The 114,233-nt window shown below is 73.7% G+C and carries 99 protein-coding genes and 3 tRNA genes (1 of these 102 running past the window's edge); 59 read left to right on the top strand and 43 right to left on the bottom strand.

The features are described 5' to 3' along the window. Positions 1-422, top strand: the end of a protein-coding gene (gene holA, locus ACIQVD_RS03505) for a DNA polymerase III subunit delta (protein WP_100836109.1). Its footprint begins 574 nt before the window's first position; the window shows 422 of its 996 coding nt (coding positions 575-996); the start codon falls outside the window, past its left edge; it ends in the stop codon at positions 420-422. A 408-nt stretch (positions 423-830) separates the two neighbouring features. Here the strand turns inward: holA and rpsT are convergent, their stop codons facing one another. Both rpsT and ACIQVD_RS03495 read right to left on the bottom strand, forming a co-directional pair. Beyond that, the gene (gene rpsT / locus ACIQVD_RS03500) at positions 831-1,094 is read right to left on the bottom strand and encodes a 30S ribosomal protein S20 (RefSeq protein WP_099899135.1); all 264 of its coding nucleotides are present in this window, start codon (positions 1,092-1,094) and stop codon (positions 831-833) included. A 200-nt stretch (positions 1,095-1,294) separates the two neighbouring features. Further along, entirely contained in the window at positions 1,295-1,600 is a 306-nt protein-coding gene (locus ACIQVD_RS03495; protein WP_402285708.1) for an antibiotic biosynthesis monooxygenase family protein, read from the bottom strand. Between the two features lie 104 nt (positions 1,601-1,704). Between ACIQVD_RS03495 and lepA the strand changes: the two genes are divergently transcribed. After that, entirely contained in the window at positions 1,705-3,573 is a 1,869-nt protein-coding gene (gene lepA / locus ACIQVD_RS03490) for a translation elongation factor 4 (RefSeq protein ID WP_400686533.1), read from the top strand. A 146-nt stretch (positions 3,574-3,719) separates the two neighbouring features. Here the strand turns inward: lepA and ACIQVD_RS03485 are convergent, their stop codons facing one another. The 4 genes from ACIQVD_RS03485 to ACIQVD_RS03470 all read right to left on the bottom strand — a co-directional run bounded on the left by ACIQVD_RS03485 (position 3,720) and on the right by ACIQVD_RS03470 (position 9,908). Continuing rightward, on the bottom strand, positions 3,720-4,790 hold the full coding sequence (locus ACIQVD_RS03485) for an FAD-dependent oxidoreductase (protein WP_100836106.1): 1,071 nt from the start codon (positions 4,788-4,790) through the stop codon (positions 3,720-3,722). 81 nt (positions 4,791-4,871) lie between these two features. Then, positions 4,872-5,885 carry an RNA polymerase sigma factor SigJ gene (gene sigJ, locus ACIQVD_RS03480; protein ID WP_402285705.1) on the bottom strand — a complete coding sequence of 338 codons (1,014 nt, stop codon included), beginning with the start codon at positions 5,883-5,885 and terminating at the stop codon, positions 4,872-4,874. A gap of 130 nt (positions 5,886-6,015) precedes the next feature. Then, positions 6,016-7,914 (bottom strand): ABC transporter ATP-binding protein, encoded by a 1,899-nt coding sequence (locus tag ACIQVD_RS03475; protein ID WP_100838467.1) that lies wholly within the window; start codon positions 7,912-7,914, stop codon positions 6,016-6,018. 260 nt (positions 7,915-8,174) lie between these two features. Continuing rightward, positions 8,175-9,908, bottom strand: a complete 1,734-nt coding sequence (locus ACIQVD_RS03470) for an ABC transporter ATP-binding protein (protein WP_400686538.1) — start codon at positions 9,906-9,908, stop codon at positions 8,175-8,177. Positions 9,909-10,157: 249 nt separating this feature from the next. Here ACIQVD_RS03470 and ACIQVD_RS03465 point away from each other — a divergent pair, with 249 nt between their 5' ends. Then, positions 10,158-12,059 (top strand): AMP-dependent synthetase/ligase, encoded by a 1,902-nt coding sequence (locus tag ACIQVD_RS03465; protein WP_400686540.1) that lies wholly within the window; start codon positions 10,158-10,160, stop codon positions 12,057-12,059. Between the two features lie 69 nt (positions 12,060-12,128). Beyond that, the gene (hemW, locus tag ACIQVD_RS03460; RefSeq protein ID WP_100836104.1) at positions 12,129-13,358 is read left to right on the top strand and encodes a radical SAM family heme chaperone HemW; all 1,230 of its coding nucleotides are present in this window, start codon (positions 12,129-12,131) and stop codon (positions 13,356-13,358) included. 14 nt (positions 13,359-13,372) lie between these two features. Here hemW and ACIQVD_RS03455 read toward each other — a convergent pair whose 3' ends face one another. Next, positions 13,373-14,218 (bottom strand): DUF3097 domain-containing protein, encoded by an 846-nt coding sequence (locus ACIQVD_RS03455; RefSeq protein WP_402285702.1) that lies wholly within the window; start codon positions 14,216-14,218, stop codon positions 13,373-13,375. A gap of 262 nt (positions 14,219-14,480) precedes the next feature. On the opposite strand from ACIQVD_RS03455, the gene ACIQVD_RS03450 reads away from it, so the two are divergent. Then, positions 14,481-15,179, top strand: a complete 699-nt coding sequence (locus ACIQVD_RS03450; protein ID WP_402285700.1) for a hypothetical protein — start codon at positions 14,481-14,483, stop codon at positions 15,177-15,179. 6 nt (positions 15,180-15,185) lie between these two features. On the opposite strand, the gene ACIQVD_RS03445 is transcribed toward ACIQVD_RS03450, so the two are convergent. Together ACIQVD_RS03445 and htpX are read right to left on the bottom strand one after the other, a co-directional pair. Further along, complete coding sequence (locus ACIQVD_RS03445) at positions 15,186-15,773, bottom strand: hypothetical protein (protein ID WP_400686548.1); 588 nt, start codon at positions 15,771-15,773, stop codon at positions 15,186-15,188. A 96-nt stretch (positions 15,774-15,869) separates the two neighbouring features. Beyond that, on the bottom strand, positions 15,870-16,790 hold the full coding sequence (gene htpX, locus ACIQVD_RS03440; protein WP_402285698.1) for a zinc metalloprotease HtpX: 921 nt from the start codon (positions 16,788-16,790) through the stop codon (positions 15,870-15,872). A 302-nt stretch (positions 16,791-17,092) separates the two neighbouring features. On the opposite strand from htpX, the gene hrcA reads away from it, so the two are divergent. The 17 genes from hrcA to ACIQVD_RS03355 all read left to right on the top strand — a co-directional run bounded on the left by hrcA (position 17,093) and on the right by ACIQVD_RS03355 (position 32,834). After that, a complete protein-coding gene (gene hrcA / locus ACIQVD_RS03435) occupies positions 17,093-18,166 on the top strand; it encodes a heat-inducible transcriptional repressor HrcA (protein WP_400686552.1) in 1,074 nt (357 codons plus the stop codon). 81 nt (positions 18,167-18,247) lie between these two features. Then, positions 18,248-19,387, top strand: a complete 1,140-nt coding sequence (gene dnaJ, locus ACIQVD_RS03430) for a molecular chaperone DnaJ (protein WP_100836099.1) — start codon at positions 18,248-18,250, stop codon at positions 19,385-19,387. Positions 19,388-19,503: 116 nt separating this feature from the next. Further along, positions 19,504-20,247, top strand: a complete 744-nt coding sequence (locus tag ACIQVD_RS03425; RefSeq protein ID WP_400686554.1) for a 16S rRNA (uracil(1498)-N(3))-methyltransferase — start codon at positions 19,504-19,506, stop codon at positions 20,245-20,247. 111 nt (positions 20,248-20,358) lie between these two features. Further along, entirely contained in the window at positions 20,359-23,556 is a 3,198-nt protein-coding gene (locus tag ACIQVD_RS03420; RefSeq protein WP_400686556.1) for a PDZ domain-containing protein, read from the top strand. Positions 23,557-23,728: 172 nt separating this feature from the next. Then, entirely contained in the window at positions 23,729-23,887 is a 159-nt protein-coding gene (locus tag ACIQVD_RS03415) for a hypothetical protein (protein ID WP_402285694.1), read from the top strand. A gap of 42 nt (positions 23,888-23,929) precedes the next feature. Continuing rightward, a complete protein-coding gene (locus ACIQVD_RS03410; protein WP_400686560.1) occupies positions 23,930-24,283 on the top strand; it encodes an HIT domain-containing protein in 354 nt (117 codons plus the stop codon). A gap of 3 nt (positions 24,284-24,286) precedes the next feature. Further along, complete coding sequence (locus tag ACIQVD_RS03405; RefSeq protein ID WP_400686562.1) at positions 24,287-25,204, top strand: ribonuclease Z; 918 nt, start codon at positions 24,287-24,289, stop codon at positions 25,202-25,204. Positions 25,205-25,423: 219 nt separating this feature from the next. Next, positions 25,424-26,527 (top strand): PhoH family protein, encoded by a 1,104-nt coding sequence (locus ACIQVD_RS03400; protein WP_400686564.1) that lies wholly within the window; start codon positions 25,424-25,426, stop codon positions 26,525-26,527. A gap of 14 nt (positions 26,528-26,541) precedes the next feature. Then, positions 26,542-27,036 carry an rRNA maturation RNase YbeY gene (gene ybeY / locus ACIQVD_RS03395; protein WP_402285691.1) on the top strand — a complete coding sequence of 165 codons (495 nt, stop codon included), beginning with the start codon at positions 26,542-26,544 and terminating at the stop codon, positions 27,034-27,036. A 13-nt stretch (positions 27,037-27,049) separates the two neighbouring features. Then, on the top strand, positions 27,050-28,378 hold the full coding sequence (locus tag ACIQVD_RS03390) for a hemolysin family protein (RefSeq protein WP_400686567.1): 1,329 nt from the start codon (positions 27,050-27,052) through the stop codon (positions 28,376-28,378). Between the two features lie 192 nt (positions 28,379-28,570). Then, the gene (locus ACIQVD_RS03385; RefSeq protein ID WP_100836092.1) at positions 28,571-28,822 is read left to right on the top strand and encodes a hypothetical protein; all 252 of its coding nucleotides are present in this window, start codon (positions 28,571-28,573) and stop codon (positions 28,820-28,822) included. Next, on the top strand, positions 28,819-29,358 hold the full coding sequence (locus ACIQVD_RS03380) for a DUF4383 domain-containing protein (protein ID WP_400686569.1): 540 nt from the start codon (positions 28,819-28,821) through the stop codon (positions 29,356-29,358). Before ACIQVD_RS03385 ends, ACIQVD_RS03380 begins: the two co-directional genes overlap by 4 nt. Before the next feature lie 86 nt (positions 29,359-29,444). Continuing rightward, positions 29,445-30,434, top strand: coding sequence for an aldo/keto reductase (locus ACIQVD_RS03375; RefSeq protein WP_100836090.1), 990 nt, complete (start codon positions 29,445-29,447; stop codon positions 30,432-30,434). Positions 30,435-30,476: 42 nt separating this feature from the next. After that, positions 30,477-30,830, top strand: coding sequence for a cytidine deaminase (locus ACIQVD_RS03370; protein ID WP_400686572.1), 354 nt, complete (start codon positions 30,477-30,479; stop codon positions 30,828-30,830). A gap of 123 nt (positions 30,831-30,953) precedes the next feature. After that, a complete protein-coding gene (locus ACIQVD_RS03365; protein ID WP_400686574.1) occupies positions 30,954-31,112 on the top strand; it encodes a hypothetical protein in 159 nt (52 codons plus the stop codon). A gap of 47 nt (positions 31,113-31,159) precedes the next feature. Then, complete coding sequence (gene era, locus ACIQVD_RS03360; RefSeq protein ID WP_111553483.1) at positions 31,160-32,089, top strand: GTPase Era; 930 nt, start codon at positions 31,160-31,162, stop codon at positions 32,087-32,089. Between the two features lie 31 nt (positions 32,090-32,120). Next, positions 32,121-32,834: an alpha/beta fold hydrolase gene (locus ACIQVD_RS03355; RefSeq protein WP_100836088.1), complete on the top strand. Its 714-nt coding sequence runs from the start codon at positions 32,121-32,123 to the stop codon at positions 32,832-32,834. A 33-nt stretch (positions 32,835-32,867) separates the two neighbouring features. On the opposite strand, the gene ACIQVD_RS03350 is transcribed toward ACIQVD_RS03355, so the two are convergent. After that, positions 32,868-33,134 carry a protealysin inhibitor emfourin gene (locus tag ACIQVD_RS03350; RefSeq protein WP_030458622.1) on the bottom strand — a complete coding sequence of 89 codons (267 nt, stop codon included), beginning with the start codon at positions 33,132-33,134 and terminating at the stop codon, positions 32,868-32,870. Positions 33,135-33,565: 431 nt separating this feature from the next. Between ACIQVD_RS03350 and leuA the strand changes: the two genes are divergently transcribed. The 4 genes from leuA to ACIQVD_RS03330 all read left to right on the top strand — a co-directional run bounded on the left by leuA (position 33,566) and on the right by ACIQVD_RS03330 (position 38,185). Continuing rightward, positions 33,566-35,350, top strand: a complete 1,785-nt coding sequence (gene leuA / locus ACIQVD_RS03345) for a 2-isopropylmalate synthase (protein ID WP_402285685.1) — start codon at positions 33,566-33,568, stop codon at positions 35,348-35,350. A 488-nt stretch (positions 35,351-35,838) separates the two neighbouring features. Continuing rightward, positions 35,839-36,384 (top strand): TerB family tellurite resistance protein, encoded by a 546-nt coding sequence (locus ACIQVD_RS03340; protein WP_402285682.1) that lies wholly within the window; start codon positions 35,839-35,841, stop codon positions 36,382-36,384. A 224-nt stretch (positions 36,385-36,608) separates the two neighbouring features. Continuing rightward, entirely contained in the window at positions 36,609-37,355 is a 747-nt protein-coding gene (gene recO / locus ACIQVD_RS03335; protein ID WP_033250275.1) for a DNA repair protein RecO, read from the top strand. Between the two features lie 2 nt (positions 37,356-37,357). Beyond that, positions 37,358-38,185, top strand: coding sequence for an isoprenyl transferase (locus ACIQVD_RS03330; protein WP_100836085.1), 828 nt, complete (start codon positions 37,358-37,360; stop codon positions 38,183-38,185). Between the two features lie 151 nt (positions 38,186-38,336). Here ACIQVD_RS03330 and ACIQVD_RS03325 read toward each other — a convergent pair whose 3' ends face one another. Genes ACIQVD_RS03325 through ACIQVD_RS03310 form a run of 4 tightly spaced genes read right to left on the bottom strand, consistent with a single transcriptional unit; the run spans position 38,337 to position 41,753 of the window. Continuing rightward, positions 38,337-38,759: a Fur family transcriptional regulator gene (locus ACIQVD_RS03325; RefSeq protein WP_400686582.1), complete on the bottom strand. Its 423-nt coding sequence runs from the start codon at positions 38,757-38,759 to the stop codon at positions 38,337-38,339. 35 nt (positions 38,760-38,794) lie between these two features. Next, positions 38,795-39,841 carry a metal ABC transporter permease gene (locus ACIQVD_RS03320; RefSeq protein WP_402285868.1) on the bottom strand — a complete coding sequence of 349 codons (1,047 nt, stop codon included), beginning with the start codon at positions 39,839-39,841 and terminating at the stop codon, positions 38,795-38,797. Continuing rightward, positions 39,841-40,743, bottom strand: a complete 903-nt coding sequence (locus ACIQVD_RS03315; protein WP_402285679.1) for a metal ABC transporter ATP-binding protein — start codon at positions 40,741-40,743, stop codon at positions 39,841-39,843. Before ACIQVD_RS03315 ends, ACIQVD_RS03320 begins: the two co-directional genes overlap by 1 nt. A 41-nt stretch (positions 40,744-40,784) precedes the next feature. Further along, positions 40,785-41,753, bottom strand: coding sequence for a metal ABC transporter substrate-binding protein (locus tag ACIQVD_RS03310; RefSeq protein ID WP_402285676.1), 969 nt, complete (start codon positions 41,751-41,753; stop codon positions 40,785-40,787). A gap of 297 nt (positions 41,754-42,050) precedes the next feature. Here ACIQVD_RS03310 and ACIQVD_RS03305 point away from each other — a divergent pair, with 297 nt between their 5' ends. Further along, on the top strand, positions 42,051-43,433 hold the full coding sequence (locus ACIQVD_RS03305) for a glycine--tRNA ligase (RefSeq protein ID WP_100836081.1): 1,383 nt from the start codon (positions 42,051-42,053) through the stop codon (positions 43,431-43,433). 200 nt (positions 43,434-43,633) lie between these two features. Here ACIQVD_RS03305 and ACIQVD_RS03300 read toward each other — a convergent pair whose 3' ends face one another. The 4 genes from ACIQVD_RS03300 to ACIQVD_RS03285 all read right to left on the bottom strand — a co-directional run bounded on the left by ACIQVD_RS03300 (position 43,634) and on the right by ACIQVD_RS03285 (position 48,087). Beyond that, positions 43,634-45,244: a hypothetical protein gene (locus tag ACIQVD_RS03300; RefSeq protein ID WP_402285674.1), complete on the bottom strand. Its 1,611-nt coding sequence runs from the start codon at positions 45,242-45,244 to the stop codon at positions 43,634-43,636. A 313-nt stretch (positions 45,245-45,557) separates the two neighbouring features. Then, the gene (locus ACIQVD_RS03295; RefSeq protein ID WP_402285673.1) at positions 45,558-46,136 is read right to left on the bottom strand and encodes an NADAR family protein; all 579 of its coding nucleotides are present in this window, start codon (positions 46,134-46,136) and stop codon (positions 45,558-45,560) included. 437 nt (positions 46,137-46,573) lie between these two features. After that, positions 46,574-47,590: a hypothetical protein gene (locus ACIQVD_RS03290; protein WP_402285672.1), complete on the bottom strand. Its 1,017-nt coding sequence runs from the start codon at positions 47,588-47,590 to the stop codon at positions 46,574-46,576. Continuing rightward, entirely contained in the window at positions 47,587-48,087 is a 501-nt protein-coding gene (locus ACIQVD_RS03285; protein WP_402285670.1) for a hypothetical protein, read from the bottom strand. Before ACIQVD_RS03285 ends, ACIQVD_RS03290 begins: the two co-directional genes overlap by 4 nt. Positions 48,088-48,222: 135 nt before the next feature. Here ACIQVD_RS03285 and ACIQVD_RS03280 point away from each other — a divergent pair, with 135 nt between their 5' ends. The 8 genes from ACIQVD_RS03280 to ACIQVD_RS03245 all read left to right on the top strand — a co-directional run bounded on the left by ACIQVD_RS03280 (position 48,223) and on the right by ACIQVD_RS03245 (position 57,469). Then, entirely contained in the window at positions 48,223-49,527 is a 1,305-nt protein-coding gene (locus ACIQVD_RS03280) for a histidine kinase (RefSeq protein ID WP_402285668.1), read from the top strand. After that, positions 49,515-50,162, top strand: a complete 648-nt coding sequence (locus tag ACIQVD_RS03275; RefSeq protein WP_400686597.1) for a response regulator — start codon at positions 49,515-49,517, stop codon at positions 50,160-50,162. The genes ACIQVD_RS03280 and ACIQVD_RS03275 overlap by 13 nt, the downstream gene beginning before the upstream one ends. Beyond that, positions 50,159-51,046, top strand: coding sequence for a DUF4097 family beta strand repeat-containing protein (locus ACIQVD_RS03270; protein WP_400686599.1), 888 nt, complete (start codon positions 50,159-50,161; stop codon positions 51,044-51,046). Before ACIQVD_RS03275 ends, ACIQVD_RS03270 begins: the two co-directional genes overlap by 4 nt. A gap of 238 nt (positions 51,047-51,284) precedes the next feature. Then, the gene (gene dusB / locus ACIQVD_RS03265) at positions 51,285-52,472 is read left to right on the top strand and encodes a tRNA dihydrouridine synthase DusB (protein WP_402285663.1); all 1,188 of its coding nucleotides are present in this window, start codon (positions 51,285-51,287) and stop codon (positions 52,470-52,472) included. A 566-nt stretch (positions 52,473-53,038) separates the two neighbouring features. Continuing rightward, positions 53,039-55,747, top strand: a complete 2,709-nt coding sequence (gene ppdK, locus ACIQVD_RS03260) for a pyruvate, phosphate dikinase (protein ID WP_400686601.1) — start codon at positions 53,039-53,041, stop codon at positions 55,745-55,747. Positions 55,748-55,966: 219 nt separating this feature from the next. Further along, on the top strand, positions 55,967-56,506 hold the full coding sequence (locus ACIQVD_RS03255; RefSeq protein WP_402285659.1) for a ribonuclease domain-containing protein: 540 nt from the start codon (positions 55,967-55,969) through the stop codon (positions 56,504-56,506). Positions 56,507-56,624: 118 nt separating this feature from the next. Continuing rightward, positions 56,625-57,122 (top strand): hypothetical protein, encoded by a 498-nt coding sequence (locus ACIQVD_RS03250; RefSeq protein WP_402285656.1) that lies wholly within the window; start codon positions 56,625-56,627, stop codon positions 57,120-57,122. Continuing rightward, positions 57,119-57,469 (top strand): transcriptional regulator, encoded by a 351-nt coding sequence (locus tag ACIQVD_RS03245; RefSeq protein ID WP_400686607.1) that lies wholly within the window; start codon positions 57,119-57,121, stop codon positions 57,467-57,469. The genes ACIQVD_RS03250 and ACIQVD_RS03245 overlap by 4 nt, the downstream gene beginning before the upstream one ends. 221 nt (positions 57,470-57,690) lie before the next feature. Here the strand turns inward: ACIQVD_RS03245 and ACIQVD_RS03240 are convergent, their stop codons facing one another. Further along, a complete protein-coding gene (locus ACIQVD_RS03240) occupies positions 57,691-58,416 on the bottom strand; it encodes a GNAT family N-acetyltransferase (RefSeq protein ID WP_402285653.1) in 726 nt (241 codons plus the stop codon). A 652-nt stretch (positions 58,417-59,068) separates the two neighbouring features. Here ACIQVD_RS03240 and ACIQVD_RS03235 point away from each other — a divergent pair. Both ACIQVD_RS03235 and ACIQVD_RS03230 read left to right on the top strand, forming a co-directional pair. Further along, the gene (locus ACIQVD_RS03235) at positions 59,069-60,010 is read left to right on the top strand and encodes a PAC2 family protein (RefSeq protein ID WP_282205659.1); all 942 of its coding nucleotides are present in this window, start codon (positions 59,069-59,071) and stop codon (positions 60,008-60,010) included. After that, on the top strand, positions 60,011-61,015 hold the full coding sequence (locus ACIQVD_RS03230; protein ID WP_402285650.1) for an SGNH/GDSL hydrolase family protein: 1,005 nt from the start codon (positions 60,011-60,013) through the stop codon (positions 61,013-61,015). Between the two features lie 128 nt (positions 61,016-61,143). Here ACIQVD_RS03230 and nirD read toward each other — a convergent pair whose 3' ends face one another. Further along, positions 61,144-61,491 carry a nitrite reductase small subunit NirD gene (gene nirD / locus ACIQVD_RS03225; RefSeq protein WP_400686614.1) on the bottom strand — a complete coding sequence of 116 codons (348 nt, stop codon included), beginning with the start codon at positions 61,489-61,491 and terminating at the stop codon, positions 61,144-61,146. Next, positions 61,488-64,115, bottom strand: coding sequence for a nitrite reductase large subunit NirB (gene nirB, locus ACIQVD_RS03220; RefSeq protein WP_402285647.1), 2,628 nt, complete (start codon positions 64,113-64,115; stop codon positions 61,488-61,490). Before nirB ends, nirD begins: the two co-directional genes overlap by 4 nt. Positions 64,116-64,570: 455 nt before the next feature. Here nirB and ACIQVD_RS03215 point away from each other — a divergent pair, with 455 nt between their 5' ends. Further along, a complete protein-coding gene (locus ACIQVD_RS03215) occupies positions 64,571-67,252 on the top strand; it encodes a hypothetical protein (protein WP_402285644.1) in 2,682 nt (893 codons plus the stop codon). Between the two features lie 191 nt (positions 67,253-67,443). After that, positions 67,444-68,196: a sirohydrochlorin chelatase gene (locus ACIQVD_RS03210; protein WP_402285641.1), complete on the top strand. Its 753-nt coding sequence runs from the start codon at positions 67,444-67,446 to the stop codon at positions 68,194-68,196. A 95-nt stretch (positions 68,197-68,291) separates the two neighbouring features. Here the strand turns inward: ACIQVD_RS03210 and ACIQVD_RS03205 are convergent, their stop codons facing one another. Both ACIQVD_RS03205 and ACIQVD_RS03200 read right to left on the bottom strand, forming a co-directional pair. Further along, complete coding sequence (locus ACIQVD_RS03205; RefSeq protein WP_402285866.1) at positions 68,292-69,659, bottom strand: MFS transporter; 1,368 nt, start codon at positions 69,657-69,659, stop codon at positions 68,292-68,294. 143 nt (positions 69,660-69,802) lie between these two features. Then, on the bottom strand, positions 69,803-70,429 hold the full coding sequence (locus tag ACIQVD_RS03200; protein WP_400686622.1) for a helix-turn-helix domain-containing protein: 627 nt from the start codon (positions 70,427-70,429) through the stop codon (positions 69,803-69,805). A gap of 179 nt (positions 70,430-70,608) precedes the next feature. Here ACIQVD_RS03200 and ACIQVD_RS03195 point away from each other — a divergent pair, with 179 nt between their 5' ends. The 3 genes from ACIQVD_RS03195 to ACIQVD_RS03185 all read left to right on the top strand — a co-directional run bounded on the left by ACIQVD_RS03195 (position 70,609) and on the right by ACIQVD_RS03185 (position 75,227). Beyond that, positions 70,609-71,892 carry a deoxyguanosinetriphosphate triphosphohydrolase gene (locus tag ACIQVD_RS03195; protein WP_402285638.1) on the top strand — a complete coding sequence of 428 codons (1,284 nt, stop codon included), beginning with the start codon at positions 70,609-70,611 and terminating at the stop codon, positions 71,890-71,892. A gap of 85 nt (positions 71,893-71,977) precedes the next feature. Next, a complete protein-coding gene (gene dnaG, locus ACIQVD_RS03190; RefSeq protein ID WP_402285635.1) occupies positions 71,978-73,894 on the top strand; it encodes a DNA primase in 1,917 nt (638 codons plus the stop codon). Positions 73,895-74,039: 145 nt separating this feature from the next. After that, a complete protein-coding gene (locus tag ACIQVD_RS03185) occupies positions 74,040-75,227 on the top strand; it encodes an RNA polymerase sigma factor (RefSeq protein ID WP_402285633.1) in 1,188 nt (395 codons plus the stop codon). 79 nt (positions 75,228-75,306) lie between these two features. Here the strand turns inward: ACIQVD_RS03185 and ACIQVD_RS03180 are convergent, their stop codons facing one another. From ACIQVD_RS03180 to ACIQVD_RS03170, 3 genes are all read right to left on the bottom strand, one after another. Next, positions 75,307-76,713, bottom strand: coding sequence for a glutamate decarboxylase (locus ACIQVD_RS03180; RefSeq protein WP_400686630.1), 1,407 nt, complete (start codon positions 76,711-76,713; stop codon positions 75,307-75,309). A gap of 98 nt (positions 76,714-76,811) precedes the next feature. Next, complete coding sequence (locus tag ACIQVD_RS03175; protein WP_400686632.1) at positions 76,812-78,254, bottom strand: FGGY family carbohydrate kinase; 1,443 nt, start codon at positions 78,252-78,254, stop codon at positions 76,812-76,814. A gap of 120 nt (positions 78,255-78,374) precedes the next feature. Beyond that, a complete protein-coding gene (locus ACIQVD_RS03170) occupies positions 78,375-78,668 on the bottom strand; it encodes a hypothetical protein (protein WP_100836058.1) in 294 nt (97 codons plus the stop codon). A gap of 334 nt (positions 78,669-79,002) precedes the next feature. Between ACIQVD_RS03170 and ACIQVD_RS03165 the strand changes: the two genes are divergently transcribed. Together ACIQVD_RS03165 and ACIQVD_RS03160 are read left to right on the top strand one after the other, a co-directional pair. Beyond that, positions 79,003-79,075 (top strand) — tRNA-Asn (locus ACIQVD_RS03165). A 5-nt stretch (positions 79,076-79,080) separates the two neighbouring features. Then, positions 79,081-79,153, top strand: a tRNA-Asn gene (locus tag ACIQVD_RS03160). A gap of 145 nt (positions 79,154-79,298) precedes the next feature. Here the strand turns inward: ACIQVD_RS03160 and ACIQVD_RS03155 are convergent. Then, entirely contained in the window at positions 79,299-80,069 is a 771-nt protein-coding gene (locus ACIQVD_RS03155; RefSeq protein WP_402285628.1) for a trypsin-like serine peptidase, read from the bottom strand. Between the two features lie 138 nt (positions 80,070-80,207). Next, on the bottom strand, positions 80,208-80,333 hold the full coding sequence (locus ACIQVD_RS03150) for a hypothetical protein (protein WP_402285626.1): 126 nt from the start codon (positions 80,331-80,333) through the stop codon (positions 80,208-80,210). Positions 80,334-80,949: 616 nt separating this feature from the next. Between ACIQVD_RS03150 and ACIQVD_RS03145 the strand changes: the two genes are divergently transcribed. The 4 genes from ACIQVD_RS03145 (at position 80,950) to ACIQVD_RS03130 (ending at position 84,544) form a co-directional block, all read left to right on the top strand. Continuing rightward, a tRNA-Ile gene (locus ACIQVD_RS03145) sits at positions 80,950-81,023 on the top strand. A gap of 593 nt (positions 81,024-81,616) precedes the next feature. Continuing rightward, positions 81,617-82,300, top strand: coding sequence for an ankyrin repeat domain-containing protein (locus ACIQVD_RS03140; RefSeq protein WP_402285864.1), 684 nt, complete (start codon positions 81,617-81,619; stop codon positions 82,298-82,300). Continuing rightward, complete coding sequence (locus tag ACIQVD_RS03135; protein ID WP_402285861.1) at positions 82,300-83,457, top strand: hypothetical protein; 1,158 nt, start codon at positions 82,300-82,302, stop codon at positions 83,455-83,457. Before ACIQVD_RS03140 ends, ACIQVD_RS03135 begins: the two co-directional genes overlap by 1 nt. A 193-nt stretch (positions 83,458-83,650) precedes the next feature. Beyond that, positions 83,651-84,544, top strand: coding sequence for a 1-aminocyclopropane-1-carboxylate deaminase/D-cysteine desulfhydrase (locus ACIQVD_RS03130; protein ID WP_402285624.1), 894 nt, complete (start codon positions 83,651-83,653; stop codon positions 84,542-84,544). A 112-nt stretch (positions 84,545-84,656) separates the two neighbouring features. On the opposite strand, the gene ACIQVD_RS03125 is transcribed toward ACIQVD_RS03130, so the two are convergent. Further along, positions 84,657-86,321, bottom strand: coding sequence for an LCP family protein (locus ACIQVD_RS03125; RefSeq protein WP_402285622.1), 1,665 nt, complete (start codon positions 86,319-86,321; stop codon positions 84,657-84,659). Positions 86,322-86,560: 239 nt separating this feature from the next. Then, the gene (locus ACIQVD_RS03120; RefSeq protein WP_400686642.1) at positions 86,561-87,070 is read right to left on the bottom strand and encodes a MarR family winged helix-turn-helix transcriptional regulator; all 510 of its coding nucleotides are present in this window, start codon (positions 87,068-87,070) and stop codon (positions 86,561-86,563) included. Positions 87,071-87,161: 91 nt separating this feature from the next. On the opposite strand from ACIQVD_RS03120, the gene ACIQVD_RS03115 reads away from it, so the two are divergent. After that, complete coding sequence (locus ACIQVD_RS03115; protein WP_402285618.1) at positions 87,162-88,190, top strand: NADP-dependent oxidoreductase; 1,029 nt, start codon at positions 87,162-87,164, stop codon at positions 88,188-88,190. Positions 88,191-88,466: 276 nt separating this feature from the next. Then, entirely contained in the window at positions 88,467-88,961 is a 495-nt protein-coding gene (locus ACIQVD_RS03110) for a DUF3145 domain-containing protein (protein ID WP_100836053.1), read from the top strand. Positions 88,962-89,217: 256 nt separating this feature from the next. Here ACIQVD_RS03110 and fabF read toward each other — a convergent pair whose 3' ends face one another. The 5 genes from fabF to ACIQVD_RS03085 form a co-directional block, all read right to left on the bottom strand. Further along, complete coding sequence (gene fabF / locus ACIQVD_RS03105; protein ID WP_400686647.1) at positions 89,218-90,486, bottom strand: beta-ketoacyl-ACP synthase II; 1,269 nt, start codon at positions 90,484-90,486, stop codon at positions 89,218-89,220. A 103-nt stretch (positions 90,487-90,589) separates the two neighbouring features. Next, positions 90,590-90,832, bottom strand: a complete 243-nt coding sequence (locus ACIQVD_RS03100) for an acyl carrier protein (RefSeq protein WP_033222346.1) — start codon at positions 90,830-90,832, stop codon at positions 90,590-90,592. 80 nt (positions 90,833-90,912) lie between these two features. After that, the gene (locus ACIQVD_RS03095; RefSeq protein WP_111553525.1) at positions 90,913-91,941 is read right to left on the bottom strand and encodes a beta-ketoacyl-ACP synthase III; all 1,029 of its coding nucleotides are present in this window, start codon (positions 91,939-91,941) and stop codon (positions 90,913-90,915) included. After that, positions 91,938-92,876 (bottom strand): ACP S-malonyltransferase, encoded by a 939-nt coding sequence (locus ACIQVD_RS03090; protein ID WP_100836050.1) that lies wholly within the window; start codon positions 92,874-92,876, stop codon positions 91,938-91,940. The genes ACIQVD_RS03095 and ACIQVD_RS03090 overlap by 4 nt, the downstream gene beginning before the upstream one ends. A 90-nt stretch (positions 92,877-92,966) precedes the next feature. Next, positions 92,967-94,163, bottom strand: a complete 1,197-nt coding sequence (locus ACIQVD_RS03085) for a CdaR family transcriptional regulator (protein WP_051055798.1) — start codon at positions 94,161-94,163, stop codon at positions 92,967-92,969. Between the two features lie 247 nt (positions 94,164-94,410). Between ACIQVD_RS03085 and ACIQVD_RS03080 the strand changes: the two genes are divergently transcribed. Next, the gene (locus ACIQVD_RS03080) at positions 94,411-95,235 is read left to right on the top strand and encodes a pirin family protein (protein ID WP_402285615.1); all 825 of its coding nucleotides are present in this window, start codon (positions 94,411-94,413) and stop codon (positions 95,233-95,235) included. 184 nt (positions 95,236-95,419) lie between these two features. Here the strand turns inward: ACIQVD_RS03080 and ACIQVD_RS03075 are convergent, their stop codons facing one another. Then, positions 95,420-96,247 carry a serine hydrolase domain-containing protein gene (locus tag ACIQVD_RS03075; protein WP_402285612.1) on the bottom strand — a complete coding sequence of 276 codons (828 nt, stop codon included), beginning with the start codon at positions 96,245-96,247 and terminating at the stop codon, positions 95,420-95,422. Positions 96,248-96,362: 115 nt separating this feature from the next. Between ACIQVD_RS03075 and ACIQVD_RS03070 the strand changes: the two genes are divergently transcribed. Together ACIQVD_RS03070 and ACIQVD_RS03065 are read left to right on the top strand one after the other, a co-directional pair. Beyond that, positions 96,363-96,863, top strand: a complete 501-nt coding sequence (locus ACIQVD_RS03070; RefSeq protein WP_402285610.1) for a MerR family transcriptional regulator — start codon at positions 96,363-96,365, stop codon at positions 96,861-96,863. After that, a complete protein-coding gene (locus ACIQVD_RS03065) occupies positions 96,860-97,873 on the top strand; it encodes an aldo/keto reductase (RefSeq protein ID WP_402285607.1) in 1,014 nt (337 codons plus the stop codon). The genes ACIQVD_RS03070 and ACIQVD_RS03065 overlap by 4 nt, the downstream gene beginning before the upstream one ends. 45 nt (positions 97,874-97,918) lie before the next feature. On the opposite strand, the gene ACIQVD_RS03060 is transcribed toward ACIQVD_RS03065, so the two are convergent. From ACIQVD_RS03060 to ACIQVD_RS03040, 5 genes are all read right to left on the bottom strand, one after another. Further along, complete coding sequence (locus ACIQVD_RS03060) at positions 97,919-99,109, bottom strand: alpha/beta hydrolase (RefSeq protein ID WP_400686659.1); 1,191 nt, start codon at positions 99,107-99,109, stop codon at positions 97,919-97,921. A 126-nt stretch (positions 99,110-99,235) separates the two neighbouring features. Continuing rightward, positions 99,236-99,598, bottom strand: coding sequence for an MmcQ/YjbR family DNA-binding protein (locus ACIQVD_RS03055; RefSeq protein ID WP_402285604.1), 363 nt, complete (start codon positions 99,596-99,598; stop codon positions 99,236-99,238). Between the two features lie 125 nt (positions 99,599-99,723). Then, positions 99,724-100,401 (bottom strand): response regulator, encoded by a 678-nt coding sequence (locus ACIQVD_RS03050; protein WP_402285602.1) that lies wholly within the window; start codon positions 100,399-100,401, stop codon positions 99,724-99,726. Further along, positions 100,398-101,672, bottom strand: a complete 1,275-nt coding sequence (locus ACIQVD_RS03045) for a sensor histidine kinase (protein WP_402285600.1) — start codon at positions 101,670-101,672, stop codon at positions 100,398-100,400. Before ACIQVD_RS03045 ends, ACIQVD_RS03050 begins: the two co-directional genes overlap by 4 nt. A gap of 85 nt (positions 101,673-101,757) precedes the next feature. Beyond that, on the bottom strand, positions 101,758-102,411 hold the full coding sequence (locus ACIQVD_RS03040; protein ID WP_400686667.1) for a TetR/AcrR family transcriptional regulator: 654 nt from the start codon (positions 102,409-102,411) through the stop codon (positions 101,758-101,760). Between the two features lie 205 nt (positions 102,412-102,616). Between ACIQVD_RS03040 and ACIQVD_RS03035 the strand changes: the two genes are divergently transcribed. Further along, the gene (locus ACIQVD_RS03035) at positions 102,617-104,185 is read left to right on the top strand and encodes an MFS transporter (protein WP_400686669.1); all 1,569 of its coding nucleotides are present in this window, start codon (positions 102,617-102,619) and stop codon (positions 104,183-104,185) included. 215 nt (positions 104,186-104,400) lie between these two features. Here the strand turns inward: ACIQVD_RS03035 and aceE are convergent, their stop codons facing one another. Next, entirely contained in the window at positions 104,401-107,151 is a 2,751-nt protein-coding gene (gene aceE, locus ACIQVD_RS03030; RefSeq protein WP_400686671.1) for a pyruvate dehydrogenase (acetyl-transferring), homodimeric type, read from the bottom strand. Positions 107,152-107,620: 469 nt separating this feature from the next. Between aceE and ACIQVD_RS03025 the strand changes: the two genes are divergently transcribed. The 3 genes from ACIQVD_RS03025 (at position 107,621) to ACIQVD_RS03015 (ending at position 109,442) form a co-directional block, all read left to right on the top strand. Then, on the top strand, positions 107,621-108,058 hold the full coding sequence (locus ACIQVD_RS03025; RefSeq protein WP_100836040.1) for a DUF3052 domain-containing protein: 438 nt from the start codon (positions 107,621-107,623) through the stop codon (positions 108,056-108,058). 213 nt (positions 108,059-108,271) lie between these two features. After that, a complete protein-coding gene (locus ACIQVD_RS03020; protein ID WP_282205639.1) occupies positions 108,272-108,730 on the top strand; it encodes a peroxiredoxin in 459 nt (152 codons plus the stop codon). 136 nt (positions 108,731-108,866) lie between these two features. Then, positions 108,867-109,442: a TerD family protein gene (locus ACIQVD_RS03015; RefSeq protein WP_100838456.1), complete on the top strand. Its 576-nt coding sequence runs from the start codon at positions 108,867-108,869 to the stop codon at positions 109,440-109,442. Positions 109,443-109,499: 57 nt separating this feature from the next. Here ACIQVD_RS03015 and ACIQVD_RS03010 read toward each other — a convergent pair whose 3' ends face one another. Then, a complete protein-coding gene (locus ACIQVD_RS03010) occupies positions 109,500-111,893 on the bottom strand; it encodes a PQQ-binding-like beta-propeller repeat protein (RefSeq protein WP_402285595.1) in 2,394 nt (797 codons plus the stop codon). Between the two features lie 479 nt (positions 111,894-112,372). Here ACIQVD_RS03010 and ACIQVD_RS03005 point away from each other — a divergent pair, with 479 nt between their 5' ends. Together ACIQVD_RS03005 and ACIQVD_RS03000 are read left to right on the top strand one after the other, a co-directional pair. Then, on the top strand, positions 112,373-112,948 hold the full coding sequence (locus ACIQVD_RS03005; RefSeq protein ID WP_111553538.1) for a TerD family protein: 576 nt from the start codon (positions 112,373-112,375) through the stop codon (positions 112,946-112,948). 67 nt (positions 112,949-113,015) lie between these two features. Next, a complete protein-coding gene (locus tag ACIQVD_RS03000; protein WP_400686676.1) occupies positions 113,016-114,113 on the top strand; it encodes a DUF475 domain-containing protein in 1,098 nt (365 codons plus the stop codon). The last annotated feature ends 120 nt before the right edge of the window (positions 114,114-114,233 follow it).

The following is a 114,233-nucleotide window of genomic DNA, read 5'->3' as shown; positions in this document are numbered from 1 at the left end:
TCGCCAAGTACTACAGCGGTCGCGCCGAGGCGACCGGCTTCGAGGTGGCCGACCTCGCGGTGACCGGCCGGGCCGCCGAGGCGCTGGAACGGCTGCGCTGGGCGCTGGCGGTCGGCCAGCCGCCGACCGGCATCACCTACGCCCTCGCCTCAGGCGTCCGCAGCATCGGCCGGCTCGCCTCCGCCGGCCGCAACATGCGGCCCGCCGACCTGGCGCGCGAGTTGGGCATGCCGCCGTGGAAGGTGGACCGGGTGCGCCAGCAGATGCGCGGTTGGACCGGCGACGGGGTGGCCGCCGCGCTGACCGCCGTCGCCCAGGCCGACGCCGCCGTGAAGGGCGGCTCCGACGACCCCGCGTACGCGCTGGAGCGCGCCGTCGTCGCCGTCGCCCGCGCCTCCCGGGCCGGTTCCCGCCCCTACTAGGCACTGGACCCGCGTACACCTGTCGGGGCTGGGAGCTGCCGGCCGGCCGGTGTCGGTGGGACACTCCGGGCCGGGGGGTTGGGTGCCTCGCTGGTGCGTTCGGGCGGGGGAAGCGACCCGGTCGGAAGAGTGCCGGAAACGCCGACTGCCCGCCCGGGAGACCCGGGCGGGCAGGGAGTGGAGGCCCGTGGACGGGCGCTCGCACTGTGAAGCTGTGTACCGCACCCGCGTGGCGAACGCAGGCCGCGTGCGGTACGGGACGTACGGCTCGTCGGAACTCCGGGTAGAGGGCCGGGGTTTCCGGGAGCGGCTGGTCGGCGGTGGCGGGTAGAGGGCCGCGGGTTCACGCCGACCGGAGTGGTGCCTGGTGGCACCGGGTGTACGGCGGGGCCGTACGGAAGAACTGGATCAGGCGGCGACGTTGACGCGCTTGGTGATCGCCGACTTCTTGTTGGCGGCCTGGTTCTTGTGGATGACGCCCTTGCTCACGGCCTTGTCGAGGGCCTTGGAGGCGGCGCGGGCCAGCACGACGGCCTTCTCGGTCTCGCCGGCGGCAGCGGCCTCGCGGGCCTTGCGCAGAGCGGTCTTCAGCGAGGACTTGACGGCCTTGTTGCGCAGGCGCGCCTTCTCGTTGGTCTTGTTGCGCTTGATCTGGGACTTGATGTTCGCCACGAAAGAGCCTCAGTCTGTTGTGAATCGTTACTACGACGGGTGGCACCCCTGGTGCCGCTCGGGCAGCTGAGAGGGCATGCCGAGGGCGGAGTGCAGCGCCCCACGCTACCAGGGCCGCCCCGGCCCGCCCAAACCGGACCGCCGACCCCAGCCGCCCTCCCCGGCCGTTCCCGCGCCGTCCCCTCGTCCGCGGCCGGCGGTCAGGCGGTGAGCAGCGGCTCGCCGTAGTGCTCGACGGTCGGGAACGGGTCGTAGAAGCGGTGCAGCAGTTCGCGCCAGCGCGCGTACTCGGGGGAGCGGCGGAAGCCCTCGGTGTGGTCCTCCAGGGTGTCCCAGCCGACCTGGAGCAGGAAGCGCGAGGCGCGCCCCGCGTCCAGGCAGCGGCGCAGTTCCAGGGAGCGGAAGCCGGGTTGGACGGAGATCAGCGGGCGGGCCTCGGCGAAGGCGGCGAGGAACTCCTCCTCCCGGCCGGGGAGGACGTCGAGCAGGGCGCTTTCCAAGATCATGAGGTGATCGTCCCGCACTCCCGCTCGGCCGGGAAGGACCCGGGGGCCGTTCGGCATGGGAGGATGGACAGAACCATATTGATCGGATCAGAAATCGGACCAAGGTGCCCGCGACCCCCAGCAACGTGCCAGAGCCCAGCCGTACTGACCCGGCGGTGATTCGCAACTTCTGCATCATCGCCCACATCGACCACGGCAAGTCGACGCTCGCCGACCGGATGCTGCAGATCACCGGCGTGGTGGACCCCCGGCAGATGCGCGCCCAGTACCTCGACCGGATGGACATCGAGCGCGAGCGCGGCATCACCATCAAGTCCCAGGCCGTCCGCCTCCCGTGGGCGCCGAGGTCCGGTGAGCAGGCGGGCACGACGCACATCCTCAACATGATCGACACCCCCGGCCACGTGGACTTCACGTACGAGGTGTCCCGCTCCCTCGCGGCCTGCGAGGGAACCATCCTGGTGGTCGACGCCGCCCAGGGCATCGAGGCGCAGACCCTCGCCAACCTGTACCTGGCGCTGGAGAACGACCTCACGATCATCCCCGTGCTCAACAAGATCGACCTGCCGGCCGCCCAGCCGGAGAAGTACGCCGCCGAGATCGCGCACATCATCGGCTGCGACCCGAGCGACGTGCTGAAGGTCTCCGCGAAGACCGGCCTCGGCGTCGAGGAGCTGCTCGACCACGTGGTCGAGAAGATCCCGGCCCCGGTCGGCGTCAAGAACGCCCCGGCCCGCGCGATGATCTTCGACTCGGTGTACGACGCCTACCGCGGCGTGGTCACCTACGTGCGAGTCGTGGACGGCCAGCTCACCAAGCGCGAGCGGATCGCCATGATGTCCACCGGCGCGACCCACGAGCTGCTGGAGATCGGCGTCATCTCGCCGGAGCCCAAGGTCGCCGACGGCCTCGGCGTCGGCGAGGTGGGCTACATCATCACCGGTGTGAAGGACGTCCGGCAGTCCAAGGTCGGCGACACCATCACCTCGCAGAACAAGGGCGCCACCGAGGCCCTCGGCGGCTACAAGGACCCGCGCCCGATGGTGTTCTCCGGCCTCTACCCGCTGGACGGCTCGGACTACCCGCTGCTCCGCGACGCCCTGGACAAGCTGCGCCTGAACGACGCCGCCCTGGCCTACGAGCCGGAGACCTCGGTGGCGCTCGGCTTCGGCTACCGCTGCGGCTTCCTCGGCCTGCTGCACCTGGAGATCATCCGGGAGCGGCTGGAGCGCGAGTTCAACCTCGACCTGATCTCCACCGCCCCGAACGTGGTCTACCGGGTGATCATGGAGGACGGCACCGAGCACACCGTCACCAACCCGAGCGAGTTCCCCACCGGCAAGATCGCCGAGGTGTACGAGCCGGTGGTGCGCGGCACCATCCTGGCGCCGAACGAGTTCGTCGGCGCGATCATGGAGCTCTGCCAGTCCCGCCGCGGCACCCTCCAGGGCATGGACTACCTCTCCGAGGACCGGGTCGAGCTGCGCTACACCCTGCCGCTGGCCGAGATCGTCTTCGACTTCTTCGACCAGCTGAAGTCCAAGACCCGCGGCTACGCCTCGCTCGACTACGAGCCCATCGGCGAGCAGTCCGCCAACCTGGTCAAGGTCGACATCCTGCTGCACGGCGACGCGGTGGACGCGTTCTCCGCGATCGTGCACAAGGACAAGGCCTACAACTACGGCGTGATGATGGCCGGCAAGCTGCAGAAGCTCATCCCGCGCCAGCAGTTCGAGGTGCCGATCCAGGCCGCGATCGGCTCCCGGGTGATCGCCCGCGAGACGGTCCGGGCGATCCGCAAGGACGTCCTCGCCAAGTGCTACGGCGGTGACATCTCGCGCAAGCGCAAGCTGTTGGAGAAGCAGAAGGAAGGCAAGAAGCGGATGAAGATGGTCGGCCGGGTGGAGGTCCCGCAGGAGGCCTTCATCGCCGCGCTGTCGACGGACGCGGAGGCCCCGAAGGAGAAGAAGTAGCTCCGGAGTCGGGCCGATGACGGCGGGCCGGTGCTCCCTCGTACGAGGGGGTGCCGGCCCGCCGCCGTTCCGGCGCACCGCCGTCGTCCCGGCCGCCCGCCACGGGCCCGCCGCCGTGGGCCAAACGCCGTCGTCGGCGCCCGGGGTCAGCGCAGCGACAGCGGCAGGCCCTTGACGATGCCGGCCTTGACCAACCGGCCGGCCGGGCCGGTCAGCACCCGGGGCCGCATCGAGTCGTCGCCGTGGATCAGCTGCACCAGCGCCTCGCCGCGGCCCAGGCTCAGGCACTGGGTGACGTAGCGGTACGAGAACGGCTTGCCGGTGCGGCCGGTGAGCAGCTTGGCCAGGTAGCGGCCCTGCGGCATCGCGGTGGCGCAGGCCATCCGCAGTTCGCCGGTGCCGGGCAGGTCGACGGCGGCGGCGTCGCCGATCACGTGCACCTCGGGGTGCGAGAGCGAGCGCAGGTGGTCGTCCACCAGGGCGCGGCCGCGGGCGTTGACGGCCAGGCCGGCGTCGGCGGCCAGCGGGTGCGGCTCCATCGAAGCGGCCCACACCACCACGTCCGCGGGGAGGTCGTCGTCCCCGCAGCTCAGCCCGGCCGCGGTGACGGCGGTGACCCGGTGCTGCTCGTCGACCCGGACCCCGAGGCGGCCGAGCACCGCCAGGACGTGCGCCCGGCCGCGCTCCGACAGCCAGCCGCCGACCCGGTCGGCCGCGACCAGCCGGACCTGCCAGGCCGGGTACGCCTCGGCCAGCTCGGTGGCCAGTTCGATGCCGGTCGGGCCGCCGCCGACCACCGCGACGGTGCCGGGCGCGGCGGCTCCGGCGAGCCGGTGGCGCAGCTCCTCGGCACGTTCCGCCGAGTACGCGTGCTCGGCGGCGCCCGGCACCCCGCCCCAGGCGGTGCGGCTGCCGAGCGCGTACACCAGGGTGTCGTAGGCCAGCCGCCCGCCGTCCTCGGTGCGCACCTCGCGGGCGGCCAGGTCGATCGCGACGGCCCGGGTGGCCCGGTGGGTGACCTTGCGGCCGCGCAGCACGTGGGCGATCTCGGGGCGGGCGACCCGGCGGCCCGCCGCGATCTCGTGCTGCCGGACGCGGTGGTGGAAGCGCTGCTCGGGGGCGACCAGGGTGACCCGGTCCGGGCCGCGGCCGATCCCGGCGGCGGCGGACAGCCCCGCGTAGCCCGCGCCGATCACCACGATGTGCTTGCCGGTCATCTCGTCCTCCTTCGGAACCCCGCCGGTGGCGGTGCTGGAAGGGGGACGGCGCGGCCGGGGCGGGTGTGACCGTGATCCCGGTCACTCCGCCGGCTTCGACGGCTCGGCCCGCTCCACCCGTTCCGCCGGCTCGGCCCGCCCCGCCGGCTCGGCCCGCTCGGCCCGCCCCGCCGCGAGGTGCCCGAGCTTCTCCGGGTTGACCATCACGTACGCGGCCGTGATCAGGCCGTTCTCGACGGTGAACGCCATCACGCCGCCGACCGTGCCGGGCGCCGCGTACCAGACCGCGCCCGCCTCGCCGTTGACCACGGTCGGGACCAGCGGCTGCTCCGGGCTGATCCAGCGGGTGGTGAGCTTGCGCAGCAGCCGGGAGACGTGGAGCGCGCCGAAGACCGGGCGGCGCACCGCGTGGACGACGCCGCCGCCGTCGGCGTGCCAGACGACCTCCGGGTCGAGCAGCGCCACCAGCGCGGCCAGGTCGCCGCCGGTGGCCGCGGCGGTGAACGCCGTCACCACCCGGTGGTGCTCGGCCGGGTCGACCGGGCCGCGCCGACCGCCGTCCCGGACCCGGCGGCGGGCCCGGGAGGCGAGCTGCCGGGCGGCCTCGGGGGAGCGGTCCAGGGCCGGGGCGATCTCGTCGAAGCCGACCGCGAACACGTCGTGCAGCACGAACGCCGTCCGCTCGGCCGGGGACAGCTGCTCCATCACCGCGAGCATCGCCACCGACACCGCCTCGCCCAGCTCGACCCGTTCGGCGGGGGAGTCCGCGGCGGTCAGCACCGGCTCCGGCAGCCACTCGCCGACGTACGCCTCCCGGCGGGCCCGGGCCGAGCCCAGCTGGTCGTAGCAGAGCCGGGTGACCACGGTGGTCAGGTACGCGCGCGGGTCCGCGACGTCCGACCGGTCGGCGGACTGCCAGCGCAGCCAGGCGTCCTGGAGCACGTCCTCGGCGTCGGCGACCGAGCCCAGCAGCCGGTAGGCCACCGCGCCCAGGTAGCGGCGCTCGGCCTGGAAGGCGTCCACCGGACCGGCCGGGGACGGCCCGGCGGCGGGGGAGGTGTCGGCGGTCGGGTGCGCGGCGGTCGGTTCGGACACCCGACCACGGTAGCGCGCCCGACGGCGGCCGCCGCGGGCCGGTGCTGACCTCCCGTCAGGGACGCGCGGACGCGCCGGGGGGAGGCCCGCGCGGTGCGGACCTCCCCCCGGCGCGGCGGGTGGTGCGGGGTCAGTCGACCTCGGCCACCGCCTGGGCGAACTGGGCCTGGTAGAGGCGCGCGTAGGCGCCGTCGGCGGCGATCAGCTCGTCGTGGGTGCCCTGTTCGACGATCGAGCCGTTCTCCATCACCAGGATCACGTCGGCGTCCCGGATGGTGGAGAGCCGGTGGGCGATCACGAAGCTGGTGCGGCCGGTGCGCAGTTCGGCCATGGCGCGCTGGATCAGCACCTCGGTGCGGGTGTCGACGGAGCTGGTGGCCTCGTCGAGGACCAGGATCGAGGGCTGGGCGAGGAAGGCCCGGGCGATGGTGATCAGCTGCTTCTCACCCGCGCTGACGCCGGCGCCCTCGTCGTCCAGGACGGTGTCGTAGCCCTCGGGCAGGGTCCGCACGAAGCGGTCCACGTGCGCGGCCCTCGCGGCCGCGACCACCTGTTCGCGGGTGGCGCTCTCGGCGCCGTAGGCGATGTTCTCGGCGATGGTGCCGCCGAACAGCCAGGTGTCCTGGAGGACCATGCCGATGCCGGAGCGCAGCTCCTCGCGGGACATCGCGGCGATGTCCACCCCGTCCAGGGTGATCCGCCCGCCGCTGACCTCGTAGAACCGCATCAGCAGGTTGACCATGGTGGTCTTGCCCGCGCCGGTCGGGCCGACGATGGCCACCGTGTGGCCGGGCTCGACCTTCAGGGACAGGCCCTCGATGAGCGGCTTGTCGGGGTCGTAGCGGAAGGAGACGTCCTCGAACGCGACCCGGCCGTGCACCTCGGCGGGGCGCTCGGGGTGCCGGGGCTCGGGGGACTGCTCCTCGGCGTCCAGCAGTTCGAAGACCCGCTCGGCGGAGGCGACGCCGGACTGCACCAGGTTGGCCATCGAGGCGACCTGGCTGAGCGGCTGGCTGAACTGGCGGGAGTACTGGATGAACGCCTGCACGTCGCCGATGGACAGCGCGCCGCTCGCCACCCGCAGACCGCCGACCACCGCGACCAGCACGTAGTTGATGTTGCCGACCAGCATCATCGCGGGCTGGATGATGCCCGAGATGAACTGCGCCCGGAAGGACGCCTCGTAGAGCGCCCGGTTCTCCCGGTCGAAGAGCTCCGCGGCCTCCTTCTGGCGACCGAAGACCTTCACCAGGCTGTGCCCGGTGAACATCTCCTCGATGTGCGCGTTGAGCTTGCCGGTGGAGCCCCACTGCTTGATGAACTGCGGCTGGGCGCGCTTGCCGACCTTGGTGGCGACGACCACCGACACCGGCACCGAGACCAGCGCGATCACCGCCAGCAGCGGCGAGATCCAGAACATCATCGCCAGCACGCCGACGATGGTCAGCAGCGAGTTCACCACCTGGCCCATGGTCTGCTGCATGGACTGGTTGATGTTGTCGATGTCGTTGGTGACCCGGCTGAGCACCTCGCCGCGCGACTGCCGGTCGAAGTAGCTGAGCGGCAGCCGGGACAGCTTCGCCTCGACCTCCTCGCGCAGCCGGAACACCGTGCGGTTGATCGCCAGCGCGGCCAGCCGGCCCTGGAGCACGCCGAACAGGACGGCGGCCAGGTAGATGCCCAGCACCCAGAGCAGGACGGTGCCGATGGTGTCGAAGTCCATGCCCCGGCCGGGCGTGAAGTCGACGGTGGCGAGCAGGTCGGCGACGTTGCCCTCGCCCCGGGCCCGCAGCCCGTCCAGGACGGCCTGCTTGTCCGGCGCGCCGGCGAAGCGCGGCCCGGTGGCCCCGGCCACGATCAGGTCGGTCGCCTTGCCGAGCACCCGGGGGCCGACCACCTGGCAGCCGATGGAGAGCACGCCCAGGCCGAGCACGGTGAACAGCAGCTTGCGCTGGGGGCCGAGCAGGGCGAGCAGGCGCTTCGCGGAGCCGCCGAAGTCCTTCGACTTCTCGGTGCCCTGCGCGCCCATGAACCGGCCGGGTCCGCCGCTGCCGCGCCGGGCCGCCGCCTCCTGCGAACCGGAGGGCACCTCGGCGGGGGCCCCGGACGCCCCGGACGCCTCGGAGGCCGCCGAGGTCCCGGCCGCCCCGGTCTTGGTCAGGTCCGGCCCGCCGGAAGCCCGCACGGCCTCCGGGGTCTCCGGGCCTACCGGCGTCTCCCGGTTCCCGTCGTTCCCGTCGTTCCCGTGGTTCTCGGAGTTCCCGGGGTTCCCGTGGTTCTCGGGGCTGGTCACGCCGCCTCCTGCTCGGTGAGCTGGGAGAGCACGATCTCCCGGTACGTCGGGTTGTCGGCCATCAGCTCCTGGTGGGTGCCGGTGCCGACGACGGCGCCCTCGTCGAGGACGACGATCCGGTCGGCGTCGCGGATGGTGGAGACCCGCTGGGCGACGATCACCACGGTGGCGTCCCCGGTCTCCCGGGCGAGCGCGGCGCGCAGCCGGGCGTCGGTGGCGTAGTCGAGGGCCGAGAAGGAGTCGTCGAACAGGTAGACCTCGGGCCTGCGGACCAGCGCGCGGGCGATCGCCAGGCGCTGGCGCTGGCCGCCGGAGACGTTGGTGCCGCCCTGGGCGATCGGGGCGTCCAGGCCCTCGGGGAGCTTCCGGACGAAGTCCGCGGCCTGCGCGGTCTCCAGCGCCTGCCAGAGCTCCTCGTCGGTGGCCTCGGGCTTGCCGTAGCGCAGGTTGGAGGCGACGGTGCCGGAGAACAGGTACGGCTTCTGCGGGACGAGGCCGATGATCTCGGACAGCTTCCGCGGGTCGAGCTCGCGCACGTCCACGCCGTCGATCAGGACGGTGCCGCCGGTGGCGTCGAACAGCCGGGGGACGAGTCCGAGCAGGGTGGTCTTGCCGGAGCCGGTGGAGCCGATGACGGCGGTGGTCTCGCCGGGCCGGGCGGTCAGGTCGATGCCGCGCAGCACCGGGACCTCGGCGCCCGGGTAGCGGAAGTCGACGCCGCGCAGCTCCAGGGTGCCGCGGGCGTGCAGCTCGGTGACCGGCCGCAGCGGCGGGACGACGCTGGACTCGGTGTCCAGCACCTCCTGGATGCGCTCGGCGCAGACCTCGGCGCGCGGCACCATCATGAACATGAAGGTGGCCATCATGACGCTCATCAGGATCTGCATCAGGTAGGAGAGGAACGCGGTGAGCGCGCCGATCTGCATGCCGCCGCTCTGGATGCGGTGCGCGCCGAACCAGAAGACGGCGACGCTGGAGACGTTCACCACGCCCATCACGATCGGGAACATCAGCGACATCAGCCGGCCGACCCGCAGCGAGTAGTCGGCGAGTTCGCCGTTGGCACCGCTGAAGCGGGCCTGCTCGTGGTCGTCCTTGACGAAGGCCCGGATGACCCGGATGCCGGTGATCTGCTCGCGCATGATCCGGTTGACCGCGTCGATCCGGGTCTGCATGCCGCGGAACTGCGGCCGCATCTTGCCGACCAGCACCGTGACCACCGCACCGAGCAGCGGGACCACGGCGAGCAGCAGGCCGGACAGCGGCACGTCCTGGTTCAGCGCCATGACCACGCCGCCGACGCACATGATCGGCGCGGCGACCATCAGCGTGAAGGTCATCAGCGCCAGCATCTGCACCTGCTGGACGTCGTTGGTGGTGCGGGTGATCAGCGAGGGCGCGCCGAACTGGTTGAGCTCGCGGGCGGAGAAGTCCTGCACCCGGGAGAACACCGCGGCGCGGACGTCCCGGCCGACGGACATGGCGGTGCGCGCGCCGTAGTAGACCGCGCCGATCGAGCAGGCGGCCTGGGCCAGCGACACGCCGACCATGACCGCGCCGACCCGCAGGATGTAGCCGGTGTCGCCCTTGAGCACGCCGCTGTCGATGATGTCCGCGTTCAGCGTCGGCAGGTAGAGCATGCCGATGGTGGACACCAGCTGGAGCAGCACCAGCAGGGTGATGTCCCGGGAGTAGGGGCCCAGATGGGCGCGTAGGAGTCTGAAAAGCACCGTGACACTCTCGTCTGCGGAGGGGATGGGCGCATCCCGATTTCGGGTACTGGGGAGAAAGCTTCACGTTCGGGCAGCTGCTGCACTGCCGACCTGGGAGTGTGCCAGCTCACGTCACCCCCTTACGGATCGGCTTTCCACCCCCTAGGCTGCTGGTGCCCTTTGTTACTCGCCGGTTAAGTCGGTGTCGGGCGGCCCCCGCGGCCGGCGCCCGCCCGCTCTCGGTCCACCCGCCCCCGGAGGTCCTCGTTGAGTTCCGCGCAGTCCATGATCGAGCGGCGCCCGCCCTCCGTGGCGCACCTGTTGCTCAGCAGGGTAAAGGCCACTCCGAACGGTGAGGCCTACCGGTACCCGGTTCCGGTGGACGAGCAGGCCGCGGACAGCGCTCCGGGTGCCGAGCAGTGGCGCTCGCTGACCTGGGCGCAGGCGCACCGGCGGATCACCGCGGTCGCGGCCGGCCTGATGGCGCTGGGCATCCGCGCCGAGGACCGGGTGGCGATCGCCTCCGCGACCAGGATCGAGTGGATCCTCGCCGACCTCGGCAACATGTGCGCCGGCGCGGCCACCACCACCGTCTACCCGAGCACCAACTCCGACGAGACCGCGTTCATCCTGGCCGACTCCGGCAGCCGCGCGCTGTTCGCCGAGGACGAGGGCCAGCTGCGCAAGGCCGCCGAGCAGAAGGACGCGCTGCCCGAACTGGAGTGGGTGGTCCTGTTCGAGGCCCCCGCCGGCGGCGTCCCGCAGGCCGAGGGACTGACCGTGCTCACCCTCGCCGAGCTGGAGGAGCGCGGCACCGCCTACCTGGCCGAGCACCCCGACGCGGTGGAGAAGGCCGTCGACTCGCTCGACAAGGAGCAGCTCGCCACCCTGATCTACACCTCCGGCACCACCGGCCGCCCCAAGGGCGTGCGCCTGGTGCACGACTGCTGGTCCTACGAGGGCGTGGCGCAGGAGGAGAGCGGGCTGCTGCGCGCGGACGACGTGCAGTTCATGTGGCTGCCGCTGTCGCACGTGTTCGGCAAGACGCTGATCTCCGGCCAGATCGCCACCGGCCACGTGATGGCGGTGGACGGCCGGGTGGACCGGATCATCCACAACCTGCCGGTGATCCGCCCGACCCTGATGGCCTCCGCGCCGCGGATCTTCGAGAAGGTCTACAACGGCATCGCGGGCCGGGCCCGGGCCGAGGGCGGCGCCAAGTACAAGATCTTCCTGTGGGCGGCCGGGACGGCCCGCGAGTACGCGCAGACCGTCCAGGCGGCCCAGGTCGCCACCGGGCGGGAGAGCGCCCCGCTGGGCCTGCGGCTGCGGCACTCGCTGGCCGACCGGCTGGTGTACACCAAGATCCGGGCCGCGTTCGGCGGCCGGCTGCGCGGCGCGGTGTCGGGCAGCGCGGCCCTGGCACCGGAGATCGGCTACTTCTTCAAGGGCGCGGGCGTCCCGGTGCTGGAGGGCTACGGCCTGACCGAGACCTCGGCCGGCTCCACGGTCAACCGGGCCGAGGACTTCCGGGTCGGCACCGTCGGCCTGCCGCTGCCCGGCACCGAGGTGCGGATCGCCGAGGACGGCGAGATCCTGCTGCGCGGCCCGGGCGTCATGCGCGGCTACCACCGGATGCCCGAGCAGACCGCCGAGGTGCTGGAGCCGGACGGCTGGTTCCACACCGGCGACATCGGCGAGCTCGGCGAGGGCGGCTACCTGCGGATCACCGACCGCAAGAAGGACATGTTCAAGACCTCCGGCGGCAAGTACGTCGCGCCCAGCGAGGTCGAGGGCAAGTTCAAGGCGATCTGCCCGTTCGTCAGCAACATCCTGGTGATCGGCAACGGCCGCAACTACTGCACCGCGCTGATCGGCCTGGACGAGACGGTGATCATGCCGTGGGCCGCCGAGCACGGCCTGGCCGGCAAGCCGTACGCCGAGGTGGTCGCCGACCCGGCCACCGTCGAGCTGATCGACGGCTTCGTCAAGCGCCTCAACGGCGAGCTCCAGCGCTGGCAGACGATCAAGAAGTTCGCGCTGCTCCCGCGCGACCTGGACATCGAGCACGGCGAGCTCACCCCGAGCCTGAAGATCAAGCGCCCGGTGGTCGAGCGGACGTACGCCGACGAGGTCAGCGCGATGTACGCGGGCACCAACGAGGCCTGAGCCCCGCCCGTCCGGTGCGGCCGGCGGACCCTTTTCGGGTTTCGCCGGCCGCTACCGGACAATGGACGCATGCCCTCCGCACTCCCCGACGGCGAACCGGTGCCGTCCGACGGCTCGCTGCCCGCCCACGCCCTGCACGGACTCGGCGAGCGGCCGTTCGGCTTCTACCTGCACGTGCCGTACTGCGCCAGCCGCTGCGGCTACTGCGACTTCAACACCTACACCGCCACCGAACTGCGCTCCTCCGGCGCGGTCGCCTCGCAGGAGACCTACGCGGACAACGTGATCGCCGAGATCCGGCAGGCCCGCCGGGTCCTCGGCGACACCGAGCTGCCGGTCGAGACGGTCTTCCTCGGCGGCGGCACCCCGACCCTGCTGCCCGCCCGCGACCTGGTGCGGATGCTGGCCGCGCTGCGCGAGGAGTTCGGCCTCGCCCCCGGCGCGGAGGTCACCACCGAGGCCAACCCGGAGTCCGTCGACCCGGCCTACCTGGCCGAACTGCGCGCGGGCGGCTACAACCGGATCTCCTTCGGCATGCAGAGCGCCCGCCCGCACGTGCTCGCCCTGCTCGACCGCCACCACACCCCCGGCCGCCCCGAGGCCTGCGTCGCCGAGGCCCGCGCGGCCGGCTTCGACCACGTCAACCTGGACCTGATCTACGGCACCCCCGGCGAGTCCGACCAGGACTGGCAGGCCTCGCTGGACGCGGCGATCGGCGCCGGCCCGGACCACGTCTCCGCCTACTCGCTGATCGTCGAGGACGGCACCCGCCTCGCCGCCCGGGTCAAGCGCGGCGAACTGCCGATGATCGACGACGACGTGCACGCCGACCGCTACCTGATGGCCGACCGGGCGCTGACCGCCGCCGGGTACGCCTGGTACGAGGTCTCCAACTGGGCCACCACCCCCGAGGGCCGCTGCCGCCACAACGAGCTGTACTGGACCGGCGCCGACTGGTGGGGCGCCGGCCCCGGCGCGCACAGCCACGTCGGCGGCGTCCGCTGGTGGAACGCCAAGCACCCCGCCGCGTACGCCCAGGCCCTCGCCGAGGGGCGCACCCCCGCCCTCGGCCGCGAGGTGCTGGCCGACGAGGACCGCCGGGTCGAGCGCATCCTGCTCGAACTGCGCCTCGCCGAGGGCTGCCCGCTCGACCTGCTCACCCCCGACGGCCGGGCCGCCGCCGACCGGGCCCTCGCCGACGGACTGCTGGAGCCCGCCCCGTACGCGGCGGGCCGGGCCGCGCTGACCCTGCGCGGACGGCTGCTGGCGGACGGGGTGGTCCGCGACCTGGTCGACTGACCCGGACCGGGGACTCAGGCCCCGCCGCCACCCGGCAGCGTGACGAAGTCGATCAACTCCTCGACCCGGCCGAGCAGTTCCGGCTCCAGGTCCTTCCAGCCGTCGACCGAGGCGAGGATGCGCTTCCAGGCGGCGGGGGTGTCCACCGGCCAGCCCAGCCGGCGGCAGACGCCCTCCTTCCACACCTCGCCGCGCGGCACCTCCGGCCAGGCCGCGAAGCCCAGCCCGGCGGGTTTCACGGCCTGCCAGATGTCGACGTAGGGGTGGCCGACCACCAGGACGTGCTCGCCGGTCACCCGGGCGGCGATCCGGTGCTCCTTGGTGCCGGGCAGCAGGTGGTCGACCAGCACGCCCAGCCGGCGGCCCGGGCCGGGGGCGAACGCCTCGACGATGGCGGGCAGGTCGTCCACGCCCTCCAAGTACTCCACCACCACGCCCTCGATCCGCAGGTCGTCGCCCCAGACCCGTTCGACCAGCTCGGCGTCGTGCCGGCCCTCGACGTAGATCCGCGACTCGCGGGCCACCCGGGCCCGCGCCCCCGGCACCGCGACCGAACCGGACGCCGTGCGCCCCGGACCGCGCGGCGCGGCCGGCGCCGCCGCGGCGGGCCGCACCAGCGTCACCACCCGCCCCTCCAGCAGGAACCCGCGCGGCACCAGCGGGAACACCCGGTGCTTGCCGAACCGGTCCTCCAGCGTGACGGTGAACCCCTCGGCCGTCCGCTCGCAGCGCACCACCGCCCCGCAGAACCCGGTCGCCACCTCCTCCACCACCAGGTCCCGCTCCGCCGCCACCTCCGGCGCGGGCTGCTGCCGCTTCCACGGCGGGGTCAGATCCGGCCCGTACTCCCTGCTCCGCATGGATCGCAGTCTACGAAACGTCGGTCGGCCTGACGTCGCGTCAGCACGGTTGCGGGGGCGGCGGTGGCGAGGACGTCGGCGGGGCGAGGGTGCGGGCCCGGCCATCGAGGCCGTCGAGGTGGGCGGCCGTGGTGTCGCCGAGGTGGATCCGGCGCGGTCCGGTCGGTCACGGGTGCCACCCCGGGAGCGGGAGGCCGTCACCGGTGTGGGACATTGCCCGACGATCACACTCCGATGATCACGCAGGAGCGGGGACGGAACGATGAACGGGCGCTGGCAGGTGGCGGCGGTCGCCGCAGTGCTGCTGCTGGGCGGGACGGCCTGTACGGCCGACGGCTCGAAGAAGGCCGATCCGGCGCCGCCGTCGCTGCGCGCGGACCTGCTGACGGCGGACCGGCTGCCGAAGGGCTTCACCCTGAACACCTCGGAGGTGCAGTCGACCACCACCCGCGCGCCGCGCGCCGCCTCCACCTACGTGCCGAACACCGAGCCGCTGGAGTCGATGCCCTGTTCCGAGCTGGGCATCACGTCCTTCCTGACCACGCACGCCAAGCCGTTGGAGGACGTCGCGGTGGGCCTGGAGCGCCAACCCGTCGGCGACGACGACTTCGGCTGGGGCGGGCAGGAGGTGCTCGACCGCTACCCGTTCGGACGGGCGGCCGCCGCCCTGGACGCGGTTCGTGCGGCGGTCGGACGCTGCGCGGACTTCAGCACGGTGCTGGTGGACGGCTCGGTGTTGCAGGAGAGCGCGACCGCGATCCAGGTCGGCGACAGCCTGCGGGTGCGGATCACCTCGATGCCGCCGCCCGACGGCGTCCACCCGTGGGTCGAAGAGACCGCGTTCGTCCGGTTCGGCGACGTGGTCCTGACGGTGCAGCAGGTCGGCACCGACCGGCCGACCGACGACCTGCAGACCGTTCTGGACGCCGCCGTGCAGGCGTACCGGGCCCGGGCGCACTGACGGGGGTCAGTCCTCCAGGCCCGGCGCGCCCCAGACCGGGAACCAGCGGGAGAGGTCCGGCTCGATCCGCAGGTCGTCGCGGAGCAGGTGGGAGACCTCGATCTCCAGCGGGTTGTCCCGCTTCTCCTGCCCGGCGACCTTGCACATCGGGTAGAAGGTGCCGCGCTTGTACAGGTACACCAGGGCCAGCGAGCGGCCCTCGGCGTCCCGGAAGGCGACCAGCGAGCAGAGCAGCTGCGGCCCGAAACCGTTCGCCTCCAGCTCGCTGTTGACCGCGTGCAGGTCGTTGACCAGGTCGGGCAGCTCCTCGGGGGTGTGCCGGGAGAGCAGCCAGGAGTACCCGTACCCGTCCCGGGACGCCTCGACGGGGACGCCGCCGCGCCCGGTGTCCGCGTCCAGCAGCGCCCGCACCTGCTGCTGCACCTCGGTGAAGGCCGCGCCCTCGACCGCGGCGAAGCAGACCGAGCCCAGGCCGGTCGGGAGGAACCCCTTGGCGGCCTGCAGGGTCAGCGCCGCCGACGGGATGCCGAACAGCTGGTCGAGATCGGGCTTCACCGGCTTGGTCCGGCCGAACAGGGCGTCCAGGAATCCCACGCCGCGAGCTCCTTCTTCGGTGACTTGGTGTGACTTCGGGTGACTTCGGTGATTTCCGTGGCCGCGGTGGCCGCGGTCGCTCCGGCGGGGGCGGGTTCAGTGCCCGAGTTCGTCGGAGACCTTCCGCAGCTGGGCGAGGCGCTGCTCCAGCGAGGGGTGGGTGGAGAGCAGCTGGGAGGCGGTCTCCCTGGCGCTCAGCGCCGGGGCGAAGTAGAAGGCGTTGTACGGCTGGGCCTGGCGCAGGTCCTTGGTCGGGATGGCGGAGATCTGCCCGGTCACCTTGGTCAGCGCCGAGGCCAGCGCGGCGGGCCGGCCGGTCAGCTGGGCGGCGGCCCGGTCGGCGGCCAGCTCGCGGTAGCGGGACAGCAGCCTGGTGAGCAGGAAGCTGATCGCGTACACCACCATCGAGGCCAGCGGGATCAGCACCATGGCGATCGCCGCGTTCTGGTCGTTGCTGTTGCGGTTGCCGCCGCCCATCATGCCGCCGTACAGGGCGATCCTGGTCATCGCGCCGGCCAGCACGCCGAGGAACCCGGCCACCGTCATCACCGCGACGTCCCGGTGCGCGACGTGCGACAGCTCGTGGGCCAGCACGCCCTCCAGCTCCTCCGGCTCCAGCCGGCGCAGCAGGCCGGTGGTCACGCAGATCACCGCGTTCTGCGGGTTGCGGCCGGTGGCGAAGGCGTTGGGCATGTCGTTGTCGGCGACCGCGACCCGCGGCTTGGGCATGTCGGCCAGCGCGCACAGCCGGTCGACCGCGCCGTGCAGCTGCGGGTACTGCTCGGGGGTGACCTGGTGGGCGCCCATCGCCCGTTCGGTGATCTTGTCGGAGAACCAGAACTGCGCGACGAACAGGCCGCCGGAGATCAGCACCACCAGCGGCCAGGCGCCGCGCAGCAGCACGATCAGCAGGCCGGTGAAGCCCACGTAGACCAGCCCGATCAGGAACATGGTGGTGACCATCCGGCCGGTCAGCCCGCGGTCGGGGGTGAACCTGGAGTGCTGTGGCACCGACATCGCTGCTCCTCCTCGTGCCTCGCGCGGTGCCGGACCGCGCTGCCGCGCCGTCCGCCCCGCTCGCCTTCGATGCTGCCACCGGGCGGGCCCGCGGGCACCATCCGAAACGATGGGAATTCGGTGGGAAAGCGACACGTCCCGGGCGCGTCGCCGGTCCTTCGGTCCAGGATCACGGGGGCGGACCGTTCCTGCCGTCAGGCCCGGGCCGTACACTGGCAGGTACGGTCCTGGCACTCTGACCAGTGGAGTGCCAAGCCGGGTCAGACACCGGGTCAACGGACGACGACGGAGGTGCGTGCCCCATGCCGGACGACGGCAAGCCCGACGGCCGACTGATCGACACGCGCCCGACCGCCCGTCCGCTCGACGAGCGGCGCCTCGCGGTGCTCCGGGCGATCGTCCAGGACTACGTGGGCACCGAGGAGCCGGTCGGCTCCAAGGCCCTGGTGGAGCGGCACAACCTCGGCGTCTCCCCGGCCACGGTCCGCAACGACATGTCCGCGCTGGAGGACGACGGGTACATCCACCAGCCGCACACCAGCGCGGGCCGGATCCCCACCGACAAGGGCTACCGGCTCTTCGTCGACCGGCTCGCCGAGGTCAAGCCGATGACCGCCCCCGAGCGCCGGGCGATCCGGCACTTCCTGGAGGGCGCGGTCGACCTGGACGACGTGGTGGCCCGGACGGTGCGGCTGCTCGCCCAGCTCACCCGGCAGGTCGCGGTGGTCCAGTACCCGTCGCTGACCCGCTCCACCGTGCGGCACATCGAACTGGTGTCGCTCACCCCGACCAAGCTGATGCTGGTGCTGATCACCAACACCGGCCGGGTCGAACAGCGGATGGTCGACTGCCCGGCCCCGGTCGGCGAGGCCCTGCTCGGAGACCTGCGGGCCAGGCTCAACGGCATGGCGGGCGGCTGCCGGCTGCCCGAGGTGCCGACCGTCCTGGAGGACCTGCCGGCGAGCTTCGAGCCCGCCGACCGGCCCGCCGTCAGCACCGTGCTGACGGTCCTGTTCGAGGCGCTGGCCGAACAGAACGAGGAACGGATCATGCTGGCGGGCACCGCCAACCTGACGCGTTTCGGCCATGACTTCCCGCTCACCATCCGGCCGGTCCTGGAGGCGCTGGAGGAGCAGGTGGTGCTGTTGCGCCTGCTGGGCGAGACGGCGGACTCGGCGATGACGGTCCGGATCGGCCACGAGATCGCGCACGAGGGGCTCAATTCCACGTCGGTGGTCTCCGTCGGTTACGGTTCGGGCGACCAGAGCGTGGCAAAGCTGGGAGTGATCGGTCCGACCCGGATGGATTACCCGGGCACAATGGGGGCGGTGCGCGCGGTGGCACGGTACGTCGGCCAGATCCTGGCGGAGTCGTAACGGCGCGGCCGCAGCGGAACGGCGCAACAAGCAGCGTGCTGTCGCAGGCACTTCTAGAGGCGGAACAAACCGGAGCATTTGGTGGCCACGGACTACTACGCGGTACTCGGCGTCCGACGCGACGCGGGGCAGGACGAGATCAAGAAGGCGTTCCGGCGCCTCGCCCGTGAACTGCACCCGGACGTCAACCCGGACCCGAAGACGCAGGAGCGGTTCAAGGAGATCAACGCCGCCTACGAGGTGCTCTCCGACCCGCAGAAGCGTCAGGTCTACGACCTCGGCGGCGACCCGCTGTCGCCGAACGGCGGCGGCGCGGGCGGCTTCGGCGCGGGCGCGGCCGGGTTCGGCTTCTCCGACATCATGGACGCCTTCTTCGGCGCCGCGACCGGCCAGCGCGGCCCCCGCTCGCGCACCCGCCGCGGCCAGGACGCCATGATCCGGCTGGAGATCACCCTGGAGGAGGCCGCGTTCGGCACCACCAAGGAACTCCAGGTCGACACCGCCGTCACCTGCACCACCTGCAACGGCGAGGGCGCCGCGCCCGGCACCTCCGCGCAGACCTGCGACATGTGCCGCGGCAAGGGCGAGGTCTCCCAGGTCACCCGGTCCTTCCTGGGCCAGGTCATGACCTCCCGCCCCTGCCCGCAGTGCCAGGGCTTCGGCACCGTCGTCCCCACCCCGTGCCCCGAGTGCGCCGGCGACGGCCGGGTCCGCGCCCGCCGCACCCTCACGGTCAAGATCCCGGCCGGTGTCGACAACGGCACCCGGATCCAGCTGGCCGGCGAGGGCGAGGTCGGCCCCGGCGGCGGCCCCGCCGGCGACCTGTACGTGGAGATCGCCGAGACCAGCCACCCGACCTTCCAGCGGCGCGGCGACGACCTGCACTGCACCGTCACCATCCCGATGACCGCCGCGTCGCTCGGCACCCAGGTGCCGCTCCAGACCCTGGACGGCCTGGAGGAGGTCGACATCCGGCCCGGCACCCAGTCCGGCCAGTCGATCCCGCTGCACGGCCGGGGCATCACCCACCTGCGCGGCGGCGGCCGGGGCGACCTGATAGTGCACGTCGAGGTGCAGACGCCCACCAAGCTCGACCCGGAGCAGGAGGATCTGCTGCGGCGGCTCGCCCTGCTGCGCGGCGAGGAGCGTCCGTCCGGGCAGTTCGCGCCCGGCCAGCAGGGCCTGTTCTCCCGGTTGAAGGACGCCTTCAACGGCCGGTGAGACCCGCCCCTCCCGCGCCGGAGGGGCCTCCCGGGCCGGGAGCGGCGAGGTCGAGGACCTCGCCGCTCCCGGCCCGTTCCGCCGGACGACCCACTGCTGAGAGGGCTGCTGTACCGATGACCGCACCGGTGTTCGTCGTCGACGACCTGACCGGGGCCGCCCCCGGCGCCACCGTCCGGCTGGACGGCCCCGAGGGCCGGCACGCCGTCGCCGTCAAGCGCCTGGAGCCCGGCGAGGCGCTCACCCTCGCCGACGGGCGCGGCCGCGGCGCGGACGGCACCGTCGCCGCGCTGCACGGCAAGGACGCCCTCGACGTCCTGGTCACCGCCGTCCGCGACGAGCCCGCCCCCGCGCCCCGGATCACCGTCGTCCAGGCGCTGCCCAAGGGCGACCGCGGCGAGCTCGCCGTCGAGACCATGACCGAGGCCGGCGTCGACGCGGTCGTGCCCTGGGCCGCCGCCCGCTGCATCACCCAGTGGAAGGGCGAGCGCGGCGCCAAGGCGCTCGCCAAGTGGCGGGCCACCGCCCGCGAGGCCGGCAAGCAGTCGCGCCGGCTGCGCTTCCCGGAGGTCAGCGACCCGGTGACCACCCGGCAGCTGCTGCCGCTGCTCGCCGCCGCGGACTTCGCGGCCGTCCTGCACGAGGAGGGCGCGCTGCCGCTCGCCACCGCGCAGCTCCCGGCCGGGGGCGAGATCGTCCTGGTGGTCGGGCCCGAGGGGGGCGTCTCCCCGGACGAGCTCGCCGCCTTCGCCGAGGCCGGCGCCGCGCCGTACCGGCTGGGTCCCTCCGTGCTGCGCACCTCCACGGCGGGCGTCGCCGCCGGCTCCCTGCTGCTCGGCCGCACCGGCCGCTGGGGGTAGGCCCGCTCCTCCGGACCCGGCGCCGGGAGCCGGGACGCGCCGCCCCGGCCGCGGGTCGCGGGCTCCCGCAACCTCTGACGATCCGTGAGCCGCGCCGCCTAGGGTGGCAGGATGACGGAATCGACGCGCGGCTATCTGCGCCACCCCCACCTGCACGGCGACGCCGTGGCTTTCGTCGCCGAGGACGACGTCTGGCTGGCGCCCGTCGACGGCGGGCGGGCCTGGCGGTTGACGGCGGACCAGGCGCCCTCGGGGGCGGTGCGGTTCGCCCCGGACGGGCGGTCACTGGCCTGGACCTCGACCCGGGACGGCGCGCCGGAGGTGCACGTGGCACCGGTGGAGGGCGGCGCGGCCCGGCGGTTGACGTACTGGGGGAGCCCGTCCACCGCGCTGGTGGGGTGGAGCGCGGACGGGCGGCCGATCGCGATCACCACCGCGGGGCAGGAGACCGTCCGGCGGACCTGGGCGTTCGCGGTGCCGCTGGACGGCGGGGAGCCGACCCGGCTGCCGTACGGGCCGATCGGCTCGCTGGCGTTCGAACCGGTGCCGGAGGGCGCCGCCGGCGGACGGGTGCTGCTGGGCACGCACAACCGGGAGGCCGCGCACTGGAAGCGCTACCGGGGCGGCCGGGCCGGGAAGCTGTGGATCGGCGGCGCGCGGTTCGAGCGCCTGCACGCCGGGCTGGACGGGCAGCTGGAGTGCCCGATGTGGGTCGGCGACCGGGTCGCGTTCCTCTCCGACCACGAGGGCGTCGGACGGCTGTACTCCAGCCTCCCGGACGGCTCCGACCTGCGGGCGCACGGCCCGGCGGACCACGGGTTCTACGCCCGGCAGGCGTCCACCGACGGCACCCGGGTGATCTGGCAGAGCGCCGGCGAGCTGTGGCTGCTGGACGACCTGGAGGGCGCCGGGGCGCGCCGGCTGGACGTCCGGACGGCCGGGCCGCGCACCCGGCGGCAGCCGCACCCGACGCCCGCCGCCGGGCAGGTGGAGAGCGCCGCCCCGGACCGCACCGGCCGGGCCGCGGCCGTGGTGGTGCGCGGCACCGTGCACTGGGTGACCCACCGGGAGGGCCCGGCCCGGGTGCTGGACGAGACGCCGGGGGCGCGGGCCCGGCTGGCCCGGGCCGTCCCCGGCGAGGACGGCGCGCAGGGCGCGGTGTGGGTCACCGACGCGGAGGGCGAGGACGCGCTGGAGTACGCCCCGGCGGTGCTGGGCGCGGAGCGCCGGCGGCTGGCGGCCGGGCGGCTCGGCCGGGTCCGCGGCCTGGCGGTCTCGCCGGACGGCCGGCAGCTCGCGGTGGCCTCGCACGACGGCCGGGTGCTGCTGGTGGCGCTCAGCGACGGCGCGGTCAACGAGCTGGCGCGCAGCGGCGACGGCGAGGTCTCCGGGCTGGTGTTCAGCCCCGACTCGGGGTGGCTGGCCTGGTCGCAGCCGGTGCTCGGCCCGTGGTCGCTGCGGCAGGTCATGCTCGCCGACCTGACCTCGCGCACCGTCAGCGAGGCCACCCCGCAGCGCTTCCACGACTACTCGCCGGCCTTCACCGCGGACGGCAAGCACCTGGCGTTCCTCTCGGTGCGCGCCTTCGACCCGGTGTACGACCAGCACGCCTTCGACCTGTCCTTCCCCGGCGGCACCCGCCCGTACCTGCTGACGCTGGCCGCCGACACCCCGTCGCCGTTCGGCCCGCGGCGCGGCGGGCGGCCGGCCGGCGGCGAGGAGGAGGACGCCAAGGACGGGGAGAAGGAGGCCGCGCCGAGCACCCGGGTCGACCTGGAGGGCCTGGCCGACCGGATCGTGCCGTTCCCGGTGGAGGCGGGCCGGTTCGGGGTGCTGCGCGCCGCGAAGGACGCGGTGCTCTGGACCAGGTACCCGTTCAGCGGCGAACTCGGCGACAGCGCCGCCTCCCTGGACGAGGAGCCGGCCCGGACCGCGCTGGAGCGGTTCGACCTGCGCAGGCGCCGGGCGGAGGAACTGCTCAGCGGCGTCGACACCTTCGGCGTCAGCGGCGACGGCACCCGGCTGGCCGTGCTGGAGGACGGCGCGCTGCGGATCGTGCCCGCCGACCAGAAGGCCGCGGAGGACGAGGAGACCGAGGTCGACCTCGACCGGGTCCGGGTCACCGTCGACCCGGCTGCCGAGTGGCGGCAGATGTTCGACGAGAACGGCCGCCTGATGCGCGACAACTTCTGGCGCGCCGACCTCTCCGGTGTCGACTGGGCGGGCGTCCTGGACCGCTACCGGCCGTTGGTCGAACGGGTCGGCAGCCGCTCCGACCTGGTCGACCTGCTGTGGGAGACGGTCGGCGAGCTCGGCACCTCGCACGCGTACGTGCTGCCGCCCGGCCGCGGCGCCGAACCGGCCCGGCAGCAGGGCCGGCTCGGCGCGGACCTGGTGCGCGACGGCGAGGTGTGGCGGGTGGCGCGGGTGCTGCCCGGCGAGTCCTCCGACCCGCGGGCCCGCTCCCCGCTGGCCGCCCCCGGCGCGGCGGTCCGCCCCGGCGACGCGATCCTGGCCGTCAACGGCCGCCCGGTCGACCCGGTCACCGGCCCCGCCCCGCTGCTGGCCGGTACCGCCGACCACCCCGTCGAGCTCACCGTCAGCGGCCGGGACGGCGGCGAGCGGCACCCCGTCGTGGTGCCGCTCGACGACGAGGAGGCGCTGCGCTACCACGACTGGGTGGCCGGGCGGCGGGCCGCCGTCCGCGAACTGTCCGGCGGCCGGCTCGGCTACCTGCACGTCCCCGACATGCAGAGCGCGGGCTGGGCGCAGCTCCACCGCGACCTGCGCTTCGAGATGTCCCTGGACGGCGTGGTGCTGGACCTGCGGGAGAACCGCGGCGGCCACACCTCCCAGCTGATCGTGGAGAAGCTGGCCCGCCGGATCGTCGGCTGGAACCACGGCCGCGACCTGGCCCGCCCCGACCCCTACCCCGGCGACGCCCCGCGCGGCCCGGTGGTGGCGCTGGCCGACGAGTTCTCCGGCTCCGACGGCGACATCGTCAACGCGGCGATCCAGGCGCTCGGCATCGGCCCGGTGGTCGGCACCCGCACCTGGGGCGGCGTGATCGGCATCGACAGCCGGTACACGCTGGTCGACGGGACGCTGGTCACCCAGCCCAAGTACGCCTTCTGGCTGGAGGGTTACGGCTGGCAGCTGGAGAACCGCGGGGTCACCCCCGACGTCGAGGTGCCGATCGCCCCGCACGACTGGGCGGCCGGCCGCGACCCCCAGCTGGAGACCGCCGTCCGGCTCGCCCTGGAGTCGCTGGCCCGCACCCCCGCCAAGACCGCGCCCGGCCTGGACTGACCGGCGCGGACCGACCGGCCCGGGAGACGTTCCGCCAGCCGGGCTCCGGGCCGCCGCCGAACCGCCGGAGCCGCCGGCCCGGCCGACGGCGCCCGGCGGCCGACCGGCTGGCGGCGGTGGCCGCGCTCCTCGAACTGCGCCGCGTGAGCCGCCGCGCGTGCGGACGCCGGGGATGAGGGCGCCGCGCCTGCGGACCCCCCGCCCGATCCGGGCGGAGGGCCGCGGCGGCACCGAGCTGACGGTCGACAACTGCCGGAGCGCCTGCGGGGACTTCGACGAGGACCGCCGGGAACACCGGACCTACCGGATCGTGGTGCGCCGACCGCTGTAAGGTCGTGGCACCAGTGACGGATCCAGGTGAGGAGCGCGGGAGATGGCCGGCGAGCCGCAGGCGGACTGTGTGTTCTGCAAGATCGCGTCGGGGGACGTCCCGGCGACCGTGGTGCGCAGGACCGAACGGACGCTGACGTTCCGGGACATCAACCCGCAGGCGCCCGCGCACCTGCTGGTGATCCCGCGGGTGCACCACTCGAACGCGGCCGAACTGGCCGCCGCCGAGCCGCTGATCGCGGCCGAGCTGCTCACCGAGGCGGGCGAGGCGGCGCGCGGCGAGGGCCTGGAGTCGTACCGGCTGATCTTCAACACCGGTGCGGAGGCCGGGCAGACGGTCTTCCACGCGCACGTGCACGTGCTGGGCGGGAAGCCGCTCACCGAGGGACTGGTCTGAGCGTTGTCGCAGCGTGAGCTCGTCGTCCTGGGCACCGCCAGCCAGGTGCCGACCCGGCACCGCAACCACAACGGGTACCTGCTGCGGTGGGACGGCGAAGGGCTGCTGTTCGACCCGGGGGAGGGCACCCAGCGGCAGATGCTGCTGGCCGGGGTGAGCGCCACCGGGATCACCCGGATCGCGGTCTCGCACTTCCACGGCGACCACTGCCTGGGCCTGCCCGGGGTGGTGCAGCGGATCAACCTGGACCGGGTGCCGCACCCGGTGGACGCGTACTACCCGGCGTCCGGGCAGGTGTTCTTCGAGCGGCTGCGGCACGCCAGCGCCTACCACCCGACGGCCGAGATCCGCGAGCACCCGATCGCCGGCTCCGGCCCGCTCCCCGCGCCGGGCGCGCCGTTCGCGCTGGAGGCGGTGCGGCTCTCGCACCCCGTGGAGTCGTTCGGCTACCGGCTGACCGAGCCGGACGGCTTCCGGCTGCGGCCCGAGCGGCTGCGCGAACTCGGCCTGCGGGGCCCCGCGGTGGGCGTGCTCCAGCGCGAGGGCCGGGTCGAGGTGGACGGGCGGACGGTGACCGCGGAGCAGGTCGGCGAGGTCCGGCCCGGGCAGAGGTTCGCGTTCGTGATGGACACCCGGCTCTGCGACGGCGTGGCCGAACTCGCCGAGGGCGCCGACCTGTTGGTGATCGAGTCGACCTTCCTCGACCAGGACGCCGCGCTCGCCGAGGAGCACGGCCACCTGACCGCCGCCCAGGCCGCCCGGGTGGCCGCCGCGGCCGGGGTGCGGCGACTGGTGCTCACCCACTTCTCGCAGCGCTACCCCGACCTGGCCGGGCACCTGGCCGAGGCCGCCCGGCACTTCGACGGCGAGATCGTGGTCGCCGAGGACCTGGCCCGGGTCCCCGTCCCGCCGCGCCGTTGACCACCGCGCCGTCGACCGCCGCCCGGCCCCGGCCGGCCGCCACCGGCGGCCCCCGGCCCCCGAGGTGCGGAAAACCGTTCGCACATCGGGGCGAAAGACCCCACCATCGAAGCCGCCGCGCCGCTCCGGCGAACACCCGCGCGGCGTACCCTGGTGACCCGGAGAGCCCGAGCCACACGACACGACGGATTGGGATGAGGCAGGCCGCAGCGCCGACCCATGACTGACACACCGCAGACCCGAACCGACGGACAGCGGCGCCCCGACGAGGCGTCCACCAGCACCCGGATCGTCATTCCGGAGAAGCACCCGATGGTCACCCTGCTGGGTGCCGCCGACTCGCTCCTGCGGGTGATCGAGCAGGGCTTCCCGGGTGCCGACATCCACGTCCGCGGAAACGAGGTGACGGCCACCGGCTCGCCCGCCGAGGTCGCGCTCGTCAAGCAGCTCTTCACCGAGATGATGCTGGTGCTGCGCACCGGCCAACCCCTGACGGAGGACGCCGTGGAGCGCTCCATCACCATGCTCAGGAGTGCCGCCGAGGACCCGGCCAGCCCGGCCCCGTCCGAGGTGTTCACGGCGAACATCCTGTCCAACCGGGGCCGCACCATCCGCCCCAAGACGGTCAACCAGCAGCGCTACGTCGAGGCGATCGACAAGCACACCATCGTCTTCGGCCTCGGCCCGGCCGGCACCGGCAAGACCTACCTGGCGATGGCCAAGGCCGTCCAGGCCCTGCAGGCCAAGGAGGTCAACCGGATCATCCTGACCCGGCCGGCCGTCGAGGCGGGGGAGCGGCTGGGCTTCCTGCCCGGCACCCTCTACGAGAAGATCGACCCGTACCTGCGCCCGCTGTACGACGCGCTGCACGACATGATGGACCCGGACTCGATCCCCCGGCTGATGGCGGCCGGAACCATCGAGGTGGCCCCGCTGGCGTACATGCGCGGACGCACCCTGAACGACGCCTTCATCATCCTCGACGAGGCGCAGAACACCTCGCCCGAGCAGATGAAGATGTTCCTGACCCGCCTGGGCTTCAACTCCCGGGTGGTCGTGACCGGCGACACCAGCCAGATCGACCTGCCGGGCGGCACCCGCTCCGGCCTCAAGGTCGTCCAGGAGATCCTCGCCGACGTGCCCGACATCCACTTCTCGGTGCTGACCAGCACCGACGTGGTGCGGCACAAGCTGGTCGGCCGCATCGTGGATGCGTACGAACGCTGGGACGCCCGGCAGGAGGCCGAGGAGTCCGGCGACCGCAAACCCGCCCAACGGCGGGGCGCCCGGGCGCCCCGCCAGTCCCATCGCACCGAAAGCTGAGTACTGAGCCCTCCATGTCGATCGACATCGCCAACGAGTCCGGGTGGGACGTCGACGAGGAGTCCATCCTCGACGTCGCCCGCTACGCCCTCGACCAGATGCGGATCCATCCGCAGTCCGAGCTCTCCGTGATCCTCTACGACAGTGAGTCGATGGCGGAGCTGCACGTCCAGTGGATGGACCTGCCAGGACCGACCGACGTGATGTCCTTCCCGATGGACGAGCTGCGTCCGGGCAAGGAGGGCGAGGACCTGCCGGAGGGCCTGCTCGGCGACATCGTGCTCTGCCCCGAGGTGGCGAAGGAGCAGGGCCTGGCCGCCCCCACCAAGCACTCGATGGACGAGGAGCTGCAGCTGCTCACCGTCCACGGGGTGCTGCACGTGCTCGGCTACGACCACGAGGAGCCCGACGAGGAGCGCGAGATGTTCGCGCTCCAGAAGCGGATCCTGGACGACTGGCGGGTCGGCCGCGGCCTGTCCGGCCTGTCGCCCGCGCCGACCGTCCACTGAGGGCCGGCCCGCTGTGAGTGGTGAGAGTACGAGCTTCCTGATCGGGGCCCTGCTGCTGGTGGTGCTCGGCTGGCTGGCCGCGTGCGCCGAGGCGGGGATCTCCCGGATCTCCCGGTTCCGCGCCGAGGAGGCGGTCCGCTCCGGGCGTCGCGGCTCCGGCCGGCTGCTGACCCTGGCCTCGGACAGCATCCGCTACCTGAACCTGGCGACGCTGATCCGGGTGGCCTGCGAGATGGCCGCCGCGGTGCTGGTCACCGTGGTCTGCGTGCGCGGCTTCCAGCAGACCTGGCAGGCCGTGCTGGTGGCGTTCGGCGTGATGGTGCTGGTGTCCTTCGTGGCGGTCGGGGTCTCCCCGCGCACGATCGGCCGCCAGCACCCGCTGAGCACCGTCACCGCGGCCTCCTGGGTGCTGCTGCCGCTGGCCCGGATCCTCGGGCCGATCCCGCGGCTGCTGATCCTGCTGGGCAACGCGCTGACGCCCGGCAAGGGCTACAAGGAGGGCCCGTTCGCCTCCGAGGCCGAGCTGCGGGCCCTGGTCGACCTGGCCGAGAAGGACGACCTGATCGAGGACGAGGAGCGCCGGATGGTGCACTCGGTCTTCGAGCTGGGCGACACCATCGTGCGCGAGGTGATGGTGCCGCGCACCGACCTGGTGATGATCGAGCGGCACAAGACGGTCCGGCAGACCCTGACCCTGGCGCTGCGCTCCGGCTTCTCGCGGATCCCGGTGGTCGGCGACAACGAGGACGACGTGGTCGGCATCGTCTACCTCAAGGACCTGGTGCGCCGCACCCACATCAACCGGGACGCCGAGTCCGAGCAGGTCGACTCGGTGATGCGCCCGGCGGTCTTCGTCCCCGACTCCAAGCCGGCCGCCGACCTGCTGCGCGAGATGCAGCAGATGCGCTCGCACGTGGCGATCGTGATCGACGAGTACGGCGGCACCGCCGGGCTGGTCACCATCGAGGACATCCTGGAGGAGATCGTCGGCGAGATCACCGACGAGTACGACCGGGAGATCGCCCCGGTCGAGGACCTCGGCGACGGCTCGTACCGGATCACCGCCCGGCTCACCGTGGAGGACCTCGGCGAGCTGTTCGGCATCGAGCTGGACGACGAGGACGTGGAGACCGTCGGCGGGCTGCTGGCCAAGTGCCTGGGCCGGGTGCCGATCCCGGGCTCCTCGTGCGAGGTGCCAGTGCCGGAGGGCAGCGGGCTGGCCGCGATCGGCCTGACCGCGGAGAGCTCGGCCGGGCGCCGCAACCGGATCGGCACCGTGGTGGCCACCCCGGTGCGGGTCGCCGAGGAGAGCCGGGAGCAGGCCGAGGAGGCCGCCTCCTAGGCTCCCGGACGCCCGTCGTCGTACGGGCACCCCGCGTGACGGCGGGCGCTCGGCCGAGTTCCCCGGCCAGGTTCCCGCCCAGGTTCCCGGACGGGCCCTTGGACGGACCGTCCCCATCGGTGCGACCGGTTGGGACGGTTCGTCCCGGGGCCCGTTTGCGGTGTCGCCCGGGGTACGCGCACCGTGGAAGGCATGGCACATCTACTGCGCGCGGAGTACGGCCCGAGCGGGCCGGCCGGCGGGGTGGCCAGGTGGCACGTGGTCCGTGCCGCCGACCCCTCGCACGGCATGTGCGGTGCCGAGATCGCCTCGGACGCCGAGAGCAGGCCGGAGGAGGCCTGGGGCACCGGGCTGCACTGCTGCCAGCAGTGCGGGTCGCTCTACCTCCACGAGGTGCCGTTCCTCCGCTCCGACCACTCCGACCACGCGGGGAGGACCCGATGAGACTGCACGACGAACTCCCGGTCGACCACCGGCTCGGCAGGGTCTACCGCTACGGCGCGGGCCTCTGCGGACTGTTCCTGATCGTGTTCGGCATCCTCGGACTGACCGGGACCCACCCGGGCTTCCTGGACACCTCGGGCAAGGAGGTGATCGGCCTGTCCAGCAACGGGGCGCTGAGCGTGCTGTCGCTGGTGGCCGGCGGCATCCTGATCCTGGGCGCGGTGATCGGCGGCAACACCGCCTCGAACATCAACATGATCGTGGGCGTGCTGTTCGTGCTGGCCGGCTTCGTCGGCCTGACGGTGCTGGACTCCAGCGCCAACCGGCTCGCCTTCCACATCTCCAACGTCATCTTCAGCTTCGTGTTCGGCTTCGTGGTCCTGACCTTCGGCATGTACGGCCGGGTCGGCAGCCACCTGCCGCAGGACAACCCGTACTGGAAGGAGCGCCACTCCGACGACGACGCCCTCCCGGACGGCCCGCCCGCGCTGGTGAAGGTGCTCCGCCCGGGCCCGCCGAAACCGACCGGGCACTGACACCGCCCCGTCGTAGAGTGGGACCGCCAAGGCCCGACGGACCGTCAGGTCCGTCGGGCCGCAGTCCGTCCGGAGGGGGAACCGTGATGACGGAACGCACACTGGGAGCGCTGGCCGGCCCGCCGATCGGGTTCGGGGCGATGGTGCTCTCGCCCGGCGTGTACGGCGAGACCGACGAGCGGCGCGGGCAGGACGCGCTGCGGGCCGCGATCGACGCCGGGGCCCGGCTGATCGACACCGCGGACGGCTACGGCGCCGACGGGCACAACGAACAGCTGGTCGGCCGGGCCGTCCGGGGCCGCCGGGACGAGGTGCTGCTGGCCACCAAGTTCGGCTTCCGGGTGCCGGCGGGCGCCGAGCCGCACCGCTTCCCGGTGCACTTCGCGTTCGGCGAGCTGGCGGTCAACTGCGAGCCCGCGCACGTGCGCGGCTACGCGGAGCAGTCGCTGCGCAACCTCGGCACCGAGGTGATCGACCTGTACTACCCGCACTTCCCGGACCCGCAGGTGCCGTTCGAGGACACCGTCGGCGCGGTCGCCGAACTGATCGCCGACGGGCTGGTGCGGCACCTGGGCGTCTCCAACGTGACGGCCGCGCAGCTGCGGGCCGCGCACGCGGTGCACCCCGTCGCGGCGGTGCAGACCCAGTGGTCGATGTGGCAGCCGATCGACCCGGAACTGCTGGCCGCCGCCCGCGAGCTGGGCGTCGGCGTGGTGGCCTGGAGCCCGCTCGGCGGCGGCTTCCTGACCGGCACCGTGCGGCAGGTCGCCGAGGACGACTTCCGGCGCAACCACGCCAGGTTCTCCGCCGAGAACCTGGCCGCTAACAACGACCGGTACGCCCCGCTGCGCGCGATCGCCGCGGAACTCGGCGTCACCCCCGGCCAGCTGGCGCTGGCCTGGCTGCTGCACCAGGACGACCACGTGGTGCCGATCCCGGGCAGCCGCACCCCCGCGCACATCCGGGAGAACCAGGCCGCGGCGGAGCTGGCCCTGGACGCCGCGGTGCTGGGTCGGATCGACGCGGCGCTCGCGGCGTTCGCACCGGCGGGGGAGGGGGCGCTGCTCAAGGGCTGAGCGGCGCCGGTCGGCCGGTCCGGCACGGCCTATGCTCGGGCCATGACCGAGATTTCCGAGCTGGACCCCGAGGACAAGAAGATCATCACGCTGGCCCGTTCGGCCCGCGCCCGCAACGGCGTGGCCGAGGGGGCGGCGGTCCGGGACGAGACCGGGCGGACGTACGTGGCCGGCACGGTGGCGCTGGAGTCGCTGAGGCTGAGCGCGCTGCAGACCGCGGTGGCGATGGCGGTGGCCAGCGGGGCGAAGGGTCTGGAGGCGGCCGCGGTGGTGTCCGAGGCGGACGCGCCGGCCGCGGGCGACCTGGCCGCGGTGCGGGACCTGGGCGGGGCCGGGACGCCGGTGCTGCTGGCCGGGCCGGACGGGGCGCTGAAGGTGGCCGCGGCGGCCGAGTGAGCCTACGGGCGGGGAGTGCCCCGGGCGAGGTGTCCGGGGCTCTGTCGGCCCTCCCTGCGCCTCCTGCTGGGTGCGATAATCGCACCGGCTGGGATCTCGTCCCGGCGAGGGAGGGAACGGGACATGGGCGTCGCGGCGTTCTTCTGCGGACTGCTGCTCTGCGTCATGGGTTTCGGACGCTGGCACGAGACCGGGTCCCCGTGGTGGCTGGCCGGCACCCTGACCCTGCTGGCCTCCGTCCTGGTCGGCGCGATCACCGGCGGCGGCAAGAAGGCCGACTGAACGCCCGATGACCGGGTCGGCTCCGGGGATCGGCGACAATGGGTGTCATGAATGCCCCTTCCTCCCCGTACCGCTCCGGGTTCGCGTGTTTCGTCGGCCGTCCCAACGCGGGCAAGTCGACCCTGACCAACGCCCTGGTCGGGACGAAGGTCGCGATCACCTCCGACCGTCCGCAGACCACCCGGCACACCGTGCGCGGCATCGTGCACCGCCCCGACTCCCAGCTCGTCCTGGTGGACACGCCCGGGCTGCACAAGCCCCGCACCCTGCTCGGCGAGCGACTCAACGACCTGGTCCGCACCACCTGGGCGGAGGTCGACGTGATCGGCTTCTGCGTGCCCGCCGACCAGAAGCTCGGCCCCGGCGACAAGTTCATCGCCAAGGAGCTCGCCGAGATCCGCAAGACGCCGAAGGTCGCGATCGTCACCAAGACCGACCTGGTCGACTCCAAGCGGCTCGCCGAACAGCTGATCGCCGTCCACCAGCTGGGCGCCGAGCTCGGCATCGAGTGGGCCGAGATCATCCCGGTCTCCGCCGTCGGCGACCAGCAGGTCGAGCTGGTGGGCGAGCTGCTGACCAAGCTGCTGCCCGAGGGCGTGCCGCTGTACCCGGACGGCGACCTCACCGACGAGCCCGAGCAGACCATGGTCGCCGAGCTGATCCGGGAGGCCGCGCTGGAGGGCGTCCGCGACGAGCTGCCGCACTCGCTGGCCGTGGTGGTCGAGGAGATGATCCCGCGCGAGGGCCGGCCCGCCGACCGCCCGCTGCTGGACATCCACGCCAACGTGTACATCGAGCGGCAGAGCCAGAAGGCCATCGTGATCGGCGCCAAGGGCTCCCGGCTCAAGCACGTCGGCACCACCGCCCGCAAGCAGATCGAGGCGCTCCTGGGCACCCCGGTCTACCTGGACCTGCACGTCAAGGTGGCCAAGGACTGGCAGCGCGACCCCAAGCAGCTGCGTAAGCTCGGCTTCTGACGGAGCGTCGCAAGGGGAGGGGCCGGTCGGGATGGAACTGCACACCCACGAGTGGGGCGGGGGAGAGCGCACCGCCCTGCTGATCCACGGCATCCAGGCCGACCACCGGACCTGGCGGCTGATCGGCCCCGAACTCGCCGCGCGCGGCTACCGGGTGATCGCCGTCGACCTGCGCGGCCACGGCGTCTCCCCGCGCGGCACCGGGGAGAGCCCGCGCGAGCGGTACGGGCCCGAGCAGTTCGCCGAGGACCTGGTCGACACCCTGCCCGCCGGGGCGGACGTGGCGATCGGCCACTCGATGGGCGCGCTGGCGCTCTGGCGGGCCGTCGAGCGGCTGAAGCCCGCCCGGGCGGTCTACAGCGACCCCGCGTTCGTCTACGACCGCCCCGGGCTCGGGCCGGAGCCGTTCGTCGGCTTCAAGCGCTTCGGGACCAGGCAGTTCATCACCAGCATGCACCCCGGCTGGCCGGTCGAGGACGTGGACGCCGAGCTGGCCGCCCTCGCGCTCTGGGACACCGACACCGCTCTCGGCCTGTGGGCGCACCCCGAGCTGTCCGCGCTGCCGGACGCCCCGGCCGTCCCCTCGCTCGTCCAGCTCGCCGATCCCAGCGGGCTGGTGTCGGACGAGGAGGCCGCCGAACTGCGCCGCCGCGGCTTCGAGGTGCGCACCGTGCCGGGCGCCGGGCACAGCATCCACCGCGACGACCCGGCGGGCTTCCTCGCCTCGTTGGACGGGTGGATCTGAACTCCCCGTCCCCGGGTGCTGGTTGACGGTCCGTCAGGCTCCTTCGCGGAGCACCAGGCTCACCAGTTCGCGCTGGGAGTCGGTGAGCTTCGGGTCGGCGCAGTGGACGGTGCGGCCGTCGACGGTGATCTCGTAGTGGAAGCCGTCGGGCACGCCGTACGCGGGTGCGCGCAGCCCGCCGGCCACCGCCTCGCGGGCCAGGGCGTGCACGTGCGGGGCGTCCGGGCGCTCCGTGGTGTCCATCTCGGCATACCGGAGCAGACCGGCGAACCCGCCGGTGCGGGTGACCTGGATACGCATGGTTGTCAGTGTGCTACGCACCGGAGGAATTTGCCGAGGCTTTTCACCAACTCCTCGCGGGTCCTTCCCGGCTCTCCGCAGGTCTGCGCGGCCGGGCTCCGGGCCGGGCCCCGGCCCGGCCGCCAGGGGGGTGGCGGGTGCCGCCGGGGCCGCCGGGAGGCTCTCCGGGCCCGTCTCAGTGGGTGGGATCGTGGCGGGGCTCACTGCGTCGGCCCGTCCGCTCTTGTTACAGTGGCGGCATCATGCGCATCCGGCTGCTTCTTCTTAGCTGCCGCGGCGAGGGCCTGTAGTCCAGTGAAGGCCGGCCCCCTCGCCGCGGGGAGTCGTGTTGCGTCCAGCGTGATCTTCGCGGCGCATTCAGTCGGCCGAGTCGGGTGTTCCTGCCCCCGACCGCAGACCGCCTTCGACAAGGGAAGCCGAGAGCCTCACCCATGACCGAACAGTCCTCCGTCGCCCGCGCGTTCGTCGACCGTCCGACCCCGATCACCGCCGCCACCGTGCAGCAGAAGCCCTCGGGCATGCCCTTCCAGCGGTACGTACCCTTCGGCACCGTCGACCTGCCGGACCGCACCTGGCCGTCCAAGGTCATCACCCGGGCCCCGCGCTGGCTCTCCACCGACCTGCGGGACGGCAACCAGGCGCTGATCGACCCGATGTCGCCGGTCCGCAAGCGCAAGATGTTCGACCTGCTGGTGAAGATGGGCTACAAGGAGATCGAGGTCGGCTTCCCGTCGTCCGGCGCCACCGACTTCAACTTCGTCCGCTCGCTGATCGACGAGGACGCGATCCCGGAGGACGTCACCATCTCGGTGCTGACCCAGGCCCGCGAGGACCTGATCGAGCGCACCGTCGAGTCGCTGAAGGGCGCCCCGCGGGCCACCGTCCACCTGTACAACGCGACCTCGCCGCTGTTCCGCCGGGTGGTGTTCCGGGCCGGCAAGGAAGAGATCAAGGCCATCGCGGTGGACGGCACCCGCCTGGTGATGGAGTACGCCGAGAAGGTCCTGGGCGACGAGACCGTCTTCGGCTACGAGTACTCGCCGGAGATCTTCATCGACACCGAGCTGGACTACGCGCTGGAGGTCTGCGAGGCGGTGATGGACGTCTGGCAGCCCGGCGAGGGCCGCGAGATCATCCTGAACCTGCCGACCACCGTCGAGCGCTCCACCCCGAACGTCTACGCCGACAAGATCGAGTGGATGTCGCGGAACCTGAGCCGCCGCGAGTTCGTCTGCCTGTCCACCCACCCGCACAACGACCGCGGCACCGGCGTGGCCTCCGCCGAGCTGGCCGTGATGGCCGGCGCCGACCGCGTCGAGGGCTGCCTGTTCGGGCAGGGCGAGCGCACCGGCAACCTGGACCTGGTCAACGTCGGGATGAACCTGTTCTCCCAGGGCGTCGACCCGATGATCGACTTCTCCGACATCGACGAGATCCGCCGCACCGCCGAGTACTGCAACCAGATGCCGGTGGCCGAGCGCCACCCCTACGCGGGCGACCTGGTCTTCACCTCCTTCTCCGGCTCGCACCAGGACGCGATCAAGAAGGGCTTCGACGCCCTGGAGGCCGACGCGGCCGCCGCCGGCGTCCCGGTCTCCGAGCACACCTGGGGCGTGCCCTACCTGCCGATCGACCCGAAGGACGTCGGCCGCAGCTACGAGGCGGTCATCCGGGTCAACTCGCAGTCCGGCAAGGGCGGCATCGCCTACGTGCTGAAGAACGACCACAAGCTGGACCTGCCGCGCCGGATGCAGATCGAGTTCTCGAAGATCATCCAGACCAAGACCGACGCCGAGGGCGGCGAGGTCACCCCCGCCGACATCTGGGCGGTCTTCCAGGACGAGTACCTGCCGACCCCGGCCAACCCGTGGGGCCGGATCTCGCTGAGCGGCTCCCGCAGCCTGACCACCGAGGACGGCCGCGACGCGCTGAGCACCGAGGCCGTCGTCGACGGCACCCCGGTCACCCTGACCGGCAGCGGCAACGGCCCGGTCTCCGCGTTCGTCAACGCGCTGGCCTCGATCGGCGTGGACGTCCGCGTCCTGGACTACGCCGAGCACGCGCTGAGCGAGGGCGGCGACGCCCAGGCCGCCGCGTACGTCGAGTGCGCCGTCGGCGACAAGGTGCTGTGGGGCGTGGGCATCGACTCCAACACCGTGCTGGCCTCGCTGAAGGCCCTGATCAGCGCCGTCAACCGGTCGGCCCAGCGCGACTGACGCCGTCCGGGCGCCCGCCCGCTCCGGCGCCCGCGCCCGCCCCGAGGGGCCCGCCACCGGCGGACCCCTCGGGGGTTTCCGGCCCGCCCGTCCTCCTCCTGCGGCCCATCCGGCCTCTTCCCCGCGGTAGTTGACCAATCGTCGGGACGTGCCAGGCCCGCCCCGCGGCCGCTCGGACCGTGTCGTCGATCACATGTGTCCCCGGTCACAAATTTTCCCCTCGGCACCCGTTCAGGGTGCTGACACGAGCCGGTAACCGTGGCAACATCGTCGGACCGGAACCGGGGTCGGTGGGACGACTCCGGCGTCCGGTCGCGTGACCTGCCCACTGATGTGCAGGCCGCCTGCCATGTCTGGGGAGTGGCGCCGTGACAGGGTTGTGGGGTGTTCGCCCTCGGTGGCGGACGGATGTCCTCGGTGAATTCTTCTGCCCGGGCTGCGGCGGAGACCGCAACTACCGCCGGCAACACGGCCGACGGTGGCTGCGGTTGCTCGGGACGCCGGTGCTGCCGCTCGGCGGCGTGGCCCGCAGCGTCCAGTGCACCTCCTGCCGCGGCCGCTACGGGGTCGACGCCCTGGAGCAGTTGACCTCGGTCCGGCTCGGCGCGATGCTCCGCGACGCCCAGTACACCGTCGCGCTGGCCGCGCTCGCCGCCGGCGGCACCGCCGGGCGCGGTGGGCGGGAGGCCGCCTGCGCGGTGATCAAGGAAGCCGGGTTCGACGACTGCGGCGAGGCCCAGGTGCTGGCCTCGCTCGCCGCGCTCTCCGGGCACGGCGGCGGCGACCCGCTGGACGTGGACGTCGAGGGCGGCGGACTCGCCGTCGAACTGCACGCCGCGCTCGAACCGCTCGCCCCGCACCTGGCCCTCCAGGGCCGCGAGCGCCTGCTCACCCTCGGCGCCGTGATCGCCCTCGCCGACGGCCGCTACCTCCCGCAGGAGCGGGCCGCGCTCGCCGTGGTCGGCCGCTGCCTGCGCCTCACCGCCCCGCAGGTGGACCGGCTGCTGGAGGCGGCCACCCGCGCCCCGCACTGACCCCCCTCCACCGCTCCGCGTCCCCTCTCTCCCGCCCCATCCATGAGCCGGGCCCATACACCCCCCTCCCGGGCCCGCCGTGTCCCGCACCGCACGGGCGAAAGCCCCACAACCCCGGTGCGGGTTCACGGCTGCGCCGCCGTCGGGCCCGTCCCCGGCGGGCCGTCCCCGTCGGGCCGTCGGGGCCCGGGCTGTCGGCGGGGTGCGGGACAATGGGTTCCACCATGAGTCTCTTCCGCGACGACGGCATCGTGCTGCGCACCCAGAAGCTCGGCGAGGCCGACCGGATCATCACCTTCCTGACCCGCCAGCACGGCCAGGTCCGGGCGGTGGCCCGGGGAGTGCGCCGGACCAAGTCGAAGTTCGGCGCCCGCCTCGAACCGTTCTCGCACGTCGACATCCAGTTCTTCAGCCGCGGCAGCGAACTGGTCGGCCGCACCCTGCCGTTGTGCACCCAGGTGGAGACCATCGCCCCCTACGGCGCCCGGATCGTCGACGACTACGCCCGCTACACCGCCGGCACCGCGATGCTGGAGACCGCCGAGCGCTTCGCCGAGAACGAGGGCCAGCCCGCCGTCCAGCAGTACCTGCTGCTGGTCGGCGCCCTCCGCACGCTGGCGGCCGGCACCCACCAGTCGCACCTGGTGCTGGATGCCTTCCTGCTGCGCTCGCTCGCCGTCAACGGCTACGGGGCGAGTTTCACCGACTGCGCCCGCTGCGGGCTGCCCGGACCCAACCGCTTCTTCTCCCTCCAGGCCGGTGGCGTGCTGTGCGGCGACTGCCGGGTGCCCGGAAGTGCCGTACCCTCCCCTGAGACACTGGTACTGCTCGGCGCGCTGCTCTCCGGAGACTGGCAGACCGCCGACGGCTGCGAGCCGCGGTACTGGCGCGAGGGCAGCGGGCTGGTGGCCGCCTACCTGCAGTGGCACCTGGAGCGGGGCATCCGCTCGATGAGATACGTGGAGAAGTGAGCATGGTCGCGCGACGGCTGTTCGGCAGCAAGCGGACGTACGAGACTCCGGCCCCGCACCCGAGCGGCGCCAGGCCGCCGAAGATCCCCGGCGAGCTGGTTCCCGAACACGTCGCGGTGGTCATGGACGGCAACGGCCGCTGGGCCAAGGAGCGCGGCCTGCCCCGGACCGAGGGACACCGGGTCGGTGAGGGCGTCGTCCTCGACGTGCTGCGCGGCTGCCTGGAGATCGGCGTCAAGAACCTCTCGCTGTACGCGTTCTCCACCGAGAACTGGAAGCGCTCCCCGGAGGAGGTGAAGTTCCTGATGAACTTCAACCGGGACGTGATCCGCCGCCGCCGCGACGAGATGGACGCCATGGGCATCCGGATCCGCTGGGTCGGCCGGATGCCGAAGATGTGGAAGAGCGTGGTCCAGGAGCTCCAGGTCGCCCAGGAGCAGACCAAGAACAACGACGCCATGACGCTGTACTTCTGCGTCAACTACGGCGGCCGGGCCGAGATCGCCGACGCCGCGCTGGCCATCGCCCGCGACGTCGCCGCCGGGAAGCTCAACCCGGAGAAGGTCAACGAGAAGCTGTTCGCCAAGTACCTCTACTACCCGGACATGCCGGACGTCGACCTGTTCCTGCGCCCCAGCGGCGAGCAGCGCACCTCCAACTTCCTCGCCTGGCAGTCCGCCTACGCGGAGCTGGTCTTCCAGGACGTGCTCTGGCCGGACTTCGACCGCCGTGACCTGTGGCGCGCCTGCGAGCAGTACGCCCGCCGCGACCGCCGCTTCGGCGGCGCCCTCCCCAACGAGGTCGGCGCCGAGGTCCCGCCGCAGCGCTGACCGGCTGCGGGAGAAGGACGGGGGGACCGCAGCAGGCGCGGGAAACGCGAGTGCGGGGAGTACGGGTGAGGGCCCGGATCGGACTGTTCCGATCCGGGCCCTCACCCGTTGCCCGGGCCGGGCGGCGTCCGCTGCCGGGCCGCGGTGGTGCCTACTCCTCCTGCTGCTGCTTGGCGGCGCAGTCGCCGCAGGTGCCGAAGATCTCCAGGGTGTGCGCGATGTCGCTGAACCCGTGTTCGGCGGCGACCGCGTTGGCCCACCGTTCGACCGCGGGGCCCTCGACCTCGACGGTCGCCCCGCAGTGCCGGCACACCAGGTGGTGGTGGTGCCCGCTGCTGCACCGCCGGTAGACCGCTTCGCCCTCGGCGGTGCGCAGCACGTCCACCTCACCGGCTTCGGCCAGCGACTGCAGCGTGCGGTAGACGGTGGTCAGACCCACCGAGTCGCCCCGGTGCTTGAGCATGTCGTGCAGTTCCTGCGCGCTGCGGAAGTCCTCAATCTCGTCCAGGACCGCCGAGACGGCGGTGCGCTGCCGAGTCGATCGCGCGCGCGGCGACGGGCCTGCGGTGGTCACCGTGGGTCCTCCTGCTGATCGGGTGGTTTCGCACATCATTGTGCCAGCCCCCGACTTGACAGCGACTCCCCCGACGGCGGTGCATCGACCGTCGCCCCTGCCGGTGCCCGAACCGGCCCCGTTCCCTCCAGGACTGCGCCCCCGCCCTCCGCGGTTCCCGGACCGGCGGCGGAACTCCCCGCCGCGGGGCCTCCCACGGCGGAACCCTCGGTAGCGGGGCCGGGCAAGGCCACGTCGCACACCGCCGGGCCGTGTTCGGCGGACGCCCGGTGCCGTCGCCTGGCCAGCGGCGCGGCGACCGCGCTGAACAGGGCGAAGGCGAGGATGGCCAGGAACACGATGGTCGGGCCGGACGGCAGGTCGGCCTGGTAGGAGGTGCCGACGCCGAACAGGGCGGTCAGCACGCCCACGCCGATCGCGGCGGCCTGGGTGGCCGCGAAGGAGCGGGTCAGCTGCTGGGCGGCCGCCACCGGGACCACCATCAGCGCACTCACCAGCAGCAGGCCGACCACCCGCATGGCGACGGTCACGGTGACCGCGGCCATCACCGCGAGCAGCAGGTTCAGCACCCGCACCGGGAGGCCGGTGACCCGGGCGAACTCCTCGTCCTGGCAGACCGCGAACAGCTGGCGGCGCAGGCCCACGGTGACCGCGACGACCACCGCCGCGAGCACGGCGATCACCACCAGGTCGCCGGGGGAGACGAACAGGATGGAGCCCCACAGGTAGCTCTCCAGGCTGCCCGCGCCGGACTGGCTGCTCATCGAGACCAGCAGCTTGCCGCCGGCCATGCCGCCGTAGAAGAGCATCGCCAGCGCGATGTCGCCGCGCTGGTTGCCGCGGGCCCGGACCAGCTCCATCACGACGGCGCCGAGCACGCAGACCAGCACCGCCGTCCACATCGGGTTGGCCTGGAACAGGAAGCCCAGGCCGACGCCGGTGAGCGCGACGTGCCCGATGCCGTCGCCCATCAGCGCCTGCCGGCGCTGCACCAGGTAGATGCCGATCGAGGGTGCGGTGATGCCGACCAGCACGGCGGCGAGGAACGCCCGCTGCATGAAGTCGGGTTGGAACATCTCGATCATGCCAGTAGCCCCTGGGTGGTGCGGTGGTGGTCGTCGGCGTGCGGGTGGACGTGGTCGTGGCCGGGCAGCGCGTGCTGGCCGACGCCCCGGGGCGGCGGTCCGTCGTGCGCCACGCAGCCGTCGCGGAGCACCACGGCGCGGTCGATCAGCGGCTCCAGCGGCCCGAGCTCGTGCAGCACCAGCAGGACCGCGCAGCCGCGCTCCACCTCGCTGCGGAGGATGTCGGCGAGCACCTGCTGGCTGTCCACGTCGACCCCGGCCATCGGCTCGTCCATGATCAGCAGGTCGGGCCGGCCGACCAGGGCGCGGGCGATCAGCACCCGCTGGTGCTGGCCGCCGGACAGGTGGGCCACCCCGTCGGCGGCCCGGTCCAGCATGCCGACGGCGGTCAGCGCCCGGTCCACCGCGGCCCGGTCCTTGCGCCGGAACGGCAGCAGCCCGTGCTGCGGCAGCCGTCCGGTGGAGACCACCTCGCGGACCGTGGCCGGCACCCCGCCGGCCGCGGTGGTGCGCTGCGGGACGTACCCGATCCGGTGCCAGTCCCGGAACCTGCGGTACGGCCGGCCGAACAGTTCCAGGCTGCCCCGGTCCAGCGGCACCGAGCCGATCACGCTCTTCACGGTGGTGGACTTGCCGGACCCGTTGGCACCCAGCAGGGCGACCACCTCGCCCGGCCGGACGGTGAGGTCGACGCCGCGCAGCACCGGCCGCCCCCCGACGGTGGCGACCGCTCCCTGCAGCCCGACGACCGCCGGCCCGGCCTCGCCGCCGGCCTCCTCGCGGACCTCCCCGGCGGTGCGCCCGCTGATGCCCCGGTGGTCGGTGCTGCGGTCGGTGTCGTGGCCGGTGCTGCGGTCGGTGTCGTGGTCGGAGTCCGTCGTGGGGGTGACAGCGCTCATGGTGGTTCCTCGCTCTGCTCTCGCCGCTCGCCCAGGTCCGCTCAGCTGGCGCCGAGCGCGGCCCGCAGGTTGGTCAGGTTCTGCCGCATGACGGAGAAGTAGTCGTTCCGGTCCGGCTCCTTGATCCCCTCCAGGGGGTCGAGCACGGCGGTCTTGAGCCCCAGGTCGGAGGCCACGGTCTCGGCCAGCTTGGGGCTGACCAGGGCCTCGAAGAAGACGGTGGTCGCGCCGTTCTCCTTGGCGGCGCGCTGGATCGCGGCCATCCGGGACGGGGTGGGTTCGGCCTCCGGGTCGACTCCGTTGATGGCGACCTGCTCCAGCCCGTAGTGGTCGGCGAGGTAGCCGAACGCGGCGTGGCTGGTGACGAAGGTCCGGGTGGTGGCGTTCGCCAGGCCGTCCTTGAACTCCTGGTCCAGGGAGGTCAGCCGGGCCACCAGGTCGTCGGTGTTGTGCCGGTAGTCGTCGGCGTTGGCAGGGTCGATCTCCGCGAGTTCGGCGCCCACGCTGCGGGCCACCGTCGCGTACCGGGCCGGGTCCAGCCAGATGTGCGGGTCGCCGGCCGTGCCGCTGTGCTCGTGCCCGCTCTCGCCGTCGTGCGCCTCGGCCTCGTCCTCGCCGCCCTCGTCGAGGTGGTGGTCCACCAGCGGGGAGGCGGCGGTCGCGTCCACCACGTGCTTGAGGTGGCCCTGCTCGACGGCCTTGTCCACGGTCGGCTGCAGGCCCTTCAGGTAGACCACCGCGTCGGCCCGCTGGACGGCCGCGACCTGCTTGGCCGTCAGCTCCAGGTCGTGCGGCTCCACGCCCGGGGCCGTCAGATCGGTGATCCTGACGTGCTCCCCGCCGATCTGCCGGGCCAGGAACTCCATCGGGTAGAAGGAGGCCACCACGTCCAGCTTCCCGCCGTCCTTCCCCGCCGCGCTACTGACGCCGCCGCAGCCGGAGAGCAGCAGGGATCCGGCGAGGGCGGTGGCGGCCAGGGCTATCGAGGTAGAGGGGCGGCGAATCTTCATGACAACCATTCTCATCTTATCTGGAAATGATTGTCAACTTGCGGTAGGGAGACCCTCCCGCACCGCGTGCCGCAGCCCCTCGTTGCGCCGTCCGTGTCGGCCGGGCACCGCGCCTTCACCCCGCGACCTCCAACACGCCGGAGAACGCACGGCTGTTCACTCCCGGTACAGCCACCCGGCGGGCCGCCCGTGCCACTATCGAGTTGAACCCCGCCCCCGCATCCCCGGTACCCTGAGTTATTCGGGCGCGCGCAACCAGCCGCGCCCTGACCGTGCCGTCGTACTGAAGAGAGCACTGTGGCCGCCGACAAGATCGACACGATCGTCAGCCTGAGCAAGCGCCGTGGCTTCGTCTACCCTTGCAGCGAGATCTACGGCGGTACGCGTGCCGCCTGGGACTACGGTCCGCTGGGAGTCGAGCTCAAGGAGAACATCAAGCGCCAGTGGTGGCGCGCGATGGTCACCGCTCGGGAGGACGTCGTCGGTATCGACTCCTCGGTGATCCTGGCCCGCGAGGTCTGGGAGGCGTCCGGCCACGTCGCGACCTTCAACGACCCGCTGACCGAGTGCCTCTCCTGTCACAAGCGCTTCCGCGCCGACCACCTGGAAGAGGCCTACGAGGCCAAGCACGGCAAGCTCCCGGCCAACGGCCTGGCCGACATCAACTGCCCGAACTGCGGCAACAAGGGCGCCTTCACGGAGCCCAAGGAGTTCTCGGGCATGCTGAAGACGCACCTCGGCGTCACCGAGGACGCCGCCGGCCTGGCCTACCTGCGCCCCGAGACCGCGCAGGGCATCTTCACCAACTTCCGCGCCGTCCAGACCACCACGCGCAAGAAGCCGCCGTTCGGCATCGCCCAGGTCGGCAAGAGCTTCCGCAACGAGATCACCCCCGGCAACTTCATCTTCCGCACCCGCGAGTTCGAGCAGATGGAGATGGAGTTCTTCGTCAAGCCGGGCGAGGACGAGACCTGGCACGAGTACTGGCTCGAGCAGCGCTGGAACTGGTACGTCGACCTCGGCCTGCGGACCGAGAACATGCGCTTCTTCGAGCACCCCAAGGAGAAGCTGTCCCACTACGCCAAGCGCACGGTGGACATCGAGTACCGCTTCAACTTCGGTGGCAGCGAGTTCTCCGAGCTGGAGGGCGTGGCCAACCGCACCGACTACGACCTGACGGTGCACAGCGAGCACTCCGGCCAGGACCTCAAGTACTTCGACCAGGACGCGAACGAGCGGTACTTCCCGTACGTCATCGAGCCCGCGGCCGGCCTCAACCGCGCCATGCTGGCCTTCCTGCTCGACGCCTACTTCGAGGACGAGGCGCCGAACGCCAAGGGCGTCATGGAGAAGCGCGTCGGCATGCGGCTCGACCCGCGGCTGGCCCCGGTCAAGGTCGCGGTGCTCCCGCTGTCCCGCAACGCCGACCTCTCGCCGAAGGCCCGCGGCCTCGCCGCCGACCTGCGCTCGGCCTGGAACGTCGAGTTCGACGACGCCGGGGCGATCGGCAAGCGCTACCGCCGCCAGGACGAGATCGGCACCCCGTTCTGCGTCACCGTCGACTTCGACACCCTCGAGGACAACGCGGTGACCGTCCGCGATCGCGACACCATGGCGCAGGAGCGCGTGTCGCTCGACCAGGTGAAGTCCTACCTGGCCACCCGCCTGATCGGCTGCTGACACCGAGCGCCGCGGCGGACCGCGGTCCGCAGTCCTTCGTCCGGCCGGTGGGCCGTCCCCTTCCCGGGGGCGACCCGCCGGCCGTTCGGCGTTCGGCGTTCGGATGCCGGTGCGGGCGACTTCCGTACGGGGTGAGCCGGTCCGCGGGGCGTGAGGCGGGGTGGAGCTATTGCGGTGACGGGCCTCTCGCGGAGCCCCGCTCAGCGGCGCTGGCGGGACTTAGGCCGCGAGCGGGGAGCCGGTTCGGTCGGCAGCCCCGCGGTGCGCAGCGCCGCGAACACGCTGCGGGCCCGGCTCTCCTCCAAGCCGTCGGCGGCGAACAGCAGCGTGTCGTACAGCTCCACCGAGCCCTGGATCGCGGCCGCGAAGTGCCCGACGTCGCTCGCCGACCGCAGCCGCACCAACTCGCCGATCAGCTCGACCGCGGATTCCTCGTCCAGTGCCGCAGCGATCGTCGCGACCTCCTTGATCGGCCGGCCCGCGGCCTGGCGCAGCAGGTGGCGAATGTCCTCGGAGCGCCCCGCGACGCGCAACTCCTGCGACAGTTCGGCGAGTTCATCGGCCGGGGCGGAGGCCCGCTCCCACAGCAGGGTCTGCCCGTCGGCCGACTGGCCCGACCGCTCCAAGGCGGCGAGCAGCGCCGGGAAGGTCTGCGTGCTCACCGACCACAGGGCGTGGAACAGGTCGGCCGCCTCGTCCACCAGCCCGCCCTGACGCAGTTCCGCCAGGGTGGCCGCCGCGTGCGCCGGGGAGCCGAGGGCCACCGACCGGGCCAGGTAGGTGGAGGAGCCGGCTGGTCCCTCGGCCCGCAGCAGCGCGGCCAGCCCGACCAGATCGCTCGGCGTGGTCATCAGGGCCGCCTGGCCCACGAGGCCCGCGGATTCGTGCACCGCGCCCTGCCGGTGCAGGTCGGTGATCCGCTGGGTGAGGGCGACCAGTTCGGCACCTGTCCGGGCCCGCACGCCGCCCTCCGGCGCGGCGGCCTCCGCCCGGTTCCTGGGGCCCGCGAGTCCGGTGCTGTTACTGGGGGTGCCGTTGCTGCGGGGGGCGGTGCCCGGCCTGGTGGGTTCGGTGCCGTTGCGCTCCGTGCCCGGGCGGGCGGTGCTGTCGGCCCGGTGGGAGTCGGTTCCGTTGCCGTGGGTGCCTGTTCCGGCCCAGGAGGTGCCGGTGGGCTCTTCCGCCCGGGCGTCCGTTCCGCCGCTCCGGGAAACCGCGCCGGCCGCGTCGACGATGGGCCGGGATGCGGCGGTGGTGGTGCGGTCGTCGTTCTTCCGGCCGGCGCGACGAGGGCGGCTGGCCCCGAAGCGGGCGCCGCGCAGGGGCGGCCCTCCGGCGGGCAGGGCCGCGGCCGGGTCGGCGCTGCCGGTCAGGTCCGCCGGTCTGTCGGACGTGGCGGCCGGTTCGTGGGCCAGGCCCGATCTGCGGTCTCCGCCGAAGCGGGCTCCGGTCGGGAACGAGCGCGGCGGGGGCATCGGAGGAGCGGCCGGTTCGTCCGGTCGGTGCGCCCAGGGGCCCTGGGCGGGGGTGCCCGGGTCGATGCCGGGTACGGGTGCGGGACGGTCGGCCAACCGCCCGGCCAACTGTCGGTCCTCGGCTGCCAGGAGGCGGTCGCTCAGTTCGAGACAGCGGGCGCCGAGTCCTTCGCGGAGGTTCTGTACCTGGGCGAGCTGTCGCACCAGTTCGGGATCGGGCTGCCGGGGCGGGCGGCCGTAGGCGGGCGAGTGATCGGGTTCGTAGCCGGCCCGGACGGCCTCGGCGAGCCTGCGCTCGCGCTGTGCGGCGAACTGCCGCGCCCTCAGGAGTTCGTCCAACTCCGCCCTGAGCGTCTGGACATCGGCCGAATCCGGCCCTGAATTGCGTACGGTCATCGCGCCCCGCCCCGACCTCTCCAGGAGACCGCCCGACCGGCCTCCGAACACAACAATCTGGTGGCCATCCTGGCGCTGCCATGCGGCGGCCACGTTACGGGAGCAAGTCTTAACCTTTTCGGGACGACGATACGAGTGGCCGGTGCGACACGGGAGGACGGCGGCGTTCACGGGTCGCGACCGACTTCCTCCCGAATCAACCCACTTGTGCGAGTTGCTGGACAACTGCCGCCCTGCATCGGCCAGTTGGTCGGGTTCAGCCCGCGAGTCGCGCCCGTGCCTCCATCAGGGCGAAGCCGAGCAGGTTCAGCCCTCGCCACTGGGCGGGGGTCGCGGCCCGCTCGTCGTCGGCGGCGAGCCCGATTCCCCAGATCCGGTCGAGCGGACTGGCCTCCACCAGAACGCGCTCGCCGGTGCGGAGCAGGTACGTGCGGAGCTGCTCGTCCTGTCCGAACTTCTCGGTGCTGCCGTTCACCACCAGTTCGAAACGCTGCGCGACCCAGCGCTCGTCGTCGAATCCCCGGACCTGGCGCCCCAACTTCTTCGCCTCCGCGGGCGTCCGCGCCCGGAGGATCCTCGGGACGATCTCCTCGTCCCTGAACAGCCGGGCCTTCCCGGCCATCATCCAGTGCTCGGCGGTGCGGTACTCGACCCCGTCGACGGTGAACGGGGAGGGCCACCACTGGCTGAGCGCGCCGGGCCCGATCCGCCCGTCCCGCTGCGGCTGGTGGCCCCAGAAATGCAGGTACTTCGGGCGCGCCCCGGACGCGACCGCGGCCGTCAGCTGCTCGCGGGTGCGCACCTCGCTGGGGGAGGGGGTCGGGTTCGTCGTCATGGCGCCATCCTCGCACCGGCCCCGCCTGCCGGGCCCTCCATTTTCCTGCGGGCACCTGCTCCGATACCCGCCCCTGGGCGAGGGCACGGCCGCCGATCCGGCCCTCGCCGTCCGCCCGTACGGTGGCCCCGTCCTCGTCAGCCCGCCCGCGGCAGGGCCTGCCGACCACACCCCGCACCGGCCGGCGCGACACCCGGGGCGGGGGTCGACGGCCGGCGCGTGGTCGGTGGGCGGCAGGACGTATCGCACTATGCAGTGGTCAAGGAACGGAAGACGCCGGTGTGGAGGAACGCGTTCAGGTCGGCGACAGCGCGGACTGTCAGGTCGTAGGCAGGGTCAGGCGGCTCCTTTCAGCTCCGGACCGGGCGGCCGTTCGAACATGCCCGGTACGGGGAGGGGGGCAGCTCCTTCCGGCGCGGGGCTGCTCGGGCGGGTGGTCAACCTCCCGTGGGGGAGGGGCGGCGTGGACCGGCCGTGCCCTGACGGAGCTTGCGGGAACGCAGCTCCCGGAAGCAGGTCGGCCGCTCCACGGCGGGCCGCCGCAGCACGGGCCTGCGCCGCGACGAGGCGGCTGCCGCTCTCGCCGCGGCGGACGCCGTGCGGGGCGTCCGGCCCGGGCCGGGGCGGGACGCCCGGGGCTCGGCCCGGGCGTGGGCCCCGGCGGTCGGTGCCCGGCCGGTCGAGCCCGCCGGACGGTGGCCCCGGTGCACCTCCGAGACCGCCGGGCCCCCGGGAGCGGCGGAACGCCCCGTCGCGGCGGCCGCCGGGCGGCCCCGCACGCCCGCGGCCGGGGTGACCCGCAGCCGGCTCGACATCGCGGCGTACAACCGGCTCGCCGGAGACCCGGACACGATCCCCGCAGTGGATCGCGCCGTCAGCTCGATGATCTGCACTGACACTCCTTTCGTGAGGAACCCGGTGGGCGGGCCGCCCACCGGAACCGGGGCCACGGCACGACCCCGGAACACTCCGGACACCTGGAACATCCAGAGCCGTGGCCACCGCCCGGCCGCCGGAGCCGGACCGCCGCCCGTGCGGACGGTCCCCTTGCGGAACGCCACCGACCAGCACACGGCGGCCAGTGGCAACTCCGCGCACGCCGCCATCAGCAGGGCGACCAGCAGCCCGGGCCCGTCGACGGCCGTCGCGAGGTCGCACCCGGCGTCCGTGACCAGCAGGACACCGGCCAGCCCGGCCGGCCATAACGGGCTCCGGCCCCGCCGCAGGCACGCGGCGGCAACCGACAGGGCCGCCGACTCGGCCAGATCGAGCACCACCCAGGGGCGGCCACCGGGCAGCACGGCCAGCAGCGCCGACCAGGGCAGCAGGACCAGCCCGCACCCTGGGAACAGCACCTCCGGCCGCAACCACCCGACCGGTCGGAGCGCACCCGTCGACCGCCCCACCGGGACGACGCCGCCGACTCTGGAAAGCCTGGGATTCAACGTGCTCATGCCACCCTCCCCGGCTCCGCGTGCTCGGCGCAGCAGGACGCCGCCGACGCCTGCACCCAGCGGAACCTCCCGGCCGCGGAGGCGAACCAGAACCGGCCCGCCGTCCGTACGGCCACGGCGTCCGCCGCCCGCCGCCGCAACCCGCCGGTGAGGAAGCGCACCGGCGGGGGAGCCCCGCAGGGTGGTAGTCGGCCCCAGGCGCACACGACCGCCCCCGCCCCCGGTCTTCCGGCCGGGCCGCGCCGCGCCCCGCGCAATCCGGCCGCACCGAGCGAGGACTCGACCACGACATCGAGCAGTTCGCCGTACTCGTACACCTCCATGGCCGGTCGGCGGCCCGCCCGCAGGCGCACCGACCACGGGCCGATCGCGGCGAACGCGCCCAACTCATCCACTGTGTAGGTGAGTTCGCTACAAGGATCGGCGAACTCCGGGGCCACCGCCCGAGCAGGGGAGAGCGGACCGCGGTCACAACGCATCAGGTTCGTATTCGTCATGCCGTCAAGAATCCTTCGGCGCAAGGATCTTGTCGGTAGTGTGCGGTTCCGTCTTTGGGGTGTAGCCAGCTTCACCCCAAAGACGGAAGCCTGCGCCATGGAAGCCGAGATCAGGCGGCCCCTACGCTGATCCGCATGTTCCAGTCGAAGATCGACGCGCCCCCGCGCCGGGCGGCCCCGGCCGCCGCAGCCCACGCGGTCACGGCCCATGCCGTCACGGCTCGGGCCACCGCGGTTCGTGCCGCCGTAGCCGCGCGCACGCCGTGGTCCGCGGGCACTCGACGGGACTCCCTCTTCCTGGCCGCCGGTCTCCCGTTCGGCCTGCCCTGCGTGATCCTCCTCGTCCTCCCGAGCGGAGCCCTGCTGCCCGGGCTGGCCCTGCTCGTGGTCCTCTTCGACCTGCTGACCGTCGCCCAGCGCAGCCGGGTCCGCGCCCTGCGCGGGCTGGAGGTCCCGGGCCGGGTCCCACCGGGCGCGGCCTGGCTGGTCCGGCTCCGCGCGGGGCTGACGTGGCGGCAGGCCGCGCACCACCTGCTGGCTGCTCCGGTGCAGGCCCTGTGCGCCGCCTCGGTGCTCGGCCTCTGGGGCGCGTCGATCGTCCTGCTCGGCTTCTTCGGCTGGGTGTGGCTGCTGCCGCCCGACAACCCCCTGAGGGCGGCGCAGGGCTGGACGACCGAGGGCGCCGCCGCGACCGTCGGCGGCCTGCTCCTGCTCGCCGTCACGCCCTGGCTGGTCGCCCTGCTCGCCGCCGTCGACCTGTGGACGGTCCGGGCCCTGCTCGGCCCCAACCGGGCGGAGCTGCTGGAGCGCCGCGTCGAGCACCTGGCCCGCAGCCGGGTGGACGTGGTGGACGCCGCCGACGCCGAACGGCGCCGCATCGAGCGGGACTTGCACGACGGCGCCCAGCAGCGCCTGGTCTCGCTGGCGATGAACCTGGGCCTCGCCCGGCGCACCCTCAAGCACCTCCCGCCCGAAGCCCTGGAGGTCATCGCCGCCGCGCACGAGGAGGCCCAGGCCGCCATCAAGGAGCTGCACGACCTGGTGCGCGGCCTCCACCCGGCGGTGCTGGAGGACCGCGGGCTCGACGCGGCGCTCTCCGGCATCGCCGCCCGCAGCCCCGTCCCCGTGCACCTCACGGTCGACCTGCCGGGCCGGATAGCGCCCACCGTGGAGGCGGTCGCCTACTTCACGGTCTCCGAAGCGCTGGCCAACGCGGCCAAGCACTCCCGGGCCTCCCGGGTCGACCTCGCCCTGCACCGGGCGGCCGACCGGCTGCGCATCACCATCACCGACGACGGTATCGGCGGGGCGGACGCCGACCGCGGCACCGGCCTCACCGGCCTGCGCAAACGCGCCGCCTCGGTCGACGGGTCCTTCACCATCACCAGCCCCCGCGGGGGCCCGACCACCATCACCATGGAGCTGCCGTGCGAGCTGTGATCGCCGAGGACTCGGTCCTCCTGAGGATCGGCATCGTCAAGGTGCTGGAGAGCGAGGGCTACGAGGTCGCCGCCGCCGTGGGGGACGCCGAGACGCTGCTCGCCGCCGTCGAGGAGCACCGCCCGCAGATCGTCGTGGCGGACGTCCGGATGCCCCCGGGCTTCGCCGATGAGGGCGTCCGGGCCGCGCTGATGATCCGCCGGCAGTGGCCCGACACTGCGGTCCTGCTGCTCTCCCAGTACGTCGAGGAGCGCTACGCGGCGGACTTGCTGGCCAAGAACACCAGCGGCGTCGGCTACCTGCTCAAGCAGCGGGTGGCGAACGTCGACGAGTTCGTGGAGGCGCTGCAGCGGGTGGCCGCGGGCGGCACCGCGCTCGACCCCGAAGTCGTCGCCCAGCTGCTGCTGCGCCGCGACCGCGACCCGCTGCACCGGCTGACGCCCCGCGAGCGAGACGTGCTGGCGCTGATGGCCGAGGGCCGTTCGAACACCGCGATCGCCGAATCCCTGGTGGTCAGCGACAGCGCCGTCGCCAAGCACATCAACTCGATCCTCACCAAGCTCGACCTGCCACCCGCCGAGGACACCCACCGCCGGGTGCTCGCGGTGCTGCGCTTCCTGGAGGTCAGCCAATGACCCGGACCGCCCCGCCGCAGCCGCAGCCACGGCTCGCCCCCGCGCCGGGCCGGCTCGCCCGCTGGCTGCCGGCCTCGGGGCCGACGGGCCCGCCCGCCGTGCCGGGCCCCGGCGAGCGCCGGGCCTGGCGGATCGTCGGCGTGCTGGCGCTCGCCTGCGCGCTCCTGACGGGCGCCGCCGTCACGGGGGCGGCCCTCGTCCAGCGGGAGACCACCCGGGAGCGGACGTACTTCGAGGCGATCGGGCAGCTCGACATCGCCTCCGGCCCGGCCCAGGTCACCGTCCGGTCCGGTGGCACCGACCGTGTGGTGGTGGCCGAACAGCTGGGCTGGGCGCTGCGCAGGCCGACGGTCGCCACGCGGATCGACGCGGGCCGGATGACGGTCTCCGTCGACTGCCCGGAGGCCCGGCTCCTGCGCGGCTGCCCGGTCGCCCTGGACATACAGGTGCCGCCGTCGACCGAGGTCCACGCCCGCAACGGCTCCGGACGCACGGAGATCGTGGACGTGACGGGCGCCGTCTCGGCTGAGACCGGCAGCGGCCAGGTCCAGCTGACCAGGGTCAGCGGCCCGATCTGGGCCAAGAGCGGCTCCGGTCAGATCATCGGGACGGGGCTGGGCGCGTCCAGGACCCAGCTGTCCGCTTCCTCCGGGCGGGTCACCCTCCAGTACGACCGCCCGCCGGAATCGGTCACCACCCGCCTCGCCTCGGGAAACCTGGTCCTGGACCTGCCCGACGACCGCAGCCGGTACCGGATCGACCTCAGCAGCGACGGCGGCGGCCAGACGGTCGACCCGTCCCTCCAGGACGCCGACTCCTCGCGGCTGCTCGACATCACCTCCGCCTCCGGCACCGTCACCATCGGCCGCACCGGGAAGCCCTGACCGCACCCGGGGCCGCCACCGCCCAGCGCCCCACCGCCGCCCACCGCCTCGCCGCAGTCCACCGACCGCAGCCCACCCACCGCAGTCCACCCACCGCACGCACCGGCCGTCGCACACCCGTCGCAGCCCCCGGCGGAGCCCGCGCCCGGCCCCGGCCCGGGCGGTCCGGCGGGTGGGAGAGAATGGAGAGTCCGGAAGCCCGACATTGGGGCCCTACCCGTATGAGGATCCGCCGCGCATGACCATCACGCCCGACACCGCCCAGGCCACCCCGGCAGCATCCGGCGCGCCGGAGTTCGCCCCGTTGAACATCGGGCCGATGCAGGTCTGGCCGCCGGTGGTGCTGGCCCCGATGGCCGGCATCACCAACGCGCCCTTCCGCACCCTGTGCCGGGAGCAGAGCGGCGGCCGTGGCCTGTACGTCTCCGAGATGATCACCACCCGCGCCCTGGTCGAGCGCAACGCCAAGACCATGCAGCTGATCAAGTTCGACCCGAGCGAGAAGCCGCGCTCGATCCAGCTGTACGGGGTGGACCCGGAGACGGTCGGCAAGGCGGCCCGGATGATCTCCACGGAGGGGCTCGCCGACCACATCGACCTCAACTTCGGCTGCCCCGTCCCCAAGGTGACCCGCAAGGGCGGCGGCTCCGCGCTGCCGTACAAGCGCAACCTGCTGCGCGACATCCTGCGCCAGGCGGTCGCCAACGCGGGCGACCTGCCCGTCACCATGAAGATGCGCAAGGGCATCGACGACGACCACCTCACCTACCTCGACGCCGGGCGGATCGGCGCGGAGGAGGGCGTCTCCGCGATCGCCCTGCACGGCCGCACCGCGGCCCAGCACTACGGCGGCACCGCGGACTGGTCGGCCATCGCCCGCCTGCGCGAGTCCGTCCCGGCCGGCATCCCGGTGCTCGGCAACGGGGACATCTGGTCCGCCGACGACGCGGTGCGGATGATGCGCGAGACCGGCTGCGACGGCGTGGTCGTCGGCCGCGGCTGCCTGGGGCGGCCCTGGCTGTTCAAGGACCTGGTGTCGATCTTCGAGGGCGACGCCGACTACGCCCGCCCCACCTTCGGTTACGTGGCCCGCGCCATGGTGCGGCACGCCCAGCTGTTGGGGGAGTGGCTCGGCGACGAGGCCCGCGGCGTCATCGACTTCCGCAAACACGTCGCCTGGTACACCAAGGGCTTCTCGGTCGGCTCCGAGCTGCGGGTGAAGCTCGCCGGTTCCAGCTCGCTGGCCGAGCTGACGGAGACGCTCGCCCTGATCGACCAGGAGCAGAGCTGGCCGATCGGTGCCGACGGCCCGCGCGGCCGGACCAGCGGCAACAACCGGGTGGTCCTGCCCGAGGGCTGGTTGGACGATCCGTACGAGTGCGCCCGACTGGCCGAAGACGCCGAATCGGATACCTCTGGCGGATGATCTGTACTCCACGGCAGGTTCAGCTCGGTTCCGGGTCTGGCCGTGGCGTCCCGGCCGGACTGTCCATGGTGGACAACAGGGCTCCTTGAAGGCGAATTCGAGCAACGCAGAGCGACAGATACATCAACGGAAAGCGACGTCCGGCGTAGGAGTCGTCAGCCTGACAGCTGAGATGCGCTCGTGATGCTGGCCACATATCGTGGCGAGTGACAGTCAGTCAGTGGACTTCGCCAAGGTGTACAAGTCCGGATCGCTTCCCGAACGGGCCCTCCGGCGGATCGCCGCAGCTGGCTGCAGGAAATCAAGCCGGGGAAACGTGGCGGAGCGAATGCCGTCACCGTGTGTCCGGTTCGAGTGAGCCCGATGTATCGGTGCGTTCAATTCTTGAACAATGGCTAGCGTCACCCGGACGATTTCAGCAACGCAGGCAAACGCCCGCCCGGGCATTAGATCCGCTGGCCAACCTCCGGCTTCGTGGCTCGTACGAGCTATCCACGCCCCTAGACCGCCTTCGAAATGGGTATGTTCTCCGGCGTCAGGGCAACCGTGTGCGAGGAGAGCGACCCGTGACGGCGCAGCAGAAGTTTGTTTACTCCTTCACCGAAGGAAACAAGGACCTCAAGGATCTTCTCGGCGGCAAGGGTGCAAACCTCGCCGAGATGACCAACCTGGGTCTCCCCGTCCCTCCGGGGTTCACCATCACCACCGACGCCTGCAAGGTCTTCCTGGAGACCGGCACCGAACCGGGCTCGCTGAACGAGGAGATCACCGGCCACCTGGCCGCCCTCGAACAGCGGATGGGCAAGCAGCTCGGCCAGGCCGACAACCCGCTGCTGGTCTCGGTGCGCTCCGGCGCGAAGTTCTCGATGCCCGGAATGATGGACACCGTCCTGAACATCGGTCTCTCCGACGCCTCGGTGGCCGGGCTCGCCGATCAGTCCGGCAACGAGCGCTTCGCCTGGGACTCGTACCGCCGCCTGGTGCAGATGTTCGGCAAGACCGTGCTGGGCGTCGACGGCGAGCTCTTCGAGGAGGCGCTGGAGGAGGCCAAGCACGCCAAGGGCACCGCCAACGACCTCGACCTCACCGCCGAGGACCTGCGGACGCTGGTCGCCACCTTCAAGGCGATCGTGCTCCGGGAGACCGGCCGGGAGTTCCCGCAGGACCCGCGCGAGCAGCTGGACCTGGCGATCCACGCGGTCTTCCACTCCTGGAACGGCGACCGGGCCCGCCTGTACCGCCGGCAGGAGCGGATCCCGAACGACCTGGGCACCGCCGTCAACGTCTGCACCATGGTCTTCGGCAACCTCGGCGAGGACTCGGGCACCGGTGTCGCCTTCACCCGCGACCCCTCCACCGGCACCCAGGGCGTCTACGGCGACTACCTGCAGAACGCCCAGGGCGAGGACGTGGTGGCGGGCATCCGCAACACCCTCCAGCTGGCCGACCTGGAGCAGCTCGACAAGAAGTCGTACGACGAGCTGATGTCCATCATGCACACCCTGGAGAACCACTACCGGGACCTGTGCGACATCGAGTTCACCATCGAGCGCGGCAAGCTCTGGATGCTGCAGACCCGGGTCGGCAAGCGCACCGCCGCCGCCGCGTTCCGGATCGCCGTCCAGCTGGTCGACCAGGGCCTGATCGACCTGGACGAGGCGCTGCACCGGGTCACCGGCGGCCAGCTCGCCCAGCTGATGTTCCCGCGCTTCGCGCCCACCTCCGAGACCAGGCCGGTCGCGTACGGCATCGCGGCCTCGCCCGGCGCGGCGGTCGGCAAGGTGGTCTTCGACTCGTACACCGCGGTGAAGTGGTCGCGCTCCGGCGAGCAGGTCATCCTGGTCCGCCGCGAGACCAACCCGGACGACCTGGAAGGCATGATCGCCGCCGAGGGCATCCTCACCTCGCGCGGCGGCAAGACCTCGCACGCGGCCGTGGTCGCCCGCGGCATGGGAAAGACCTGTGTCTGCGGCGCCGAGGAGCTGGAGGTCGACACCAAGAACCGCAAGTTCACCACCGCCGACGGCCAGGTCGTCCACGAGGGCGACGTGGTCTCCATCGACGGCGCCAACGGCAAGGTGTACCTCGGCGAGGTCCCGGTGCTGCCGTCCCCGGTGGTCGAGTACTTCGAGGGCACCCTGCACGCCGGCGCCGACGTCCAGGGCGGGCTGGTCCAGGCCGTGCACCGGCTGATGTCGCACGCCGACGGCCGCCGCCGCCTCGCGGTGCGCGCCAACGCCGACAACGCCGAGGACGCGAACCGCGCCCGCCGGTACGGCGCCCAGGGCATCGGCCTGTGCCGCACCGAGCACATGTTCCTCGGCGAGGAGCGCCGCAAGGAGGTCGAGCACCTGATCCTGGCGGACAACGACAAGGACCGCGAGACCGCGCTGTCCAGCCTGCTGCCGCTGCAGAAGGGCGACTTCCTGGAGCTGTTCCAGTCGATGGACGGCCTCCCGGTGACGGTCCGGCTGCTCGACCCGCCGCTGCACGAGTTCCTGCCCGACATCACCGAGCTGTCGGTGCGCGTCGCCCTCGCGGAGGCCCGCAAGGACCCGAACGAGAACGACCTGCGCCTGCTCCAGGCCGTGCACCGGCTGCACGAGGCCAACCCGATGCTCGGCCTGCGCGGCGTCCGGCTCGGCCTGGTCATCCCCGGTCTGTTCGGCATGCAGGTCCGGGCGATCGCCGAGGCCGCGGCCGAGCGCAAGCTGGCCGGCGGCGACCCGCGCCCCGAAGTGATGATCCCGCTGGTCGGCACCGTCCAGGAGCTGGAACTGGTCCGCGACGAGTGCGAGCGGGTGCTCGCCGAGGTCGCCGCCTCCACCGGCGTCACCCTGGACATCAAGCTCGGCACCATGATCGAACTGCCGCGCGCCGCCGTGACCGCCGGTCAGATCGCCGAGGCCGCCGACTTCTTCTCCTTCGGCACCAACGACCTGACCCAGACCGTGTGGGGCTTCTCCCGCGACGACGTCGAGGCCTCCTTCTTCACCGCGTACCTGGAGAAGGGCATCTTCGGGGTCAGCCCGTTCGAGACCATCGACCGCGACGGCGTCGGCGCCCTGGTCAGGAACGCCGCCCAGGCCGGCCGGGCCACCCGTCCCGACCTCAAGCTCGGCGTCTGCGGCGAGCACGGCGGCGACCCCGATTCGGTGCACTTCTTCCATGAGGTGGGGCTGGACTACGTATCATGCTCTCCCTTCCGGATTCCGGTGGCGCGCCTGGAGGCAGGCCGCGCCGCCATCGAGACGGCGGGCAGCGACTCGCGCTGACACGAAGCAGCGCGGTTCACTGACCGCACCCCTCCGAAGGGGAGGGGCGTACGGCGGAGCTCGGCGCAGGAGAGCCGCCGTACGGGAAGCAGCCGGGGCGGGGACGGACAACGGCGTCCGTCCCCGCCCCGGCGGCGTTTCCCGGGTCCGGGCCTGGCTGGGTCGGGCCGGGCGCGTGCCGTGCGCCGTCCGGGTGAGCCGGTGCGGCAGGCTGGGGCCATGAACAGCCGAAACCGCCTGATCAGCCTCCTCGCCGTGGTCCTCCTCGGGATCGCGGCCGGAGTCGCCGCCCTGCTGAACGGCGGGCACGACTCGGACGGCGCGGGCAGCGCGAAGTCCCCGGCCACCGCGTCCGCCACCGCCGGCGTCAGCGCCGCCGCCACCGCCACCCGCAGCGGTGCCGCGGGCGCGCCCAAGCCCTCGGCCCCGGCCAAGTCGCCCACCGCCCAGGGCGGCTGGGTGCCCACCAGTTCGGCGCTGGCCGACGTCTGCCGCAGCAAGCTGCCCGCGCAGGCCCTCGACACCCTCGGCCTGATCGCCCGGGGCGGCCCCTACCCGTACCGCTCGGACGGTGTCGTCTTCGAGAACCGGGAGGGCCGGCTGCCCCGTCAGGGCAGCGGCTACTACCACGAGTTCACCGTGGTCACGCCCGGATCGGACGACCGCGGGACCAGGCGGGTCGTCACCGGTGGCGTGGGCGAGCAGTACTGGACCGCCGACCACTACGCCACCTTCCAGGAGATCGACCCGCGCTGCTGAGGAGCCTGTTGACGGTCCGTCGGAAAATTACTTTCCCCTCCGGAAAGCATGTGCCAGAGTGGTAGCACTTGATCCGGCAGCAGGCCGGATCCGACGGCATGTCCGCTCGGGGGATCCCATGGTTGACGACAAGCAGCACGCGCACGAGCAGTCCGAGAGGCTCACGCCCGCGGAGGCACTGGCGCTCGCCGAGCGCGCGCGGGCCGCCGCCCGGCGGCCCGCACCGATGCCCTGGTGGTACGGCCCCGGGGTGGGCGCCTCCCTCGCGGTCTACTGCGCGGCGATCGGACAGAGCTTCCAGCAGCAGGCGCACTGGCTGATACCGCTGTGCGCGGCCGGCCTGGCGGCGGTGCTGGCGGCGATAGTGCGGGTGGCCATGCGCTCCAGCGGCGTCGCCGCGCGGCTGGAGAAGGTGAAGATCCCGCCGAACGTCCTGTGGGCGCTCGGCCTGACGATCCTGGCCGCGGTGCTGGCCTGGCTCGGCACCTGGCTGGCCACCGGCGACCAGGGGTGGGCCATGGCCGCCGCGGGCGTGGTCGGCGGCTTGGCCGTCTGGGGTGTCATCACGATGGCCAATCGAGAGGTCAAGGAGCAGAGCATGAGCAGCGAGCGGTGAACGGACTCGACCCGATACTCCACCAGCCCACCAGGCTCACCGTCCTGGCCTTCCTCAGCGGATGCCAGGAAGCCGAGTTCTCCGTCGTCCGGGACTACTGCCAGGTCTCGGACTCGGTGCTCAGCAAGACCGCGGCGAGCCTGGAGACGGTCGGCTACCTGCGGGCCCGCAAGGGCTACGTCGGCAAGCGGCCCCGCACCTGGCTCTCCGCGACCTCGCCGGGCCGCGCCGCGCTGGCGGCGCACCTCGCGGGGCTGCAGCGCATGGCCGCCGCCGCGGAGGCGGCCGGTTCCGCGGCCGAGCCGGGGCCCGAGCCCGGCTCCGGCCCGGACGGGGCCGAGGGCTGAGCCGGGGCGGAGTGCCAGCAGGATCAGACCCCAGGAACGGAGGTGAGCCGAAGCCCGTGCTGTCCCCGCTCCTTGACAACTTGACAGAGTGCCGAGAAACCCCGCAGGGGAGACCCGGCGGCCGGGGCGTCCGGGTTGGCCGTGCGGCACCGCCGACACCGCACGTCCGCCCCGCCCCGGATCTCTCCGCCCCGGATCGCTCCGGGGCCCGCCCGGTCGGCTCAGGCGGCCGGCATCAGGGAGCCGCCGTGTCTAAGGCACTCCTGGTTGAGCGGCGCCGGGTCCGGCGCGCTGGGCGAGGTCGCGGCGGCGATCCGCAGCTCGATGATGTCCCGGACGGCGGGCCACTCCTCGTCCAGGATCGAGTAGAAGGCGGTGGACCGGACCACCCCGTCCAGACCGCGCGAGTGCGCCCGGCGGACACCCTCGGAGGTCGCGCCCAGCCGCTCGATGGCGATCCGGGAACGGGCGTTGCGGGCATCGGCCCGTAGCGAGATCCGCTGCACCCGCCACACCTCGAAGGCGTGTCGCAGCATCAGCAGCTTCGCCTCCGTGTTGATGCCGGTGCCCTGAGCCCGCGGGGACAGCCAGGTGTTCCCGATCTCCGCGGCGTCCGGCACCGCCTCCAGCGGGTCGCCGTGCGGGACGCCCGGAGCGGGCGGCCAGACCAGCGGGCCCTGCCAGTAGTCGAGTTCCAGGAACCGGGTCGAGCCCACGACCTGGTTGTCCGCGGTGCTCACCGTGGCGAACGGCATCGACCGGCCCGCTGCCCGATCGGCGAGGGCGCGCGCGATGTACTCCCGGGCGGCTTCCAGGCCATGCGGGACGGGAGTGAAGGCGTAGGTCGTACGGTCCTCGGAGCCGGCCACGGCGAGGGCCGCGGCGTGGTGCTCGGCGAGGGGCTCCAGCCGCACGGTGCGGCCGTAGAGGGTGACGGGTACGGGCACGGATCCTTCGGTCCTTCGGCGGTCGTCGGGGCCCGCGTGCCGGGTTCGCGGCGCGAGGGCTGTGGTCGTATCGCCCCGGCCCCGGAGAGCGGCCGCCCGGGGGCGCTACGCCAGAGGCTCGGGCGTGCGGCGGGACGGCAGCCCGGAGGCGGGCAGCGCGGTGCCGGTACGGACACGGGTCGACGGACCGATCCGGCGGGATGAGCGACGGGACAGTGTGCGTCCGCGAGATGGCCGAGAGAGAAACGAGATCACGAAGCGAAGCAGGCGGCCAGGTGAAGGCAAGGTGCGCATGGGAGGGCTGGCAGCGCAACGGACCGGGGCGTGGCCCACGACGTGACAGACGGCGTGGCGCGACGACGCGACGATGCGAGGCAGCGAGAGGACGATACCTGCCCGGAGGCGGTGCGTCACTTCGCGGCGCGCCAACAGGGGCGCACGGGTCCTCCCGGCACGCCGGGACGTCCCGCCGTCCCGCCTGGCGGACCGCGTGCCACGCCCGCGACCAGGCGCTTTGCCGGGAGGTGAGAGGATTCGAGAGACGGCGTGAAGACTCGTGCGGGGGCGGGAATGCCGACGGGCCGTCGCACGCTGGACAGGTCAGGTCCGAAAGCATTCCGAGACGACGAGACGGAACGGGGATGGATGCGCCGTGCGTGATCCCAAGGAGCTGTACGAGCTGGAGCCGCAGGGCGTGACGGCCCTGGCCGCGGCCCGCGCCGCCGCGGAGGCCGGCACCGGCCTGGTGCTGCTGTACCACTTCGAGGGCTTCATGGACGCCGGCGAGGCGGGCGGCCAGGTCGTGGCGCACCTGCTGGAGCAGGGATCCCCGCAGGTGGTGGCCAGGTTCGACCACGACCGGCTGGTCGACTACCGGGCCCGCCGCCCCGCGATGACCTTCGACCGCGAGAGCTGGACGGACTACGACCCGCCGGAGATCCTGCTCCAGCTGGCGCGGGACTCGGTGGGCGCGCCCTTCCTGGTGCTCTCCGGCCCCGAGCCGGACACCGAGTGGGAGCTGTTCGCGGCCGCCGTCGGCGACCTGGTGGAGCGGTTCGAGATCCGGCTCGCCCTCTCCTTCCACGGCATCCCGATGGGCGTCCCGCACACCCGCCCGGTCGGCCTCACCCCGCACGGCAACCGGGTCGACCTGGCGGCCGGCCACCCCAAGTGGTTCGACCAGGCCCAGGTGCCCGGCAGCGCCCAGGCGCTGGTCGAGTACCGGCTCACCCAGGCCGGGCACGACGTGCTGGGCCTCGCGGCCCACGTCCCGCACTACATCGCCCGCTCGACCTACCCGGCCGCCGCGGTGACGATCCTGGAGGCCGTCCAGTCCGCCACCGGCCTGGTCCTGCCCGGCAGCGAGCTGCGCGCCCGGGTCAACGAGGTCTACGCCGAGATCGAGGACCAGCTCTCCCAGGGCGACGGCGAACTGCGCTCGGCGATCCAGGGCATGGAGGGCCAGTACGACGCGGTCTCCGGCGCCGTCGGCCGGGAGAGCCTGCTCGCCGAGGCCAGCGACCTCCCCTCGGCGGACGAACTCGGCCGGAGGTTCGAGGAGTTCCTGGCCGAGCACGAGCGCGGCGCCGAGTAGGTGCGCCGCCGGAGGACGGTCGCCGCGGCGGCCCCGGTCCGTGCTGCCCTGATCGGTGCCGTCCTGCTCGGCGCGGCCGGGTGCGGTGCCGGGGCGGCCCTCCCGGCCCCCGGGCCCGACCGGGCCGCGCCGACCCCCGCGGCCCCGGCCTCCTCGTCCCCCACTCCCTCCGCCACCCCGGCCACTCCGGCCACCGGGCCGTACGCGGCCCTCGGGGACTCCTACACCTCCGGCCTGCGGATCCCGCCCCAGGGCGGATCCCCGCAGGGCTGCGGCCGCTCGGGTGCCAACTACCCGTCGCTGGTGGCCCGGCAGCTCGGCATCGCGGACTTCACCGACGTCAGCTGCAGCGGAGCCCGCACCGGAGACCTGACGGCCGCCCAGCGGACCGACGACGGCACCAACCCGCCGCAGCTGGACGCGCTCAGCACGGCCACCCGACTGGTCACGCTCGGGATCGGCGGCAACGACGCCGGCTTCCTCGACGTCCTGGGCCGCTGCGCGGTCGAGAACGTCCGGCACAGCCTGACCGGTCAGGGCGACGCCGCGCCGTGCCGGGCGTACTACACGACCGGCACCGGGCGGGGCGAGGTCCAGCGGAAGATGACCGCCACCGGCGAGCGGCTCACCGCGGCCCTCGGCGAGATCAGGCGGCGGGCCCCGCAGGCCGAGGTGCTGCTCGTCGGGTACCCGGCCCTGCTGCCGCAGGACCCGGCCCGCTGCGCCGAGACCCTGGGCAGCGGCATCGCGGGTGCCGACCTCGGTTTCGTCACCGAGCAGGAGCAGCAGCTGAACGGCATGCTCCGGCAGCGGGCCGAGGCCGCCGGGGTGGGCTTCGTCGACACCTACGCCTCCTCCGCGGGCCACGACATGTGCGAGGCCGCGGGCACCCGCTGGATCGAGCCCCTCGCCGCCGACCGGGGCCTGGCACCGATCCACCCGAACGCTCAGGGGCAGCAGGGCATGGCCGCCGCCGTCCTGGCGGCGCTCCGGCAGCAGCACTGACCCCGGCCCCCGTCGGCGGGACGACGGGGGCCGGGGCCGGTCGGGAGGGCCGGTCCGGTCCGGAAGAGGCCAGCCGGGCAGTGCGGTGGCGGCCGGGGCGGCCCGCCGGCCGGGTGCGCGCCGCCGGGTCAGGCGGAGCGGACGGCGTGGACGGTGATCCGGACACCCTCGTCGTCCAGGCACTCCCCGGTCAGCAGGTCGAAGCGCTGCTTGAGCAGCGGCGAGGCCACGTAGACCCGGCCGTCCGCGGTGGAGCCCAGCAGGCCCCGGGAGAGGACGTACGCGCCGGTGAACGGGTCGCGGTTGTCGACGGCGTAGAGGCGGTCGCTGCCGTCGCGGAACACGGCGGCCTGGCGGCCGTCCGGCAGCAGGACGGCGACGCCGCGGCCGGGGACCAGCAGGTCCCGGTCGCAGACCGGCGACCAGCCCGCGGCGGAGCGCAGTTCGACCCGGGTGGCAGAGGCGGTGGCGGTCATCGGGCTTCCTCCAGGATGCGGGCGGACGGGAACGGGGCGCGGTCGCGGTCGAGGGCGGCGAGCAGCTGCCCCTCGGTGGCCAGCAGCGCCAGGTCGGGCTTGACCTGGTCGCGCTCGGGGACGAAGCGGATGCTCGGGTCGGGTACCCCGGGGGCGTTGACGAAGGAGACGAACCGGCGCATCCGGTCGGGGTCGGCCAGGGTCGCCGCCCACTCGTCCTGGTAGTCGCCGATGTGCCGGGCCATCAGCGCCTCCAACTCGTCGGCGATGCCCAGCGAGTCCTCGACCACCACCTCGCGGACGTGCTCCAGGCCGCCCTCGATCCGCTCCAGCCAGGTGGAGGTGCGCTCCAGCCGGTCGGCGGTGCGGATGTAGAACATCAGGAACCGGTCGATCAGGCGGACCAGCTGTTCGTCGTCCAGGTCCTGGGCGAGCAGGTCGGCGTGCCGGGGCGTGGCACCGCCGTTGCCGCCGACGTACAGGTTCCAGCCGTTGGTGGTGGCGATGACGCCGAAGTCCTTGCCGCGGGCCTCCGCGCACTCGCGGGCGCAGCCGGAGACCGCGGACTTGAGCTTGTGCGGCGAGCGCAGCCCCCGGTAGCGCAGCTCCAGCCGGATCGCCATGGCGACCGAGTCCTGCACGCCGTAGCGGCACCAGGTGGAGCCGACGCAGGACTTCACGGTGCGCAGCGACTTCCCGTACGCGTGGCCGGACTCGAAGCCCGCCGCGACCAGCCGGCTCCAGATCATCGGCAGCTGGTCCACGCTGGCGCCGAACAGGTCGATCCGCTGACCACCGGTGATCTTGGTGTAGAGGCCGAACTCCTTGGCCACCTCGCCGATCACGATCAGCCTGTCGGGGGTGATCTCGCCGCCGGGGATGCGCGGCACCACCGAGTAGGAGCCGTTCTTCTGCAGGTTCGCCAGGAAGTGGTCGTTGGTGTCCTGCAGAGCGCCCTGCTCGCCGTCCAGGATGTGCCCGGAGGCCTCCAGCTCCGGCGCCAGCGAGGCGATGATCGAGGCCACCGTCGGCTTGCAGACCTCGCAGCCCTCCGCGCCCTCCGGCACCCGGCCGTGCTCGGCGAGCAGCCGGCGGTGCGTGGCGATCCGCTTGACCCGGACGATCTCGTAGAGCTCGGCACGGGTGTGGGCGAAGCACGGGCACAGGCCCCGGTCGACCTCGACGCCGCTCGCCGCCAGCTCGTCCGCGACGATCGTGCCGAGCAGCTTCACGCAGGAGCCGCAGTTGGTGCCCGCCCGGGTGCACTTCTTCACCTCGGGGACGGTGGCGCACCGGTGGTCCGTGACGGCCGCCCGGATCGTGCCCTTGGTGACGTTGTTGCAGCTGCAGACCACCGCGTCGTCGGGCAGCGCGGAGCCGCCCAGCGAGACCGCGGTGTCCGCGCCGGCCGGCAGCACCAGCGACTCGGCGGGGACGGGCAGCGGCCGGCCGGTACCCGCCAGCGGGCGGAGCGTGGCGTAGGCCGAGGCGTCACCGACCAGGATGCCGCCGAGCAGCGCCCCCTCGCCGGTCACCACCAGCTTCTTGTAGACGCCGGAGCGGGAGTCGGAGTAGACCACGTCGAGCGAGCCGGGCGTGCGGCCGAAGGCGTCGCCGAAGCTGGCCACGTCGACGCCGAGCAGCTTGAGCTTGGTGGAGAGGTCCGCGCCGGTGAACGGCTGCGGGGCCTGCCCGGCGAGCTGCCGGGCCACCGCGACGGCCATCTCGTAGCCGGGGGCGACCAGGCCGTACACCCGGCCGTCCACCGCGAGGGCGCACTCGCCGATCGCGAAGACGTGCGGGTCGGAGGTGCGGCAGTGCTCGTCGATCGCGATGCCCCCGCGCTCACCGACCGTCAGCCCGGCCTCGCGGGCCAGCTGGTCGCGGGGGCGGACACCGGCGGAGAACACCACCAGGTCGGTCGCCAGCTCGGAGTCGTCGGTGAAGGACATGCCGACCGCGCGCCCCCCGGCGACGGTGATCGCCTTGGTGCCGATGCCGGTGTGCACCACCACGCCCATCGACTCGATGGTCCGGCGCAGCGCCGCGCCGCCCGCCTCGTCGACCTGGACGGGCATCAGGCGCGGCGCGAACTCCACCACGTGGGTCTCCAGGCCGAGGCCCCGCAGCGCCCCGGCGGCCTCCAGCCCGAGCAGGCCGCCGCCGACCACCGCGCCGACCCTGGCCCCGGCCGCGTAGGACTCGATCGCCTGCAGGTCCTCGATGGTGCGGTAGACGAAGCACCCCTCGGCGTCCCGGCCGTCCACCGGGGGGACGAAGGGGTAGGAGCCGGTGGCCAGCACCAGGGTGTCGTACGGGAGGGTGCGCCCGGCGGCCGTGGTGACGGTCCGGGCCGCCGGGTCGAGTGAGACGGCGGGGGAGGAGAGGTGCACCTCGAACCCGTGCCGATCGGTGAAGCCCTCCTCGGCGAGCAGCAGGTCGTCCGCGCTCCGGCCGGAGAAGTACGAGGTCAGGCCGACCCGGTCGTAGGCGGGCCGGGGCTCCTCGGCGAGGACGACGACCCGGTAGCGGGCGGCCGCCCCGGTGTCGGCCAGGGCTTCCAGGAAGCGGTGGCCGACCATGCCGTAGCCGACCAGGAGCAGTGTGGGCTTGGTGGTGGTCATCGGGAAGTCCCTCCGAGGTCGCGCTCCGGGCGGTGGGGGCCGGAGCTGGCGGGCCGACCGGGCGCCGACCGGACCGCCGTCGGTCCGGGGCGCGGCACGCCTCCGGTCCCGCCGGAGGCCCCGACCGGGCGGGCCGCCGGTGGCCCGGAGCCCGGTCGCTGTCGTGCCACCGAGCATGTGCGGAGGGTGTTTCCCGACCGGGGCCGCGCTGTTTCACCGCCGGAACTTCGCCCTCAGCGGCACCGGGCGCCGACTGTGAGAGCGCCCGGTCCCGGTCCGGCCCGGCACCAGGCCCGGCCGGGCGCCCTCTACCAGGCGGCGGGCCCGCGCGGGGCGGGACCGCCGATCCGGAACGTGATTCGAGGAGAAGCCGGTACGAGGGGGTGGGGGAGTGCGTACCCTGCACGCAGGGGAACGGATTCGAAGATCCGGTCCGAGTCCGGCCGGGAGCTGGCATGACAACAGACGTGCAGGTGAGGGGCCGGGCGACCCGCTCCGCGGTGCTGCGCGAACTCCTGCCGCTCTGGGACGAGGCCCGCCGGACCGGCGGCCGGACGATCACCCAGGAACGGCTCGCCCGCACCGGCGGGATCAGCCCCTCCACCCTGCGCGGCTGGCTGTCCGGACGCTCGGTGCCCCGCGAGGCGGACCGACTCGCCGCGGTGGCCGGGGAGTTGGCCCGCGCCGCGGGTCGGCCGGTGCGGTCGGTCCACCACTGGTCCGCCCTGCTGGAGGCCGACCGCCTCCACGCCCGGCTCCCCCGGCAGCGGAACGACCGCCAGCCGCCCGAGCCGGCCGTCGGCGCGCCGTGCCCGGCCGTCCGGCGGTCGGTGACCGTCCGGGGCACCGAGGGCGCGGGCCGCCGCGTCCGGTCCACGGCGGCCGTCACAGTCGGCAGCGGCGCCCGCCGGGCCGTGAACAGCGGCCCCGTACCGGCCGGGGCGCGGCTGGTGAACCGCTACCGCTCGGCCCCGCCCGCCGCCCGGGCCGTCGTCGACGCGGCGCTGGACGCGGTGCGCCTCGGCCACCGCCCGGTCCTCCCGGCGGCGCTGCTGGCCGCGTCCGCCCCGCACTACCTGACGCCCCGCGAGCTCAGCGCCCTGCGCCCCGGCTGGGTGGCCGACGGGCTGGCCTACCTGCGCAAGGCGGTCCCCGGGACGGGCGCGCTGCTGACCGCCGGCCGGGCCGCGGGCAACCGCACCGCGGGCAGCCGCACCGGGGACGGTCGACCCGCCGCCGGTCGGGCACCGTACGGCGCCGCGGCGGCCCGCGCGGCGGAGGCGCTCCGGACGGCGGGCGGCCACGAGGTGCGGATCGCCGAGGCACTGGTGCGGCAGCTGCGGCCCGAACGGGAGGGGCGCACCGTCCCGGCCGGGCTGTGGGAGGGCCTGGCCAGGTACGCCCACCCCGCCGACCGGTCCGCCCTCGCGCGCTCGGCGGCGACCCGGGGCCTCACCCGGATCGCGGTCGGCCTCTGCGCCTCGGCCGCCGAATCGGGGGACCCGACCGCGCTCTCGATCGGTGCCGCCCTGCTCGCCGAGGCGGGCCGCACCGCCGAAGCGGCCGACTGGTACGGCGCCGCCGCCGACCGGGGAGTGCCGGAAGCCGCCGTCCGGGCGGCGGAACTGCTGGAGCGGGACGGCCGGTTCGCCCAGGCCGTCGACTGGTACGACCGGGCCGCCCAGCACGGGGACGTCGACGCCCACTGCCGCGGCGCCGAACTGCTCGGCCGACACGGCGAGATCGCACCGGCGCTGCACCGCTTCGAGGCGGCCGCCCGGGCCGGTCACCCCACCGCCCGCCACCGGGCCGGCCGCCTGCTCGCCGAACTCGGCCGCACCGACGAGGCGTTGGAGTGGTTCGAACGGGCGGCGGCCGACGGGCACCCCGAGGCGGCCGCCGACGGCGCCAGGCTCTGCGCCGCCGCCGACCGGATCGACCAGGCGGTCGCCTGGTGGGAACGCGCCTGGGCCCTGGGAACGGCCGCCGGCGCGCACGAGGCGGCCCGCACGCTGGAGGCCGCCGGCCGGATCGACGAAGCCGCCGCCTGGTACGAGCGCGCGGCGGCGTCCGGCGACGAGACCGCCTGGCACGAGGCCGCGGCCCTGCTCGCCCGGCACGGCCAGTACGGCAACCTCCCCTGGTACGCGCACATCGGCGACCCGCAGGCGCTGCGCGAACGCGCCGAGCGGTGCGAACGGGCCGGAGACCCGGGCGGCGCGCTCGACTGGTACCGGAAGGCGGCCGAAGCGGGCAGCGAGACCGCCCTCTTCCAGGGCGCCGACCTGCTGGAGCGGCACGGCGACCGCACCCGCGCCGTCCGCTGGTACGAACGCGCCGCCGCCCGCGGCGACGTCTACGCGATGCGCGAACTCGCCCGGCTGCTGGGCGAACTGGGCCGTCTCCGGGAGTCCGCCGACTGGTACCGGTCCGCGCTCGCGGCGGGCGGCCGCCCCGTCCTGCCCGCACCCACCGCCGCGGCCCCGCTCGCGCCCGGCCTCGGACGGTTCGAGCCGCCGCAGCCGCAGGCACCCGCCGACCCGGCCCCGCCCCGGGTCCCGGCCGCCCGCGGCGCGAGCCCGTCCGGACCGGGCACTCCCGGGGACGTCCCGGTGGACGTCCCCGCCGTCCGGCCCGGCCCGGCAACGCTGGACGAGGCGGTGGAACTGCTCAAGGAGGCCGGCCGGTTCTTCGAGGCGAGCCTGCTGCTGCGCTCCACCGACCGCCCGGAGCCGGAGCGGCTGCGCGAGGCGGCCCGGATGCTGTCCGGCGCGACCTGCGGCGACCGGGCCGTCGCCTGGGTGCAGCGGCTCGCCGACGGCGGCGACCGCCCGGCCGTCCGGGAGGCCGCCGAGATGCTGGAGAGCCGGGGCCGGGTCGACGACGCGCTCGCCTGGTACGGGCGGGCGGCGGACGAGGGCGACCGGGACGCCCTGCTCGCGGCGGCCCGGATGCTCGCCGAGCGCCGCCGGCCGCAGCACGCCGCGGAGTGGTACCGCCGGGCCGCCGAGGCGGGCGACCCGCTGGCCCACCGGGAGGCGCTGATGCTCCTCCAGGAGTACGGCGAAGCGGCCCGCCCCTCCGTCGGGACCGGCGCACCTGCCAGGGCGGGTGAACCGGGCGCCGACGGCCGGTGACCGGACGCGGCCCCTGCCGCACCGTCGCCGACCGCCGGTTGCCCTCCCCGCCTGACCCGCAGCGTCCGGGGCCCGCAGCGTCCGGGGCCCGGGCCGCTCTCACCCGCGCGGACCGGCCGGGTGAGAGCGGGGGAAAGCACCCGTGACAGGTGGGCAACCGGATCGAAACAGGGGTCCGGCAAGGTGGTGGTATGACCACCACTCCACTCTCCGGCCGCATCGCCCCGCTGCGGGTGCTGCACGCGGCCCGCCGCCCGGCCCTGGTGCTGGTGGCGCACGGCTCGCACGACCCGGCCGCGTCCGCCGAACTCGGCCGGCTGCACGCCCGGCTGCGACGGGCCCGCCCGGAGCTGGACATCCGGCTCGGCCACCTCGGCCTGAACGACCCGCTGCTGCCCGAGGTGCTGGACGAGCTGAGCGGCCGGGTGGTCCTGGTGCCGCTGCTGCTCAGCCGCGGCTACCACAGCAAGGCGGACATCCCCCGGGTGCTGTCCGCCGCACCGCACCTGGCGGGGGAGTGCGCCCCGCCGCTCGGACCGGACCCGCTGCTCACCGCGGCCTTGGCCGACCGCCTGGCGTCGGCCGGGTGGCGCGGGGAGCCCGTGGTCCTCGCCGCCTCCGGCTCCCGCGACCGGGACGCCGCCCGGGACACCGAGACCCAGGCCGGGCTGCTCTCGGACCACCTGGGCGTCACCGTCCGGCCCGGGTACGTGGCGGCGGGCGGCCCCAGCGTGGCCGCCCGCGTCGCCGAACTCACCGCCGAGGGTCACCCGCGGGTCGCCGTCGCCTCCTACTTCACCGCACCGGGAGACTTCGCCCGCCTGGCCGCCGCGGCCGGCGGCGCCCTGACCTCCGCTCCGCTCGGCGACCACCCGGCCCTGGCCCGGTTGGTCCTGGAGCGCTACCAGTCCTGCGTCAGCCGTCCCCTCCGCCTGGTCGGCTGAGCCCCGCCGCCACCGGCCCGCCACCACCGCCCCACCGCCACCGGCCCACCGCCCGGGCCAGTCGCCCCCGGCCGGTCACCTGCGGCCCGTCACCCTCAGCCTGCGTCGAGCGCGCACGCCGCGTCGCCCGCAGCGCCACCCGGCGCAGGAACCTCCGCTGCGCCTGCGGCCCTCCGACCCTTCCGCACCCGCCCGGCCCGCGTCGCCACCGGAGGTACCGGAGGCACCGGCGTCATCCCGCTCCCGCTCTCGCTCCCGCCGACCGGCGCGCGGCGCTCGGTGGGCAGGTCGCGGACGCGGCGCATCGGCGAGCACCAGAGGATCAGCGCGGCCAGCGGCACGCCGACGGTCATCAGCCACATCGCGGGCCGCACGCCGAGCTGGGTGCCCAGAACGCCGGCCAGCAGCGCGCCGAGCGGGATGGAGCCGAAGTTGAGCACCGCGCTGCTGGCGGAGAGCCGGCCGAGCAGCTCCGGCGGGCAGTAGCGCTGCTGGAAGGTGGCCTTGATGACGTTCCCGGCGACGACCCCGCAGGAGGCGCCGAACCCGCCGACCAGGTACCAGGCCAGCCCGGTGCCGCGGCCGGTCAGCGGGATCAGGACGGTCAGCGCGGGCAGGGCGAGCTCCAGCACCAGCATGGCCCGCGAGGTGCCGATCCGGGCCGCGATCCGGCGGGCGACGGCCGCGCCGACGATGCCGCCGGTGGAGGCCACCGCGACCAGCAGGCCGACGGTGCCCTCGCTGACGCCGACCTCGCGGATCAGGAAGACCACCAGCAGCGACTGGTAGCCCGTCAGCACCAGGTTGGAGGCGGCGCCGAACAGCGCGAAGGTGCGGAACCAGACGTCGGAGGCGAGCAGCCGCAGCCCCTCGCCGATCTCCCGGCGCAGCGCCCGGCGGGGCCGTTCGGCGCGGCGGGGCTCGCGGTGGCCGATCCGCAGGGTGCACCAGAGCGAGAGCAGGAACGTCGCGGTGTTGGCCAGCAGCCCGTTGACCGGCCCGGCCAGCTGGGCGATCAGGCCGCCGCTGCCCAGTCCGGCGATGCCCGCGGCCGAGGCGCTGCCGTGCAGCTTGGCGTTGCCCTCGGACTGGTCGGCGGGTTCGAGCAGTTGCGGCAGGTACGCGGTGTACGCGGTCTGGAAGAACACCCCGGCGGCCCCGGCGAGCAGCGCGACGGCCAGCAGGTGCCACAGCGTCAGCGCCCCGGCGAGCGCGGCCAGCGGGACGGTGGCGTACAGCAGCAGCGAGGCCGCGGTCGAGACGAGCATGATCGGGCGGCAGCGCAGCCGGTCCACCCACACCCCGGCGGGCAGGCCGATCAGCAGCCAGGGCAGCCAGCCGGCGGCGCCGAGCAGGCTGACCTCGAGGGTGCTCGCGTGCAGGGTGCTGACGGCGATCAGCGGCAGGGCCAGCCCGGTGACCGCGGAGCCGTACTTGTTGGCGGTCTCGCCGATCCACAGCATCCGGAAGTCGCGGTGCCGCCGCAGCAGCCCGGCGGGCGCGGTGCCGGTGCCGGTGCCGTCGCCGACACCGGGGTCGAGCACGGACAGGTCGGTGGGCAGGTCGGCGGAGCGGCCGGTGGGGCGGTCGTCCGGGGCGGGTGCGCTCATGACCGGTCGGATTCCTTTCGGGGCAGTGCCTGGATCTGGACGATCACCGGTCGCGCCGCCGGGTCGGGGGCGGCGTCCGGGTCGGGGGTGTGGCGGGTGACCACGGCGGCCAGGTCGTCGATGAGGGCCTGGAGCTGGGCGGGCGTCAGGCGGAGGTTGCTCCAGTCGGAGACGCTGCCGGTGCCCCGCCACTCGCCCTCCCACTCGGCGGCCATCGAGTCGGCGGCCCGCTGGTACTGACGGCGCAGGTTCTCGGCCTGGTACACCGAGAGCGCGGCCCGCGAGCCCGGGTCCTGGTCGAAGTCGGTGGCGGCCAGCACGATGGCGCCGCGCACGGCGCGCCACCAGCGCTCCCGCTTGGTGCCGCGGCCGGACTCCTCCTCGATGAAGCCGTGCTCGGCGAGGTGCCGCAGGTGCCAGCTGATGGTGCCGGTGGACTCGCCGGTGCGCTCGGACAGCCGGGCGGAGGTGGCGGGCCCGTTCATCCGCAGCTCGTCCAGCAGCCGCATCCGCAGCGGGTGGGCGAGCCCGCGCAGCGAACCCGCGTCCAGCTTCCGGCGCGGTGCGTCGGCGGGGCTGGGGGCACGGTCGGCGGACGGGTCTTCGGGGCGGTGCTCGGTCATGGGTCCAGAGTAGGTTGCAGAGAAGTCTCTGCATAGACCTCTCTGCAGAGAATCCTCTGCAATCTTCGATCGGCCCGCACCGCCACCCGCACCGCCGCCCACCCGCCACTTCCCGTTCGCGCTCCCGTTCGCGCGGCGCAGGACCGAATGTCCGTCATTCGGCGTACGGTGACTGGTATATGAAGAACACCGCTCCGTACGATCCGCAGTCCGAGGCGCGCTGGGTGCCCGAGCCCGACAAGCGGCCCGGCCGCACCGCCTTCCAACGGGACCGCGCCCGGGTGCTGCACTCCGCCGCGCTGCGTCGGCTGGCCGGGACGACCCAGGTGGTGGCGCCGATGCGCAGCGACTTCCCGCGCACCCGGCTGACGCACTCGCTGGAGTGCGCGCAGGTCGGCCGCGAGCTGGGCGCCGCGCTCGGCTGCGACCCGGACTTGGTGGAGACCGCCTGCCTGGCCCACGACATCGGCCACCCGCCGTTCGGCCACACCGGCGAGGAGGCGCTCGACCAGGCCGCCCGGGCCTGCGGCGGCTTCGAGGGCAACGCGCAGTCGCTGCGCATCCTGACCAGGCTGGAGCCCAAGCGCTTCGCCCCGCTGGACGAGCCCGAGGTCCGGCTCTCCCCGTGGCCCGGCCGCAGCGTCGGCCTGAACCTGACCCGTGCCGCGCTGGACGCCGCGACCAAGTACCCGTGGCCGCGCGGGCAGCACCCGGCCGACCCCGGGTCCACCAAGTACGGCGTGTACGGGGACGACCTGCCGGTGTTCCGCTGGCTGCGCGCCGGTGCGCCCGACGGCCGCAAGTGCTTCGAGGCCACCGTGATGGACTGGTCCGACGACGTCGCGTACTCCACCCACGACGTGGAGGACGGCCTGCAGGCCGGCCACATCGACCCGGCCGCGCTGCGCTCCCCGGAGGAGCGCGCCGAGCTGTTCGAGACCGCCGAGCGGTTCGTCCCCGGAGCGGGCCCGGAGGAGTTCGGCGAGGCGCTCGACCGCCTGCAGGCCGAGGACTGGTGGCCGGCCGACTACGACGGCACCGCCCGCGCCCGGGCCGGCCTGAAGGACCTCACCAGCCAGCTGATCGGTCGCTTCTGCCTGGCCGCCGAGCAGGCCACCCGGGCCCGCTACGGCCCCGGCCCGCTCACCCGGTACGCCGCCGAGCTGGTCGTCCCGTACGGCGTCCGGTTGGAGTGCGCGGTGCTCAAGGCGGTCGCCGTCCGGTACGTGATGCAGCGTGCCGAGCAGGCCCAACTCCGCTCCCGCCAGCGGGTGGTGATCGCCGAGCTGGCCGACGCCCTGATGGTCGACGCCCCGCACCGGCTGGACCCGGTGTTCGCCGCCCAGTACGCGGAGGCCGAGGACGACCGGGCCGCGCTGCGCAGCGTGATCGACCAGATCGCCACCCTCACCGACGCCTCCGCGCTCGCCCTGCACGCGAAGCTGGTGGCCCGGCAGTCCTGAGCCGCCCGCAAGCCCTCAGCCGCCCGCAAGTCCTCAGCCGCCCGGGAGCCCCGGAGTGTCAGCCCCGCTCCCGTAGACTTCCCGGGTGGCCGGTCGGATCAGGGACGAGGATGTGCAGGCGGTGCGTGCCGCCCTGCCGATCGACGCCGTGGTCGGCGACTACGTGCAGCTGGCGGCGGGTGGCGGCGCGCAGCTGAAGGGCGTCTGCCCGTTCCACGACGAGAAGTCGGCGTCCTTCTACGTGCACCCGGGCAAGGGCGTCTTCCACTGCTTCGGCTGCGGCGAGTCCGGCGACACGATCACCTTCCTGATGAAGATCGAGCACTGCTCGTTCGCGGAGGCGGTCGAGCGGATGGCCGCCCAGGCGGGCATCACCCTGCGCTACGAGGAGGGCGGCTACAGCCCGCGCCACCAGCAGGGCGAGCGGACCAGGCTGGTCGAGGCGCACAAGGTGGCCGCCGCCTGGTTCCAGGAGCAACTGGCCACGCCCGAGGCCGAGATCGGCCGCCGCTTCCTGGCCGAGCGGGGCTTCGACGAGGCCGCCGCCAAGCACTTCGGGGTGGGCTACGCCCCGGCCGGCTGGGAGCACCTGGTGCGCTTCCTGCGCGGTCGCGGCTTCACCGACAAGGAGATCTCGGTCGGCGGCCTGGCCTCGCAGGGCCAGCGCGGCGGCCTGATCGACCGCTTCCGGGGCCGCCTGGTCTGGCCGATCCGGGACAGCTCGGGCGACGTGGTCGGCTTCGGCGCGCGCCGGCTGCGCGAGGACGACAACGGCCCGAAGTACCTGAACACCCCCGAGACGCCGCTCTACAAGAAGTCGAACGTCCTGTACGGCATCGACCTGGCCCGCAAGGAGATCGCCAAGTCCGGCCGGGCGGTGGTGGTCGAAGGCTACACCGACGTGATGGCCTGCCACCTGGCGGGCGTCACCACGGCGGTGGCCACCTGCGGCACCGCCTTCGGCGAGGACCACATCAAGATCATCCGCCGGCTGCTGATGGACACCACCTCCACCGCGGGCTACCGCGGCGAGACGGTCTTCACCTTCGACGGCGACGCGGCCGGTCAGAAGGCCGCCCTGCGCGCCTTCGAGGACGACCAGAAGTTCGCCGCCCGCACCTCCATCGCCATCACCCCGGGCGGCATGGACCCGTGCGAACTGCGCCTGGCCCAGGGCGACGAGGCGGTCCGCGCCCTGGTGGACAACCCCGTCCCGCTGTTCGAGTTCGCGCTCCGCTCCGCCGTCGCCCGGCACCGGGTGGACACCGCGGAGGGCCGGGCCGCCGCCCTGGAGGAGGCCGCCGGGATCATCGTCAAGATCAAGGACCGCTCGATCCAGCACGAGTACGCCGTCCAACTGGCCGGCATGGTCGGCATCCTGGACGAGCGCTTCGTGGTCAACCGGATCGCCCAGCTGGCCCGCTGGCAGCGCGAGAACCAGCAGAGCGGCCCGCAGCGCGCGCTGCGCCGCCCCGACGCCGCCCCGCAGCCGGTCCGCCCGGAGCGGCCGGTCTTCCGGCTCAACCCGCGCGACCCGGCCCAGTTCGTCGAACGCGAACTGCTCAAGCTCGCCCTCCAGCACCCCGACCTGGTCAGCCCGGCCTTCGACCAGTACGGCGAGGACGAGTTCCCCACCCCGCCCTACCGGGCCGTCCGCCGCGCGATCGGCCAGGTCGGCGGCACCGCGTACGGCGCGAGCCTGCCCGACTTCACCGCCGCCGTCCGCGAGGCCAGCCCGGACGACCAGGTGCGCGGCCTGGTCACCGAACTGACCGTCGAGCCGATCCGCTCCCGCCGCAAGGCCGACCAGCTGTACGCGGGGGAGTTCCTGGTCAAGCTGCGGCTGCAGGCCGTGGACCGCCGGATCGACGAGGTCCGCGCCCACCTGCGCCGGCTCGGCGACCGGGCCACCGCCGAGGAGCAGCACCCGGTGCAGAGCGAGCTGTGGGCCCTGCAGCAGTACGGCCAGCAGCTCCGGTCCCGCGGCGCCGCCGCGCTCTGACCCGGCGTCGACTCGCGGCACCCGCAGGTCCGACGGGTGCCGTTCGGCCACCTCGCGGCCGCTCGCAGGTGCCCGGGCCCGCCGCGCTGGGTATCCCCTCGGGTGTGGCGCGGCAACCCCCATGCCGCGCGCGGCCCCTGGAGGGATGCCCGTGGAGCTTTCCGTTGCCCGCCCGGCCCAGACCGCCCCAGCCCGGGACGCCGCGATCCCGCCCCAGCCCGGCCCGCCCGGCCCCGAGCTCACCGTCGTGCCCGCCCCCGGCCCGGACACCGGCCGCACCGGCTCCGTTGCCGAGGAGGCCACCCCGACCGCCGACGGCCTCCTCCCCGAGGACCCCGCCGCCGGTGAGCCCGCCGTCGAGGAGCCCGCCGTCGAGGAGCTCGCCGACGAGCCGCCGGAACCCGCGCTGGACGAGGGCACCGGCCCGGCCGCCGACCTGCTGCGCCAGTACCTGCGCGAGATCGGCCGGATCCGGCTGCTCACCGCCGTCGAGGAGGTGGAGCTGGCCCGCGCCATCGAGGCCGGCCTGTTCGCGGAGGAGGCGCTGAACCGCGTCCCGGACGCCGACGAGCGCCTGCTCGGCGACCTGGACCGGCTGGTGGTGCTGGGCCGGATCGCCAAGCGCCGCCTGATCGAGGCCAACCTGCGGCTGGTCGTCTCGGTCGCCAAGCGCCACGTCGGGCGCGGCCTGACCCTGCTCGACCTGGTCCAGGAGGGGAACCTGGGCCTGATCCGGGCGGTGGAGAAGTTCGACTACGCGCGCGGCTACAAGTTCTCCACCTACGCCACCTGGTGGATCCGCCAGGCGATGAGCCGCGCCCTCGCCGACCAGGCCCGCACCATCCGGGTGCCGGTGCACGTCGTGGAGCTGATCAACCGGGTGCTGCGGGTGCAGCGCTCGATGCTGCAGGAGCACGGCGTGGAGCCGACCGCCGCCGAGGTCGGGGCGGCGCTGCAACTGTCGCCGGAGCGGGTCCGGGAGATCCGCCGGCTGGCCCAGGAACCGGTCTCCCTGCACACCCCGGTCGGGGCGGAGGACGACATCGCCCTCGGTGACCTGATCGAGGACGCCGACGCCGCCTCCCCGGCGGAGAGCGCCGCCTTCCTGCTGCTGCGCGAGCACCTGGAGGCGGTGCTGGCCACCCTCGGCGAGCGCGAGCGGCAGGTGGTCCAGCTCCGCTACGGCCTCGACGACGGCCGCCCCCGCACCCTGGAGGAGATCGGCCACCTGTTCGGGGTGACCCGGGAGCGGATCCGCCAGATCGAGGCGAAGACGCTCGGCAAGCTCCGCGACCACGCCTTCGCCGACCAGCTCCGCGGCTACCTCGACTGACGCCCGACGGTCCGGCCGCGCCACAGCGCCGGCGCGCCGTCGAACGGACGCGCACCCGGGCCGGGCCGGGCCGCGGGCCTCAGTGGTGGAACCCGCTGCGCGGCGGCATCCCCAGCGCGCTGAGCGGCGCGGGCTGGCGCTCCAGCTCGGGCAGCAGCCGCCGCAGGTCGGCCAGCAGCAGGTCCGCCAGGTCCCGGGTGAACCCGTTGCGGCACACCACCCGCAGCACCGCCAGGTCGGTCCGCCCCTCCGGGAAGGTGTACGCGGGCACCTGCCAGCCGCGTTCGCGCAGCCGCCGCGAGACGTCGAACACGTCGAACGGGCAGTCGTCGACGGTGGTGAACGCGAAAACCGGCAGCTGGTCGCCCCTGGTGATCATCCGGAACGGCCCGAGCCCGGCGATCTCCTCGGCCAGGTACCCGGCGACGTCCCGGCAGGCCTGCTGGATCGCGTGGTACCCGCCGAACCCGAGCCGCAGGAACGCGTAGTACTGGGCGACCACCTCGGCGCCCGGCCGGGAGAAGTTCAGCGCGAAGGTCGGCATCTCGCCGCCCAGGTAGTTGACCTTGAACACCAGCTCCTGGGGCAGCGCTGCCCCGTCCCGCCACAGCGCCCAGCCGACCCCCGGGTACACCAGCCCGTACTTGTGCCCGCTGGTGTTGATCGAGGCCACCCGGGGCAGCCGGAAGTCCCAGACCAGCTCCGGGTCCAGGAACGGCGCCACCATGCCGCCCGACGCCCCGTCCACGTGCACCGGCACGTCCAGCCCGGTGCGCTGCTGGAAGGCGTCCAGGGCGGCGCAGATCTCGGCGATCGGCTCGTACGAGCCGTCGAAGGTGGAGCCGAGGATGCCGACCACGCCGATGGTGTTCTCGTCGCAGTGCGCCACCGCCTCCTCGGCGCTCAGGTGGAAGCGGTCGCCCGCCATCGGGACGAGCCGCGCTTCGACCTCCCAGAAGTTGCAGAACTTCTCCCAGCAGACCTGCACGTTGACGCCCATCACCAGGTTCGGCCGGGCCCCGGCGGCGTACCGGTCGGCGTTGCGGGTCGTCCATCGCCGCTTGAGCGCCATCCCGGCCAGCATGCACGCCTCGCTGGAGCCGGTGGTCGAGCAGCCCACCGCGGCCGACGGGTCGGGCGCGTGCCACAGGTCGGCGAGGATCGCCACGCAGCGCCGCTCCAGTTCGGCGGTCTGCGGGTACTCGTCCTTGTCGATCATGTTCTTGTCGGAGCACTCGGCCATCAGCCGGTCCGCGTGCTCGTCCATCTGGGTGGTGACGAAGGTCGCCAGGTTGAGCTTGGCGTTGCCGTCCAGCATCAGCTCGTCGTGGATCAACTGGTAGGCGACGTCCGGCGGGATCGGCACCCGGGGCAGTTGGTGCAGCGCCGGTGCCAGCTGCATCGCGCCCAGCGGATCGGTCAGCGCGTGCAGCGGGCTGACCGGCAGTTTGCGGTCGTCCTCGCCCTGTCCCTTGTGCAGCGCCATGGCGAACCGTCCCTCCACTCGTGGAACCTCCACGGTGGCACCGGCCCGCCGCCCGCGCACGTCCGCCCGCGGCGGGGTCGAAGCGCGGCCGGGGCGGGTCAGGAGGCGGCGGCGGTCTCCGGGTGGTACTGCTCGCGCACCGCCGCGAACTGCTGGCGCACCGCGCCGCCGACCGCCAGGTCGTGCTCCTGGTCGGGGGCGAGCACGGTGAGGTCGGGCAGCTCCCAGTGCGGGGGCTCGGGCGTCCCGGCCAGCGCCCAGGCGGCCTGCCGGGCCGCGCCGCGCGCCGCGTGGTCGCCGCCCGGCGGGGGGACCACCACGGGCAGGCCGAACAGCTGCGGCGCGATCTGCTGCACGGCGGGCAGCCGCCCGGCCGTCCCCAGCAGGAACACCCGGTTCACCGCCACCCCGTGCCCGCGCAGCACGTCCAGCGCCTCCGCCAGGTTGCACAGCATGCCCTCGACGGCGGCCCGCGCCACGTGCTGCGGCGCCATCGACTCGGCCCGCAGCCCGGTCAGGGTGCCCGCCGCGTGCGGCAGCTTCGGGGTCCGTTCGCCGTCCAGGTAGGGCAGGAAGACCATCCCGTACGCGCCGGGCGACGACTGCAGGGCCAGTTCGGACAGGCCCGCCAGGTCGGTGCCGAGCATCGCGGCGGTGGAGCGCAGCACCTGCGCGGCGTTCAGGGTGGCCACCATCGGCAGGTGCCGGCCGGTGGCGTCCGCGAACGAGGAGACCAGGCCGGACGGGTCGACCACCGCCCGGTCGTGCACCGCGAAGATCGTGCCGTTGCCGCCCAGCGACACCACCGCGTCGCCCGGGCCCAGCCCGAGGCCCAGCGAGGCCGCCATGTTCTCCCCGGTGCCGGCCGAGATCAGCAGCCCCTCGGGGGTGTGCCCGGCGGGCTCGGCCGGGCCGAGCACGTCCGGGAGGTTCAGCTCGTGGCCGAGCGCCAGCTTGACCAGGTCCTGCCGGTACTCGCCGGTGATCGGCGACCAGTAGCCGGTGCCGGAGGCGTCGCCGCGGTCCGTGGTGCGCCGCCGGGCCCCGCCCAGCAGCTGGGAGACCAGCCAGTCGTGCGGCAGCAGCACCTCGGCGATCCGCTGCGCCGACACCGGTTCGAACTCGGCCAGCCAGCGCAGCTTGGCGATGGTGTACGTGGGGCCCGGCACCGCGCCGATCGCCTCCACCCAGGGCTGCGGGCCGCCCAGCGCGTCCAGCAGCGCGGCCGCCGAACCCGCCGAGCGGGGGTCGTTCCACAGCAGCGCGGGGCGCACCAGCACGCCGCCCGCGTCCAGCCCGATCAGCCCGTGCTGCTGGGCGGAGACCCCGATCGCCCGGACCCCCTCCAGCAGGCCCCCGGCGGCGGCGTCGCCCAGCGAGTGCAGCCAGTTCTGCGGGTCGACCTCGGTGCTTCTGGCGTCCTCGCCCTCCGGCAGCGGGTGCGGAGCCCGGCCCTGCCGCAGCACGGCGCCGGTGTCGGCGTCGCACGCGACGATCCGGGTGCGAGTGGTGGAGCTGTCGATGCCCGCGACGATGGCCATGCCGAGATCATGCCGCAGTCGACGGCCGGGGCGGGACCGACTGCCGCAAGTGTTGCCCAGTCGGTACCGGAACCACCCCGTCCGGCGACCGTCCGCCCCAGCTCAGCGGGGCTCCACGGCTCAGGGGCGGACCGTGCCCCAGCCGTCGTCCTCGCCGTGCTGCTTGGCGAAGTACGGGACGCGCTCGGTCAGCGCGTTCGGCAGCTTCTCGCCGACCTTGTCGGCGACCGCCCCGGCGGCCTTCCCGGCCACCGCGCCGGCCTGCTGCTTGGCCTTCTCCGCCGCGTCCTGCACCCGCGGGTTGTCCCGCACGTGCCGGGCCGCGCCGGCCAACTGCTCGTAGCGCTCGCGCCCGGCCCGGGTGCCGAGGACGTACCCGATCCCGAGACCCACCAACAACGACACCTTCCACATGCCCTGGTTCCACCCTTCGTCGCCGCGCGATTGTGTGCCGCGTCTACCCGTCCGGCCGGGCCGTGAACCACCCTTCCGGTGGCGGGTCCGGGTCGGCCGGAGCCGCCGTGCACCAGCATCCCCGTCCGCACCGCGGGGCGCGCGCGGGGCGCGCCGGACCGGGCGGGGCGCGGGCGGCCCCGAGGTGGGGGAGCGGGTGGCCCCGGGGCGGGCGAGCGGGCCGGGCAAAGCGATTGGCGGAACACCCCCCTGAGTGCGCTAATGTATGTCCCGCAGCGAGCACCGTAGGCCCCGGAGCGATCCGGAGACCGGGGTGGGCGAGGCGGAAGCACGATCCTCCATAGCTCAATTGGCAGAGCAGCCGACTGTTAATCGGCAGGTTATTGGTTCGAGTCCAATTGGAGGAGCGCGGTCCCCCATAGCTCAATTGGCAGAGCAGCCGACTGTTAATCGGCAGGTTATTGGTTCGAGTCCAATTGGGGGAGCTTCACCGGAAGTTGCGGTGATCGGTACAGAGCGAGGGCCCTTCGGCGATGCCGGGGGGCCCTCGTGTTTCCCGGGCAGGCATCACCGGTCCAGGCATCACCGGGCCAGGTATCACCGGAGCGGGCTCCCGGAACCGGCCCCGACTCAGCCGGAGGCCCGTCGGTACAGGTCGGTGACGTGCGCGTCGAAGGCCACGCTGTACGAGGTGTCCGGGCTGATCCCGCCCTCCTGGTGGCCCCCTATCACCCCGACCACCTGGCCCGCGTCGGTGACCCACGGGCTGCCGCTGGTGCCGTTGGTGAACCCGGCGCAGTCGAAGCGCTGCTGGGTGGCGCTGTACGAGGAGGTGCGGGCCCGGCAGGTGATCGGGGCGTCGTCCTCGTTGGGGTAGCCGGTGACGGTGACGTCCAGCCCGGAGCCGAGGCCGGCGGCGAGCGCGTCGGCGCCCACCGCGTCCTCGACCTGCTCGCCGTCGAGCGCCCCGACGGTCAGGAAGGCGACGTCGTGGTCCTCGTCCTGCCCGGCCTCCCAGTCCGGGTCGAGGGTCACCTCGGTGACCGGCCACGTCCCGTGCGGGGCCCGGCCGTCCCGGTAGCCGGGGACGAACACCAGGCCGTCGGTCCGGACGCCGCCGGGGGCCGCGCAGTGGGCGGCGGTGACCAGCAGGTTCCGGCCGGGGCTGTGCACCACCCCGGCGGTGCAGGCGCGGGCGCCGTCGGGGCCGCCGACGAACAGCGCGCCGACCCGGTCGGCGGCCGGACCGGCGGCGGCGGGACGGGCGACGGCCTGCCCCTGCTGCCCGTCGCCGGCCTGCTCGGCGGAGCCGCAACCGGCCGCGGTCGCGGCCAGCAGCAGCGCCAGCGCGCCGACGGCCGCGGCCGGGAACGCGCCCGGCCCGGGGGAGGTGCGCGACACCGTCGCTCCCTTCCGCTCGGCGGCCCGCCCGGGATGCCGGACGGGTGGTCCCAGCAAGATCTACCAGGGCCCGCACGGGCCGGGCAACCGAGGTCCGGCGGCCGCCCTCCCGGCATCCGGGCGGGGCCCGACGTGGCGTCACGAGCCGTCGGACGCCTGTTGGTGGAGCTTCCGGGCCCGGCCGCCGCAGCAGTTGCGGTAGGAGGTGGCGGCGGTGCCGCCGCCCTCCCGGTAGCCGCTGATCGCGCTGGTCGCGCCGGCCACGGTACCGGCGTGGGGCTTCGGGGCGATCCGCGGTTGGTCGGAGCTCTGTTCGGGTGCCCGGTGGTCTCCGTCTACAGCCCCGGTCGGTGCCGAGCCGGTCGCCGCCCGGCGCTTCCCTCACTCCCGCGCCTGCCGTCCGTCCTGCGGCCGTGCGGTGGCGAGGGCCGCGTCCAGGTGCTGGCCGCCGCCGCGTCGCCAGGACGAGGGAGGGCGCGGCAGTCGGGCGATCGGATAGGCCGGACCCGGGGGCGACCGGGCCGGGGTCGTCGCTCGCGCCGCTCCCGTTCCCGCTCCTGCTCGTGCTCGTGCCGATCCGACGGTCGAGCATCACCCGCCGCCGGACGGTCCGTCATCGCCGTTCCGCCGGCACCGTCCGCAGCCCCGGGCGGCTCCGCTGCGCCGGGTGTCGACGGGGCGTCCCGGGGCACCGGGCCGGGCTGGCGTGGCCCGCTGCCGGGGCAGGTCCGGCGGCGTGGAGGGGCGGCGGACCTGCCCTACTCGGATGCGCCCCCGGCGCGCACCACGGGTGATCGACCGGCTATGCTGCCGGGGGCGGCCCTGAGGGGCCGTCTGCTGCTGCCAGGACCGCATCGTCGGCCCCGGCGGGTCGAGTCGGGGGGCGGTAGCTCAGCCGGTTAGAGCAGGGGACTCATAATCCCTTGGTCGTGGGTTCGAGTCCCACCCGCCCTACCTCGGCCGCTGACGGACAGTCAGCCGGTGGGGCCCCCTGACCAGGCGAAACGCCTGACGTGCCACGCAAACTTTAGAGCATCGACCCGCTGCGCGGCCTCTTCCGCGCCGAAGTTCACCCGCTAGTGAGACAACCGGCGAAACGCTGACGAAGCCCGCGGACCCCCGGGACCCGCGGGCCTCGCCGTTTCCGGCCCCCGCCGACCGGCGCCCGGAGCCATGGGCCGGTCTCCGCGCGGAAGGGACTCGTCATCCCCTGGGTATCCCGTGGGCCCGGGTTCGGCAGCCGTCCGGGCCGCGCGGGGAGACTCCCTGACCGGGTGTCGGGTGGCACGCCCGGCCACGGGCTCCTCCGGCGGGCTCCAGGGCGCTGAGCTGCGGTGATGTGGGCGGGCGCGGCTGTGCATCGACCGATCGGATGATGCGGGGGTCCACCGGAACGCTCGCCGGGTCGAGCCGGTTCGCCGACGAAGTGGGGCCGGGGGCGGGGCAAATATGGAGTCAGGACGTCGACTGACCCGCCCCCACCTGCCGCCCCGCATCTGTTGAGGCATTCCGTGCCGTACCTGCCGCCCCTCAGGAGGAGGACCGTGATCACCGCCCACGACCAACGCCTGCTCACCGCCGCGCACACCGGCGACCTCGACGCCGCCCGGACCGCCCTGGCGGCGGGCGCCGACCCGGAGGCCCGTGATCCGCACGGGCGGACGCCGCTGCTGCTGGCGGCGCTCGCCGACCGGGTGCCCGTCGCCGAACTGCTGGTCGCCGCCGGGGCGGACCCGGACGCGCAGGACGAGCGGGAGGACAGCCCCTGGCTGGTCACCGGCGTCACCGGCAGCGTGCCGATGATGCGCGCCCTGCTGCCCGCCGGGCCGGACTTCGGACTGACCAACCGGTTCGGCGGGGTGAGCCTGATACCCGCCGCCGAGCGCGGCCACGTCGCCTACGTGCGGGCCGTGCTGGCGGAGACCGACATCGACGTCGACCACGTCAACCGACTGGGCTGGACGGCTCTGCTGGAGGCCGTGATCCTCGGCGACGGCGGCAGCGCGCACGCCGAGGTCGTCCGGCTGCTGCTCGCCGCGGGCGCGGACCCGGGGCTCGCCGACACCGACGGCGTGACACCGCTGCGGCACGCCGAACGGCGCGGCTTCGGCACCCTCGCCGAACTGCTCCGGAAGGCCGAGGCCGAGGCCGAGGCCGGGACCAGAGCCGAAACCCGGGCCGAGACCCGGGCCGGAGCCCGGAACGAACGGGAGAACGGAGGAACCGGATGATGACCACCCGCCGCAGGCGCACCGGCCGCACCGGCCGCACCGGCCCGCTGCTGCGGCTGCTGCTGGCGGCCGTGCCGGTGCTGGCCCTCCTGCTGGCCGGCTGCGCCGACCCGGACGGCGACGGTGCGGCCGGAGCCCGCGCCGTACCCGCCCCCGCCGCCGCGCGATCGGCCGACGCGGCGCCGACCCCGGCCGGGACGCTGCTGGTGGCCGACTTCGGGTCCGACACCGCGACCTTCGTCGACCCGGCGCGCGGAGCGGTCGGCTCGGTGCGGGTCGGCACGGCGCCGTACGCGGTGGCGGTCGGGCCGGACGGGCGGGCCTGGGTGAGCACCGCGGAGGGCGTCGCCGAGATCGACACCCGGGCGCGCACGCTGCTCCGGAGCATCCCGTACCGCAGCTGGGCCGGGCCCGCGGGCACGGGCGAGTACCGGGGCGGCGGCATGGGGCTGGCCCTGTCGCCCGACGGCACCCGGCTGTACGTCGGCGTGAACATACCGGGAGGCGACGGCGTGCTGGAGGTCATCGACACCGCGAAGGGCGAGGTCACCGGCGCGGCCCCGATCGGTCGGCGCCCCTTCGACGTCGACGTCTCGCCGGACGGGCGGGAGGTCTACGCGACCGGCCACGACTCCTTCGACGTGACGGTGGTCGCGGCGGACGGCCTGGCCACCCGCCGGATCCAGGTCGCGCCCTACGGCACCGAGGGCGGGCTCGGCTCCTGGCTGAAACCGCACTACACGGCGGTCCGACCGGGCGACGGCAGACTGCTGCTCCCCTTCGAGGGCGAGCGCCTCGCGGTGGTCGACCCGGCCACCGGCCGGGTCGCCATCGAGCCGATGACCGCCGACACCCATCAGCACGGCGTCACCATCGCCCCGGACGGACGCCTGCTGGTGGTCGGCTCCGGCCCGATCACCAAGGACGACCGTGGCCCCAGCCTGACGGTCCGCAACCCCGACGGCAGCGAACGGATCTACCCACTCGGCATCCCGCACGAGAACGTGGCGCTCTCGGTGGACGGACACACGGCCTACGTCACCGGCGGCTTCACCAGGGACGGCTCCTGGGACGGAGTCACCCTGGTCGATCTCGACAGCGGCGCCACCCACCGGGTGGAGGCCGGTCACCGGCCACTGGGGGTGGCGGTGCTCTGACGGCCCGGCAGTCGGCGAGGGGGGAGCAGCGGAGGGAGAGCGGCACAGGATCGAGCGGTCGAGCGATGCCCGGCGGGAGGGAGGTGGAGTGGTGGAGGGCGGATGAGGTCCGGCCGCCGGACGGCGAACGGTGCCGGGCGGTGCCGGGCGGCGCTCCGGCGGGCTGCCGGGAGGCAGGCTCTAGGGTGGGCGGATGCTTCCCGCCGCTGTCCTGCCCACGCCGTTGATGCCGGTCGACGATCCGGAGTTCGCCGCCGCGGGCGCGGAGTTGTGGCTCAAGCGGGACGACCTGGCGCATCCGACGGTGCCCGGCAACAAGTGGCGCAAGCTCGCGCCGAACCTGGAGCGGGCGGTCGCGGAGGGGGCCCGGGGGCTGCTCACCTACGGTGGGGCGTACTCCACGCACGTGCGGGCGGTGGCGGCGGCTGCGGGCGGGCTCGGGTTGGCCAGCGTCGGGGTGATCCGCGGGGCGGAACTCGCCGGGCAGCCGCGCAACTGGTCGCTGGCGCGGGCCGAACGGGACGGGATGGTGCTGGAGTTCGTCGAGCGTTCCGTCTACCGGGCGGTGGCGGGCGGCCGGGCGGAGCGGCGGGCGGGGTACTACGTGCTGCCCGAGGGCGGCTCCAACGGCCTGGCCGTACGCGGTGCCGCGGTGATCGCCGGTGAACTCGCCCACCAGCTAACGGACTTCGGCTCGCGGGACGTGGTCTGCTGCGCGGTCGGCACCGGTGGCACGCTGGCCGGGATCGCGGCGGGGCTGCCGGCGGGGCCACGGGCGCTCGGCGTGGCGGTGCTGCGCGGGGAGGGCTACCTGGAGGACGAGGTGACGGCGCTCCACCGGGCCGGCTACGGGCGGGAGTTCGCCAACTGGCGGCTGGCCCACGGGTGGCACGGCGGCGGCTACGGGCGGGTGCCCCCGGAGCTGGAACGATTCGCCGGCTGGTTCGAGGCCGCGTACGGGGTGCCGGTGGAGCGCCGGTACGTGGCGAAGGCGCTGTGGGCGGTGTACGGGCTGCTGCGGGCGGGTGAGTTGCGGGAGCGCCGGGTGACGGTGGTGGTGACGGGGGTCCCCGACCCGGCGCCGTGAAGCCGTGCGGCGGGGTGGCGCGGTGGGGCGACCGGGTGGGGCCCGACCACCCGCCCGTTCCCGGGGCGGCCTCGGGAACGGACGGGCAGCGGACGAGCGAGCAGGCGGCCGGTCAGCCGAAGTTGAGGTCGCTGCAGAGGTCGGTGTCGGCGGGGCGGGTGTTGTCGGTGATGCCGGACGGGATGGCGGTGGGCAGGGCGCTGGGCGAGGCGCTGCTGCCGGTACTGCCGGTACTGCCGGTACCGGTGATGCCGCCGGTACCGGTGCTGCCGTCCGGGTCGGCGGCGTCGGGCCCGCCGAGGGTGTCGGCGCGGTCCTGGCCCAGGGTGAGGACGATGCCGTCGAGGGGGCTGCTGCGCAGTTCGGCGCCGGGGTAGAGCCGGGCGAGCTGTTCGGCGGCGGACCGCAGGGAGGGGGCGTACTCGATCAGGGTGGTGCGGCGGGTCGGGGTGTTGGCGCCGATGGTGATGTCGGTGTAGCCGCTGCCGCGCAGCGAGAGCGCGGTGCGGCCGGCCAGCCCGGCCGTCTTGGCGGCGTTGTGCACGGTGACGGGCACGTTCAGCGTCGCGCCATCGGTGGCGCCCGTGCCGCCCGCGCCCGCGCCGCCCGCGCCGCCGCTCGCGGTGGCCGTCGCGGTGGCGGAGGGGGACGCGCCGGGGCTCGGCTCGCCGCTCGCGCCGGGGCTCGCGCTCACCCCCACCGCCACACCCGTCCCGGGGCTCGCGCTCGCGCCGGCCCCGCCGGTGGGGTGGCCGTCGAGGGTGCGGTCCTGGCGCAGCAGGCCCCACAGGATGCTCGCGTCGGGTTCGACCACGGCGACGCGGGCGCCCTGGAAGCGCCAGGGGAGGGTGACGAACTGGATGTCGGAGAGCTGGATGTCCTGGAGGGACTGGGCGAACTCGGCGAGCTTGTAGGGGGAGCCGAGCTCGGGGTCGACGGTCAGCGACTTGGTGGCGGCGTCGGCCAAGGGCAGCAGGGTGGTCAGGTCGAAGCCCTCGCCCTGCACCTTCTTGATCAGCGAGGACATGAAGGCCTGTTGGCGGAGCATCCGGCCGATGTCGGAGCTGTCGCCGAGGCCGTGCCGGGCCCGGACGTAGTCCACGGCCTGCTGTCCGGAGACGGTCTGCCGGCCCTTGGTGAGGTGGATGCCGTACGAGTCCACGTCGTTGGGGACGCAGACGTCCACGCCGCCGACGGCGCTGGTGATGGCGGCGAAGCCCTTGAAGTCGACCACCAGGGTGTGGTCGACCCGCAGGCCGGTCAGCGCTTCGACGGTGTTCTGCGTGCAGGCCGGGTTGCCGGCCTTGAACTCGCCGACGGTGAAGGCCGAGTTGAACATCTGGTTGGTCCGCTGCGGGCTCCACTTGCCGTCCGGCAGCAGGCAGGGCGGGACGGTGACCAGGGTGTCGCGCGGTATCGACACACCGACGGCGTGCTTGTGATCGGCGTACACGTGCAGCAGGATCGCGGTGTCGGAGTGGCCCACGCCCTCGTCGCCGCCGCCCAGCGAGCTGTTGCCGTCGTCGCGGGTGTCGGAACCGAGCAGCAGGATGTTGACCGGGCGCCCGCCGGTGGGCGCGGGCGTGGCGACCGGGGGGCGGCTGGAGGCGATGCCCTCGGGCGCGAAGGTCGTGATGTTGCGGTCCAGCCGCTGGTAGTACCAGGCACCGGCGCCGGCCGCGGCGACGACGAGCGCGGCAGCGGTGGCGCCGAGCCCCCGGGCTATTCGGCGGCCACGGGAACGGGTCGGAGCGGCCTTCGGCGTGGCGTCGGTCATCGGTCGGCGGTCTCTCTGCGCGCAGCGGCAACTGGTACCCGAGGGAAGGCACTCGGCTGATCCGCCGCACTGCGGATCGGCACTCGTCACTACTTGGACGGTTCGGCGAACGGAATGGTTACACGCGAACCATCTTTTTCGAGAATTTCTTCGATCCGCCGGAACCGGCCAGGTCGGCGGTGTCGTCCGGGCGCGAGAGGGGGGCGGCAGCGGGAGGGCGCGGGCGGGCCCCAGTGGGCTCAGCCCGCCCGACCGCCGGGCGCGGAGGCCGGGCCGGGGGCGGTGCCGGACGTGGAGTCCAGCATCCGCCGCAGCAGGTCGCGCAGCCGGGCGCGCTCGTCGCCGTCGAGGGCGGCCAGCGGCTCGCGGGCGAAGTTCAGCGACTCGCGCAGTTCGGTGGAGGCGGAGCGGCCGGACTCGGTGGCGACCACCAGCTTGACCCGGCGGTCCTGCGGGTCGGACTCGCGGGTGACGAAGCCGCGGCCCTCCAGCCGGTCGACGATGCCGGTGATGTTGGACGGCTCGCAGGAGAGGGTCTGGGCGATGTGCCGCATCGGCATCGGCCCGCGCCGGAGCAGGGCCAGCACCTTGGCCTGGGCGCCGGTGAGCGAGCGGGCGGCCGCGGCCTCCTCGTACTCGCGGTGGAAGAGCCCGACCAGGCGCGCCATCAGGTCGACGACCTCCAGCGTGATCGGGTCGGCGGCCGGGGTCCGCTCCGCCGTCATGGCCTGCTCCTCCTGCTGCTCCATGCTTCCGAGTCTAGCTGAACATTTGACAACGTGAACCTTTCATCCTCACGATTGCTTTAGCCAGTGAATATTTCACCCTGAGGAGTAAGTGATGACGGAGCAGGACGCCCTCCCCGCCACCGGCCGCGAGTGGCACCTGGCCGCCCGCCCGCAGGGCTGGCCCGTGCCCGGGGACTTCGCCCTGGTCGAGGCCCCGGTCCGGCGGCCCGAACCCGGCCGGATCACGGTGCGCAACGCCTACCTCTCGGTCGACCCGTACATGCGCGGCCGGATGAACGACGTGAAGTCCTACGTCCCGCCGTACGCGCTCGGCGCGCCGATGGACGGCGGCGCGGTCGGGTACGTGGTCGCCTCGGAGGCCGAGGGCTTCGCGGTCGGCGACGCGGTGCTGCACGGGCTCGGCTGGCGCGAGTACGCGACGCTGGACGCCGCGCACGCCGTCAAGGTGGACCCGGAGCTCGCCCCGCTCTCCGCCTACCTGGGCGTCCTGGGCATGCCGGGCCTGACCGCCTACGCCGGGCTGCTGGAGGTCGCCTCGTTCAAGGAGGGCGACACCGTGTTCGTCTCCGGCGCGGCCGGTGCGGTCGGCTCGCTGGTCGGGCAGATCGCCCGGCTCAAGGGCGCCAAGCGGGTCGTCGGCTCGGCCGGTTCGCCCGCGAAGGTCGCCGCCCTGGTCGAGCACTACGGCTTCGACGCCGCCTTCGACTACAAGGCCGGTCCGATCGCGGAGCAGCTGGCCGCGGCCGCCCCCGAGGGCATCGACGTGTACTTCGACAACGTCGGCGGCGAGCACCTGGAGGCCGCGATCGGCGCGCTCAACCTGCACGGCCGGGTCACCCTGTGCGGCGCCATCGCCCAGTACAACGACACCGCCGCCCCCGCCGGCCCGCGCAACCTGGCGCTCGCCATCGGCAAGCGGCTGCGCCTGCAGGGCATGATCGTCGGCGACCACGCTGCGCTGCGCGGGCAGTTCCTCGCCGAGGTCGGCGGCTGGCTGCGGGAGGGCGCGCTGCGCTCCGACGAGACCGTGGTCGAGGGCGTGGAGAACGCCGTCGACGCCTTCCTCGGCATGCTGCGCGGCGCCAACACCGGAAAGATGGTGGTCAAGGTCGGCGCCTGACGCCGCGTCGGCTGCCGCACCGTCAGCACGCCCCCGCCGGAGCGCGATCCCCGGCGGGGGCGTGCGCGTGCGGCCGTTCGGGGGAGCTGGGCGCTGCGGGGGTAGACCTCTCGGACGGACCGACTAGCATGGGGTGAAAGCTTGTCCGTTTTGCTCGATTTGATGACCTAATGTCGAATAAATTGAGCTCCCCGGGGTAGCCACTGATCAGGACCCGCCGGTGACGGAGCGAGGCAGCTGGGGAAGGCGACCCTCGTCCACAGCCAGGAGGTCCCGGTGACGACACGTGGTGTGCTCTACATCCACTCCGCGCCCCGCGCGCTGTGCCCGCACGTCGAGTGGGCGGTCGCGGGCGTGCTCGGCGTGCGGGTCAACCTCGACTGGATCAGGCAACCCGCCGCGGCCGGCCACTGGCGGTCCGAACTCTCCTGGCAGGGGGAGCCCGGCACCGCCTCCAAGCTCGCCTCCGCGCTGCGCGGCTGGCAGCTGATGCGCTACGAGGTGACCAGCGAGCCCTGCGCCACGGCGGAGGGCGAGCGGTACTCCTCCACGCCCGCGCTCGGCATCTTCCACGCCGTCACGGGCCTCCACGGCGACATCCTGATCCCCGAGGACCGGCTGCGCGCCGTGCTGCTGCGCGCCCGCAGCGAGGGCGGCGACCTGGAGGCGGAGATCGCCAAGCTGCTCGGCAAGCCCTGGGACGACGAACTGGAGCCGTTCCGGTACGCGGGCGAGGGCGCGCCCGTGCGCTGGCTGCACCAGGTGGTGTGACGCGTCGAGGGGGGTGGGGGGGGGGGTTACCCCCCCCCCCCCCCCCCGCGCCCCCCGCCGCCCCCCCCCCCCCCCGCCGGGCGGGCCCGCCCCCCCCCCCCCGCGCCCCCCCCCGCCGTCGGCTGTGGGGGGGGGGGGGGGGGGGGGGGGGGGGGGGGGGGGGGGCGGGGGCCGGCGCGGGGGGGGGGGGGGGGGGGGGGGGGGGGGGGCCCCCCCCCCCCCCCACCCCCCTCGCGGGCAGTGCGACGTACCGTCGTCAGACGGTGCGGAAGGCCAGCACCACGTTGTGGCCGCCGAAGCCGAAGGAGTTGTTGAGGGCGGCGATCCGGCCCTCGACCGGCAGCTTGCGGGCCTCGTCGCGGACGATGTCGGCGTCGATGTCGTCGTCCAGGTCGACCACGTTGACGGTCGGCGGCGCGATCCGGTTGTACAGGGCCAGCACGGTGGCGACGGTCTCGATGCCGCCGGCGCCGCCCAGCAGGTGGCCGGTCATCGACTTGGTGGCGGAGACGGCCACGTGGTCGAGGTGCTCGCCCAGGGTGCGGCGCAGCGCCTTGATCTCGGCGGTGTCGCCCTGCGGGGTCGAGGTGGCGTGCGCGTTGACGTGCACCACCTCGGACTTGTCCAGCTCGTTGCGGGCGAACAGGTCGTCGATGGCGCGGGCCACGCCGGCGCCGGTCGGTTCGGGCTGGGCGATGTGGTGGGCGTCCGAGGACAGGCCCTGGCCGACGGCCTCGCAGTAGACCCGGGCGCCGCGGGCGGCGGCGTGCTCGGCGGACTCCAGCACGATCACGCCCGCGCCCTCGCCGAGCACGAAGCCGTCGCGGGCCTTGTCGTACGGGCGGGAGGCGTGCTGCGGGTCGTCGTTGTTCTTGGACATCGCCATCATGTTGGAGAAGGCGACGATCGGCAGCGGGTGCACCGCGGCCTCGGTGCCGCCGGCCACGACCACGTCGGCGCGGCCGGTGCGGATCATCTCGATCGCGTAGCCGATCGCCTCGGCGCCGGAGGCGCAGGCGGAGACGGGGGTGTGCACGCCAGCGCGGGCGCCGACCTCCAGGCCGACGTTGGCCGCCGGGGAGTTGGGCATCAGCATCGGGACGGTGTGCGGGGAGACCTTGCGGACGCCCTGCTCCTTGAGCACGTCGTACTGGTCGAGCAGGGTGGTGACGCCGCCGATGCCGGAGGCGATGACCGCGCCCAGGCGCTCGGGGGCCAGCGGGTTGGCGTCGTCGGTGGCCGGGGCCTGGTAGCCCGCGTCCTTCCACGCCTCGCGGGCGGCGATCAGCGCGAACTGGGCCGAGCGGTCCAGCTTGCGGGCCAGCGGACGGGGCAGGATCTCACCGGGTTCGACGGCCACCCGGGCGGCGATCCGCACCGGCAGCTCGGCCGCCCAGTCCTCGGTGAGGGCGCGGACCCCGGACTTGCCGGCCAGCAGCCCCTCCCAGAAAGTGGCGGCGTCGCCGCCCAGCGGCGTGAAGGCGCCGATACCCGTGACGACCACGGTGCGGTTTTCAGCAGTCACTGGTTTCTTCTTCTCTCACATCTGGGGGAGGCCCGGGAGGCCGGTGGGAGGGGGACCGGTCGGGGCGCGGCCGGCGCGCCCCGACCGGGAGCCTGACGGCAGGTCAGACGTTGGCGACGATGAAGTCCACCGCGTCGCCGACGGTCTTGAGGTTCTTGACCTCGTCGTCCGGGATCTTCGCGCCGAAGCGCTCCTCGGCGGCGACGACGACCTCGACCATGGACAGCGAGTCGACGTCCAAGTCGTCGGTGAAGGACTTGTCGAGCGCGACGTCCTCGACCGGGATGCCGGCGATCTCGTTCACGATCTCGGCGAGACCTTCGAGAACCTCTTCGCGGGTAGCCATATCGGCTGCTCCTTCTCGGTGTTGACAGCGTGCGGTCCGGCGGACCGACGCGGGTTTCCAGGGGGGCGGGGGAAGAACGCCTAGGGGAGCGTAACGACTGCGGCGGCGTAGACCAGACCGGCCCCGAAGCCGATGATCAGCGCCAGGTCGCCGCTCTTGGCCTCGCCGCGCTCCAGCATCCGCTCCATGGCGAGCGGAATGGAGGCGGCGGAGGTGTTGCCGGTCTCCGCGATGTCGCGGGCCACCGGGACGTTCGGGGGCAGGTCCAGCTTCTTGACCATGGCGTCGATGATCCGCATGTTGGCCTGGTGCGGGATGAACGCGCCGAGCTGGTCGGCGGTGATCCCGGCGGCCTCCAGGGCCTGCTCGGCGACCTTCGCCATGTCGTACACGGCCCAGCGGAAGACCGTCTGGCCCTCCATCCGCAGGGCCGGCCACTTCGCCTCCTCGCCGGGCCCGTTGACCGCGTCCGGCTTGGCGAACGCGGTGTCCCAGGCCTGGGTCTGCGAGATCACGTCGGCCTGCGAGCCGTCCGAGCCCCAGATCACCCGGCCGATGCCGGGGGTGTCGGAGGGGCCGACGATCGCGGCGCCCGCGCCGTCGCCGAAGATGAACGCGGTCGACCGGTCGGTGACGTCGGTCAGGTCGGACAGCCGCTCCACGCCGATCACCAGCACGTACTCGGCGCTGCCGCCGCGCACCATGCCGTCGGCCAGGCTCAGGCCGTAGCCGAAGCCCGCGCAGGCGGCCGAGATGTCGAACGCCGGGGCGGTGCCGCAGCCGAGCCGCTGGGCGATCTCGGTGGCGATCGCCGGGGTCTGCTTCAGGTGCGAGACGGTGGCGACGATCACGCCGCCGATCTGCTCCGGGCGGATGCCGGCCATCGCGACGGCCTTGCCGGCCGCCTGCACCGACATCTCGGCGACGCTCTCCTCCGGCCCGGCCCAGCGGCGCTCGGCGATGCCGGAGCGGGTGCGGATCCACTCGTCCGAGGAGTCGATCCAGTTCAGCACCTCGGAGTTGGGGATCACCCGGGTCGGCCGGTAGCCGCCCACGCCGTGGATGCGGGAGTACTGGGCGCCGGTGGCCGGCTTGATGGTCGCGCTCATGCGCTCTCCTCCTGGCCGCCGTGCTCGGCCACGAGGGCGCGGGCCTTGTCGAGATCGGCGGGGGTCTTCAGGGCCAGCGTGGCGACACCCTTGACGTTGCGCTTGACCAGGTTGGTGAGCGTCCCGGCGGGGGACAGCTCGATCACGGCGGTCGCGCCGAGCTGCTGCAGGGTCTCCATGCACAGGTCCCAGCGGACCGGGTGGGAGACCTGCGCGACCAGGCGGGCCAGCACCTCGGCGCCGGAGCCGACCACCTCGCCGTCCCGGTTCGAGACGTACGCGAGGGCCGGGTCCGCGGCGGTCAGGGTCGGCGCCAGCTTCTCCAGCCGCGCCACGCCCGGGGCCATGTGCGCGGTGTGGAACGCGCCCGCGACCTTCAGCGGGATCAGCCGCGCGCCGGCCGGCGGGTCCGCCTTCAGCGCGGCCAGCTGCTCCAGCGTGCCGGCCGCGACGATCTGGCCGCCGCCGTTGTTGTTCGCCGGGGTCACGCCGTGCTCGGCGAGCTTCGCGGCGACCTCCTCCGGATCGCCGCCGAGCACCGCGGTCATGCCGGTCGCGGTCGCCGCGGCGGCCTCGGCCATGCCCAGGCTGCGCTCGCGGACGAAGCCCAGCGCGTCCTCCTCGGAGAGCACCCCGGCCAGCGCCGCGGCGGTGATCTCGCCGACGCTGTGGCCCGCCACCGCGCCGACCGTCCCGGCCACGCCCTCGGGGAACAGCGCCGCGGCGGTCACCAGTCCGGCGGCCACCAGCAGCGGCTGGGCGACGGCGGTGTCCTTGATCTCCTCTTCGGAGGCCGCGGTTCCGGCGTGCACCAGGTCGAGCCCGGCCGTCGCCGACCACCGGCGCAGCCGGTCGGCGGCGCCGTCCAGTTCGAGCCAGGGGTTGAGGAAGCCGGGAGTCTGGGCACCCTGTCCAGGGGCGACGATAACGAGCACGGTTCAACCCTCTCTCGCCGGACGCCCGGGGGCGGGTAGGCGACGATGACGAAGAAAAGCACGTCGGCTTGTGGGTTCCCTACAGTCCGTTCAGCCCTGGTCCGATCCGGAACCGAGACGCCCCAGAGCAAGGGCGATGCGCAGGGTGAACGCCGAACGTACGTCTGACGGAGCATAGCCGGTGACGTCTGTCACACGACGCAGCCGGTAGCGCACGGTGTTCGGGTGGACGAAGAGCATCCGGGCCGCGCCCTCCAGGGAGGACGCCTGCTCCAGGTAGACACTCAGCGTCTCCAGGAGTGCCGAACCGGCCTCCTCCAGGGGTGTGTAGATCTCCTCCACCAACTGACGGCGCGCCACTTCGTCGCCCGCCAGCGCCCGTTCCGGCAGCAGGTCGTCGGCCAGCACCGGGCGCGGCGCGTCCGGCCAGGCCGCGCACGCCTTCAGGCCCTGCGCGGCGGCGTGCGCCGAGCGGGTCGCCGAGAGCAGGTCGCCGACCGTCGGGCCGACCACCACCGGGCCGGGTGCGAACTGGCCGATCAGCGCCCGGGCCGCGTGCACCGGCTCCTTGTCGCCGCCGACCACCACCACCAGGCGGCGGCCCAGCACACCCGTCAGCACGTGCAGTTTGGCGTACCGGGCGGCCCGCCGGATCGCCTCCACCACCAGCTCGCTGTCCCCGTCCGGGGCGCTGCCCATCACCACCCGCACCTGGCTGGGCTGCCCCCAGCCGAGCGCCGCCGCCCGCGACAGCACGCCCTCGTCGGCGTCGCCGGACAGCAGCGAGTTCACCACCAGCGCCTCCAGCCGGGCGTCCCACGCGCCGCGCGCCTCGGCGGCCTGCGCGTACACCTGGGCGGTGGCGAACGCGATCTCCCGGGCGTAGACCAGCACCGACTCGCGCATCCCGGCCTCGTCGCCGGGCGCGGCCACCTCCTCGATGGCCTCCTCCATCACCTCGATGGTGGTGCGGATCAGCTCCACGGTCTGCCGCAGCGTGATCGCCCGGGTCAACTCCCGCGGCGCGGTGCCGAACACGTCCGTGGAGATCGCCTGCGGCGCCTCCGGGTGCCGGTACCACTCGGTGAACGCCGCGATGCCCGCCTGTGCGACCAGGCCGATCCACGAGCGGTGCTCCGGCGGCATCCGCCGGTACCAGGCCAGCTGGTCGTCCATCCGGGCGATCGCCGCGGACGCCAGCTTGCCCGCCGACTTCTCCAGCCGCTTCAGCGTCGCGGCCCGCAACTCCGCCCGCTCGGCGGCCAGCCGGCGCTCCTCGGCCGTCATCCGCCCCCGGCCCGGTACGGCGGCGGGGCGCCCGGGCGCGGCGGCGCGCTTGGCGGGCTTCTTCTCCGGGGCCCGTTCGGCGGACCGCTCCGGGGAGGAGCGTTCGCCGGACGACCGGTCGGAGGGCTTGTCGGGTTTCGCTGAAGCGGACGGCACGGCACTAGCCTGCCTCACCCTGACGGGTGCTCGTGCACGCCGGGCCCGATGTCGGCCGGTGGCACCCGTCACACCGGCTACCGTGGTGCCCGTGAGCGTGGATTCTTCGCCCCGGGGCGGGCAGGCATTCGAACCGGTCGAACCGGCGTCCGGGTCCGTCCGGAAGGAGCGCGGCCGGGCCGATCTGCGGCGCACCGCCGAGCGTTACCTGTCGGAACCCGCCGAAGGCGTCACCACCCGGCACGCCTTCTCCTTCGCCGGCCACTACGACCCGAGGAACACCTCCTTCGGCGCGCTGCTCGCCTGCAACGAGGAGACGCTCGCCCCCGGCGCCGGGTACGCGGTCCACCGGCACAGCGAGACCGAGATCGTCACCTGGGTGCTCTCCGGCGCCCTCGCCCACCGCGACGACGCGGGCCACGCCGGCGTGGTGCGGCCCGGCACCGTCCAGGTGCAGTCCACCGGGACGGGCATCAGCCACACCGAACGCAACCTCGGCGGGGCCGTCGAACCGGTCACCTTCGTCCAGATGTGGCTCCAGCCCGACGCGTACGGCGGCCCGCCCGGCTTCGGGCTCGCCACCGTCCCCGACGGGGACGGACTGACCCTGCTCGCCTCCGGGCGGGACGGCGACCGGGCGCTGCGGCTGCGGCGCAGCGACGCCGCGCTCTGGCTGGTCCGGACCCCGGCCTGGATGCCGCTGCCCGAACTCCCCGCCGCGCCCTTCCGCTACGTCCACGTGGTCGCCGGCTCGGTCGGCTACCGCACCGTCCCGGGCCCGCAGGGCGGCGGCCGCTCGGCCGGGCCCGGCGACTCCGTCCGGATCACGGGCGACGCGTTCGCCGACCCGACGGCGGGCGAGGACGGCGTCGAACTGCTGCTCTGGGAGATGCACACGCCCGTGCGGTTCGGCTGAGGCCGTACCACCGGGGCGCGGGGAACTGCGCGCGGCGGGAGATGAACGCTGGCAAGGGCGCGAGGCGGTTGGTGAGGTGACGTCACCTCGCGATCTCGCCGGCGGTGCCTGGCCGGTCGCGCAGTTCCCCGCGCCCCCGTCGGTGTGCTCCTCGGCGGTGCGCTCCCTCGCGGTGCTGCGCCGCTCAGACTTCGGTGAGGACTGCGTCGCTGAGCCGGGGCCAGACCTCCGCCGCCCAGGGGCCGAAGTCGCGGTCGGTGAGGGCGAGGCAGGCGAGGCCGGCGTCGGGGTCGACCCAGAGGAAGGTGCCGGACTGGCCGAAGTGGCCGAAGGTCGCGGGGGAGTTGGCGGTGCCCGTCCAGTGCGGGGCCTTGTGGTCGCGGATCTCGAAGCCGAGGCCCCAGTCGTTGGGGCGGCGGTGGCCGAAGCCGGGCAGGACGCCGCTGGTGCCGGGGAAGGCGACCTCGCGGGTGGCCGCGCGCACGGTGGCCGGGTCGAGCAGCTCGGGGGACTGCAGCTCGGCGGCGAAGCGGACCAGGTCCGCGGCGGTGGACAGGCCGCCCGCGCCGGCCGGGGCGCGGTGGGCGGTGTTGATCAGGGTGGCGTGCATGCCGAGCGGCTGGAAGACCGCCTCGGCCGCGTACTGGGCGAACGGGATGCCGGAGGCGCCCTCCAGGGTGGCGGCCAGCACGTCGAACCCGGCGTTGGAGTAGAGGCGGCGGTTGCCGGGCTCGGCCATCACCCGGTGCTCGTCGAAGGCCAGGCCGGAGGTGTGCGCCAGCAGGTGGCGGACGGTGGAGCCGTCCGGCCCGGCCGGGTCGTCGAGTTCGAAGACGCCCTCCTCGACGGCGACCAGCACGGCGTACGCGCTGAGCAGCTTGGTCACCGAGGCGAGCGGGAACAGGTGCTCCTGCGGGCCGTGCGCGCCCAGCAGCGCGCCGTCGCTCCCGCGGACCACCGCCGCCGCGGCGTGGGGTACCGGCCAGTCCTCGATCATCCGCAAGCTCTGCATGGGCGGAACTCTAAACGACCGGTGGCGGGCCGCGGGCCGGTGTGTGTCAGGCTTGCTTGGAGTGCGCTCCAACTCAGTAGCGTCGGTGTCGTCGCCGAGGACGGGGGTCGTAGCAATGGCAGGGTCCGAGCAGTGGCCGGTGAGGGAGCCGGCGTGCGAGGAGGCGTTCCGCAGCCCCCGCTCCGCACCGGACCGGACACCGCGCCACGCGATCAGCGAGGTGGCCGCGATCAGCGGCCTGACCGCGCACACGCTGCGCTGGTACGAGCGGATCGGCCTGCTGGAACCGGTGGACCGCTCGTACGCCGGGCAGCGCCGGTACACCGACGCGGACCTGGCCCGGCTGGCGTTCCTGACCAAGCTGCGGCTGACCGGCATGCCGGTGGCCGACATGGTGCGGTACGTCGAGCTGATCCGGGCCGGGGACGGCACCCGGGACGAGCGCCGGGAGCTGCTGGTCGCGCACCGCGCGGAGGTGCGCCGGCGACTGGCCGACCTGCACGCCACGCTCGCCGTGATCGACCGGAAGATCGACCACTACGGCGGTCCCGGCGTCCCGGTCGGCGGCGACGAGGAGACAGCGGACCACTCAGGACAGGACAGGAAGAGCGCATGAGCGGCATCGACACCACCCGCCTCGGCACCGGCGGCCCGATCGTGGGCGTGCAGGGACTGGGCTGCATGGGCATGAGCGAGTTCTACGGCCCGACCGACACCGACGAGGCGCTGGCCACCCTGGAGCGGGCGCTGGAACTGGGCGTGACCCTGTTCGACACCGCCGACGTCTACGGCTCGGGCGCCAACGAGGAGCTGATCGGCCCGTTCGTCCGGGCGCACCGCGAACAGGTCGTGCTGGCCACCAAGTTCGCCATCGAGCGGCGCGCCGACGACGCCAAGTTCCGCGGCGTCAACAACGACCCGGCGTACATCCGCCGGGCGGTGGACGGCTCGCTGCGCCGCCTCGGCGTGGACGTGATCGACCTCTACTACATGCACCGCCGCGACCCGCGGGTGCCGCTGGCCGAGTCGGTGGGCGCGATGGCCGAGCTGGTCGCGGCCGGCAAGGTCCGCCACCTGGGCCTGTCCGAGGTGACCGGCCCGGAGCTGCGGGAGGCGCACGCGGTGCACCCGATCGCGGCGCTGCAGTCCGAGTGGTCGATCTTCGCCCGGGGCGTGGAGCGCAGCGCCGTCCCGGCGGCGGCCGAGCTGGGCGTGGCGCTGGTGCCGTACTCGCCGCTCGGCCGGGGCTTCCTGACCGGGGCGCTCCCCGACGCCGGGCAGTTGGCCGCCGACGACTTCCGCCGCCACCTGCCGCAGTTCACCGGCGAGAACGCGGCCGGGAACGCCGAACTGATCGCCCCGATCCGGCGGATCGCCGAGCAGCGCGGTGCGACGGCCGCGCAGGTCGCGCTGGCCTGGGTGCAGCAGCGGGCCGAGGTGCACGGCCTGACCGCGGTGGTGCCGATCCCGGGCACCCGCAAGCGCACCCGGCTGGAGGAGAACCTGGGCGCCACCCGGCTGGTGCTCAGCAAGGAGGAGCTGGCCGAGCTGGAGCCGATCGCCGGGCAGGTGGCCGGCGGCCGGTACGCCGACATGGGCTCCACGGCGGACGCCCGCGAGGTGTGACCGCGGTCCGGGCGGCGGACCGCCGGCGGTTCCGGTGGCGGTCCGTCAGCCCTGGGTCTCGGACGGGCCGCTGACGTCCCCGTAGTGGCCGAGCGCGATGGCGGCGAAGTTGTGCCGGCTCGCGGTGCCCTCGGCCAGGTAGCCGGTGTGGCCGGTGGCGCCCAGCGAGGAGACCGACACCGCGCCGAAGGCGTGGGTGGTCGGGTCGGCGCCGTGGCCCAGGCCGCCGACCTCCAGGTAGGGGACGTTGCCGATCCAGTCGCCGGGGTTGCGGGCCGCCCACACCTGGACGCCGGTGCCCAGCTCGGCCGCCGAGTCGACGCCCATCCCGGGGCTGCCGAACGCCACCACGTCGGTGGGCTGCGCGGCGTGCAGGGTCGGCGCGGTGGTGCCGCACACCACCGAGCCGTACGAGTGGCACAGCAGCGCGGGCGGCGCCTCCGGGTGGGTGGTCTGCTCCAGGCCGCCGAGCAGCCGGTGCAGCCGGGGCGCGGCGGCCTCCGCCAGCCGGGAGGTGACCGCGTCCGGGCCCAGGCCCTGCGGGGTGACGTACCCGGTCCAGGCGATCACCGCGGTGCGGGTGCCGGGCGACTGGGCGTGCTCCTCGGCGTACAGCGCGCGGGCCATCCCGGCGGGGGAGCGCAGCGGGTCGGTGCTCTGGTCGAAGTGGCCGAGGTCGGCGTCCGAGCCGGGCACCAGGACGGCGATCCGCTGGGCGGTGGCGAGGTCGCCCCAGACCTCGGTGACCAGGCCGCGGCCGCGCGGGTCGAAGGCGAGGACCTGCCGGTCCGCGCCGAGCAGCCGCTCCGAGTCGTTGGCGCGGGAGAGGGCCAGCGCGCGGGTGGTGGGGTCCAGGCCGGTGTCCGCGGCGCGCTGCCGGGAGCGGTCCCGTTCGGCGGTGATCGCCACCCGGTTGGCGCGGTAGCGGACGGCCGGCGGGGCGCCGTCCAGGTTGCCGACCACCAGCGGGTACTCGGCGACCAGCCGGTCCAGCTCGGCGGGCTCCAGCGAGGCGAAGAACGCGGCGACGGCGGCCGGGGCGGCGGTGGCCGGGTCCGGCAGCTCGCGGCCGAGGGAGCGGTCGGCGACCCAGGCGGAGCTGCCCGCGGGCGGGGTGGTGATGGCCAGCTGCTCGTTGGAGGCGGCGGCCTGCGCGGCCGCCGCGCCGGCGTCCACCAGGGCGGCACAGCCCGCGAACACGCCGATCAGGATCCGCTTCACCCGCCTGCGGTGCATGGCGTCCACTCCCTCGGGCCGTACATCGCGGCGGGACGGGCCCGACGGTGCTGTGACTTCCGACTACTAGTCAGCCAGCGTAGAGGGCGACCGACCCGGGGGGCAGGGAGTAAACAGTGTTCCCCGTCACATTCGCCCGTACGCTACTCCCCCGTGCTCCCCGAGCTCGGCCACCACCCGTTTCGGTGCGACCGACCGCCAGGCGTCGGTGAGCAGTTCGCGCAGCTCCTCGGGGCCGATCCCGGCCAGCCGGACCCGCACCCAGCCGAACCGGCCGGTGTACGGCGCCACCGAGTACACCCCGGGCGCGGCGGCGATCAGCTCGGCCTGCTCCGCCGGGGTGGCCTTCACCGTCACCTCCCCGGACTCCGGGTGGCCCATCGCGAAGATCTTCCGCCCCACCCGCAGCGTCACCTGCTCCCAGGTCTCCTCCTGGTGGGCCCGCGGCAGGGACAGGGCCAGCTCGGTCAGCTCGTCGAAGGTCGCCATGGCCGCCAGCGTACGGGCCGCCGCCGACAGCTGACGCCCGCTCAGACCGCGCCCAGCGCGTACGCCGCGGACAGCGCCGCGCCCGCGCCCGCCACCGCCCGCCAGGCCCGGGACGGCTACGGGGGCTACTGCGCGCCGGGCCGGACCAGGCCGCTCTCGTAGGCGAGCACGACGGCCTGGGCGCGGTCGCGCAGGTCGAGCTTGGCGAAGATCCGGCCGATGTGGGTCTTGACGGTCTGCTCGGCGAGGACGAGGTGGGCGGCGATCTCCTGGTTGGACAGGCCGCGGGCGATGAGCTCCAGGACCTCGGTCTCGCGCGGGGTGAGGCCGTTCAGCCGCAGCCGGGGGTCGCGGCGCGGCGCGGGCCGGTTCCGGGCGAAGTCGGCGATCAGGCGGCGGGTGACGGAGGGCGCGAGCAGCGCGTCGCCGGCCGCGACGACCCGGACGGCGGAGATCAGGTCGGCGGGCGGGGCGTCCTTGAGCAGGAAGCCGCTGGCGCCGGCCCGCAGCGCCTCGTACACGTAGTCGTCCACGTCGAAGGTGGTGAGCATCAGCACCCGCGGCCGGTGCACCACGCCGGGCGGCGGGTCGAGCAGCCGGCGGGCGGCCTCCAGGCCGTCCATCCCGGGCATCCGGACGTCCATCAGGACCACGTCGGGGTGGGTGCGCCCGCTGACCTCCAGGGCCTGCCGGCCGTCGGGCGCGTCGCCGACCACGTCGATGTCGCTCTGGGCGTCGAGCAGGGCGGCGAATCCGGCGCGGACCATCGCCTGGTCGTCGACGACGAGGACGCGGATGGTCATGCGGTGATCTCCCCCGGACCGGTGCCGTCCAACGGCAGGACGGCGGTGACCCGGTAGCCGCCCTCGGCGGTCGGGCCGGTGTCCAGGGTGCCAGCCAGCAGCCGGACGCGCTCGCGCATTCCGACCAGCCCCTGCCCGGTGCCGCCGGAGGTCTCGACGGCGGCGCGGGCCCGGCCGGGCGGCGGGCCGTTGCGGACGGCCAGGGCGAGCGCGCCGTCCGCGGCGGTGACCGCGACCTCGGCGGCGGCGCCCGGGGCGTGCCGGACGACGTTGGCCAGCGCCTCCTGGACGATCCGGTACGCGGACAGGCCGACCGCCTCGGGCACCGGGCCGAGCGCCGACACCCCGTCCCCGACGGCCAGTTCGGCCCGCACCCCGGCCTGGCCGACGGTGGCCAGCAGCTCCGGCAGGTCGTCCAGGCCCGGCTGCGGGGCCCGGTCGGCGGCGCTGTCGGCGGTCCGCAGCACCCCCAGCAGGCGCCGCATCTCGGCGAGCGAGCCGCGTGCGGCGGCGGCGATCTGCCCGAACTCCTCGACCGCGGCCGGGGGCAGGCCCTCGATCCGGTACGGGGCGCTGTCCGCCTGGACGGTGATCACCGACATGTGGTGGGCCACCACGTCGTGCAGCTCGCGGGCGATCCGGGCCCGCTCCTCCAGCAGGGCGCGCCGGGCCCGCTCGGTCTCCGAGATCCGCTCCTGCGCGGCGAGCAGCCGCTTGGCCTCGCCGCGCCCGCGCAGGCTCCAGCCGAGCAGCAGGACCACGCCGGACAGCGCGGTGACGACCACCGAGGAGCCGTCGAAGTGCGCGCTGAAGACCGTCCGGCTCAGGCCGCAGCCGAGGAAGGTGACGACCCAGACCGCGAGCAGGGTGCGCCCGCGCTCCCGGACGGCCAGGAGGACCATCAGGGACAGGTACCCGAGCAGCGTGGTGACCGGCCACGGCCAGGACCGCTCGGCGGCGGCGGCGCCGTGCGTGGCGACCGCGCCGACCAGCACCGAGGGCACCACCAGCTGCCAGGCCAGCAGCGGCCGGGTCAGCGCCAGCGGCAGCACCCCGGCCTGCACCGCGGCGAGCGCGGTGGCCAGCGAGGGGGCCACCCCGTGGAACCGGACCAGCGTCACGATGCCGGTGGGCAGCAGCGAGCCGGCCACGAGCAGCACCAGCGCGTACGGGGCCAGCCGGAGCCAGGGCCGGCGGGCCGTCGCCAGCGGCGGCCGGTGGTCGCCGAGGGGCTCGGTGAGGGCGCGGAGGAACTCTTTCCACAGGGTCACCGGGCCGAGGGTAGGGCGGGAGCGGGGCGCTGTCCTCATGCTCCGGTAGCCGGTCCGGGGGGCCCGGGTACGGGGTCGGCCGCCGTCAGCGCCAGGAGCCGGCCAGGGCCGGGCCCAGCTGGTCGAAGTGACGCTCGATCAGCTCCAGCATGCCGTCCATCGAGTGGCTCCCGGCGTCCGGGTCGGCGGCGTAGGCGAGGTGCGAGATCCGCACCACGGTGCCGAACACGGCGGCCAGCAGGCGGGGGCGCAGGTCGACGGCCGGGTCGAGGCCCTCGCGGTCGGCCAGGATCCGGGCCACCTCGACCTCCTGCTGGATGGCGTGCCGCAGGTGGGCGGCGAGCAGCGTCGGGGTGGACTCGATCAGTTCGAACAGCTCCAGGGCGGCCGGACCGCTGTCCCGCCCCCGGTCGACGGCCTGCCAGACCTCGCGGACCGCGCCGCGCATCGCCTCCAGCGGGTTCTCCCCGGCCGGGCGGGCCCGCAGGAACTCCAGGAACGCCTCCTCGGCCTCGGCCAGCACCGCGAGGGCGACCTCCTCCTTGTTGGCGAAGTACCGGAAGAAGGTGCGCTGGGAGACCTCCACCTCGGAGGCGATCTCGTCCACCGTGGTGCGCCCGTAGCCGTGGCAGAGGAAGAGCCGGTGCGCGGCGTCGACCAGGGCGTCCCGGGTGCGCCGCTTCTTGCGTTCCCGCAGGCCGACGGGCTGCGGGTCGGCGGCGGTGGTGGGGGTGGCCATGGCCTCCACGATAGCGCCGCGATCAGGAGATGGCATCAAGTGACAGGAGTCACCGTTTGTCGAATGTCAGTGGCTGACATAATGTTCCCGATGGCGGTGTCCGTTCGTCGTGGAGCTCGTGGGGACGGGCGTGAGGGCCGGGCACCGCCCTTCTCGTGCCCAGCGCGGTCTCCTGCACACCACACGAACGGGGAAGTCCCGAGACATGAGCCAGTCCGTAGTACTCGACAAGGAAGCGGCTCCGTCCGCCGGCGGCCGGCTGCGGGGACACCCCTGGCTGACGCTGCTCACCGTCGCCGTCGGCGTCATGATGGTCGCCCTCGACGGCACCGTCGTCGCCATCGCCAACCCGGCCATCCAGCACGACCTGAACGCCTCGCCCGCCGACATCCAGTGGGTCACCTCCGGCTACCTGCTGGCCCTCGCGGTCTTCCTGATCACCGCCGGCAAGATCGGTGACCGGTTCGGCCACAAGACCACCTTCCTGGTCGGCGCGGTCGGCTTCGCCGCCACCTCCGCCGCCATCGGCTTCGCCGGCTCGATCCAGCAGGTGATCCTGTTCCGGGTGCTCCAGGGCCTGTTCGGCGCCCTGCTCCAGCCCGCCGCGCTCGGCCTGCTGCGCGGGGCCTTCCCCGCCGAGAAGCTCAACATGGCGATCGGCATCTGGGGCGGCGTCATCGGCGCCTCCACCGCGGCCGGCCCGATCGTCGGCGGCCTGCTGGTCGAGCACGTCAACTGGGAGTCGGTGTTCTACATCAACATCCCGGTCGGCATCGTCGCGCTGGTCCTCGGCCTGCTGGTGCTCAGGGACGTCCGGGCCGAGAACGCCGCCAAGTCCTTCGACATCCCCGGCATCGTGCTGCTCTCCGGCGCGATGTTCATGCTGGTCTGGGGCATCATCAAGGCCCCCAGCTGGGGCTGGGGCGACCCGGCCACCCTGCTCTTCCTGGGCGGCGCGGTGCTCGCCCTGGCGGCCTTCGCGGTCTGGCAGAAGTACGCCAAGGAGCCGCTGGTCCCGCTCTCGCTGTTCCGCTCGGTGCCGCTCTCGGCCGGCACCCTGCTGATGGTGCTGATGGCCTTCGCCTTCTTCGGCGGCATCTTCTTCGTCACCTTCTACCTGCAGAACGTGCACGGGATGGCCCCGGTCGACGCCGGCGTCCACCTGCTCCCGATGACCGGCATGATGATCGTCGGCGCGCCGCTGGCCGGCTACCTGATCGGCAAGGTCGGACCGCGCATCCCGATCGTCGGCGGCATGCTCTTCACCACCGCCGCGATGCTCGGCATGTCCACCCTCGACATCCACTCCGGCAACGGCGCGATGGCCCTCTGGTTCGTCCTGATGGGCCTGGGCCTCAGCCCGGTCATGGTCGGCGCCACCGAGGTCATCGTCGGCAACGCCCCGATGGAGCTGTCCGGCGTGGCCGGCGGCCTCCAGCAGGCCGCGATGCAGGTCGGCGGCAGCCTCGGCACCGCCGTCCTCGGCGCCGTGATGGCCTCCAAGGTCACCAGTGCGCTGCCCGGCAAGTGGCAGGCCGCGACCGGCCAGCCGCTGCCCGCCGGCCCGGACGGCGAGCAGCTCAAGCAGGCCGCCCAGCTCGGCATCGCCCCGCCTGACGTCCCGCAGGGCGTCGCCGACGCCGTCCACTCCTCCTTCGTCAGCGGCATGGGGGTGGCCTTCGTGGTCGCCGCGGTCGTCGCCCTGGCGGCGGCCGGGCTGGGCCTGCTCACCCGCCGCGGCGTGAACGAGACGGGGCCCGCGGTCCACATCTGAACCCGCACGCGCCGGTGGTCCGCCCGGGGAGGGAACCCCCCTCCCCGGGCGGACCTCGCTGTTCTCCGGGGTTGCCCGCGCCCCCTGCCGGGGCCGATCACCCGCGTCCCGCCAGGGGCGAGGGGAACTGCGCGGAGCGGGAGGCGGAGACGGAGAGGTCCGCCCGGGGAAGGGAACTCCCCTCCCCGGGCGGACCTCCGGTCAGCGGCCGGCGCTTACGCGTCGCCGCCGGCGGCACCCGGGTCCGCCGCCGCCACGTCGAGCAGCTGGTAGCGGTCGATCGCGGCCTTCAGCAGCGAGCGGTCGATCTTGCCCTGCTTGGCCAGCTCGGTGAGCGTGCCCAGGACGATCGACTGCGCGTCGATGTGGAAGAAGCGACGGGCCGCGCCGCGGGTGTCGGCGAAGCCGAAGCCGTCGGCGCCCAGGGACTGGTACTGGCCGGGAACCCAGCGGGAGATCTGGTCCGGGACGGCCCGCATCCAGTCGGAGACGGCCACGAACGGACCCTCGGCCCCGGAGAGCTTGGTGGTCACGTACGGGACGCGCTGCGGCTCCTCGGGGTGCAGCAGGTTGAACTCCTCCGCCTCGACCGCGTCGCGGCGCAGCTCGTTCCAGGAGGTCGCCGACCAGACGTCCGCCTTGACGTTCCACTCCTCGGCGAGGATGCGCTGGGCCTCCAGGGCCCACGGCACCGCCACGCCGGAGGCGAGGAGCTGCGCGGGGATCTGGCCGTCCTCGGCGTCCTTGAGCTTGTAGAGGCCCTTGAGGATGCCCTCGACGTCCACGCCCTCCGGCTCGGCCGGCATCTTGATGGGCTCGTTGTAGACGGTGATGTAGTAGAAGACGTCCTCGCCGTGCGGGTGCTCGGCGGAGGAGCCGTACATCCGGCGCAGGCCGTCCTGCATGATGTGGGCGATCTCGTACCCGTAGGCCGGGTCGTAGGCGACCACGCCGGGGTTGGTGGAGGCCAGCAGGTGCGAGTGGCCGTCGGCGTGCTGCAGGCCCTCGCCGGTGAGGGTGGTGCGGCCGGCGGTGGCGCCGATCACGAAGCCGCGGGCCAGCTGGTCGGACATCTGCCAGAACTGGTCGCCGGTGCGCTGGAACCCGAACATCGAGTAGAAGACGTACACCGGGATCAGCGGCTCGCCGTGCGTCGCGTACGAGGAGCCGGCCGCGATCAGCGAGGCGGTGCAGCCGGCCTCGGAGATGCCGTCGTGCAGCATCTGGCCGCTCGGGGACTCCTTGTACGCCAGCAGCAGCTCGCGGTCGACCGACTCGTAGGTCTGGCCGAGCGGGTTGTAGATCTTGGCGGACGGGAACAGCGAGTCCATGCCGAAGGTGCGGTACTCGTCGGGCGCGATCGGCACGAAGCGGTTGCCGATGCCCTTGTCGCGCATCAGGTCCTTGAGCACCCGGACGAACGCCATGGTGGTGGCGATGGTCTGGTTGCCGGAGCCCTTCTTGACCGCCTTGTACGCGTCGTCGCCCGGCAGTTCGAGCTTGCGCGGGCGGACCTTGCGGGTGGGCACGTAGCCGCCGAGCTCCTCGCGGCGGTCGTGCATGTACTGGATCTCCTCCGAGTTGCGGCCCGGGTGGTAGTAGGGCGGGTAGCCCTCGTCGAGCTGCTTGTCGGTGATCGGCAGGTGCAGCCGGTCGCGGAAGCGCTTGAGGTCCTCGACCGTCAGCTTCTTCATCTGGTGGGTGGCGTTGCGGCCCTCGAAGTTGGGGCCCAGCGTCCAGCCCTTGACGGTCTGCGCCAGGATGACGGTCGGCTGGCCCTTGTGCTCGCGGGCGGCCTTGAACGCGGCGTAGACCTTGCGGTGGTCGTGGCCGCCGCGGCCCAGGTGCTGGATCTGGTGGTCGGTCATGTTCTCGACCATCGAGCGCAGCCGCAGGTCGCCGCCGAAGAAGTGGTCGCGGATGTACGCGCCGGACTCGGTGGCGTAGGTCTGGAACTGGCCGTCCGGGGTGGTGTTCAGCTTGTTGACCAGGACGCCGTCGCGGTCCTGGGCCAGCAGCGGGTCCCAGGAGCGGTCCCAGATCAGCTTGATGACGTTCCAGCCGGCGCCGCGGAACTGCGACTCCAGCTCCTGGATGATCTTGCCGTTGCCGCGGACCGGGCCGTCCAGGCGCTGCAGGTTGCAGTTGACCACGAAGGTCAGGTTGTCCAGGCCCTCGCGGGCGGCCAGCGAGAGCTGGCCGAGCGACTCGGGCTCGTCCATCTCGCCGTCGCCGAGGAAGGCGTACACCTGCGAGTCGGAGGTGTCCTTGATGCCCCGGTGCTCCAGGTAGCGGTTCATCCGGGCCTGGTAGATCGCGCCGAGCGGGCCGAGGCCCATCGAGACGGTCGGGAACTCCCAGAAGTCCGGCATCAGCCGCGGGTGCGGGTAGCTGGAGAGGCCGAACGGCGCCTTGGACTTCTCCTGCCGGAACGCGTCGAGCTGCTGCTCGGTCAGCCGGTCCAGCAGGAAGGCGCGGGCGTAGATGCCCGGCGAGGCGTGGCCCTGGAAGAAGACCTGGTCGCCGGACTCGCCGTCGGCGTCCTTGCCGCGGAAGAAGTAGTTGAAGCCCACGTCGTACAGCGACGCGGAGGAGGCGAAGGTGGCGATGTGGCCGCCGACGCCGATGCCGGGACGCTGGGCGCGGGAGACCATGACGGCCGCGTTCCAGCGCGTCGCGTTGAGGATCTTGCGCTCGATCTCCTCGTTGCCGGGGAAGAACGGCTCGTCCTTGGTCGCGATGGTGTTGACGTAGTCCGTGCTGCGCATCTCGGGCACGGCGACACGCTTTTCACGGGCGCGCTCGATCAGCCGGAGCATCAGGTAGCGGGCGCGCTCGCGCCCGCGCTCGTCGATGGCGGCGTCAAGCGACTCCAGCCATTCCGCGGTCTCCTCGGGATCGAAGTCCGGGACCTGGCTCGGGAGGCCGCCAATGATGATCGGGTTGCGATCGGATCCGGAAGCCACGCTGTTCCTTCACTGTCGGTCGAAGCTGAGTTGTCGCGCCGCCTCCATCGTGCTACCGCGTTCGGAGATCCGTCATCTCTACCGATCGGTAACCGTTCCGCCGGTTGGGGCGGTACGGTCAGGAGGTGGTCCGACCTGGGACCCCGGCCGGACGATGGCGGCCGGTCGGGATGAGGGCCAACAGGAGACTTTACGCCCGCACCCTGCTCCGACCCGAATGCCGTTCGCATCTCGGGCAGGCGTGCGGGGGATGAACGGGCTGCGGGCGGGTACGAGACGAAGCATCCTTGTCGGTACGGACAGGGACATACGGGTGTGTTCACCACCACAGTGGGCGGCGTGTCGCCGGGCGACACGTCAACCTTTGGGTGGGATCGGGGGTCGGGTACTTGCGCGAACCGCCGCTCCCGTGTGGACTACGGCCACAGCCCCGGCATGGACGCCGGGCCGAATACTGGAGGTTATTCCCGTGAGCGCGACCGCGGACCCCGCGGACAAGTCCAACCCGGCGCTTCGTCTGGGCTTCGAACAGGGCCAGATCATCCAGGAGCTCGGGTACGACGAAGACAGTGACCAGGAGCTCCGCGAGGGGATCGAGGACATCACTGGCTCCGAACTCGTCGACGAGGACTACGACGACGTCGCCGACGGCGTCCTGCTGTGGCACCGCGACGAGGACGGGGATCTCACCGACGCCCTGGTCGACGCCCTGGAGTACCTGGCAGAGGGCGGCCTGATCTGGCTGCTCACCCCGAAGACCGGCCGCGACGGACACGTCGAGGCGCACGAGATCGCCGACGCCGCGAAGACCGCCGGTCTCTCGCAGACCAGCTCGGTGGCGATCGCCAAGGACTGGGCGGGCACCCGCCTGGCCACCCCCAAGGCCACGAAGACCGGCAAGCGCTGACCTTCGGACCCGGACCCGCGACGGGCCCCGCCGGCGACCTCGCCGGCGGGGCCCGTCGGCGTCCGGCCGCGACCCGCCCGGCCCCGGCCTGTTCACCCGCAGCGAACGCCTCCCCCGGACGGGCCCGCCCGGCTCACCCGGACGGCCGAACCCGGCGCGGCGGGTGGGAGGATCGTCCTGCCCGCACCACCGTCCAGGCAGGAAGGTCCTCCCATGACCATCGAGATCGGCGCCCAGGCCCCGGACTTCGAGCTGAAGAACCAGCACGGCGAGTCGGTGAAGCTCTCCGACTTCCGCGGCGAGAAGAACGTCGTCCTGGTCTTCTACCCGTTCGCCTTCACCGGGGTCTGCACCGGCGAGGTCTGCGAGATCCAGAAGGAGCTGCCGCGCCTGCAGAACGACGGGGTGCAGGTGCTCGCGGTCTCCAACGACTCGCCGTTCTCGCTGCGGGTCTTCGGCGACCAGCAGGGCCTGGAGTACCCGCTGCTGTCGGACTTCTGGCCGCACGGCGAGGTCTCCCGGGCCTACGGCGTCTTCAACGAGGAGAAGGGCTGCGCGGTGCGCGGCACCTTCGTCATCGACAAGGAGGGCGTGGTCCGCTGGAGCGTCGTCAACGGCCTGCCGGACGCCCGGGACACCCAGGAGTACCTGGCCGCCCTCGGCGCGCTCTGAGCCCCCCGCCGCCGCCCGGCCCGGCGTCCGGCGGAAGTTCCGCCGGACGCCGGGCCGGGTCGCCGCCGCGGCCCGGGAACCCGGCACTACGATCGGGCCGTTGACGGAACGGGAACCCGACTTCTTGGAGGACCACGTGGGTGTCAGCCTGAGCAAGGGCGGAAATGTCTCGCTCACCAAGGAGGCGCCCGGCCTGACCGCCGTGGTCGTCGGCCTCGGGTGGGACGTGCGCACCACCACCGGCACGGACTTCGACCTGGACGCCAGCGCGCTGCTCTGCACCGAGCAGGGCCGGGTCCGGTCCGACGCCGACTTCATCTTCTTCAACAACCTGAAGAGCGCCGACGGCTCGGTCGAGCACACCGGCGACAACCTCACCGGCGAGGGCGAGGGCGACGACGAGCAGATCAAGGTGAACCTGGCCGGCGTCCCGGCCGACATCGCCAAGATCGTCTTCCCGGTGTCGATCTACGACGCGGAGAACCGGCAGCAGAGCTTCGGCCAGGTCCGCAACGCCTTCATCCGGGTGCTGAACCAGGCCGGCGGCGCCGAGATCGCCCGCTACGACCTCTCCGAGGACGCCTCGACCGAGACGGCGATGGTCTTCGGCGAGCTCTACCGCAACGGCGCCGAGTGGAAGTTCCGCGCCATCGGCCAGGGCTACGCCTCCGGCCTGCGCGGCATCGCGCAGGACTTCGGTGTCAACGTCTGACCCGGCGTCAGGACCATTGCGGGCCGGGGCCGTTCGCGGCCCCGGCCCGCCGCGCCGCTACTCCGGCGGCAGCGCCATCACCTGGTTGCCCTGGACGGCGATCAGCAGGTCGTCGCCGCCGGCCAGGTGCCAGGGCAGCTCGGCGCCCGCGTTGGTCTGGAAGACCCAGCGGACCTTGTGGTTCACCACGTCGACGGCGTAGATGCCGCGGTCCTCGGTGGACACGAACAGGGTGTTCCGGACCAGCACCGGATTGGTGTCCATCGACACCTCGGTGGGCAGCTCCAGGTGCCACAGCTCGGCGCCGTCGGCGGCGTTGAGGGCCACCACCCGGGTCGGGGCGGTCGGGGTGTAGGTGGTGCCCTGGTAGGTGAGCGTCATGCCGCCGAGCACCGAGTACACGACGTGCCCGCCCGCCGCGGGCGGCGAGTACCACATCCGGGTCGAGCGGTCCGAGGTCTTCGCCCAGACCTGCTTGCCGTCGGAGACCCGCACGCCCTGGATGCCGTTCGGGTCGACCGAGCAGAACACCAGGCCGTCCTGGAGCACCGGCCGGTACTCCGAGCGCGAGTTGGTGGCGGCGAACCAGGTCTGGGCGCCGTCGGCCAGCGACCGGGCGACCAGGTTCTCCTTGCTGTCGGTGTAGAGCAGGGTGTCGGCGGTCAGGTCGGAGCTGACCGTGTAGTCGGCGGTCTGCTGGCGGTGCTGGTTCCACAGCATCGAGCCGTCCTCGCGGGACAGCGCCATGATCCCCTTGCCGGTCCTGGCCCCCGCGTCGGGCAGCGCCTGGGCGTCCAGCTGGAGGTAGGAGCACATCGCGTACACCGCCCGGTCGTCGGCGTTCAGCACCGTGTCCGAGGCGATCTGGGTGCCGTTCGGCTTCCCGCGCTCGGAGCGGTACTTCCACAGCACGGTGCCGGTGGCGGCGTCCACCGTGATCAGGTCGGAGACGGTGCCGTAGCTGACCGTGCCGCCCGCGCAGGCCAGGTGGTAGGCCATCGCGTCCTTGACGATCCACCTCTCCTTCCCGTCGGCCAGGCCGACCGCGACCAGGTCGGCGTTGCCGAGGTGCAGCAGGCCGGGGGAGAAGGCCATCCCGAGGCTGCCGACGTTGCTCGCCTCGGTCCGGTACGTCCACAGCGGGGCTGGCGGCATGCCGGGGGCCCGGGACGGGGCGGCGCTCGACGCGGCGGCCGGGACGGCCGGGGAGCCGGTCGGCGGGGCCGGGTCCGGGCCCGGGCCGGGCCGCGAACCGCCGACCAGCGCCCAGGCGGTCAGGCCGCCCGCGCCGGCCAGCACCGCCGCGCCGCCGCCGAACAGCAGCGCCCGGCGGGGCGGGCGGGGGCCGCCGGCGGCCGGGGCGGGCCCGATCGGCCCGGTGGGGTCCCCGACCGGCGCGGCGGCGCCGGTGGTCGCGTCGGCCGGGGCCGGGACGCCGGGGCGCAGGCGGACGGTGCCCGGGTCGGCGGGGGCGGACCGCTCGGTCGGGGTGCGGACGGCCGGGGCGGCGGAGCCCGACCGGGGGTCGCGGGGGCGGACCGGCGCCTCCAGGTCCATCACCTCGGCGGCGTGGGTGGCGATGTCCGAGGCCAGCGCGGCCGGCAGCCAGCCGGAGCGGGCCGGGACGACCGCCTCGCCCAGCAGCCCGCCGAGTTCGGCGGGCGTCGGGCGGCCCGCCGGGTCCTTGGACAGGCAGGCGGCGACCGCCGGACGCAGCGCCCCGGGCAGCCCGGACAGCTCGGGCTCGTCGTGCACCACCCGGTACAGCAGCGAGGCCGCGGACGGCGCCGCGCCGTCCTCGGCGTGGTCGAACGGGCCGTGGCCGGTGGCGGCGAAGACCAGCACCGAGCCCAGCGAGAACACGTCGCCGGCCGGGCCCAGCCGGCGCCCGGCGGCCTGCTCGGGGCTCATGAACCCGGGCGAGCCGACCACCACGCCGGTGGAGGTCATCCGGTCGCCGTCCAGCGCCCGGGCGATGCCGAAGTCGATCACCCGCGGCCCGTCGGCGGCCAGCAGCACGTTGGACGGCTTGAGGTCGCGGTGCACCAGCCCGGCGGCGTGGATCGCGGCCAGCGCCCGGGCCAGGCCCACGCCCAGGGTGCGCACCGTCTCCACCGGGAGCGGCCCGTGGGCGCGCACCGCCTCGTCCAGCGCCGGGCCGAGCACGTACGCGGTGGCCAGCCAGGGCGACGGGCCGTCCCGGTCGGCGTCCACCACCGGGGCGGTGAAGGTGCCGCCCACGGACTGCGCGGCGGACACCTCGCGCCGGAACCGCTCGCGGAAGTCGGCGTCCCCGGCCAGGTCGGCGCGGACCACCTTGACCGCGACCGTCCGGCCGCCGGCGGAACGGGCCAGGTACACCCGGCCCATGCCGCCGGCGCCGAGTCTTGCCAGCAGGCGGTAGGGGCCGACCGACTCGGGGTCGGTGCGGTCGAGCGGTTCGAACGGCATCGCTCCGGTGCTCCCTCTGTTCGTCCGTGTGTCGTGCCGCGTGGTGCTTGGTCCGGCGGTCCCGGCAGCGTACCGGCCGGGCCCGGAGCGGCCCCCGGTCGGTCTCCGGCGGTCTCCGGCGGACTCCCGCGAGGTCTTCGCCGGGGTCCTCGCCGAGGCGTCGGGCCGGGGCGGCGGGCGGTGGGCGAGGCCGCCGGGCGGGACGGGGGAGCTTGATAGATTCGGCGGCGATCCGCACACCGACCGGGGTGCGCGCGGGGCGGTCCGAGGCCGCCGGGCGGGGCGACCGGGTCGGCGGCCGCGCGGAGTTCAGGAAGTTCAGTCGGGTGTGCAGCACTGCACGGCCGCTCGGGGGCGTAGACCTCTTGGGGTGCGTCCGCCGGACGCGCCCGCCGGACCGGCCCTCCCGGGCGGGACGGCGGCGGTCCACCGCGTGCACACCCCGGGAGCCCCGGAGACGGGAGCTGGGAGGAAGTCCGATGTCCGTCACCCTCGCCAAGGGCGGGAACGTCTCGCTCACCAAGGCCGCGCCGAACCTGACGCAGGTGCAGATCGGCCTCGGCTGGGACGCCCGGTCCACCACCGGCGCGCCCTTCGACCTGGACGCCAGCGCGCTGCTGTGCTCCAACGGCCGCGTCCTCGGCGACGAGTACTTCGTGTTCTACAACAACCTGCGCAGCCCCGAGGGCTCGGTCGAGCACCAGGGCGACAACCTCACCGGTGACGGCGACGGCGACGACGAGGTGGTGCAGGTGCACCTCGACCTGGTGCCCGTGCAGATCGACAAGGTCGTGTTCGCCGTCTCCATCTACGACGCCGACGCCCGGCTCCAGAGCTTCGGCCAGGTCTCCAACGCCTACATCCGGGTGGTCAACCTGGCGGACGGCGCCGAGATCGCCCGCTACGACCTCTCCGAGGACGCGTCCAGCGAGACCGCGATGATCTTCGGCGAGCTCTACCGCTACCAGGGCGAGTGGAAGTTCCGGGCCGTCGGCCAGGGCTACGCCTCGGGTCTGCGCGGCATCGCGCTCGACTTCGGCGTCAACGTCCAGTAATCCGGCCCACCGCAGCAGTTCAGTCCGGAATCGGTCAATTCCGGCAGCCAGAAAGGTAACCGACCCCGTGTTCCTCCGTACGTTCGGATGGTCCTTCGCCATCACGATCGCCGGCCTGATCGCCGCCGGCCTGATCTGGGGGGCCGAAGGATTCGGCGTCGTCCTGATCCTCTCGATCCTCGAGATCTCCCTGTCCTTCGACAACGCCGTCGTCAACGCCACCGTCCTGAAGCGGATGAACGCCTTCTGGCAGAAGCTGTTCCTGACGGTCGGCGTGCTGATCGCGGTCTTCGGCATGCGGCTGGTCTTCCCGCTGCTGGTCGTCGGCCTCACCGCGCACCTCAGCCCCGGCACCGTCATCGAGCTGGCGCTCGACTCCGGCAAGACCCACGACGGCCACACCTACGCCGAGTACCTCGACCTGGCCAACCCGGCCATCGCGGCCTTCGGCGGCGTCTTCCTGCTGATGATCTTCCTCGACTTCGTCTTCGAGGAGAAGGACTTCAACTGGCTGCGCTGGCTGGAGAAGCCGCTGGAGAAGATCGGCCGGCTGGACGCGCTCTCCTCGGTCGTCGCCCTGGTGGTGCTCGCCCTGTCCTCCCGCTTCTTCGCCGGTGACCGCGCCGAGACGGTGCTGCTGGCCGGTCTCTGCGGCCTCGCCACCTACCTCGCCGTCAACGGCCTCTCCGAGGTCTTCGAATCCGGCCTGGAGGAGCAGCAGGAGGCCGAGGAGCAGGCCGAGCGCAGCGGCAAGTCGATCGTCAAGGTCGGCGGCAAGGCCGCGTTCTTCCTCTTCATCTACCTGGAGGTCCTCGACGCGTCGTTCTCCTTCGACGGCGTGGTCGGCGCGTTCGCCATCTCCCAGGACATCTTCCAGATCACCCTGGGCCTGGGCATCGGCGCCATGTACATCCGGTCGCTGACCGTCTTCCTGGTCCGCAAGGGCACCCTGGACGACTACGTGTACCTGGAGCACGGCGCGCACTACGCGATCGGCGCGCTGTCGCTGATCCTGCTCGCCTCGATCAAGTACCACATCCCGGAGATCGTCACCGGCCTGATCGGCGTCGCCTTCATCGGCGCGGCGCTGGCCTCCTCGATGGTCCGCAACAAGCGCCAGCAGGCGCTGGAGGACGCGGGAGCGGGAACGGGCGCGGAGGGCTAGCGACCTCCCGCCGACGACCGTCGGTCCGCCGACGACGAGAGCCGCGCCCACCGGGGTAACGATCCCGGTGGGCGCGGCTCTTCGTACGTGCGGCGCGTGCGGCGCGTGCGGCGCGGTTGC

This window comes from Kitasatospora sp. NPDC090308 (assembly GCF_044769485.1).
Taxonomy (GTDB): Bacteria; Actinomycetota; Actinomycetes; order Streptomycetales; family Streptomycetaceae; genus Kitasatospora; species Kitasatospora fiedleri.
The sequence above is the reverse complement of the archived record's forward strand: the minus strand, read 5'-3'. Positions and strand labels throughout refer to the sequence as shown.

Bases quoted from the DNA above. Each gene is read 5' to 3' on its own strand.
- nirB (WP_402285647.1), bottom strand. From the start codon at position 64,115: ATGACCACCACCAAGCCCACACTGCTCCTGGTCGGCTACGGCATGGTC.
- recO (WP_033250275.1), top strand. From the start codon at position 36,609: ATGAGTCTCTTCCGCGACGACGGCATCGTGCTGCGCACCCAGAAGCTC.
- leuA (WP_402285685.1), top strand. From the start codon at position 33,566: ATGACCGAACAGTCCTCCGTCGCCCGCGCGTTCGTCGACCGTCCGACC.
- ACIQVD_RS03285 (WP_402285670.1), bottom strand. From the start codon at position 48,087: ATGACGAATACGAACCTGATGCGTTGTGACCGCGGTCCGCTCTCCCCT.
- ACIQVD_RS03055 (WP_402285604.1), bottom strand. From the start codon at position 99,598: ATGGCGACCTTCGACGAGCTGACCGAGCTGGCCCTGTCCCTGCCGCGG.
- ACIQVD_RS03310 (WP_402285676.1), bottom strand. From the start codon at position 41,753: ATGAAGATTCGCCGCCCCTCTACCTCGATAGCCCTGGCCGCCACCGCC.
- ACIQVD_RS03295 (WP_402285673.1), bottom strand. From the start codon at position 46,136: ATGACGACGAACCCGACCCCCTCCCCCAGCGAGGTGCGCACCCGCGAG.
- nirD (WP_400686614.1), bottom strand. From the start codon at position 61,491: ATGACCGCCACCGCCTCTGCCACCCGGGTCGAACTGCGCTCCGCCGCG.
- ACIQVD_RS03100 (WP_033222346.1), bottom strand. From the start codon at position 90,832: ATGGCTACCCGCGAAGAGGTTCTCGAAGGTCTCGCCGAGATCGTGAAC.
- ACIQVD_RS03185 (WP_402285633.1), top strand. From the start codon at position 74,040: ATGCCCGTGGAGCTTTCCGTTGCCCGCCCGGCCCAGACCGCCCCAGCC.
- era (WP_111553483.1), top strand. From the start codon at position 31,160: ATGAATGCCCCTTCCTCCCCGTACCGCTCCGGGTTCGCGTGTTTCGTC.
- ACIQVD_RS03070 (WP_402285610.1), top strand. From the start codon at position 96,363: ATGGCAGGGTCCGAGCAGTGGCCGGTGAGGGAGCCGGCGTGCGAGGAG.
- ACIQVD_RS03315 (WP_402285679.1), bottom strand. From the start codon at position 40,743: ATGAGCGCTGTCACCCCCACGACGGACTCCGACCACGACACCGACCGC.
- ACIQVD_RS03495 (WP_402285708.1), bottom strand. From the start codon at position 1,600: ATGATCTTGGAAAGCGCCCTGCTCGACGTCCTCCCCGGCCGGGAGGAG.
- ACIQVD_RS03130 (WP_402285624.1), top strand. From the start codon at position 83,651: ATGCTTCCCGCCGCTGTCCTGCCCACGCCGTTGATGCCGGTCGACGAT.
- dusB (WP_402285663.1), top strand. From the start codon at position 51,285: ATGACCATCACGCCCGACACCGCCCAGGCCACCCCGGCAGCATCCGGC.
- ACIQVD_RS03205 (WP_402285866.1), bottom strand. From the start codon at position 69,659: ATGCTGTGGATCGGCGAGACCGCCAACAAGTACGGCTCCGCGGTCACC.
- ACIQVD_RS03280 (WP_402285668.1), top strand. From the start codon at position 48,223: ATGTTCCAGTCGAAGATCGACGCGCCCCCGCGCCGGGCGGCCCCGGCC.
- ACIQVD_RS03010 (WP_402285595.1), bottom strand. From the start codon at position 111,893: ATGCCGTTCGAACCGCTCGACCGCACCGACCCCGAGTCGGTCGGCCCC.
- ACIQVD_RS03065 (WP_402285607.1), top strand. From the start codon at position 96,860: ATGAGCGGCATCGACACCACCCGCCTCGGCACCGGCGGCCCGATCGTG.
- ACIQVD_RS03175 (WP_400686632.1), bottom strand. From the start codon at position 78,254: ATGGCCATCGTCGCGGGCATCGACAGCTCCACCACTCGCACCCGGATC.
- hrcA (WP_400686552.1), top strand. From the start codon at position 17,093: ATGCCGGACGACGGCAAGCCCGACGGCCGACTGATCGACACGCGCCCG.
- ACIQVD_RS03075 (WP_402285612.1), bottom strand. From the start codon at position 96,247: ATGCAGAGCTTGCGGATGATCGAGGACTGGCCGGTACCCCACGCCGCG.
- ACIQVD_RS03135 (WP_402285861.1), top strand. From the start codon at position 82,300: ATGACCACCCGCCGCAGGCGCACCGGCCGCACCGGCCGCACCGGCCCG.
- ACIQVD_RS03085 (WP_051055798.1), bottom strand. From the start codon at position 94,163: ATGACGGCCGAGGAGCGCCGGCTGGCCGCCGAGCGGGCGGAGTTGCGG.
- ACIQVD_RS03170 (WP_100836058.1), bottom strand. From the start codon at position 78,668: ATGTGGAAGGTGTCGTTGTTGGTGGGTCTCGGGATCGGGTACGTCCTC.
- ACIQVD_RS03060 (WP_400686659.1), bottom strand. From the start codon at position 99,109: ATGCACCGCAGGCGGGTGAAGCGGATCCTGATCGGCGTGTTCGCGGGC.
- ACIQVD_RS03485 (WP_100836106.1), bottom strand. From the start codon at position 4,790: ATGACCGGCAAGCACATCGTGGTGATCGGCGCGGGCTACGCGGGGCTG.
- ACIQVD_RS03215 (WP_402285644.1), top strand. From the start codon at position 64,571: ATGACAACAGACGTGCAGGTGAGGGGCCGGGCGACCCGCTCCGCGGTG.
- ACIQVD_RS03250 (WP_402285656.1), top strand. From the start codon at position 56,625: ATGGTTGACGACAAGCAGCACGCGCACGAGCAGTCCGAGAGGCTCACG.
- ACIQVD_RS03475 (WP_100838467.1), bottom strand. From the start codon at position 7,914: ATGGGCGCGCAGGGCACCGAGAAGTCGAAGGACTTCGGCGGCTCCGCG.
- ACIQVD_RS03115 (WP_402285618.1), top strand. From the start codon at position 87,162: ATGACGGAGCAGGACGCCCTCCCCGCCACCGGCCGCGAGTGGCACCTG.
- ACIQVD_RS03330 (WP_100836085.1), top strand. From the start codon at position 37,358: ATGGTCGCGCGACGGCTGTTCGGCAGCAAGCGGACGTACGAGACTCCG.
- ACIQVD_RS03005 (WP_111553538.1), top strand. From the start codon at position 112,373: ATGTCCGTCACCCTCGCCAAGGGCGGGAACGTCTCGCTCACCAAGGCC.
- ACIQVD_RS03210 (WP_402285641.1), top strand. From the start codon at position 67,444: ATGACCACCACTCCACTCTCCGGCCGCATCGCCCCGCTGCGGGTGCTG.
- ACIQVD_RS03410 (WP_400686560.1), top strand. From the start codon at position 23,930: ATGGCCGGCGAGCCGCAGGCGGACTGTGTGTTCTGCAAGATCGCGTCG.
- ACIQVD_RS03180 (WP_400686630.1), bottom strand. From the start codon at position 76,713: ATGGCGCTGCACAAGGGACAGGGCGAGGACGACCGCAAACTGCCGGTC.
- ACIQVD_RS03425 (WP_400686554.1), top strand. From the start codon at position 19,504: ATGACCGCACCGGTGTTCGTCGTCGACGACCTGACCGGGGCCGCCCCC.
- ACIQVD_RS03355 (WP_100836088.1), top strand. From the start codon at position 32,121: ATGGAACTGCACACCCACGAGTGGGGCGGGGGAGAGCGCACCGCCCTG.
- ACIQVD_RS03125 (WP_402285622.1), bottom strand. From the start codon at position 86,321: ATGACCGACGCCACGCCGAAGGCCGCTCCGACCCGTTCCCGTGGCCGC.
- ACIQVD_RS03035 (WP_400686669.1), top strand. From the start codon at position 102,617: ATGAGCCAGTCCGTAGTACTCGACAAGGAAGCGGCTCCGTCCGCCGGC.
- ACIQVD_RS03370 (WP_400686572.1), top strand. From the start codon at position 30,477: ATGACCGAGATTTCCGAGCTGGACCCCGAGGACAAGAAGATCATCACG.
- ACIQVD_RS03415 (WP_402285694.1), top strand. From the start codon at position 23,729: ATGAGGGCGCCGCGCCTGCGGACCCCCCGCCCGATCCGGGCGGAGGGC.
- ACIQVD_RS03450 (WP_402285700.1), top strand. From the start codon at position 14,481: ATGAACGGGCGCTGGCAGGTGGCGGCGGTCGCCGCAGTGCTGCTGCTG.
- htpX (WP_402285698.1), bottom strand. From the start codon at position 16,790: ATGTCGGTGCCACAGCACTCCAGGTTCACCCCCGACCGCGGGCTGACC.
- ACIQVD_RS03255 (WP_402285659.1), top strand. From the start codon at position 55,967: ATGAACAGCCGAAACCGCCTGATCAGCCTCCTCGCCGTGGTCCTCCTC.
- hemW (WP_100836104.1), top strand. From the start codon at position 12,129: ATGCCCTCCGCACTCCCCGACGGCGAACCGGTGCCGTCCGACGGCTCG.
- ACIQVD_RS03350 (WP_030458622.1), bottom strand. From the start codon at position 33,134: ATGCGTATCCAGGTCACCCGCACCGGCGGGTTCGCCGGTCTGCTCCGG.
- ACIQVD_RS03095 (WP_111553525.1), bottom strand. From the start codon at position 91,941: ATGAGCGCGACCATCAAGCCGGCCACCGGCGCCCAGTACTCCCGCATC.
- ACIQVD_RS03400 (WP_400686564.1), top strand. From the start codon at position 25,424: ATGACTGACACACCGCAGACCCGAACCGACGGACAGCGGCGCCCCGAC.
- ACIQVD_RS03270 (WP_400686599.1), top strand. From the start codon at position 50,159: ATGACCCGGACCGCCCCGCCGCAGCCGCAGCCACGGCTCGCCCCCGCG.
- ACIQVD_RS03120 (WP_400686642.1), bottom strand. From the start codon at position 87,070: ATGGAGCAGCAGGAGGAGCAGGCCATGACGGCGGAGCGGACCCCGGCC.
- ACIQVD_RS03050 (WP_402285602.1), bottom strand. From the start codon at position 100,401: ATGACCATCCGCGTCCTCGTCGTCGACGACCAGGCGATGGTCCGCGCC.
- ACIQVD_RS03455 (WP_402285702.1), bottom strand. From the start codon at position 14,218: ATGCGGAGCAGGGAGTACGGGCCGGATCTGACCCCGCCGTGGAAGCGG.
- ACIQVD_RS03195 (WP_402285638.1), top strand. From the start codon at position 70,609: ATGAAGAACACCGCTCCGTACGATCCGCAGTCCGAGGCGCGCTGGGTG.
- ybeY (WP_402285691.1), top strand. From the start codon at position 26,542: ATGTCGATCGACATCGCCAACGAGTCCGGGTGGGACGTCGACGAGGAG.
- ACIQVD_RS03375 (WP_100836090.1), top strand. From the start codon at position 29,445: ATGACGGAACGCACACTGGGAGCGCTGGCCGGCCCGCCGATCGGGTTC.
- ACIQVD_RS03365 (WP_400686574.1), top strand. From the start codon at position 30,954: ATGGGCGTCGCGGCGTTCTTCTGCGGACTGCTGCTCTGCGTCATGGGT.
- ACIQVD_RS03020 (WP_282205639.1), top strand. From the start codon at position 108,272: ATGACCATCGAGATCGGCGCCCAGGCCCCGGACTTCGAGCTGAAGAAC.
- ACIQVD_RS03380 (WP_400686569.1), top strand. From the start codon at position 28,819: ATGAGACTGCACGACGAACTCCCGGTCGACCACCGGCTCGGCAGGGTC.
- ACIQVD_RS03385 (WP_100836092.1), top strand. From the start codon at position 28,571: ATGGCACATCTACTGCGCGCGGAGTACGGCCCGAGCGGGCCGGCCGGC.
- ACIQVD_RS03040 (WP_400686667.1), bottom strand. From the start codon at position 102,411: ATGGCCACCCCCACCACCGCCGCCGACCCGCAGCCCGTCGGCCTGCGG.
- ACIQVD_RS03200 (WP_400686622.1), bottom strand. From the start codon at position 70,429: ATGACCGAGCACCGCCCCGAAGACCCGTCCGCCGACCGTGCCCCCAGC.
- ACIQVD_RS03290 (WP_402285672.1), bottom strand. From the start codon at position 47,590: ATGAGCACGTTGAATCCCAGGCTTTCCAGAGTCGGCGGCGTCGTCCCG.
- ACIQVD_RS03420 (WP_400686556.1), top strand. From the start codon at position 20,359: ATGACGGAATCGACGCGCGGCTATCTGCGCCACCCCCACCTGCACGGC.